This is a genomic window from Methylacidiphilum sp. Yel (assembly GCF_004421185.1).
Lineage (GTDB): Bacteria > Verrucomicrobiota > Verrucomicrobiia > Methylacidiphilales > Methylacidiphilaceae > Methylacidiphilum.
Map to the genome: position 1 here is coordinate 1 of NZ_LXQB01000078.1, position 99,195 is coordinate 99,195.

Annotated in this window: 83 protein-coding genes, 3 tRNA genes and 1 pseudogene; 23 read left to right on the forward strand and 64 right to left on the reverse strand. The window is 40.9% G+C overall.

Annotated features, from left to right (window positions below; genetic code table 11):
• The first annotated feature begins 149 nt into the window (after window positions 1-149).
• Window positions 150-1,232, forward strand: a complete 1,083-nt coding sequence (locus A7Q09_RS09520) for an HD domain-containing protein (RefSeq protein WP_134391216.1) — start codon at window positions 150-152, stop codon at window positions 1,230-1,232.
• Here the strand turns inward: A7Q09_RS09520 and A7Q09_RS09525 are convergent.
• Window positions 1,222-2,118 carry a phosphoribosylaminoimidazolesuccinocarboxamide synthase gene (locus tag A7Q09_RS09525; protein ID WP_134391217.1) on the reverse strand — a complete coding sequence of 299 codons (897 nt, stop codon included), beginning with the start codon at window positions 2,116-2,118 and terminating at the stop codon, window positions 1,222-1,224. The genes A7Q09_RS09520 and A7Q09_RS09525 overlap by 11 nt on opposite strands.
• A 108-nt stretch (window positions 2,119-2,226) precedes the next feature.
• On the opposite strand from A7Q09_RS09525, the gene A7Q09_RS09530 reads away from it, so the two are divergent.
• Together A7Q09_RS09530 and A7Q09_RS09535 are read left to right on the forward strand one after the other, a co-directional pair.
• A complete protein-coding gene (locus A7Q09_RS09530) occupies window positions 2,227-4,761 on the forward strand; it encodes a glycosyltransferase (RefSeq protein ID WP_134391218.1) in 2,535 nt (844 codons plus the stop codon).
• Complete coding sequence (locus A7Q09_RS09535) at window positions 4,758-6,602, forward strand: ABC transporter ATP-binding protein (protein WP_134391219.1); 1,845 nt, start codon at window positions 4,758-4,760, stop codon at window positions 6,600-6,602. Before A7Q09_RS09530 ends, A7Q09_RS09535 begins: the two co-directional genes overlap by 4 nt.
• Here the strand turns inward: A7Q09_RS09535 and A7Q09_RS09540 are convergent.
• The 18 genes and pseudogenes from A7Q09_RS09540 to A7Q09_RS09620 all read right to left on the reverse strand — a co-directional run bounded on the left by A7Q09_RS09540 (window position 6,592) and on the right by A7Q09_RS09620 (window position 26,568).
• Window positions 6,592-7,743 carry a substrate-binding domain-containing protein gene (locus A7Q09_RS09540; RefSeq protein WP_134391220.1) on the reverse strand — a complete coding sequence of 384 codons (1,152 nt, stop codon included), beginning with the start codon at window positions 7,741-7,743 and terminating at the stop codon, window positions 6,592-6,594. The two genes, A7Q09_RS09535 and A7Q09_RS09540, sit on opposite strands and share 11 nt — an antisense overlap.
• A gap of 17 nt (window positions 7,744-7,760) precedes the next feature.
• Window positions 7,761-8,882: a hypothetical protein gene (locus A7Q09_RS09545; protein WP_166791979.1), complete on the reverse strand. Its 1,122-nt coding sequence runs from the start codon at window positions 8,880-8,882 to the stop codon at window positions 7,761-7,763.
• Window positions 8,883-8,919: 37 nt separating this feature from the next.
• Window positions 8,920-10,158, reverse strand: coding sequence for a cell division protein FtsA (gene ftsA, locus A7Q09_RS09550; RefSeq protein WP_134391222.1), 1,239 nt, complete (start codon window positions 10,156-10,158; stop codon window positions 8,920-8,922).
• 31 nt (window positions 10,159-10,189) lie between these two features.
• Window positions 10,190-11,059 (reverse strand): cell division protein FtsQ/DivIB, encoded by an 870-nt coding sequence (locus tag A7Q09_RS09555; RefSeq protein ID WP_134391223.1) that lies wholly within the window; start codon window positions 11,057-11,059, stop codon window positions 10,190-10,192.
• Window positions 11,060-11,096: 37 nt separating this feature from the next.
• Window positions 11,097-12,026: a D-alanine--D-alanine ligase gene (locus tag A7Q09_RS09560; RefSeq protein ID WP_134391224.1), complete on the reverse strand. Its 930-nt coding sequence runs from the start codon at window positions 12,024-12,026 to the stop codon at window positions 11,097-11,099.
• Window positions 12,023-14,308: a UDP-N-acetylmuramate--L-alanine ligase gene (gene murC, locus A7Q09_RS09565; protein WP_134391225.1), complete on the reverse strand. Its 2,286-nt coding sequence runs from the start codon at window positions 14,306-14,308 to the stop codon at window positions 12,023-12,025. Before murC ends, A7Q09_RS09560 begins: the two co-directional genes overlap by 4 nt.
• Window positions 14,284-15,393: an undecaprenyldiphospho-muramoylpentapeptide beta-N-acetylglucosaminyltransferase gene (gene murG, locus A7Q09_RS09570; RefSeq protein ID WP_134391226.1), complete on the reverse strand. Its 1,110-nt coding sequence runs from the start codon at window positions 15,391-15,393 to the stop codon at window positions 14,284-14,286. Before murG ends, murC begins: the two co-directional genes overlap by 25 nt.
• A gap of 5 nt (window positions 15,394-15,398) precedes the next feature.
• On the reverse strand, window positions 15,399-16,580 hold the full coding sequence (locus A7Q09_RS09575) for an FtsW/RodA/SpoVE family cell cycle protein (protein WP_134391227.1): 1,182 nt from the start codon (window positions 16,578-16,580) through the stop codon (window positions 15,399-15,401).
• Window positions 16,581-16,595: 15 nt separating this feature from the next.
• Entirely contained in the window at window positions 16,596-17,288 is a 693-nt protein-coding gene (locus tag A7Q09_RS09580; protein ID WP_134391228.1) for a LysM domain-containing protein, read from the reverse strand.
• Between the two features lie 47 nt (window positions 17,289-17,335).
• Window positions 17,336-18,436, reverse strand: coding sequence for a phospho-N-acetylmuramoyl-pentapeptide-transferase (gene mraY / locus A7Q09_RS09585; protein WP_134391229.1), 1,101 nt, complete (start codon window positions 18,434-18,436; stop codon window positions 17,336-17,338).
• A gap of 10 nt (window positions 18,437-18,446) precedes the next feature.
• Window positions 18,447-19,826 (reverse strand): UDP-N-acetylmuramoyl-tripeptide--D-alanyl-D-alanine ligase, encoded by a 1,380-nt coding sequence (gene murF, locus A7Q09_RS09590; RefSeq protein ID WP_134391230.1) that lies wholly within the window; start codon window positions 19,824-19,826, stop codon window positions 18,447-18,449.
• Window positions 19,827-20,241: 415 nt separating this feature from the next.
• Window positions 20,242-20,478: a transposase gene (locus tag A7Q09_RS10780; protein ID WP_208526742.1), complete on the reverse strand. Its 237-nt coding sequence runs from the start codon at window positions 20,476-20,478 to the stop codon at window positions 20,242-20,244.
• Window positions 20,475-21,106 (reverse strand): annotated as a pseudogene (locus A7Q09_RS09595) (IS607 family transposase). The gene A7Q09_RS10780 and the pseudogene A7Q09_RS09595 overlap by 4 nt, the downstream one beginning before the upstream one ends.
• 54 nt (window positions 21,107-21,160) lie before the next feature.
• On the reverse strand, window positions 21,161-22,648 hold the full coding sequence (locus A7Q09_RS09600; protein ID WP_134391231.1) for a UDP-N-acetylmuramoyl-L-alanyl-D-glutamate--2,6-diaminopimelate ligase: 1,488 nt from the start codon (window positions 22,646-22,648) through the stop codon (window positions 21,161-21,163).
• Between the two features lie 264 nt (window positions 22,649-22,912).
• Window positions 22,913-24,727, reverse strand: a complete 1,815-nt coding sequence (locus A7Q09_RS09605; protein WP_134391232.1) for a penicillin-binding protein 2 — start codon at window positions 24,725-24,727, stop codon at window positions 22,913-22,915.
• Window positions 24,720-25,058 (reverse strand): hypothetical protein, encoded by a 339-nt coding sequence (locus A7Q09_RS09610; RefSeq protein ID WP_134391233.1) that lies wholly within the window; start codon window positions 25,056-25,058, stop codon window positions 24,720-24,722. The genes A7Q09_RS09605 and A7Q09_RS09610 overlap by 8 nt, the downstream gene beginning before the upstream one ends.
• Before the next feature lie 47 nt (window positions 25,059-25,105).
• On the reverse strand, window positions 25,106-26,050 hold the full coding sequence (gene rsmH, locus A7Q09_RS09615; RefSeq protein WP_134391234.1) for a 16S rRNA (cytosine(1402)-N(4))-methyltransferase RsmH: 945 nt from the start codon (window positions 26,048-26,050) through the stop codon (window positions 25,106-25,108).
• A gap of 77 nt (window positions 26,051-26,127) precedes the next feature.
• Window positions 26,128-26,568, reverse strand: coding sequence for a division/cell wall cluster transcriptional repressor MraZ (locus A7Q09_RS09620; RefSeq protein WP_039720630.1), 441 nt, complete (start codon window positions 26,566-26,568; stop codon window positions 26,128-26,130).
• A 279-nt stretch (window positions 26,569-26,847) separates the two neighbouring features.
• Between A7Q09_RS09620 and A7Q09_RS09625 the strand changes: the two genes are divergently transcribed.
• On the forward strand, window positions 26,848-27,537 hold the full coding sequence (locus tag A7Q09_RS09625; RefSeq protein ID WP_134391235.1) for a UDP-N-acetylglucosamine diphosphorylase: 690 nt from the start codon (window positions 26,848-26,850) through the stop codon (window positions 27,535-27,537).
• A gap of 16 nt (window positions 27,538-27,553) precedes the next feature.
• Here A7Q09_RS09625 and A7Q09_RS09630 read toward each other — a convergent pair whose 3' ends face one another.
• From A7Q09_RS09630 to A7Q09_RS09640, 3 genes are read right to left on the reverse strand one after another with little or no spacing between them, the layout of a single operon-like run.
• Window positions 27,554-28,558, reverse strand: a complete 1,005-nt coding sequence (locus A7Q09_RS09630) for a VWA domain-containing protein (protein WP_134391236.1) — start codon at window positions 28,556-28,558, stop codon at window positions 27,554-27,556.
• An 18-nt stretch (window positions 28,559-28,576) separates the two neighbouring features.
• The gene (locus A7Q09_RS09635; RefSeq protein ID WP_134391237.1) at window positions 28,577-29,494 is read right to left on the reverse strand and encodes a DUF58 domain-containing protein; all 918 of its coding nucleotides are present in this window, start codon (window positions 29,492-29,494) and stop codon (window positions 28,577-28,579) included.
• The gene (locus tag A7Q09_RS09640; RefSeq protein WP_134391238.1) at window positions 29,475-30,455 is read right to left on the reverse strand and encodes a MoxR family ATPase; all 981 of its coding nucleotides are present in this window, start codon (window positions 30,453-30,455) and stop codon (window positions 29,475-29,477) included. The genes A7Q09_RS09635 and A7Q09_RS09640 overlap by 20 nt, the downstream gene beginning before the upstream one ends.
• Window positions 30,456-30,685: 230 nt before the next feature.
• Here A7Q09_RS09640 and A7Q09_RS09645 point away from each other — a divergent pair, with 230 nt between their 5' ends.
• Both A7Q09_RS09645 and cyoE read left to right on the forward strand, forming a co-directional pair.
• Window positions 30,686-31,735, forward strand: a complete 1,050-nt coding sequence (locus A7Q09_RS09645) for a heme A synthase (protein ID WP_134391239.1) — start codon at window positions 30,686-30,688, stop codon at window positions 31,733-31,735.
• A 31-nt stretch (window positions 31,736-31,766) separates the two neighbouring features.
• The gene (gene cyoE / locus A7Q09_RS09650; RefSeq protein ID WP_134391240.1) at window positions 31,767-32,717 is read left to right on the forward strand and encodes a heme o synthase; all 951 of its coding nucleotides are present in this window, start codon (window positions 31,767-31,769) and stop codon (window positions 32,715-32,717) included.
• Window positions 32,718-32,738: 21 nt separating this feature from the next.
• Here cyoE and A7Q09_RS09655 read toward each other — a convergent pair whose 3' ends face one another.
• From A7Q09_RS09655 to A7Q09_RS09680, 6 genes are all read right to left on the reverse strand, one after another.
• Window positions 32,739-34,172, reverse strand: coding sequence for a tetratricopeptide repeat protein (locus tag A7Q09_RS09655; RefSeq protein WP_134391241.1), 1,434 nt, complete (start codon window positions 34,170-34,172; stop codon window positions 32,739-32,741).
• A gap of 24 nt (window positions 34,173-34,196) precedes the next feature.
• Window positions 34,197-35,078, reverse strand: a complete 882-nt coding sequence (locus A7Q09_RS09660) for a hypothetical protein (RefSeq protein ID WP_134391242.1) — start codon at window positions 35,076-35,078, stop codon at window positions 34,197-34,199.
• Window positions 35,079-35,355: 277 nt separating this feature from the next.
• A complete protein-coding gene (locus A7Q09_RS09665; RefSeq protein WP_134391243.1) occupies window positions 35,356-35,898 on the reverse strand; it encodes a cysteine hydrolase family protein in 543 nt (180 codons plus the stop codon).
• 43 nt (window positions 35,899-35,941) lie between these two features.
• On the reverse strand, window positions 35,942-37,774 hold the full coding sequence (gene typA, locus A7Q09_RS09670) for a translational GTPase TypA (protein WP_208526743.1): 1,833 nt from the start codon (window positions 37,772-37,774) through the stop codon (window positions 35,942-35,944).
• 52 nt (window positions 37,775-37,826) lie between these two features.
• On the reverse strand, window positions 37,827-38,753 hold the full coding sequence (locus tag A7Q09_RS09675; RefSeq protein ID WP_134391245.1) for an S-adenosyl-l-methionine hydroxide adenosyltransferase family protein: 927 nt from the start codon (window positions 38,751-38,753) through the stop codon (window positions 37,827-37,829).
• An 18-nt stretch (window positions 38,754-38,771) separates the two neighbouring features.
• Entirely contained in the window at window positions 38,772-39,851 is a 1,080-nt protein-coding gene (locus A7Q09_RS09680) for a lysylphosphatidylglycerol synthase transmembrane domain-containing protein (protein ID WP_134391246.1), read from the reverse strand.
• A 217-nt stretch (window positions 39,852-40,068) separates the two neighbouring features.
• Between A7Q09_RS09680 and A7Q09_RS09685 the strand changes: the two genes are divergently transcribed.
• Both A7Q09_RS09685 and ppk1 read left to right on the forward strand, forming a co-directional pair.
• A complete protein-coding gene (locus A7Q09_RS09685; RefSeq protein ID WP_134391247.1) occupies window positions 40,069-41,361 on the forward strand; it encodes a DNA recombination protein RmuC in 1,293 nt (430 codons plus the stop codon).
• Between the two features lie 116 nt (window positions 41,362-41,477).
• Complete coding sequence (gene ppk1 / locus A7Q09_RS09690; protein WP_134391248.1) at window positions 41,478-43,631, forward strand: polyphosphate kinase 1; 2,154 nt, start codon at window positions 41,478-41,480, stop codon at window positions 43,629-43,631.
• A gap of 83 nt (window positions 43,632-43,714) precedes the next feature.
• Here ppk1 and rplQ read toward each other — a convergent pair whose 3' ends face one another.
• The 8 genes from rplQ to rpsT all read right to left on the reverse strand — a co-directional run bounded on the left by rplQ (window position 43,715) and on the right by rpsT (window position 48,175).
• Window positions 43,715-44,110: a 50S ribosomal protein L17 gene (rplQ, locus tag A7Q09_RS09695; RefSeq protein WP_134391249.1), complete on the reverse strand. Its 396-nt coding sequence runs from the start codon at window positions 44,108-44,110 to the stop codon at window positions 43,715-43,717.
• A 38-nt stretch (window positions 44,111-44,148) separates the two neighbouring features.
• Entirely contained in the window at window positions 44,149-45,162 is a 1,014-nt protein-coding gene (locus A7Q09_RS09700; protein ID WP_134391250.1) for a DNA-directed RNA polymerase subunit alpha, read from the reverse strand.
• A 44-nt stretch (window positions 45,163-45,206) separates the two neighbouring features.
• Window positions 45,207-45,815 carry a 30S ribosomal protein S4 gene (gene rpsD / locus A7Q09_RS09705; protein WP_134391251.1) on the reverse strand — a complete coding sequence of 203 codons (609 nt, stop codon included), beginning with the start codon at window positions 45,813-45,815 and terminating at the stop codon, window positions 45,207-45,209.
• Between the two features lie 29 nt (window positions 45,816-45,844).
• Window positions 45,845-46,387 (reverse strand): 30S ribosomal protein S11, encoded by a 543-nt coding sequence (rpsK, locus tag A7Q09_RS09710; protein ID WP_347877503.1) that lies wholly within the window; start codon window positions 46,385-46,387, stop codon window positions 45,845-45,847.
• Window positions 46,388-46,439: 52 nt separating this feature from the next.
• A complete protein-coding gene (gene rpsM / locus A7Q09_RS09715) occupies window positions 46,440-46,835 on the reverse strand; it encodes a 30S ribosomal protein S13 (protein WP_009058371.1) in 396 nt (131 codons plus the stop codon).
• A 21-nt stretch (window positions 46,836-46,856) separates the two neighbouring features.
• Window positions 46,857-46,973 (reverse strand): 50S ribosomal protein L36, encoded by a 117-nt coding sequence (rpmJ, locus tag A7Q09_RS09720; RefSeq protein WP_039720615.1) that lies wholly within the window; start codon window positions 46,971-46,973, stop codon window positions 46,857-46,859.
• A gap of 78 nt (window positions 46,974-47,051) precedes the next feature.
• Complete coding sequence (gene map / locus A7Q09_RS09725; RefSeq protein ID WP_134391291.1) at window positions 47,052-47,834, reverse strand: type I methionyl aminopeptidase; 783 nt, start codon at window positions 47,832-47,834, stop codon at window positions 47,052-47,054.
• Between the two features lie 71 nt (window positions 47,835-47,905).
• On the reverse strand, window positions 47,906-48,175 hold the full coding sequence (rpsT, locus tag A7Q09_RS09730; protein ID WP_134391252.1) for a 30S ribosomal protein S20: 270 nt from the start codon (window positions 48,173-48,175) through the stop codon (window positions 47,906-47,908).
• A 142-nt stretch (window positions 48,176-48,317) separates the two neighbouring features.
• On the opposite strand from rpsT, the gene argS reads away from it, so the two are divergent.
• The 6 genes from argS (at window position 48,318) to A7Q09_RS09760 (ending at window position 55,007) form a co-directional block, all read left to right on the forward strand.
• Complete coding sequence (argS, locus tag A7Q09_RS09735) at window positions 48,318-50,060, forward strand: arginine--tRNA ligase (RefSeq protein ID WP_134391253.1); 1,743 nt, start codon at window positions 48,318-48,320, stop codon at window positions 50,058-50,060.
• Window positions 50,061-50,243: 183 nt separating this feature from the next.
• On the forward strand, window positions 50,244-51,335 hold the full coding sequence (locus tag A7Q09_RS09740; protein WP_134391254.1) for a PAS domain-containing sensor histidine kinase: 1,092 nt from the start codon (window positions 50,244-50,246) through the stop codon (window positions 51,333-51,335).
• Window positions 51,336-51,342: 7 nt separating this feature from the next.
• Window positions 51,343-52,041, forward strand: coding sequence for a response regulator transcription factor (locus A7Q09_RS09745; RefSeq protein ID WP_134391255.1), 699 nt, complete (start codon window positions 51,343-51,345; stop codon window positions 52,039-52,041).
• A 216-nt stretch (window positions 52,042-52,257) separates the two neighbouring features.
• A complete protein-coding gene (locus tag A7Q09_RS09750) occupies window positions 52,258-53,628 on the forward strand; it encodes a hypothetical protein (RefSeq protein WP_208526744.1) in 1,371 nt (456 codons plus the stop codon).
• An 86-nt stretch (window positions 53,629-53,714) separates the two neighbouring features.
• A tRNA-Glu gene (locus A7Q09_RS09755) sits at window positions 53,715-53,786 on the forward strand.
• An 18-nt stretch (window positions 53,787-53,804) separates the two neighbouring features.
• The gene (locus A7Q09_RS09760) at window positions 53,805-55,007 is read left to right on the forward strand and encodes a DUF763 domain-containing protein (protein ID WP_166791981.1); all 1,203 of its coding nucleotides are present in this window, start codon (window positions 53,805-53,807) and stop codon (window positions 55,005-55,007) included.
• Here A7Q09_RS09760 and A7Q09_RS09765 read toward each other — a convergent pair.
• From A7Q09_RS09765 to A7Q09_RS09800, 8 genes are all read right to left on the reverse strand, one after another.
• Entirely contained in the window at window positions 55,000-56,355 is a 1,356-nt protein-coding gene (locus A7Q09_RS09765; protein WP_134391258.1) for a putative Na+/H+ antiporter, read from the reverse strand. The two genes, A7Q09_RS09760 and A7Q09_RS09765, sit on opposite strands and share 8 nt — an antisense overlap.
• A 389-nt stretch (window positions 56,356-56,744) precedes the next feature.
• Window positions 56,745-58,139, reverse strand: coding sequence for an adenosylmethionine--8-amino-7-oxononanoate transaminase (bioA, locus tag A7Q09_RS09770; protein ID WP_134391259.1), 1,395 nt, complete (start codon window positions 58,137-58,139; stop codon window positions 56,745-56,747).
• A gap of 21 nt (window positions 58,140-58,160) precedes the next feature.
• A complete protein-coding gene (locus A7Q09_RS09775) occupies window positions 58,161-59,336 on the reverse strand; it encodes an 8-amino-7-oxononanoate synthase (RefSeq protein WP_134391260.1) in 1,176 nt (391 codons plus the stop codon).
• Window positions 59,333-60,556 (reverse strand): amidohydrolase family protein, encoded by a 1,224-nt coding sequence (locus A7Q09_RS09780; RefSeq protein ID WP_134391261.1) that lies wholly within the window; start codon window positions 60,554-60,556, stop codon window positions 59,333-59,335. Before A7Q09_RS09780 ends, A7Q09_RS09775 begins: the two co-directional genes overlap by 4 nt.
• A 287-nt stretch (window positions 60,557-60,843) precedes the next feature.
• Window positions 60,844-61,503 carry a phosphatase PAP2 family protein gene (locus A7Q09_RS09785; protein ID WP_134391262.1) on the reverse strand — a complete coding sequence of 220 codons (660 nt, stop codon included), beginning with the start codon at window positions 61,501-61,503 and terminating at the stop codon, window positions 60,844-60,846.
• A 20-nt stretch (window positions 61,504-61,523) separates the two neighbouring features.
• Complete coding sequence (locus A7Q09_RS09790) at window positions 61,524-63,710, reverse strand: cation-translocating P-type ATPase (RefSeq protein WP_134391263.1); 2,187 nt, start codon at window positions 63,708-63,710, stop codon at window positions 61,524-61,526.
• 273 nt (window positions 63,711-63,983) lie between these two features.
• Complete coding sequence (locus A7Q09_RS09795) at window positions 63,984-64,979, reverse strand: aspartate-semialdehyde dehydrogenase (RefSeq protein ID WP_134391264.1); 996 nt, start codon at window positions 64,977-64,979, stop codon at window positions 63,984-63,986.
• Window positions 64,980-65,212: 233 nt separating this feature from the next.
• Window positions 65,213-65,773, reverse strand: coding sequence for a polymer-forming cytoskeletal protein (locus tag A7Q09_RS09800; RefSeq protein WP_134391265.1), 561 nt, complete (start codon window positions 65,771-65,773; stop codon window positions 65,213-65,215).
• Between the two features lie 151 nt (window positions 65,774-65,924).
• On the opposite strand from A7Q09_RS09800, the gene A7Q09_RS09805 reads away from it, so the two are divergent.
• The 3 genes from A7Q09_RS09805 to A7Q09_RS09815 are packed head-to-tail and all read left to right on the forward strand — an operon-like array spanning window position 65,925 to window position 68,867.
• Entirely contained in the window at window positions 65,925-67,697 is a 1,773-nt protein-coding gene (locus tag A7Q09_RS09805; RefSeq protein ID WP_134391292.1) for a hypothetical protein, read from the forward strand.
• Window positions 67,663-68,184, forward strand: coding sequence for a YdbL family protein (locus A7Q09_RS09810; protein WP_009058343.1), 522 nt, complete (start codon window positions 67,663-67,665; stop codon window positions 68,182-68,184). Before A7Q09_RS09805 ends, A7Q09_RS09810 begins: the two co-directional genes overlap by 35 nt.
• Complete coding sequence (locus A7Q09_RS09815) at window positions 68,181-68,867, forward strand: hypothetical protein (protein ID WP_134391266.1); 687 nt, start codon at window positions 68,181-68,183, stop codon at window positions 68,865-68,867. Before A7Q09_RS09810 ends, A7Q09_RS09815 begins: the two co-directional genes overlap by 4 nt.
• Here the strand turns inward: A7Q09_RS09815 and A7Q09_RS09820 are convergent.
• The 10 genes from A7Q09_RS09820 to A7Q09_RS09865 form a co-directional block, all read right to left on the reverse strand.
• On the reverse strand, window positions 68,864-69,331 hold the full coding sequence (locus tag A7Q09_RS09820) for a DUF3347 domain-containing protein (RefSeq protein WP_134391267.1): 468 nt from the start codon (window positions 69,329-69,331) through the stop codon (window positions 68,864-68,866). The genes A7Q09_RS09815 and A7Q09_RS09820 overlap by 4 nt on opposite strands.
• 53 nt (window positions 69,332-69,384) lie before the next feature.
• The gene (locus A7Q09_RS09825) at window positions 69,385-69,783 is read right to left on the reverse strand and encodes a hypothetical protein (protein ID WP_134391268.1); all 399 of its coding nucleotides are present in this window, start codon (window positions 69,781-69,783) and stop codon (window positions 69,385-69,387) included.
• A gap of 42 nt (window positions 69,784-69,825) precedes the next feature.
• A complete protein-coding gene (locus A7Q09_RS09830) occupies window positions 69,826-71,481 on the reverse strand; it encodes a multicopper oxidase family protein (RefSeq protein ID WP_134391269.1) in 1,656 nt (551 codons plus the stop codon).
• Window positions 71,482-71,539: 58 nt separating this feature from the next.
• Window positions 71,540-72,235 (reverse strand): hypothetical protein, encoded by a 696-nt coding sequence (locus A7Q09_RS09835; RefSeq protein ID WP_134391270.1) that lies wholly within the window; start codon window positions 72,233-72,235, stop codon window positions 71,540-71,542.
• Between the two features lie 205 nt (window positions 72,236-72,440).
• Window positions 72,441-73,283 carry a YSC84-related protein gene (locus A7Q09_RS09840; protein WP_134391271.1) on the reverse strand — a complete coding sequence of 281 codons (843 nt, stop codon included), beginning with the start codon at window positions 73,281-73,283 and terminating at the stop codon, window positions 72,441-72,443.
• A gap of 32 nt (window positions 73,284-73,315) precedes the next feature.
• Window positions 73,316-75,166: an ABC transporter ATP-binding protein gene (locus A7Q09_RS09845; RefSeq protein WP_134391272.1), complete on the reverse strand. Its 1,851-nt coding sequence runs from the start codon at window positions 75,164-75,166 to the stop codon at window positions 73,316-73,318.
• 155 nt (window positions 75,167-75,321) lie between these two features.
• Window positions 75,322-76,107, reverse strand: a complete 786-nt coding sequence (locus tag A7Q09_RS09850) for an alpha/beta fold hydrolase (RefSeq protein ID WP_134391273.1) — start codon at window positions 76,105-76,107, stop codon at window positions 75,322-75,324.
• Window positions 76,108-76,156: 49 nt separating this feature from the next.
• Window positions 76,157-76,948 carry a hypothetical protein gene (locus A7Q09_RS09855; protein ID WP_208526745.1) on the reverse strand — a complete coding sequence of 264 codons (792 nt, stop codon included), beginning with the start codon at window positions 76,946-76,948 and terminating at the stop codon, window positions 76,157-76,159.
• A gap of 17 nt (window positions 76,949-76,965) precedes the next feature.
• Window positions 76,966-78,522, reverse strand: coding sequence for a hypothetical protein (locus A7Q09_RS09860; protein WP_134391274.1), 1,557 nt, complete (start codon window positions 78,520-78,522; stop codon window positions 76,966-76,968).
• A 75-nt stretch (window positions 78,523-78,597) separates the two neighbouring features.
• Window positions 78,598-78,668 (reverse strand) — tRNA-Gly (locus A7Q09_RS09865).
• Between the two features lie 294 nt (window positions 78,669-78,962).
• Between A7Q09_RS09865 and A7Q09_RS09870 the strand changes: the two genes are divergently transcribed.
• From A7Q09_RS09870 to A7Q09_RS09895, 6 genes are all read left to right on the forward strand, one after another.
• Window positions 78,963-81,527: a TonB-dependent siderophore receptor gene (locus A7Q09_RS09870; protein WP_134391275.1), complete on the forward strand. Its 2,565-nt coding sequence runs from the start codon at window positions 78,963-78,965 to the stop codon at window positions 81,525-81,527.
• A gap of 61 nt (window positions 81,528-81,588) precedes the next feature.
• Entirely contained in the window at window positions 81,589-82,125 is a 537-nt protein-coding gene (locus tag A7Q09_RS09875) for a hypothetical protein (RefSeq protein WP_134391276.1), read from the forward strand.
• 254 nt (window positions 82,126-82,379) lie between these two features.
• Window positions 82,380-83,525, forward strand: coding sequence for a Re/Si-specific NAD(P)(+) transhydrogenase subunit alpha (locus A7Q09_RS09880; RefSeq protein WP_134391277.1), 1,146 nt, complete (start codon window positions 82,380-82,382; stop codon window positions 83,523-83,525).
• A 27-nt stretch (window positions 83,526-83,552) separates the two neighbouring features.
• Complete coding sequence (locus tag A7Q09_RS09885; RefSeq protein ID WP_134391278.1) at window positions 83,553-83,840, forward strand: NAD(P) transhydrogenase subunit alpha; 288 nt, start codon at window positions 83,553-83,555, stop codon at window positions 83,838-83,840.
• Between the two features lie 20 nt (window positions 83,841-83,860).
• On the forward strand, window positions 83,861-85,237 hold the full coding sequence (locus tag A7Q09_RS09890) for an NAD(P)(+) transhydrogenase (Re/Si-specific) subunit beta (protein ID WP_134391279.1): 1,377 nt from the start codon (window positions 83,861-83,863) through the stop codon (window positions 85,235-85,237).
• A gap of 104 nt (window positions 85,238-85,341) precedes the next feature.
• Window positions 85,342-85,923, forward strand: a complete 582-nt coding sequence (locus tag A7Q09_RS09895) for a protoglobin domain-containing protein (protein ID WP_134391280.1) — start codon at window positions 85,342-85,344, stop codon at window positions 85,921-85,923.
• 7 nt (window positions 85,924-85,930) lie between these two features.
• Here A7Q09_RS09895 and A7Q09_RS09900 read toward each other — a convergent pair whose 3' ends face one another.
• The 10 genes from A7Q09_RS09900 to A7Q09_RS09945 form a co-directional block, all read right to left on the reverse strand.
• A complete protein-coding gene (locus A7Q09_RS09900) occupies window positions 85,931-86,689 on the reverse strand; it encodes a hypothetical protein (protein WP_134391281.1) in 759 nt (252 codons plus the stop codon).
• A gap of 167 nt (window positions 86,690-86,856) precedes the next feature.
• Window positions 86,857-88,362, reverse strand: coding sequence for a hypothetical protein (locus A7Q09_RS11165; protein ID WP_166791982.1), 1,506 nt, complete (start codon window positions 88,360-88,362; stop codon window positions 86,857-86,859).
• Window positions 88,363-88,520: 158 nt separating this feature from the next.
• Window positions 88,521-90,116, reverse strand: coding sequence for a phosphate ABC transporter substrate-binding/OmpA family protein (locus tag A7Q09_RS09910; protein WP_134391283.1), 1,596 nt, complete (start codon window positions 90,114-90,116; stop codon window positions 88,521-88,523).
• Between the two features lie 29 nt (window positions 90,117-90,145).
• The gene (locus A7Q09_RS09915; RefSeq protein WP_134391284.1) at window positions 90,146-93,184 is read right to left on the reverse strand and encodes a tubulin-like doman-containing protein; all 3,039 of its coding nucleotides are present in this window, start codon (window positions 93,182-93,184) and stop codon (window positions 90,146-90,148) included.
• A gap of 582 nt (window positions 93,185-93,766) precedes the next feature.
• Window positions 93,767-94,531 (reverse strand): hypothetical protein, encoded by a 765-nt coding sequence (locus A7Q09_RS09920; protein WP_134391285.1) that lies wholly within the window; start codon window positions 94,529-94,531, stop codon window positions 93,767-93,769.
• Window positions 94,532-94,635: 104 nt separating this feature from the next.
• Window positions 94,636-94,707, reverse strand: a tRNA-Cys gene (locus tag A7Q09_RS09925).
• A gap of 42 nt (window positions 94,708-94,749) precedes the next feature.
• Complete coding sequence (locus A7Q09_RS09930) at window positions 94,750-95,475, reverse strand: lipopolysaccharide assembly protein LapB (RefSeq protein WP_244228647.1); 726 nt, start codon at window positions 95,473-95,475, stop codon at window positions 94,750-94,752.
• Window positions 95,476-95,844: 369 nt separating this feature from the next.
• Entirely contained in the window at window positions 95,845-96,522 is a 678-nt protein-coding gene (gene pgl, locus A7Q09_RS09935; RefSeq protein ID WP_134391287.1) for a 6-phosphogluconolactonase, read from the reverse strand.
• A 15-nt stretch (window positions 96,523-96,537) separates the two neighbouring features.
• On the reverse strand, window positions 96,538-98,106 hold the full coding sequence (gene zwf / locus A7Q09_RS09940) for a glucose-6-phosphate dehydrogenase (RefSeq protein WP_134391288.1): 1,569 nt from the start codon (window positions 98,104-98,106) through the stop codon (window positions 96,538-96,540).
• A gap of 186 nt (window positions 98,107-98,292) precedes the next feature.
• Window positions 98,293-98,985 carry a hypothetical protein gene (locus tag A7Q09_RS09945; protein ID WP_134391289.1) on the reverse strand — a complete coding sequence of 231 codons (693 nt, stop codon included), beginning with the start codon at window positions 98,983-98,985 and terminating at the stop codon, window positions 98,293-98,295.
• Window positions 98,986-99,195: the final 210 nt, after the last annotated feature.

A 99,195-nucleotide genomic window follows, 5' to 3' on the forward strand; every position in this document is an offset into this window, starting at 1 on the left:
CCGATGAGAATGTCAGGGTCTATCAAAACCTCAACACCCTCATCGGAGAGCTTGCCCTGGCTAAATCTGGTCAGTTATCTCCAGGAATCCCCTGCCTTTAGGCATGGGGAGGATGTCAATATCAAAAATCTACTGATGCGATTTCGCCGATGCAGACGGAAGAAAAAATAAAGAGCCTTAGTGAACTTTCTGAAAGAATAGGACAAATAGAAAGTTTAATTGGGACTCTTCGCTGCCAATTAGTATCTACAAAAGAATCTACCACCCGAAACGGTTCTTTTTTCCTGGATATAGAAATAGCAGACCATTCAGGAAACAAAAAAATTAAAATATGGCAGGAATCACAAGCCTATGCTTCTTTTTTAACACTGCCCAAGAACGCCTTTGTCGAATTTTCAGCGACTTTTCGCAATAGCTCTTATGGCTTGCAAGCGATCGTCCATACTCTGAGGGTTTTAAGCCAAGAAGAAATACAAGAGCTTCTTGAACAAAACCGAAATGCTGAAATTCAATCGGATTGGGAACTGCTTGAAAAAAAAATAGGTTCCATAGCAGATCCTCGCCTTTGTCGCTTATGTTCCCAATTTCTAATCGACTATGGGGAAAGATTCAAAAGGGCGGCAGCTGCTAGAGAATACCATCATAATTTCCGTGGTGGCTTGCTCAGACATGTATGCCAAATGATCCAAGCTGCCGAAGGGTTGATGGCAGCTTATCCTGTGTACAACTGGGACCTTATCAAAGCGGGGATCCTTTTCCATGATTGTGGAAAACTCTGGGAAAACGATTTTCAAGAACAGGGATTTGTCATGAAAAGAAGCAAAACAGCCGAACTCATTGGACATATCCCAATAGGGGTAGAAATTGTCAACTCCTTATGGAGAAGCCTGCAACATAGCGAGGAATTTCACAGAGCGTTGATTCCCCCTTCGGATCTGGTCCGAGTCCATCTCCTTCATTTAATCGTTTCCCATCACGGACTTAGAGAATATGGCTCACCTGTGACCCCAAGGACTCCAGAGGCTTGGATTCTCCATATCCTCGATAATCTGGATGCAAAATTAGAGATGTTTCGTTGCGCTTATGAAGAGGGAAAAGAAGTCGTTCCTGGTATCTTTGAAAGAAGGCCTCCTCTAGAAGGCTATCCTATTGCTCCCTTAAGCAAGTATATATCTAAACCAAAGTCTTTAGAACAGACCGAGGGGACCTCTCCAGAAAACCTTATTGATTAATGGAGGCTTCTAGCTTTTTAAGTCGTTCTGGGAAAAGTCTTGAAAGGACTTCTTTATACCGCTTTTGTGTTTCTTCTATAATTTCTTGACTGAGATGTGGGGGTGGTGGCTGCTTGTTCCATTTCGATTGTTCTAGATACATGCGTATAATCTGCTTATCGTAATAGGCAGAATTTCCTTTGTGTTTTTCATAATCTTCGACTAACCAAAATCGAGAACTGTCCGGAGTAAGCATTTCATCGATCAAATAGAGTTTTTCATCTCTTCTACCGAACTCAAATTTTGTATCCACAAGAATCAAGCCTTTTTGATAGGCATATTTTTTCCCAAAAAGATAGAGATCTAGGGTAATATTTTTTAAAACGTCGTAATTGTCCCCTAGGATTTTTTTGGCTGATTCTACATCAAGAGCCTCATCATGCCCTTCTTTTGCCTTTGTTGTAGGACTAAATAAAGGCTCAGGCAATGGACTGCCAAATGTCAAATGAGGGGGAAGTCGGTAGCCGCCTACTGTCCCTTTTTCAAGATATTCTTTCCAACCGCTACCCACTAGATAACCTCTGGCGATAAATTCAACCGGAATTGGATCGCAAGGAAGCATTCGCATCAGTCTACCATTCCATTCTGGCAGGTTCACTTCAGGGGGAAGTTCCTCACTTAATAGCGCATTGGGAAAAAGCAAGGAGGTTTTTTCCAACCAACCCAAGGCTATTTGATTAATAATAATTCCCTTTGTTGGAATAAGTTCCGGTAGGATGCAATCAAAGGCAGACACTCTATCAGTGGTCACCATCCAAAGTTCTTCTTTCCAGTAATAGAGATCTCTCACTTTCCCGCTTCTAATTTTTCGAAGACCGAATCGTTCCAAATCTTGCTTTGCTTCCATCTTTTTATTTAAATCCTTTTATTCTTTAAGCTATAATACTTTTTAAAGAATGTAATTTTCTTTCTTTTCAGACAGCTTAAAATTAAACTTTTGCCCTGACATTTTGCTGTGACAACTTCAGCACCTTCTGAATCTCAACTATTTTCTCAAAGAATAAAAATTCATTCCAAATTTTTTTACGACAAAGGGAAAAAATTCTACATCCAAGGAGTTAATTATGGCCCCTTCCGACCAAGGGATTCGACAAATTCCTATTTTCCTCTAGCTGAAGAAGTCAGAAATGATTTTCTGCTCATGCAGCAAGCGGGAATAAATACGGTTAGAACCTATCATTTTCCTCCTTGCTGGTTGTTAGATCTAGCAGAAGAATATGGGCTAAAAATTTTAGTTTCTATTCCTTGGACAGAAAGATACCACTATTTTTCCGATTCCCAGTCTTTCAATGCTTTTAAGCAGTGGATAATACAGAAAGTAAAAGAGTATGAGGGACATCGAGCCCTAGTAGGTTATTTTGTCGACAACGAACTGCCGCCAGACTGTATTCGTTTTTATGGAAGAAAAAAAATTGAAAAACTCATTTCTGATCTGCTTCTCCTTATTAAGGATACTGATGGGGAAGCCCTTGTCAGCTATGCCAATTTCCCCCCAACGGAATACTTCCAACCATATCCTGTGGATTTTTATAGTTTCAATGTTTATTTGCACAACCCCAAAGATTTGGAAGCCTATTTGTACAAGCTACAAAATCTAGCAGGGGAAAAACCGCTCATTCTAAGTGAGTTTGGCATGGATTCCTTAAGGCACGGACAGAACAATCAAGCATGGTTACTAGGAGAACATATTCGGATTGTTTTCCAATCAGGCCTAGCTGGAACGATCATATTCAGCTGGACAGATGAATGGTTTACTGGAGGGATGGATATAGAAGATTGGGCTTTCGGATTGGTAACCAAAAATAGAGAACCTAAAAAAAGTTATTGGATTATTCGCAAACTCTTCCAAGGACACCACCTTCCCCTTTACCAAAGATTTCCTTTGGAACGCACTCCGAAAGTCTCTGTGGTCGTTTGCAGTTATAATGGAGCCAATACTCTTTCTGATTGTCTTTCCTCATTGAGGGCTATTCAATATCCAGATTATGAAATTATAGTGGTCGACGATGGCTCAACGGATCATACCCAGGAGATACTCAAAAAATTTCCTGAAGTTATTGCCGTTCATCAAGCAAACAAAGGATTAGGAGTCGCCAGAAACGAAGGTATTAAAAGAGCTTCTGGAGAAATTGTTGTTTTTACAGATTCAGACTGTATGGCCGATCCCGATTGGCTATATTTTCTTGTCAAGACACTGCTTGATAAGCAATACGTAGCCTGTGGAGGACCTAACTATTCTCCTATTCCCAAAGGTCTTCTACAGGCAATTATATCCCTAGCACCTGGCTCTCCCAGTCATGTACTGCTGACAGATAGTTCTGCCGAACATATTCCTGGCTGTAATATGGCCTTTTGGAAATGGATATTTGAGAAAGTAGGCTATTTTGATCCTACTTTTCGGAAAGCTGGAGACGATGTGGATTTTTGCTGGAGAATCTTATTTAATGGATACCAAATCGGATTTAATCCTTCGGCAATCGTTTGGCATTATAGAAGATTTACGATCAAAGAATATCTCAAACAGCAAATAGGTTATGGAGAAGCCGAAGCGCTTCTTCGTTTTAAACATCCCCATTATTTCGGAGCGTTGGGCAGTGCAATCTGGAAGGGGCAAATATATGAACAAAATTTTAATCTTTTCTCTTTGAGAAAATCTTCCATCTATCAAGGTATTTTTGGAACCGGATTGTTTCAATTTTTATACCCTGGAAAAGAAAATTATTGGGCTACTCTTACAAGAAGTTTCGAGTATATGATGGCTGCTTTTTTGCTTTCTCTGCTCCTTTTTACTATTGAAAGAACTAGACTGTGGTTCTTTCTTCCTTTCCTTCCTCCTCTTTGGTCGGCCTTAAGCTATATTGCTCAACTGAAAGCAGATCCCAAAAAGTTGAGATTTAGTTCTAAACTTCTGCTTTTTTTCCTCGTCGTTATCCAACCCATTGTTAGGGGCATTACAAGACATAAGCAGTGGTTTTTTTCTCGGAAGCTGCCAATAGCTTTTCCAGGGGACAGTACCCCTCTGATCCCTATAATATTCACAATACAAACGCCTCTTATCCTCTCTTATTGGTCCAAAACAGGCCAAGATAGAATTAGCCTTTTAAAAAAGATTATAGAAAAACTCGATGAAAAAGCTTGCAGATATGCCTTAGATTCTGGTTGGGACAGTTGGGATATTTTTCTCTATGCAGACAACTTCTGGGACTGCCCTCTGCTTAGTCTTACTGAAATCTATCCTCGAAATGAGAGGATTATAAAAATAAAATTGGATGCTAAACCAACATCTCTACACAAATTAATCTTCTTTGTTATGCTGCTTACTACATGCTTTCTATGGGTTGGAGTAGGACAGACTTCACTTTTAGCTACCCTACCTCTGCTAGCCCTTCTTTCTTTTTACTTGAGAATCAAACAAAGAAGGCTGTTCATTAAACTTATTGCTTTAATCGATCAAGCTGCCAAAGAAACCCTTTTGACAAAAATCAAATGAAGAAGGCGACACAATTTTCAACGCATCGACTCAAGAAGCTTTCTTTTCTACCTGCCCTTTTTGATTCCTTTGCCATTTATAAGCGGACGTTGCCTTACTATCAACCTTTCTTTCCAAAACTCCTTCTCTGCGCATTGTTGATTATTCTTTCTGTGGGGTTGAATATCTTACGACCTTGGCCAGTGAAATGGCTCATTGACGACGTGCTACTAAAAACTATCAATCACCTCCCCCATGGTTATAGGCACAATCTTCTGACCACTGCTTTTATTGGCTGCGCAGCCTTATTTCTAATCTATTTGATCCATGGCCAATTATCCCTTCTAATCAATTCTTTACTCTATCGCATAGGGTTATCGGCCCTTCTAAAATTAAGAACTGATACTTTCTCCTTCCTTCAATATCTTCCATTGCGTTTTCATGAATCGAACAAAAGTGGGGACATAGTCTATCGAATTGCCTATGACAGCCAATCAATACTGACCATGTTGATCAGAGGATTTAGCACTATCTTTAGTTCTTCTCTCCTTCTCATCGGGACATTACTGGTGATGCTGAAGCTTAATCTATATCTAGCCACAACAGCCCTAGGCATTGCACCTTTGTTATGGGCAATTATCTCAGCCAATACTGCTAAAATCAAACAAAAAAGTACCCGAGTCCAAGAACAGGAAAGCAATCTTTTGGCAGAGACCTCAGAAAGAATTTCTTCGATGCGGTTGATTCAAGCTTTCTCTAAAGAAGAAGAATCAATAGCATCTTTTGAAAAAGCAGCTTGGAACAGTCTGAACGCCAACTATGAATACCTGCAGACTAGTAACTTCTCTTCCCTTCTTATAACAATGACCACAGCCTTCGGAACAGCCCTGATACTTTTCATAGGGACGAATGAAGTCTGGAAAGGAAGATTATCTATTGGGCAATTATGGATTTTTCTAAGTTATCTGGCTTCCTTATACCAACCGATGGAACAGCTCAGTTACACGTCTTGGGCTTTGGAAAGTGCCACAAGTAGCATGAAAAGAATTTTCGAACTCTTTGAGATTCCTAATGAAGTTTCAGAGCCTTCTAATGGAATTGTTTTGAAGGCTCCACAAGGTAAAATAGAATTTAGAAACGTCTCTTTCGAGTATCACCCAGGAAAGCCAGTTCTCAAAAATATAAGTTTCACTGTCAATCCTGGAGAACGGGTTGCTATTGTAGGTCCCACAGGATCCGGAAAAACAACCATTCTCTCCTTACTCTGTAGGTTTTATGATCCTATCGAAGGCGCTATCACTATCGACGGCATTGACTTACGAAACATGACCAAAAAATCATTACGCCAACATATTTCTCTAGTCTTACAAGATACCATTCTATTCAATACGAGCGTCGAAGAAAATATCAAATTCGGAAAAGAGGGAACGAGTCACGATCAAATCATCGAAGCAGCAAAAGAAGCTTCAGTCGATTCGTTTATTACCCAACTTCCAAAAGGATATGATACGATTGTAGGAGAAAAAGGGGCACTTCTCAGCGGAGGACAAAGACAAAGAATAGGCTTAGCCAGAGCTTTCTTAAGAAATTCTCCAATCCTTCTTTTGGACGAACCAACCAGCTCTTTAGATTTAAAAACGGAACTAGAACTTATGTCTTCTTTACTACACCTTATGAAAAATAAGACTACTCTCTTCGTTACCCATAGGCTACACATCATTCATTCTTGGGAACGCATTCTTGTGATAGTAGATGGGAAAATCTGTGAAGAAGGAAGCGGTAAAGAACTATTAGACAAAAAAGGGCTCTTCTATCAGCTGTGGAAAGCAGGCAATTTTTTCTCACCTTCTACTATTCTTTAACCTCTTTGACTATTTTCCCTAAAGCCTCAAAACTATAACCAGGTAATAAGGCTAAATCATCTTTAAGATCCCCAGATTTGAGAAAATCAAGAAATTTTTCTACCGCAGGCTGCAAAATTAAATCATGAGGTATAGCTAACCAAAATTCCATCTCATAGAGAGGAACAAAATCCAAGGAAGTAATCTCCGCACAAGCCCTCGAACTTAATCCAACATCGGCAAATCCATACCCAACCGCCTTGGCAACATCCAAAGCAGTAGCTAGCTCAATCCGATATCCGTTAATTTGATGTGGTTGGATCCCCGCTTTATTGAGCAAGCTGTCAAGCAATATACGGGTTCCAGAGCCATCTTCTCTATTGACAAAGCGGACATTTTTTTGGAGGAGATCTTCTACTTGCCGTATTTTCAATGGATTGCCAGGTTTAACCACAAACCCTTCTTCCCACTTACTAAAAGCGAAAATTAAGCCTCCTGTCTTGGCCAATGCTTCGGTGCCACTTGCGATATTGTTTTTTGGATGCTCCTTAGGAAAATGGAAACCACCTACATGAGCAAATCCCAATTGCAGAGAACTTAAGGCTTTAAGACTTGGTTGTCTGAACCACCATAGCTTAAAGTCAGAATACCTAGCAAGACGATTGGAGAGCATTCCAAGAGCGGGATCACACCCAACCAAAAAAATTTGCTTTTCTATTTCTGAATATGGGCAAAGAAGCCTCAGTTGTCGACAATTCCCTTCAGAACTTACCCGAAAAGCATTCGCTTCAACATAGCCAAGATTTAACTCTAGACTGGCAGAAGGCCATGCAATCTTTTTTCCTCTTACCTCTCCCACCACCAATCTGTCTGGGCTTTTTTCAGTGAAGGTATTTTGCTGATCCACCCCAACAATGCAATCGACATCTACAAAATCGGGGCTATAAGGAAAAAGAAACTCGACACTTTTTCCTAAAACTCGAGCCAACCTAAGAGCCACGGCCGTATTAGGTATATAGCGCCCATTTTCCATCGCATGAATGCTTTGGCGACTTACCCCAATTTTTGAAGCAAGTTCCTTTTGGGATAGACCTTTGCCAATCCTTGTCAACCGAAGAGGATTATTAATGAGAGAATCTTTTAAAGCCATCTTTCTACGCATGCCCTAGGAGTCAGTTTTCAAATTTTAATAGAGATCCCTTTTCTTAAAAAAGCTGGCAGATCCAAATTAACTCCTTTATGGACCGTTTTATAGCCTTTGGTAAAAATACCAGTTGAAATGCTGTCTTTTTGAAGACCATCGTCAGGTTGTGTAGAGCTTTTATTATCGGCAAGGATAGTATCGGTCCTTTCGAGTTGTTTTTCTATCTCTGTTTCAATAAACTTTTCTCCAGCAGCATTACCAATAAGAACAAACCCCTCCTCTCTAGCATCCATATTTTCTCTATTTTCTCTAATAATACTTAGATAGAAACGGTCGAACAAGCTTTCTTCAGCCTTGAAAAGGCTTCGTAAATCTTCCTCAGTTTTCGTAGGAGAAAGAAAAAAACAAACCCAGGCCACCTTCCTATTCTGTTCTAAACCGACATCCTTAGCCGGCTGCAAATAAGGTTGTATCTTGTCGGGTAGTTTCTCTACACCTCGTAAGGAAAAACTATAAAAGTCTTCGACAAAGAGAAGGGAAGGGAAATTTGTGCTATCAAAAGGAGCTTCTTCTGTAGCCGCTTGGGTTAAGTGGTACCAACAGGAAATGATAGAGCTTACTTTTTTATTAAGATTTCTATACACTCGAAGGGGATCGTCTGCTGGACCAAAAACTCCCTTTGCTTTTTCGTTAGAGAAAAAAATGAACTGATGAGGAAACTCTAAAAGTTCTTGCACTGTTTTTCTTGCAGTGTCTTGACGCGAAAAGGCCTCAGAATGGAACGGAAGAAAAGCTATAGAACTAAGCGTCTTGATTCTTTCGCTGGCTTTTCTAGAAAAAAATTGGAGCCCTGCACTGCCCATAGCCCCTCCAAGCCCAGATAAAACTAACAAATGCTCACATTCCTCCAATATCTGTTCAATTCTCGGTTCTTCTTCCTCGAAAATCTTCGACGCCAATTCCAAATCCCCACAAGTTCCTAACCCCTTTGTCGCCTCTTTGCCAAGTAGTATTCTTCTTTCAGCAAGGCTTCCTTCTACACTCGAAAAATCAGCATCCAAGGCATAAAAGAGGCCACTAGGCTCTTCAGCTAAGATCCATTCGTCCAATAGATTAATCCCCGCTTTCCCTATCCCCACAACGACATTTTTCGTCAAAAGAACCCTTCCTTTTGTAGTGTAAATGAAATGGTGATTAATTTAAAAATTTGATATTTCCTAAAAATCGCAAGAGTGAAGAACGCATTTTTCCAAGCAGTCCTTCTTTTAGACTCTCCATTTCGAATATCCGCCCATATCTGAGTAAGCCTAAAACGGTATACAGATCTGGCCTATCGAGATAGGATTGATCTCCTTTAAAAGGCAGCGATTCAGCCAATTTAACAGGATGGCCAAAGATTTTTTGAGCTAGCTCTTCTACTCCATCGATCTTGCTCCCTCCGCCAGTCAAATAGATGGTTCCTGTAAAATGAGGCCAAAAAGATTGCATTTCCAAATCCTCTTTGATAATTTCAAAAATTTCTTCTTGCCGGGCTCGCATAATTTTTACAATTGCATTATAAGGCACCAACCTTTCTTCGGGAAGCAGATGATTGCTTGTTGTCAGTCTCTTTTTAATGGATTCAGAGCCTAACTTAAAGGAACCAAAATGTTTCTTTATTTCTTCTGCTTGAGGAAATGGAATTCTTAAGGCCAGAGCTAAGTCATTGGTTAAATGATCTTGTCCTACCCCAATCACCCCAGAGTGAACAATAATGCCTCCATGATAAACGATATAGTCGGTTAGCCCTGCTCCTAGGTCAATAACGATCGCTCCCTGCATTTTCTGACTCCGTGTGAGCACCGCTTGAGCTGTTGCAAAGATACTCAGACAGTAATTGCAAATATCAATAGAAAGCTCTTTTACGCACCGGACAGTCGTTTGAAGCCTCGTAGCAATGCCTGAAATGAGATGATACTCCGCCGTCAGCTTCTTTGAAAAAAGGCCGATAGGATTTTCCGTCAGGGTTCCATCATCTAAAGAATAGGTTTTCAATAGGTCATGTAAAAGGATTTGTCCAGTCGGCAAGGCCTGCTGTCTGACCAAAGACCTGAGTTCCATTAAGTGCTTTTGATCGATGCGATCTCCATCTTCTCCAAGGCTGATAACCACTTTCGAATTGAACGATCGGATATGTGCCCCACTAATGGCAAGATAAACTTCTTCGATCGCAACATTGGTTTTTGCTTCAGCTTCTACAATAGCATCATGTACCGATTTTTGAGCTAGCTCAAAATCGACGATTTCCCCCTTTCTCACATTGAGCGAAGGGCTCTCAGCAATACCCAATAAGTAGAGCTCACCCCCTTCCCTTAGTTCAGCTACCGAACAAGCAATTTTGCTAGTCCCTATTTCAAGCCCAACAAGAATTGGCCATTCTTTCTTCCAAAACATTACCGTTTCCTAATAAAACAAACTTTATAAATTACTGAAATATTACTGGTACATTTTGCTCCGGAGTCAGATCGACCATGGAAATTTTACGGCCATGGCTCTGAGAAAAAGAATAAATTTTTTGCAGTCTTTGTACCTGTTCATTCAAATGATCGATCCGGAAGGTAAGCCGGACTCCATCTCTCGTAAGAAGACCTATAGAAAGTGGCCTTGAGACATCGATAGTTTGCGGATCAAAGGGGAAGTGTAAAGAAGAATTTTCTAATATATGAAGCAAATTAAGGGCAGCAGAAACCTCCGGTTCTTCTATTCTTTTTTTTCCTTCAATCAATTTCAAAGGAACCCCCACCATTTCTGGCAAAGAAAGAAGATCCTCTCTATTTTCTGTTACAAACGGATAGCCTTTTTCATCAAGACAATATTTCCTATTCTCTTTGGATTTCACTGCCAATCTCACAACAGGTTTTCTTTCCCAAATCCTTATTAGGAGGCGATCGGGAAGTTCTCTCCTTACAAGGGCTTTATCTACTTCTTGAATGGAACAAACTTTCGAATAGATATCCCTCAATGACAAATTAAAGATGTTATCTCCAACATGCACATTCGAAGCACGGATGACCTCGTCTTTTGTGATTCGTCCGCTCCCGATCAGCTCAACATCAATGTGTCTAAGCTGATAGCCATAACGGGCTAATAGATTGTTTTTAAAATAATCCCAGCTTTTGAATCCTCCGACAGTTCCAATCACAAGCAATCCGATATATAACAATGCTCTTAATAAAAGAGAAAATTTGATCCTTTTTTTAGGTAGTCTTTCTTTGCCTTCGACGTGCAAAAACTCCATTGGAGCTTTCTTGAGTCGATTCTTTTTTCTCTTTTTTGGCCTGTTCAATACCTTCATATCACGCTCCTTGGAAAGATTTGCGCTCTACCGCTTTTTAGATCCTAACACCAAAAGACTCTCTGGCTCGCCATTTGAAGAAAGAAAGTTCTACAATCCTTTCACAAAGCTCTGCAAAATTCAGCCCAGCTGCTTTTGCAGCCATTGGGAATAGACTGGTTTCAGTCATTCCAGGGATGGTATTTATTTCTAAAACCCAAGGAACCCCGTCTTCTGACAAAATGATATCGACCCTTCCATAAATAGAGCAGCCCAGGACATGAAAAGCATCCAGAGCTGTTTTCTGCACCGCCTCCCCTTGACTCTTAGTCAACAAAGCCGGACAAATGTATTCTGAAGCTCCCTTAGTATACTTATTTTGGTAGTCATAAAAGCCCTTTTTGGGTTTAATTTCCACAATAGGAAGCGCTTGGTTATCTAAAATTGCCACCGTCAATTCTCTTCCCTTGATAAGGGTTTCAGCTATCACGACATGATCAAATTGTTTTGATTTTCTGACCGCTTCCTCAAAATCCTCCATAGCATAGACGAACTCTACCCCAATGCTTGAACCCTGCCTGGATGGTTTGATGACGTAGGGAGGACCAAAAGGAACTTTTTTTTCTTCACCCACAACAAAAAAAGGTGGGGTAGGAATACCTCCCTGGACAAAAAGTTTCTTACTCCAAACCTTATCAAAAGCCTTCTCACTGGAAGCAGCATCACTACCTGTAAACGGAATGCCTCGACGCATTAAGAGTCTTTGTATTTGTCCGTCTTCTCCAAATGTCCCATGAATACACAAAAAACAGATCTCCGTTGATTCAGGCAGTTCGAACTTTTCATTAATTAAGTCGACTGATGTCAGCTCATAGCCCAAGGAAAAAAGCGCACTTTCAACTGCCGAAGCTGTCTTAAGAGAAATCTGTCTTTCTTCGGAGGGACCTCCTTTCAAAACAGTTATATGTCTAGGCAATCCTTGCTTCATTGTTCTTCTCCCAAAATGACGACTTCTGTTTCTAGCTCGATGCCCCTTTTTTCAAAAGCCTCCCTTTGAATCAAGCTAATAAGATCTAATATGTCTTTTGCCGTAGCCCCTCCCTCATTGATAATGAAATTCCCATGTTCTTCCGAAACCCTTGCTTTGCCTACTGCCTTATTTTTTAAACCTAGTTCGTCAATCAATTTTCCTGCTGGAATGCTTTTTGGATTTTTAAAAATACAGCCTGCACTAGAACCTGCAGGTTGACTTTCCACCCGTTTCATTGAAAACTCTTTTAATTCCCTTGCGATAGTCTCGCTATCCATTGGCTTAGCCACAAGTTGAGCTGAAAGAGCAATGTGATTCTCAAAAAAAGGGACTTTTCGATAAAAAACTTCCAGTTCTTGCCGATCAATCTCTCCAATATTCCCTTCCATATCCATAAAGCGGACTCTTCTGACCACATCCATGGTCGATCCCCCCATAGCTCCTGCATTCATTCTTAAGGCACCCCCTAAGCTACCAGGTATGCCTTCCATAAAGGAAAGGCCTCCAAGCCCATGCTTTTTAGCTTCATAGACTATAGTCCGCAACTTGACCCCGCATCCTGCAAAAATCAAATGATCTTCAAAACGGATCTCACAGAAATTGGGATGGGCTAAATGGATACAAAGACCTTTGATGCCACCGTCACGAACAAGAAGGTTCGTTCCCTTGCCAATCCACACCACAGGCAAAGCCTGTTCTTTGGCAAATCGTAAAAGCAAGGCAAGATCAGACTCGGTTGCTGGTTCTGCCCAGATTTCAGCAGGCCCTCCAACCCTCAAAGTCGTATGCCTACTTAATGGTTCATTTATCAAAAGCTTTGCATCAGCCGACAATTTACTTTTAAGGTGATCAATCATACGCAGATACTCGGTTAATTTTTCCACTGTTTTATAAATATCTCCTGCCCCCATAGTTACTATGGTGTCTCCAGGTTGCAAGATGGAGATTGTTTTATGGATCAGTCTCTTTTCATCCGGTTCAAAAAAAACCGCTGGATGACCCTGTTCTCTAATGGCTCTAGCTATTGCTGCTCCATCAACCCCATTAGATGTCTCTCCAGCAGAGAAGATTTCCGTTACCACAACGACATCGGCTTGAAAAAAAGATTTTGAAAAAAGGTTTTGCATCTTTTGTGCTCGGCTATATCTATGAGGCTGGAATAGAGCAACCGTTCTTCTGCCACGTCCTTTTGCCGAACTCAACGTCGTTTTAATCTCTGTCGGATGATGGGCATAATCATCGATGAGTTCGAAATAGTTGCCTTTAAATTTCAATTCAAACCTTCTTCTTATTCCTGGGAAGTTCCCAAGGGCACGAGCTGCTCTCAAAGGCGAAATTCCAAGGGTCGTTGTCAGCGATAGAGCAGCAAGAGCATTTTGCACGTTTTGAATACCCGGAATCGCCAAGGAAATTTCACACAGCCATTCCTCCCCTTTATAGAAATGATAGCCTGAAGTGCTTGTTGAAGCCTTCATCCAAAATGCCGCTGCTCTTTCTCTTAAGCTATAATTGATGACTCCCTGTTTTTTCCACTCTGCGATGAGTTGGCAATGAGGGTCATCCTGATTATAGACCACTGTATCAGTCGTTCTGGCAACCATTTCTCTAAAAGTCAAAACGATAGAATGAATATCTGCATAATAATTGAGATGCTCTTCCTCAATATTTAAAACAACCAGAGCATGCGGAGAGAAATACAAAAAACTGCCATCGCTTTCATCTCCTTCAATGACCATATACTCTCCAGGACTCCACCGCGCACTCTCTCTAAGAGAAATCGGTTCAGCTCCCAAATAAAAGGAAGGATTTAGCCCACATTCCTGGAGGATCCAGGCAATCATGGCAGAGGTCGTACTTTTTCCATGCATTCCACTAACAAGAAGGACTTTTTTTTCTGCAGCCAAAAGAGAAAGTAAAAAGGCCCTTTTGACAAGGGGTATGCCAAATTTTCGGCAAGCCTCCAATTCAGGGTTGGCTAAGGGTATTGCCGATGAATAGCACACTAGATCAGCAGCTACTACCTGAGATTGGTCATGCGTTGGATAAAACTCCAATCCATGGGCTATTAGTTTTTGGGCTTTTTCAGTCGGTTCGTGGTCTGAACCACTGACTTTGTAGCCTCTTGCAAGTAACAGGAGAGCCAGCGGAGCCATCCCGCTGCCACAAACTCCTAATAAATGAATCTTCGAGCGGTTGTTCTTGAGGATGTTTTGAACTAGTTCTCTTTCTTTAGCAGACATCGTTCGATTATCTCCACTATTTTATCAGTTGCATCAGCCTTGAAGAGAGCATGAGCAGCTGCACCCATCTCCTTGGCAAGTTGGCTGTTGTGAAGGATTAAGTCTATGGACTCTTTTAAAGACTGCGGCGTCGTTTTCGATTCTTCAAATACAAAAGCCGCTTTTTCTTTTGCCAAAACCCTCGCATTTTTGGTCTGATGATCATGAGCCGCATAAGGATAAGGAATAAGGATGCTTGGTAGACCAAAGGCGCAGATCTCTGTTAAAGTCATTGCTCCAGCTCTACTAATAACCAAATCAGCTAAACTATAATAAAGATTCATCCTATGCGAAAAGGGCTCCACCACGACTCGATACCCGTAAGAGCTATAAGCTTTCAAACAGTCTTCATAGTCGTTTGGCCCAGTCAGATGTATAAATTGAATAGTTTCTTTTTGCTCTCTCCATAGCGGTAATAATTGAAGCATCAGACGATTAATGCCACTAGCCCCTTGACTGCCTCCAAAAATAAATAACGTTTTACGGCTTAGCTCAAGCCCCGTTCTTTGGCAAGCTTCATTCCTGGATAGCCGACAGAGCTCCTTGCGAATTGGTATGCCTGTGAATATTTTTTTCTTTGGAGTCAGGGGAACTTCACATTCTTCCATCCCTAAGAGCAAGAAATCAGCACGTTTAGAGAAAAGCCGCGTCACAAGGCCTGGAACAGCATTGGCCTCATGGATAAGTAATGGCAACTTTCTATTCGCTCCCATAAAAAGGGGCAACGCACTGATAAAACCACCAAAAGCCAAAATCAAATCAGGCTTAAAAGATGAAAAGATCGACCGACACTTTTTATATCCATCAAAAAGTTTTATAGAAAAAGAGATAATTTTACTTGAAAACAATCCTGGCCATCCTGCCACAGGGAGTGAGTCCCAAGCAATATTTTTTTTGTTTTTTATCACTTCCCTATCGACCGATTTGTCTGATAGGATAAGTAGAGGATGATGACCCTTTTCTATTAGTTTTTCGGCTACCGCAATACCCGGAAATAGATGACCTCCTGTTCCTCCGCAAGGAATGAGAATATGGAATGGTTTCATAATCCTTAGAGATTGATAGAGCGTTGCGCCCCTTTCTCTTCTACTTTAATGCGAAATTCCGGAGGCCTTTGTCGATGTATGTTCAATAGCAGGCCTACGGACATAAGGCAAAAAACAAGATTCGATCCTCCATAACTAATGAAGGGTAAAGGAAAGCCTTTATTCGGAAGCAAGCCAGTTACTACGCCTAAATTTGCTAGCGTCTGCATGCCTATCAAGGAGGTGAGACTGGTACCAATCATCAACCCCTCTTTATCCGGAGCAAAAAGAGAAATCCATCCAGCGGTTAAAATAAAACTTAGATAAAGCCCAACGATAAGCAGGGTCGCCCAAAGACCCAGTTCTTCACCAATAATAGGAAAAATAAAATCGGTAGTCGACTCTGGCAAATAAAACATCTTCTGACGACTGTTTCCTAACCCAAGACCGCTGATCCCCCCAGAACCTAAAGCAATCAATGATTGCCAAACCTGATAAGACTTGCCTTCTTTATCTTGATCCATCGCCAAAAAAGCCAAAAGTCTAGATCTTCTTTCAGGCATTAACAAGGCAACGATAAAAACAAAAAGGATACCCGAGCCTAAGATAGGAAGGATCCATTTCAAGGAAATCCCCCCCAAGTACAAAAAAAGGACAAAAACCATAAAGTAGAGAAGACTCGATCCAAGGTCTCCAGAAATTATCAACAGACTAACAAAAAGTCCCACCGTCACAAAAGCCGTAAAAAAGGGAGACATATAAAAAAGGCTTTTCTTTTTGGCATTCGACAGGATGCGAGTAAAAAAAAGGGAGATAAAAATTTTTGAAAATTCCGAAGGCTCTACATTGAATCCACCTACTGAAATCCATCGGGACGAACCATGGACTTTATGCCCGATTCCAGGAACAAAACAGAGAATGAGAAGAAAAAAGCCAAGGATCAAAAGCCAACTGGACAGTTGTAAGAGTTTGTGATAATCGATCAGGCTAAAAATCAAGCAGCTGAAGAGCCCAATAGCAATCCAAAGGAATTGGCGCAACATTAAACTAGAAATCTGACTTTCTTTTTCCAATACAAATTTCCCGGAAGCACTAAAGAGGGCCACAATCCCAATAGAGAGTAAAGTTAAAGCAATGGCGACTAGCAAATAACCAGAAAATTGATTGATTTTCTTTGTTTTTTGGTAAAACAGATCCAATTCTTGCATCGGAAAAACTAGAGTCTATTGTGGTGGTAAGTTTTGTAGGGAACTGGAACCAGGGGATGGAGAAGAACTATCCTTTTCTTTTTCTTTTGGATTAGGAATGACCAATTCCTGTCCTATCTTTAACTTTGTAGGATCCTTGATTGCATTGGCATCCACGATGTCTTTCACAGAAAGATGAAACTTACGCGCTATCTTCCAAAGGCTGTCTCCCTGTCGAACGGCATAGATCCTTTTGCCATCAGCTTCTTTAAGAAGCATAGATTGTTCAGTCATTTCTTCTTCTGCCATGGGAATCCTTATTTTTTGACCCGGGACAAGTGTATCGCCTAGGGAGGGATTATACTTTTTAAGTTCATAAACACTGACTTTATAATGCCTAGCAATGCTCAAAAGATTCTCCCCTTCCTTGACTATATGAACGGATATTTCCCTTGTGGGCGAACTAACTTGTGGCTGCTGTTGGACTTGCAAATTTTGAGGTTCTGATTCCGGATTTTCCGATGGCATTTTTTGCTGAGAGGGGGGCTGAAAATTCAAATTCGGGGATCCTCCTGTATGCTGACTTAATACTTTTCCTTTGGAATGAAGCAAATAATAGACGGCCACCGAACCGATTACTAAAAGATGAATTCCCAGAACCAAAATCAAAACAGCAATGACTTTTAGGCCAAAAGAAGGCTTCGACGCTTTGCTTTTTTTTTCTTCCATATTTTCTAAAATTCCAACTCATTATATATCGATTTTGACCCAAAATCTTATCTAATTTTTAGACTTGATAAGGCAAGCAGTCCAAAAAGCAAACTGAGGATCCAAAATCTTATGGTTACGGCAGTTTCACTCCATCCTTTTAGTTCAAAATGATGGTGGAGAGGAGCCATCGCAAAAATCCTTTTGCCCGTCAGTTTATAGGAAGCCACTTGTAAAATAACAGAAAGAGCTTCGATCACAAATATTCCCCCCGCAATGACAAGGAGTAGTTCTTGACCGATTATGATCGCCACTACCCCTAGAGCACTGCCTATAGCCAAAGAGCCTGTATCCCCCATAAACACTGCCGCCGGATAGCAATTATACCAAAGAAAACCCATACAAGCACCAATGAGCGCTGAACAAAAAATAGTCAATTCTCCGACTCCTTTGACATAAGGAATAAGCAGATAGCTGCTCATATCCGCTCTTCCAGACACATAAGAAAAGACGGCATAGACAAAAGCCACACCAATAGAACAGCCCGCTGCTAGTCCATCTAATCCATCTGTCAGATTTACCGCATTGGAGCTTCCCATAACAACTAGAATAAAAAAAGGAATGGCTAGCCATCCAATATCAATAGCGTTCAACTCTTTTAAAAAGGGAATGGTCAACCTTTGGGCATGCTTACATGTTTCCGGATCAGAAAAGAGAACCACTCCTACGATCGCTCCGACTAACCCTTGGGCAACAAGTTTGACTTTACCAGGAATACCATAATGTTTTTTTTGAACCACTTTTCTAAAATCATCGAGAAAACCAACCGCTCCCATAAAAAGCATACTCAGAAGGGTAAGCCAAAAAAACTTGTTTTGCGGTATAACCCAAAGCAGGCAGCTAAAGCTTACTGCAAACAATATGAGTAGTCCTCCCATCGTAGGCGTACCGGACTTGGTCTCATGCAGGGCTGCAAGGTCCCGTACCACCTCTTTACCTCGAATGGGCTGACCAGCCTTTAATCTTTTTAAAAGCCGAATCATTGGCTTTCCCAATAACCAAGAAAAAACCAAAGCAGTAATAGCCGCCCCCATAGCCCGAAAAGAGATGTACTTAAAAACGTTCAATATCCCAAGATGAGCAGAATAGAGATGAAGATAATAAAGCATGATTTTAAAGCTAAACAGAAAGAAGTTTTTCTACGATCCTGTCAAGTTTTAAAAATCTCGATCCTTTAATAAGCAGTGTGAGCTTGCGGTTCAAATGCTTTTGCAATTGATAATAAGCTGCTTCCTGATCCTCTGTTCCCAAAACGGCATTGAGCGGAAAACCAGCATCCTTAACTCCTTCCAGCATCTCTTTCCAATGGGGTCCAATAAAAATAATAAAAGAAAGGGGCAAGCTACCAGCAAACACCCCAAGTTTGTAATGGAGAGCGTTTGCATGCTCTCCTAACTCTCCCATGGAACCTAGTAGAGCAATTTTCTCTGATTCAAAAGGAAATTCACAAAGAGCCCTTAAGGCGCTCATAGTCGACTGAAGATTAGCATTGTAACTGTCATCAATTAGATAACCCATTCTGATGGGATGCACCGTAAGTCTACCAAGAGGAAAAACCGTTTTTTCAAGCCCCAAAGCAATTTCTTCAGAGGAAAGAGAGGCCAAAAAACCAACAGCCGCAGCAAAGAGAGCATTTTTTGCCATCTCTCTGGAAATGGTCGCAAGAGAGACTTCAAAGCTTTCTCCATGACGAGAAATTCCACAACGGATACCCTTTAGAGTCAACCAAATCTGATCCAGCCAACACAGTGAATTTTCTTGGTTCCCTACCCAAACAACTTGTCCAGCACTACGAACGCTTAACCGTTTGGACCATTCGTCATCCTCCATAAGAATCGAAAATCCCTTAGGAGAAACAAAAGTCAACAGATCCGTTTTTTCCCATCCAATCGCTTCCACAGAACCGAAATTGCCCACATGCGCACTGCCAATGTTGGTGATAATGGCTATATCAGGAGAAACAATTCGACTAAGAGAAGCTATTTCTCCACAATGATTGGTTCCCAGTTCAAAGACCCCATATTCAGTTGTATGATCCATTTGCAATACAGAAAGAGGAAGTCCTATTTGATTATTTAGATTTCCAGAAGTAGAAACGGTTTTGTATTTAACGCGTAATACACTGGAAATCATCTCTTTCGTGCTAGTCTTTCCATTGCTCCCCGTAATGGCTATAATTTTAGCATGTAGTTTTTTTCTGTAAAAGAAGGCCAATTGCTGCAATGCCTCTAGCGTATTTTTTACCCGAATAACAGGAATCGAAAGAGTCATAGACAAAGGAAGCTCACGATCCACTATAGCAGCAACAGCCCCTTTCTGAGCTGCCGAGGCTACATAATCCAACCCATCATATTTTTCTCCCTTCAAAGCCACAAAACAGTCCCCTTCTTTGACTGTCCTAGAATCAGTGCTGATTGAACCAACCATGACCGATCCTTTTCCCCCAATGACCCTCCCTTGAGTCCATTCCGCAATTTGTTCAACTGAAAGCTGCTCCATTCTTATTTCGGCCCTACAACCCTAACTAATTAGAATGGTGGTTGCAGTAAAAATAGCCGCCTCGTTGTTCCTTAACCTTTTGTATAACTACGCTGATGCTCTTTCAAGAATTTAATGTATATCCGCCTTTCCATGGCTGCCACCTAACCATTTGCTCCGTCAGACTTACTCATTTCTATTAACACAGGTTCGAAGCTGACTTCCTGGTTCACCGAGGCTGGTTTCTCTCGGGCCTTGCGACCCGAGCCAGAGCCTTCCTCTCCACAGGCTTCACATTCAGCCGGCCTTCTCTGTAGAGCCGATTAGGACGCCCAATCCATACGCTAGGAGAATTTTGACCACATTCACCTCCCAGTCCTGAAGGGGTTCTACAGTCCGGACATCACCACTCTCGGACGGCCAGCGGCATTTTTTCCTACACCGCCCTACCAGTCGAACAGCTCTTGCTGGACGGAAACCAGCGGTCGGCCACCACCACTAGCTCGCTACCCAACTTTGCCTTGTATTCCAGTTTCCGCCTTAATTCGAAGAAACCCACGTCGGATAGGGAGCTGGCCAGATGCCGGTTCCTCACTATGCCGCCACCCGCCTTGGCAAAGTAGTTGACCTGCTTATGGTTTGGGTCTAGCGCGATTTTATGGGCAACGATCATAGCTGGGATTCCTTTAGGGCTTTTTTGACACCAGAAAGCAGCTTCTGGGTCTTGCCTGAGCGGCTATCCTGCAGCCGGGCGCTGAACACAGGGATGCGCTCCAGCACCTCCTTGGCCAAATCTTCCTCAAAGGTCGTCTCCTCACCCTGGTTGAGGATCACAACCTCAACCCCCGTTGGCCTCGCAATTAACGAACTCCAGTTCCGCACCAAAGCCCATCAGCCGGTCTTTGTGGGTGATGGACCAGGCGTCCAACCTGCCCGTCGATGATCGCATCCAGCAGCCGCTTTAAGCCTTTCTTATGGTAGTTCATGCCAGAACCCAGGTCGGCAATGACTCGAACGTCCAACCTTGCCGGGCGCAGTTGTGTTCAAGCAGCTGCTTTTGCCGCTACAGCTGATCTTTCTGCTCGAAGCTGGACAGACGGGCGAAGGCGATGGTGCGACCTACCGCCTCCGGCGCATAGAATTGATCTGGTCGAAGTCGCGCAAGGTCGTAGCGACGCTTCCCCCCCAGCCGTGCGTTCATCGAAAAGAAGCTTGCCCTCGAGCTCCCAGAGCAACAGCGTTTGCGGCGAGACCACCAGGAACTCGGCGACCTCTTGAATGCTGATTAGCTTGAAAGACATCCTCAAAAAACATCTATCTTTGCGCAAGAAAGTGCGAACTTAAATTGAAACTGTTCAAGCCCTTAACGACAAACATTCTTTAACCACAAGCCTATCATCAAAAGGATAAAATACCCCACCAATCTCTTGATAGGTTTCATGACCTTTACCTGCAACACATACAATATCCCCTGGATTAGCTATCTGAATTGCTTTTCGGATCGCTTCCTTTCGATCCACTATCCAATAGATCTTTTTAGAACTATTAACTCCTCTTTTCATGTCCTCAAAGATTCTTTCTGGTGATTCACTTCTTGGATTATCAGATGTAAAAATAACCAAATCCGCATAATCAGCAGCTACTTTAGCCATCTTTGGTCTTTTGGTTCTATCCCTATCACCACCGCAACCAACCACAAGAATAATCTGTCCAGAGGACTGAATTTCCCGAAGCGTCAAAACTACCTTCAGTAAAGCATCTTCACTGTGGGCATAATCGACAACAGCCAAAAGCCCATCCTTAGCATAAAATCTTTCCATTCTACCAGGAACTCCAGGAAAAGATTCTAAGGCGCCTAGGGTAGGTTCTAACGGTATCCCTAACAGAAGTGTTCCTCCAATGGAAAGCAAGAGGTTTTCAACGTTGAATCGACCTAAAAGAGGACTGTGTAGTTGATACAACCGCCCCTCCCACTCTGCCAAAATAACTGTCAGCAACCGGTCATATTTGATGAATCTTGCTTTAAGTTTGGCTGCTGGTTTGCCTTGGGCACTAACAGTTATCATATTTACTCTGCCCTTTAACTTTTCAGCAAGATCACTCCACTGCGGATCATCAATATTCAAAACCACTCCCCCCTCTCCCTCCTTCCCAGCCTGAATATAAGAAAGAAACTTTTCTTTACTCCGCCGGTAAGCCTCCATGGTCAGATGGTAATCCAGATGATCTTGAGTAAGATTAGTAAAAATACCAATCCGAAATTCCGTGCCTTCAATTCTTCCCTGCTCAAGGGCATGACTGGAAACTTCCATGACAGCAGCCTGGCAATTAGCCTTAAGCATTTGAAAAAGAAGCTGCTGCAAATCGCTTCCTTCAGGCGAAGTACGGCTTGCAGGGATTCGATCAACTGTCGTATCATAGTAGATCGTACCAATAAGCCCAGTTTTCCAGCCTTGGGTTGCTAACAGATGCTTCATTAAAAAAGAAGTTGTCGTTTTCCCATTAGTCCCCGTGATTCCAATAACGGGCAAATGACTGGAAGGATACCCATAAAAAACACTCGCTACTTTTCCTAGTACTCTTCTAGGATCCTTCACCTGAATAAAGGTCGTTTCTTTTGATGTTGGCCAAGCAGGCACTTCAGAACAAATGACCCCCCGGGCGCCTCTTTCTATGGCCTCTTCAATATAACGATGTCCATCGGTCTTTTGTCCTTTCCAAGCAAAAAAAAGGGATCCTTCTACGACATTTCTCGAGTCATACACTATATTGTTTATTTCCCAATCGATTGATCCCTTAATTGCAAGAGGCTGCAAATCAGACAAAACATCTGAAAGCTTCATGATTTAAACTAGGTGCGATAAATGGCAATAAAGTATTTTTCCACTCAAAAGCAACAAGGCTAAAGAAGACTCCATTTTATTTTTCTTGAGAAAAGACCCTTGCAATCCCCCGAAGATGGTAAAAGACTGCCTTTGTTCTTCTTTTCAAAAGAAGAACAATAATACAGCCAAGATGCAGGGCTAATCTTTGAAATTTTGTCATAAAAGGGGGAAAACTACAAAAGTTCTTCTCAGCCTTCACTTTTTGTTCTATAAAGAATCGATCTACTTTTCAGTTTCGATGCGAATCGCCTGGGCAGGGACACACTTGGGAGTCAAATTAAGGGCTTGTGCAATTTCAGAGCCAATATAACTAAAAGCGGGAGCTGCCACTGAGGCTGCATAATATTGCGTACCATGCGGTTCATCAACCATGATCATCAGTACAAATTCAGGATCTTCAGCAGGAAGAAACCCAATAAAAGAAGAAATGTATTTTCCCTTTACATAGTTCCCATGCACCGCTTTTTGAGCAGTCCCCGTTTTGCCCGCGACCGTAAAACCCATAATCGCTGCCTTAGCCCCTGTTCCTTTTGGAGAAACCACAGATACAAGGGCAGAAGTCACCAATTTCGCCGTTCTTTCCGAGATCACTCTTCTAATGATAACAGGAGAAAAACTTCGGAGAATTTTTCCCTGTGGATTCCTAATGTCTTTGATGATCATTGGCTTAACTAAATAGCCATGATTAGCAATAGCAGCCATTGCCCGAATCATCTGAATGGGTGTTACCGCTATTTCTTGTCCCATTGGGATTCGTGTTATCGAAAGTTTTGACCACAGCCTTGGAGGATAAAGAATGCCTGGAGATTCTCCCTGCCCAAGCAACATTCCGGTTGGCTCTCCAAAGCCAAATGCCCTCGCATAATGGTAGAGTCTGTTTTCTCCTAATTCCAAGCCCATTTTGGCAAAACCGATGTTACTTGATTTCATGACCACTTCCCGAACGCTAAGCATTCCATAGGGATGACTGTCATGAAGGGGTTTTCCCCCATAAAAAAAAGCACCATTTTCACAGTTGATCGGACTGTTGTCTAAACTAAATATTTTTTCTTCGAGGACTCCTGAAAGAGTAACAATTTTAAAAATCGATCCTGGTTCAACAGGATCGGTAAGATTTTTGTTTTTCAGAAAAGCAATGTTCCATTTTTCTCTTCTGTTTGGATCAAAAGAAGGTCTTTGAGCCATCGCTAAGATTTCTCCCGTTTTAGGATTCATGACTATGGCCATAATCCCATTGGGCGAAAACTCCTTTTCAACCCTATCAATACCTTCTTCGACAATGTGCTGAATCACGCTGTCAAGCGTCAAACTAACGTTGCATCCATCCACAGGTTTTACTTCCAATCCCCTGTAAGCAGCAATTTCTTTCCCAAAAACGTCTTTTTCTATCCACTCTTCTCCAGGCGTCCCCTCCAACCACTCATTCATTGCTTTTTCCACTCCCGCCGCTCCCTTACCATTCTCATCCAAATACCCAATCAGCGGGGCCGCTTCCCTTCCACAGGGATAAATGCGGCTGTAGTCCTCCTCAAAAGTCAAAAAATGTTCCGCAGGCAGTCTTTTTTTCTTCCATTGCCTCAATTTTTCTTTTTCAAAGGCCTCAAGTTTTTGCACTTTTTCTTCTGAAAGTCCCTTCGCTAAAAGATAGGACCGGTCCATCCGACGGAAGTTCTGTAGGAGGCTATTTTTTTCTAAACCAAGAAGCTCTTCGAGCTCTTGTATGGTGATGGCTGGTTCCTGAACATTCATCCCATCCAATCGCACTTTATAAGTCAAAAAACTCTGAGCCAAGGGCACATTTTTACAGTCGACTATGTAGCCCCTTTTGGGGGGAAGCACCTTGCGAACCGTATGAACCGTGGTCGCAAGTTCCAAATACTTTTCATGTTCAAAAAGCTGAATTTGCAACAAGCGTAGGGAAATCACCGTAAAGCCAAGGCTTAAAAAAGCAAAAACAACCAATGCCCTGGATCTGGCCCTGTCTGTCGAAAGATTATTTTTCTTGGGCACTACAGGCTGAAACAAAGGACTATTCATTGCCTGCGAAAAAGTCAATTGGTGCGGACTCTTCCATCATGATTACTTCGAGCTCAGACATTTTGACTAACCCAATTTTCCACTCCTTTAACCTGTTCTCCAATTCTTGAGGAGAGCAGCCTTTAGCAAGCATCGCTTCCAGTCGGCTGTTTTTCCTTTTCATATCCGCAAGCTCCTCTTCTTGAATCTTCAGTTCATCGGAGATACGAAGCACCCTATTTTTCAAATAAAGGAATTCGATTCCCCCAAACATAGTAATTAAGACAGCCATTATCCATACGAACATCATGGACAATTTGATCGAATGTCGGTCTTTCAGTCGATTTTTCATACATCCTCCCTTTTCATTTTTTTTTACGAAGTTAACTTGATGAGTTGTTAGCTTTTCTCTTCCAAACGGATTTTCCAGCCGATCCGTAGCCTCGCACTTCTTGCCCTTGGATTGTTTCTGCTCTCTTCTCTAGAAACCAAACGACGCTCTACTCTATAAAAAAAAACCTCCCGCTCTTTCTCCCCTTCCGGCCCATGTCTGCCTTTGGGCAGAGAATGATTCTGGAAAAATCTTTTCACAATCCTATCCTCTCCTGAATGAAAGCTGATCACCGCTAATCTTCCTCCTTCCTTTAAAAGCCTTGCGCCTTCTTCAAGCCCTTTTTGAAGATGTTCAAGCTCTTCATTGACAGCTATTCTTAAAGCAAGAAATGGCCGAGTGGCCACATGCCCTTTTGCCTTTGATAGGCGTGCTTTTAAAATAATTTCTAAAAAATCTTTGACCCGAAGAATAGGCCGGATCGATCGAAATCGTTCCACCTCTTCCGCAAGCCTTTGGCTTTCTTTTGGCTTGCAGCTTACTAAAAAAAGCCTTATTAATTGCTCTTTGCTTAAGTTATTCAACAAAAAGGCAGCTGTTTTTTCTTTCGAACTATCCATTCTCATGTCCAAAGGAGCTTCAGGAAATTGGAAACTGAACCCTCTTTGTGGATCTTTCAATTGTCCTAAAGAAATCCCAAGATCCAACAACACCCCATCGACCCGATCCCAACCGATTTGAGAGCAAGCTACCGCCATTTCCGAAAAATTCATTCGGAAAAAGTAAAAATGATACCCTTTTTCTCTTAGCAACCCCGCTCTTTGCTGAGCTTGCTCATCCATATCCATCGCCAAGACCTTACATCTTCTTTCCAGAAGTGCGGTCGTATGCCCCCCGTACCCAAAAGTACCATCGATCCATTTTTCATTTTCTTGCGGCTGGCAAAGCTCCAAAAATTCCTTGAGCATGACTGGAACATGGAGCAATAGGCCTTCCTCTCTTTTCTCTTCCATGCCACCTTTTTCTTTTCATAAATTTTAAGTTCTGCTACATCCATCCTCATTCTTTTCTGCTCGTTTTTCCTCTCCATTCATAGTCCCATGCCCTCAATTGCTTCCTCAAAAGAAGTGCTTTTCCCAGCCGTTTCTTCTTGCCATTTCTTTTGGTCCCAAATTTCAAAATGATCTAAACGGCCCACCAATACAGCCTCTTTCCCAATCTGTGAATGTTTTCTTAGTCTTTCTTTGATTGATATCCTTCCCTGCTGATCCCAACTCACCGCTTGAGAAATCTGAGCTAGAAGCTCTAGCTGTTGTCTGATCGGGTCTTGTAATCTTAAAGTTTCAATCTTTTGATGAATTTCTTCCATCCAGGACTCTGGATAGACTTTCAAGTGGTGAAATTTGGAAGGGAAAACAAAGAGCCGACTATCATAACCTTCCTGCCTCCATTCGGAAGGAACAGTTATTCTACCTTTCTCATCAAAGGCATGCTCAAAAATGTCTGTATAGGTAGCTCTCTTTTTCCCCATAATTGGATTTTATTCCATTTTTCTCTATTTTCTTCCATTTTTCACCACTATTATTCATACTCAAATTTTTCTCCCCTGTCATTAAAAACTTTTGGTTTTGAATAAAACTTTTTGCTTGATTTTTTGTTAAATTTTTTCTTGCTTTTCATCAAAGCTATCTCATCGATCCTTCTCTGGAATTTTTTCAAGTAACAAAAGGAATTCTATGGGTTGTTTTCCAAAAAAGTCTTTCCAAAAATGTCTTTTCATCGAAAGGACTGATACGTAATCATAAGGACTATGGAAATTCCCTCGCTCCCTTCATTCCATCCAGTTCAATTTTTCGATCTTTCTCAAACACGCCATCAAAAATTGTTCCATGCTGCAGAAAAGATTTGGCAAGTCCTCTCCCTAATCGAAACTTATTTAGAAGAAATTCTAAGCCCTGGTCTTCATGGAGAAATTGCCCAGAGCTGTTACATCGGCCCAAAAGTCTACGTGGGCAAGGGAACTATTATCTATCCTGGAGCAATGATCGAAGGTCCTGCCTGGATCGGAGAAAACTGTCAAATACGCACAGGCTGTTTCATAAGAAAAAACGTTATCATCGAAGAGGGTTGCATTCTTGGCAATTCTTGTGAATTCAAGAATTCTTTTCTCTTTAAAAATTGCCAAGTGCCGCATTTCAATTATATCGGAGATTCGATATTAGGAACAAAGGTCCATCTTGGAGCTGGAGTGATTTTATCTAATTTGAAACTCGATGGATCCGAAATCAAAATAAAGTACAATGGGAACATTTATCCCACGGGTTTAAGAAAATTCGGAGCGATTTTGGGTGATGGTATCCAAATTGGGTGCAATGCAGTCCTTAATCCAGGTTCCATTCTGGGTAAAAAAACGGTACTCTTTCCTGGAGTTATTTGGCATGGGGTTCTTCTGGAGGAAGGAAAAGTCATAAAGTATAAGCAAAAGCTAGAAATTACTTAAAACGAAAAAAAAGTCTTTAGGTTCTTTTTGAGATAAAAAAAGCCAAAAACCAAAAGAACAGACCCAAAACCAAAAAAATGGGGAAAAGCTCTTCTTTTTTTGTGACTACGAGAGGTTCAAAAGGGATCTTTTTTTTGGTATCAATAGCCTGAAAAGCCGAAAGAATCGCATTACTATCGGTTGCTCTAAAATATTCTCCACCAGTCAATTGAGCTATTTTCCGTAAGAGTTCTTCATCCACTTCAGAAATTACCGTTTGACTGCCGATCTTCCGTCTTTCTTCATCTAAGACAGGCATTGTTACCTCCCCACTTAATCCCGCTCCGATAGCAAAAACCGGAATAGAACTTCGGGCCGCCAATTGGGCAGCCTCCAAAGGGAGGAGATTTCCACAATTATTTGCTCCATCAGTCAAGAGGATCAAGAAGGAGCCAATTTTATGTCGTGCTTCTGACTCTTTTTTTCCCTCAAGACGGCTTAAAGCCAGGCCTAAGGCATCTCCAATAGCCGTTCCATCTTCGATCGCTCCTGCCTGTAATTGATCAATCTTTCTTTTTATCCACTGATGATCAAAAGTCAAAGGACATACGGTATAAGCTCTTCCTGCAAAGGCTACTAATCCAATACGGTCGTTGACTCTTTTATCTAAAAAGGTTTTCACCACATCTAAAACGACGTCTAACCTGCTGACCATCTTTTGATCGATTTCATAATCTTCGGCAAGCATGCTCCCAGAAATATCAAGAACAAGAATGATATCGTAGCCTTCTTTCCTTATGGGGATTTTGCCTTTTTCTTCCTGTGGGCGAGCAAGCGCAACAATAAACAACACAAAAGCAAGGTAGCAACAGACCACGGGAAGCTTATTGATCGATCCTTCTCTTTCTGTTCCCACCCATTGAGAGGCAAAGGGGAGAAAAAAAGGTTCTTCTTTTCTATACCTCCGAAAGAACCAAACAAGAGGTAAAAGCAAAAGTAAGAAAAAAAATGAGGGATTTGCAAAAACAACAACAGCTACCATGGAACTCTATAAATACAATTATTTAATGGTTGAGCGTTCAGCAAAAAAATGCAATAGATCTGCAAAGATGGACTTCCCAACGGTAAAAGAGCATCTCGAAGCCCGATTGGGAAAGAGGCTTTTCCAATATTTTTCTCTTTCTAACCTCCACTGTTGCTGTCTTTTTTTTGTTTCTGGTTTGCTAGGATCGATTTTGACCACTTTGCCAGCAACCGGATCAAAAGCCAAAAAACTTTCTTTTATAGGCAGCGCTTGTTCCCAGGGATCCTCAACTCGAAAACCAAGAATTTCAAAACGCTGGGACAAAGCAAACCATTGTTGAGGGATCGGTCTTAGAGGGAAATCTCCGATCCAAAACAATATGGTATTTCTCGGTAAGACTCTTTGGAGAAAAGACCAAGGAATTTCCACTGGTTGTTCTAACAGAAGGGAGGGTGGAGCCAAACTACAGATCTTCACCATATTAGACAAAACTTTTTTTCTTCCTTTGGCTTGAGGAATAAACAAATAGCCACCAGGAAAAACATGGACAATACCTACTCTATGTCTAAAACTGGTGGCCAGAATGGCTAAAATAGCTGCAATTTCCATAACCGTCTCTCTTTTGGTCGTCGCTCCTGAACCAAATAACAATGAGGGGCAATCTTCGATGACTATAACAATGACCAACTCTCGTTCCTCAACATATTTCTTCCTGTAGAGTGCTCCAAGCCTGGCCGTGACATTCCAGTCAATATCCCTAAAATCATCTCCAAACTCATAGGCCACCACTTGGTCAAACTCCTTCCCCTTGCCTTTGAAAACCGATCGATACTCTCCTGAAAAAAGGTATGTTGAGGTGGTTTTTATCGTCCATTCAATCCGATGCAGAAGCCGCAAGGCTTCCTTAACTTTTTCTTTAGAAAAAACGAAGGGTTCAGCCTCTTTCTTCGCCATATTCTGTGGGAATGGAAACAGTTTTAAGAATTTCTTCGAGAATGCTTTCCACCGTCTTGCCCTCGGCCTCCGATTCATAACTTAATCCAACTCTATGTCGTAAAGAATCGATATAGAGTTCCTGAATGAATTGAGGACTTAAGAAATCAGAGCCTCTGATCCAGGCAAGAGCACGGCTTGCTTGGAAAAGGGCAAGAGAGGCCCTAGGAGAAGCTCCATAGCTCAACCTTTGAATGCCCTCTGAAGAATTTTTTACCGCCTCTCTAGTCGCTCGTACCAAAGCCAGGATATAATGTTCAGCCATAGGACTGACAAAGACCTGATCAATTTCTTTTCTTATCTCCCGTATTTCCTCAGGGGAAGAGACCGGGCTTATTTCTGGCTCCTCTGTCAATCTACCCCAAAGTCTAAGCATTTTCATTTCCTCTTCTTCCGAAGGATATCCGATAATAAGCTTGAATAAGAACCGATCGGATTGTGCTTCAGGCAATGGATAGGTACCTTCCTGTTCGATCGGGTTTTGTGTTGCCATGACAAGAAAGGGATCAGGCAGTCGATGAGAAGTCCCTCCAATGGTAACCTGTTTTTCCTGCATGGCTTCCAATAAAGCACTTTGAACTTTGGCTGGAGCTCTGTTGATTTCGTCAGCTAACACAAGGTTGGCAAAGATGGGACCTAAATGTGGAAAAAAGCGGCCCTCTTTGGGCTGAAAAATCATCGTTCCTACCACATCGCTTGGGAGAAGATCTGGAGTAAATTGAATCCGTTCAAACTTCAGACCAACCGCTTTCGCAATCGTTTTGATAAGAAGTGTCTTAGCCAATCCAGGCATGCCTTCAATGAGAATATGACCTCCAGTTAGTAATCCAATCAACAGTCTTTCAATGATTGTTTGATGCCCAATAATCGCTTTTTTGATTTCAGACAACACTCTTTCTGACCATTCTTGACCTCTTGTCATAGGATTGCATAAAACTACTGGACTTTATCAGCAGAATCAAAGGAGTTTTTGGCTATTTGATGACAAAACTTCTTGCCACTCCTCTTCTTACCTAGAAGGGTCCTAACTTTTTCTGTGGAAGAAAACATAAAAAGACTATATTTAGAATAGGATTCTTTTTGAGAGAGAGTTTCGGAAAAAAAATTGATGAATTCCTTCTCATTCTAGGACATTAAAATAGGATAGGAAAAGTGAAAAATAGACTTATCAATGTTTTTTCAGCCATTCTTACTTTTTTTGTTTTTTTACTCATAGCGGTCGGAGCCATGGTGACCAGTACCAATTCAGGGATGGCTGTTCCGGATTGGCCAACAACTTTTGGCTACAATATGTTTAGCTTTCCCCTATCCAGATGGATTGGAGGAGTTTTCTACGAGCATAGTCATAGGCTCGTTGCTTCGGCTGTCGGTTTTTTAACCATTATTCTTTTCTTTCTTCTTTTATTTAAAGAAAAACGCACCTGGGTCAAATGGGCAGGCTGCTTTGCTCTTTTTCTTGTTATTTTTCAAGGAATCCTTGGGGGATTGCGAGTGGTTTGGATGAAAGATCAGATTGGGATTATTCATGCTGCACTGGCGCAAGCTTTTTTAGTGCTTGTGGGTATTATTTGGCTGTCTACTTCTAAGTATTGGATAACCGAGAACCACTTGCAAAAAGCCAATTATTATCTGGCAGCCACCAAAAGCATTCCCCTTCTTTTTTTATCCCTGTCTCTCATTGTTTATATCCAGCTTCTTTTAGGAGCAGCTATGCGTCATGCACATTTAGGACTATCCATTACCGATTTTCCGCTTGCTTACGGACACATTATCCCCCGACTCACTCCTGAGGATCTGGCGAATATTAATGCAAAAAGGCAAGCCATGGGATTGCCTCCAACAACCCTTGGCCAGATTCATCTACAGCTTGCCCATCGGTTTGTCGCCTTAATTATTTTCTTGCTTACTGTCTATTCTTTTTTTGTCCTTAAAAAAAAGGCCCCCAGCTCCTCCGTTCTTTCAATGGCTAGGCTCTTACACAGCCTGGTGGCTCTACAGATCGTTCTGGGAGCCTTCGTCATTTGGACAGGCAAAGAAAATATCATTACCACCGCGCATGTTCTTGTGGGTGCTGCCATCTTGTTCCTCTCTTCCCTCATAACAGTTATCCTTTACCGAGGAGAATGGTTGATCAAAACCAAACAAAACGACTTAAGAGTGTTGTTCAATCCTTCTTCTACCTACTCCAATCCTGGACAATGATCGTTTCAACAACCATTTCCTCTTTTTAGATATGAAAAGCTTTAAGATAGAAACTTCAAACCAACCTCAGAGAAAAAATGGATTACTGCAGAGTTATCTGAAGCCCTCGTTGACGCCTCATCGCTCTCTGTTAAAAGATGTTGCCGAGCTTATCAAGTTCCGTCTTACCCTTTTGGTGCTAACCACCACTTTTTTCGGTTTTGTTTTAGCTTCAGGAAGTTCTTTGGATATAGGAAAAGCCTTTCATGTAGTGGTCGGTACTGGACTGGTAGCTGCTTCGGCTGCTGTACTAAATGAAGTTCTAGAAAGCCCTCAGGATAGCATAATGTCAAGAACAAAAGACAGGCCACTACCAGCGCATCGTCTTGATGCTATAGAGGCCGCAATTACTGCCATTATTGGCGCCATTGTAGGATTTCTCTATCTGTGGAATTTCTCTAATCTTGTGGCTGCTGGACTTGCCCTTTTTAGCCTTATCATTTATGTTGGAGTCTATACCCCTCTTAAACAGATAAGCCCGTGGAATACCTGGATTGGAGCTATATCTGGTGCCCTTCCTCCAGTCATTGGCTATGCTGCGCAAGAGGCAAACATCCTGCACTTAACGCCTATCTTCCTTTTTTGCATTCTCTTTTTCTGGCAAATGCCACATTTCTATGCAATTGCATGGCTTTACCGAAGCGATTACAAAAAGGCCGGTTTTAAAATGCTTGTCGTAGTCGATGCTAGTGGCAAAAAATTGACACTGCAAAGTCTTCTTTTCTGTTTTTTGTTACTGATGGCTTCTCTTTTGCCTTACTTCACCCATCAGGCAGGGCTTTTATATCTTTGGGGAGCTCTCGTACTAGGCATGCTTTTCTTTTTATCTGCCCTCTTTTTACACCTCAAAAGAAATTTAACCGCAGCCCGTCTTCTTTTCTTTGCTTCGATAGCCTACCTGCCGTTACTCTTTACTCTTTTAGCCCTTTGCTGGAAAAAATAGACTGCTTTCTTAGCCAATCAGTCAATTATCCGATTCATCGATCCCAGCTAGAGTGCTTTGATATGCCAACGGGCTAGTTGGCGGTTGATCGGTAGCAGCCGTTTTTTTGGATTGCAAGATCAACACCATATTCTGAAAATCAAAAGTAACGATAAAAGACTTCAAAAAGCTATTTCCCACTATCGCTCCGATGTGGAACCCTTGCTTATGGTCAATGGCAGGTGGAAAATCATAGCTTTTTCCAATATCGGCCTTCACGTTTTCCATGACCATATTCCCAATCTGTATTTTGGGAACAATCGTGTAAATGGAAGGATATCTTCCACCCCTTCTTAAACCGATCATCCACCCCCCATATCGAGGCAAATGAAATTTCTCAAGCATCCATTCAGAAAAGGTAAAGGCTCTTCCCACATCCAGGCTATCCACCATAAAAAAGATTCCTTCTTGATCATTAATCTTTCCTTGAATAAGAATCTGTCCTCCTGGAGTTAAGTAAAAAGGAAGCTTCGTAACCGATCCATCTTTTGTCTCTAGAAAAGAGCGTTCAGAAAAAGAGGCCTCTCTTTTTTGTAAGAAAAGCTCTTTTTTTGGATAATCTATCGTCACATTAAATTGTCTCATCACATCGGTTCCTATCACTCCATGGACAATCAGTGGCACATGTTGAGGAAAAAGATAGGTTCCTTTCCAACGGGCTAAAAGGATGGGAATTCTTTCTATTTTCATATTTCCTATTTGCATCGATTGGATAATCCCTGTTCTAGCTCGAATAGACCATTTGCCTGCAAAGTTGAACCAGAACTGCAGGGCAATGATATCAAGAAGCCTAATCTCTTTTATTTTTTCGTAAAGGGCTCTATCCAGAGCAGTGAACGAACTACGAGTATCCAGAAAAAGCGAGACTTTTTTCCTGAATATTTTTACTGGAATAATCACAAAAGGATAGGACTCATCAAGTTTGACAGTAGTCTGTGGCTCCAGCATATCGAATGCCTTCGGTTCGAGTTGAGTCAGAAGGTTGGCAGTCCACCCTTCTCTAATCTCATTTAATAAGTCAGCCGATTGTTCGAGCTTTCCCTCTCTATAATAACAAATTGCCAATAGCCTCTTCATCTCGGTATCTTCTGGATTTAATGCCAATCCCTTTTGGAGAAACCTCCTAGCATCTTCAAGTTGGTTTTTCATCAAAGCCACCCACCCAAGGATCTTGAATGATTTCCAGTCCTGCGGATCACGGAGGGAAGCTTCAAAGGCTAGACGGGCCGCCGCCTCTATCCTCCCTTCATGAAAAAGGCGGCTTGGGTTTTGCCTATTTATTGCCTCAGGGATCGACTCTGAAAATCCATGGGAACAGAAAAAAAAGCATAAAAGGCTACCAAGAAACCAGAAAAAATTTTTAACTCCTTCTGTATTAGAGAAAGAAAGAAGAGGATTGAAAAAACCTATACCCATCTTAGTCTTTTTGATGCATAATCCCTAAAAAAGCAAATGAAACTTCACTACAAAAGCATTTGAATATTCCTTTTCGACTGTCTTTTTATCAATGGCGATCTGATACCCAATACCAAAATAAAGTTTCCAATCATCTTTGAATCGAAATCTTCCCACTAAAACTTCAGGGGTAACAAAAAGCCCAGGAGCTCCAATAAAGAAAAGCTGATCGATGCTTGAAGTAGAATTAATTTCGATTGTTGGAGTTACGTAGCCAATTCTATATTGCAGGGCAATGTTATAAAAGTAGGGTATACCGAAGGTTCTATTGGCTCCATCGGCCCATTGACTTCCTAAATTGATCATAAAATCAAAATTTCCAAAGCCTTTGCCAAAGAGGACGATAGGATCCCATATCCAGTGTGCAGGATAGTCCGGAAGCGTTTGTCCTAAAGGGGAATGAGCAGCAAGCATGACCGAAAAGACATAATTTTTCTGTCCTTCAGGAGAAGCCATAATTCTGTTTTTAATTAAAAAACTTTCTCCTAAAAACCCATCGAGTCGGCCTTCTCCTGGGTAATACATGTATTGGGGCAGAGAAAAAGCAAATTCCATGGTTGGACCAACAATTAAATTGACTCCTTTACCTGCGCCCATATCCCATCTTTTATTCCCACTTGGTAATGTTTGATCATAGATATCGTATCGAATGCGTTGCTCCAACCTTGGAGTTTCAGTCACAAGGGGAGTAAGCCAGGTTGTTTGTCGGTTTCTTGTCTCTTCGGTCATCTTCCTCCACTTCCCTATCCATCCTTTCCCAGAATCGGCTTGATTCATCGTTTCAACGACATCCTGCACAGCGATCTCTTCCCCAGGCCAGAATACTGTATCAGCCCTCAGAATCCCTCTGGTAGAAAGCAGGACCATGGAAACTAAAAGAAATAAACAAAAAACTCCTATAGAAAGAGAGAAGTGAGGAGGAGACCATTTCTTGGCAAAGTAGAAAAAAAATAGAAACAGTAAAAAAGATAAAAAAAAAATATAACACTGAATATAATTCAAAATAGATAGTTAGTTATAAAATTCTCTTTTATGTTTAAATTGAGGATATGTAGAAAAGTTTTAATTTTCATTTAGCTACTTGCCTTTAATAATCCTTCTATTAAAAAGAGCGTGGAAGGACAAAGGAAATTGTGGATGCTCTTTATTCTTTTTTCCAGTTTTCAAGGATCGAGGATACTGTGGAAAGCTCTACACCGTAAAATTTGTGAAGATATTCTAGCCCACTTTCCTGTTCTTGGGGACTAAAGGCACACACACAATCAACTGGTACAATCGTATGATAGTTTAAAAAGAAAGCATCAGCAGCCGTATGCCTTATACACAAATGGGTATGCAGACCCACTAAGATGATGGTATTCACCTTCAAAGATCTTAATACTAGGTCCAGCCCTGTTTCCCTAAACCCACTATAGGTTCTTTTTTCGAGTACGATATCGGTTGGGCTAGGGGCCAGTTCTTTGATAATAGAGGCTCCAGGAGATCCTTTCATGGCATGCTCCCCCCAGATTATCATTTCTGGATCGCTGGGAAGATGGGCATCCCCAACATAAATAACCGGCTTTTTTTTAGCTCTTGCAGCGATACTTAATTTTCTGATCGGTTCAATAATCTTTGCTGCTTCTCTACAAGCGAGCTTTCCCCCTACGAAATCTTCAAGCATGTCAACAACAACCACCGACTCCATAGAGATCTTTATTGTTGAAGTTCCATTGGAAAACACCCTCACACTATGTACCTACTTTTATGGCAGCTTTTTTTCGGTCATTCGAATCTAATATTTTTTTTCGAATTCTAATCTTTGTTGGAGTGACCTCAACAAGTTCCTCACTACTAATGAATTCAATCGCTTCCTCAAGCCTGAAAACCTTCGGCGGTTCTAGTCCAATGGCTTTGCCTTCGCCTTGAGAACGGATATTCGTCAAATGCTTTGCTTTGCAAGGATTAACAAGAAGATCCCCAGGTCTTTTATGTTCCCCAACTACCATTCCTTCATATATTTCTTCACCTGGACCAATAAAAAGGATGCCTCTTTGTTGGAGGTTTTCCAAAGCATAAGTTGTTGAAATACCTTTTGCAATCGAAACAAGAACCCCATTGCTCCTTATTTCAATTTCTCCCTGCTTAGGGCCATATTCATGAAAGAGATGACTCGCATAGCCTTCTCCTCGGGTCAGATTAACAAATTCAGTTTCAAATCCAATTAAGCCCCTGGTTGGAATTAACGCCTCTATAAAAACCCTCTGCTGACTATTTCTCATCATGCGAATATTGCCCGCCCTTTTCGAAAGCATTTCCATAACTGGCCCAAGGCATTCTTGTGGGATATCTACCGATAATAGCTCATAAGGCTCGAAGAGGATACCAGAAGAGTCTGCTTTGTAAATCACTTCTGGCCGGCTAACCATAAGCTCGAACCCTTCTCTGCGCATTTGTTCGACAAGAATAGCTATCTGCATGGTCCCTCTACCACTAATTTCAAAGGTTCCAGGCACATCGGTTTCTTCAACTCTAAGCCCTACATTGGTTCTTACTTCTTTGAGAAGCCTTCCATAGATGTGTCTGGCTGTCAGAAGTTTTCCCTCTTTGCCTGCTAAAGGAGAATCATTGACCAGGATCCGCATGCGAACCGTAGGCGGATCTACTTCTATTCGTGGCAGCGGAATAGTATCCTCTAGATCTGCTACCGTATCTCCAATATAAACTTCTTCCAAACCAGCTATTCCGACTATATCCCCAGCAGAAGCTTCGGAAAGCTCTATCCGTTCCAAACCTTTAAAACCTAAAATAGCCCTGAGAGTTCCACGACTCGTTTTCCCAGATTTTTGATAAGAAAAAAGAGGAGAACCCACTTTAATTTTACCAGAAAAAATTTTCCCAATCGCTATTCTGCCTAAATAATCGCTGTAGTCCAAGTTGGCGACTAAAAGCTTAAAAGCTGGATCCTCAGAGATAGTCGGAGAAGGGATATGAGTCAAAATAGCTTCAAAAAGTGGCTTAAAGCCATTCTTCTTATCTTCAATTGAGATTTCTTTTTTCCATTCTTTCAAAGCGATGCCTTCTTTAGCTGAAACATACAATACGGGAAAATCTAGCTGCTTATCCGAAGCCTCTAATTCAAGAAAGAGTTCGAATATCTGGTCTAGAACCTTAATAGGCTGGGCATTTGCTCTGTCAATCTTATTAATGAGCACAAGCGGACTGAGATTTTGGGATAAGGCTTTTTTCAAAACAAACTTAGTTTGCGCTTGAGGCCCTTCTACAGCGTCTACCAATAGTAAAACGCCATCAACCATCCCTAGACTTCTTTCTACCTCACTTCCAAAATCGGCATGCCCAGGAGTATCAATCAAATTGATCTTGTAATCCTCATACTGGAAAGAGGCATTTTTAGCCCGGATGGTAATCCCCTTTTCTCTTTCCAGCTCCATATTATCCATTATTCTTTCGGTCAATTGTTGGTTTTGTCGAAAGGAGCCAGACTGTTTCAACAGTTGGTCGACTAACGTTGTTTTTCCATGATCAACATGAGCAATAATCGCAATGTTTTTTATCTTTTCCATAATCTACACTTTATATACAGACTATTTAATGAATTCTTCATCAATACCATAACTATGGGTGAAGTAACAGGGAGTTACCGGATTGCGCTTTGAGCAATTTCGCCACTGATCCCTGATTTGATGAAATCTCTAAGTAGCCGCTACTATTATATAATACGCCAATTTTTCCCAAAGGCAACTCACTATAGGTTTTTACACAGGGAGCTGCAAGCGTCATTTTCCCAATCTGTACGCGAACCAAATTCCCTTCTTTGATCCAGGAAGCCATTCCCATAGGTATATTGGTAATAATGTTGCCAAAATGATCAATATACAGGATCTGTCCGGATACACTCTGTCCAATCGTCGACGGAGGAGAGAAATTCAATAAATGAAGATTTTCTTTTGGTATTCTAGAACCAGTAGTGTGAGGTTTTCCTCCCTTACTTAGATAGGCCGCCACTGGACCAAAAATGTCCCTTCCATGAAAAGTATAACTTGGTTCTTTCCTTTTCCATATTTCTTTTTTATCCAGAGTCCAAGCCTCAACAACCCCCTCTCTCTCCATGACAAGACTGAAAATCCCATTATCTGGACCAATATAAAACTTATGGGCTTTGGTTTCTAGCAGTATGCCCTTACGTTCTGTTCCTACCCCTGGATCCACTACGGCTACAAAAATAGAACCTGCAGGAAATTCCATAGTCGATTGATCGATCAGAAAAGCCGCTTCGAAAAGATTATAAGGTTCAATTTCATGATTAAGATCAATGACCCGGGCAAAAGGATCTATGGAGTAAATCACTCCTTTTAGTTGTGCTACATAATGATCTTTGGAACCAAAATCGGTAATGAGTCCTATAATCGGCCTTGAATCAATAGCATACTCCATATGAGACTTTTTATTGCAGCCTGAATATACAATCATTATTCCAGTCAAAAAAAGCAAAAGAAAGCCTTTAGAATGGAGAGATTTTAAACATAAGGCTTTTTTTTCCATGTCAATCCCGCTTTTTTATTAGGTAGGAAAAGAAATGCTGTTTTTTTTATTTCTTTTCCAAGTCAAGAAAAATAATCCTCCAATTAAGCTCCAGAGTATTCCAACGCTGAAAGATAGTAATGAAAAACCCAAAGCAAGTTCTGAGTTGATGCCATAAGAACCAAGCAGCAGCACCACTGCTCCTTCTCTTACACCTAGACCTGAGATGCTGATTGGAAGGGATACTATAAGGGTTATCTCGACCATCACCACCGCTAGGAGCCATAAAGGCAAATGCAGGTGAAGAGAGGCAGCCACAAAAACAAACATTAGAATAGCCGATAGATGCACTCCAATAGAAAGAATACAAGCAGCCAGAATTCGGCCAAAGCAATACTTAAAGACCTCTAAAACATGGAGAATATCCTTAAGGACCTGTTCTACTCTTTTCCATTTTCCCAGAAATCTTTGCGATAACTTGATGCCAACTTTCAGAAGCATAGAGAGGGTAGCTAAAAATAAAAGAGTTAAAAGTGTGAGTCCTAAAAGAAAAAGAACTGCTTTTTGAAGGAAAGGTTGACCATTGAGTTGCCTATAAAACAATAGCCCAAAGGAAGAACCCAAGACAAGAAGCACAACCCCCTCAATCAGTCTATCAAAAAGGATAGAAACAGACACTGCTGTTTTGTTCTTCGGGAAAAGCGCCATGGCATAATAGATCCTCACAAAATCCCCGCTGGTTCCCCCTGGTAAGGCAGCATTGAAAAATTTTCCAATCATTGCTAGTTCAAAGGCTGTCCAACCCTTAATAGGGATGTTCAAAGCATAAAGCAGGATTTTCCAGCGCAGAGAAGAAAGAATAGTTTGTAAGGCACAAAATAAGAAGGCAAAACCAAGGAGTAAAAGATCGATCGATTGGAAATAAGAAAAAAATTTCTGCCAGTTGAGCTTTGCACCTAAATAAAAAAGAAGAGAAAAAGAAATGAGGGTTTTGAGTACAATCCCCCAAAAATTTTTACTTTCCTTTTTGCTCTCAATAGGATTTTGTTGAAGATCCTTGAAGTCGACTGCAGCGGCATTCAAAGATCCTTTTTTAGACTCTATCGATTTTTTTTTCAACTCCCACTCCAATTGTTCTTCTCTAGCTTATAAGAGGAGTCTGCTGTCCTTACGATCGCTTTTCAAAAGAAAAAAGCATAGATGACTGTTGGCTCCCGTTCTAACTTTTTCTACCTCTATCTGTTGGGTCTTTCTCAATTGTGTATAAAACTCTATAGGAAGAAAACTATTTACTTATCGCTCAAAAAAAGGACTGTATTGAAAGAAAAAAATTAAAATGAACAGTTTTTTCATCGTAAGCTTTCTTGTTGGAGTGGGAATCGGGTTTCTTTTAGCGCTGCTGCTACTAAGACCCAGATACATTTCGCTTCAAAAAGACCTAGAAACATATAAGAATGAAAACGAAAATTTGATCAAATTGCAGGCTCAAAACAAAGATTTAGAGCTACAAATAGCCACTCTTGAAGCTCAAAAGCAGGTTCAGCAAGAAAAAATTCTTTGGATCACGGCGGCTCAAGACAATCTCAAAACTATGTTTCAATCCCTCGCATTGCAGGTATTGGAATCGAATTCTAAAAATATCCTGGAGCAGGCTACTTATCAATTTCATACCCTCTTTGAAAGCATGAAAGCGGACTGGAATCTAAAAAAACAAGAATTCAAAGAAATAGTCTTACCGATTGAAAAAAGCCTACAAGCATTGGATCAACAGATAAAAAACTTGGAAAGCAAGAGAGAAGGAGCATATAGCTCACTGAGTACTCATTTAACCCATCTATCCGAGGCGTACAAAAAACTCCATGAATCAGCTATAAAACTGGAACAATCCTTAAAATCTCCTCTGGTAAGAGGATCATGGGGAGAATATCAACTCCAGCGTCTTGTAGAAATGGCCGGAATGAAAGAACATGTCTCCTATATTCCACAGCCTCCTGATGCAGACAAAAGAGCCGATATGATCATCTATATCCCTGGGGGCAGAAAGATATATGTGGATGCAAAAACGCCGATGGGAGCCTATCTTGAGGCTATGACAGCGGATAATGAAGCCACAAGAAAAACAAAATTAAAGGAGCATTTGGCTGCGGTAAAGGAAAGAATCAGAGAATTAGGGAAAAAAGAGTACGGTCAGAATCAAACCGATGCATTTGAATATGTCATCATGTTCTTACCAAATGAAGGGCTTCTATCTGTTTCTTTCGAAGCAGATCCAGAAATATTTCAATATGCCTTAGAAAGAAAAGTCCTTCTTGCTTCACCAATCAATTTTCTTGCCTTGCTCAAAGCAATTGCTCTTGGCTGGCAACAGCAGCAGATGACAGAAGAAGTCGAAAAAATTGCTTATGAAATCAAAGAACTTTACAGTTCCTTTGTAGAGCTTATGGAACTATTAAACAGACTCCGCAAAGCATTGGGAAGCTCGATGGAGGCTTTCAACAAAATTGCAACCCTCTGTCAGGGGAAAATTATTCCTTCGACAAAAAAGATTAAAACTAGTGGAGCTTTTTCCGAAGAGGTTGGTGATGTCCCTGAAATCGAATCAACTCTTAAGGACATACCATCTCAGTAGTCCTAACAATGGTAGTCCTAACAATGAGAAACGAAAAAACCACCTTTTTGTTTTAAGGTTCGAGGGCAGGCTGTTGAAAGAAATAAACTTCAGAGTAGAGTTAAGAAACACCAGAGATGATAGCAACTTTTAATAAAGCTGAATATTTTATTAACCGTGAGCTTAGCTGGCTTGAATTCAATGCGAGAGTTTTGGAAGAAGCTGCCGATCCAAAACAGCCTCTGCTCGAAAGACTCCGGTTCCTTTGTATCTTTAGCTCCAATTTAGATGAATTTTTTGAAATTCGGGTCGCAGGAATCAAACAGCAAATAGAGAACGGAAGTGAAGAACAGAGCGCTGATGGGTTGACTCCCCTTCAGGTCTTCGAAGGAATCGAAAAAAGGACACATGAACTCGTTGAGCAACAATACAAAATTTGGAACGAGGAGATTAAGCCAGCTTTAAAAAAGAATGGGATCTTTTTATGCACCCACAATGAATTGACAGAGTCAGAGCTAGAATGGTGTAAAACCTATTTTGATAAAGAAATTTTTCCCGTTCTGACTCCTTTGGCAGTTGATTCGAGTCATCCTTTCCCTCAATTAGTCAATAAATGCCTTAATTTAATCTTGACCTTGAAACGACCTAATGCCTCTCATATGCACAATTTTGGTATTGTTCAAATTCCAAGGATTTTGCCGCGTCTCATCACATTGCCTGGGAGCAATTCTAAATCGGGTTTTAGATTCATTCTTTTAAGTGATCTGGTCATAAACTTTCTGGACACGCTTTTTCCTGGAGATGAAATTCAGGATGTCAATTCCTTCAGAATTACCCGTAACAGTGAGCTTTATATTGATGAAGAAGAAGCAGAGAACCTCTTACAAACCGTTGAAGAGGAGTTGAAAAAGAGGAACAGAGGCAACGCTGTCAGGTTAGAAATAGAATCTACATGTCCAAAAGAACTAGAAGAAATTCTGCTGAAAGCACTCCATCTTGATCACCGCGATTCCTATCGTAACCCTGATCCTTTGAACTTTCTTCATCTTTTACCTATCTGTAACCATGAAGCATTTCCACACCTAAGGGATAGGCCATGGACCCCTGTTATCCCTTTAGAGCTTAGTGGAAAACCGGATCTTTTTGAAGTGATTCGCAAAACTGATGTGCTTCTCCACCATCCGTATGAAAGCTTTGGAATCATTGTCGATTTTTTGCAGAAAGCAGCCATTGATCCTTCCGTCCTTGGAATAAGAATGACTCTCTATAGAACCAGTGGAGATTCTCCGATCGTTCATGCTCTTATCCGAGCAGCCCAAAATGGCAAACAAGTCACGACTTTGGTCGAAATCAAAGCCAGATTCGACGAAGAAAACAATATTCAATGGGCAAGACGCATGGAAGAAGCTGGCATACATGTTCTTTACGGTATTGTTGGATTGAAAACCCATTGTAAAATGCTCGAAATCATCCGAAGAGATCCAGATCAAATCAGGCTTTACGTTCATCTCGCTACAGGCAATTATCACCCAAGCACGGCAAGGTTGTACACTGATCTAAGCCTTTTAACCACCAATGAGGAGATAACGAAAGAAGTAGCGACTCTTTTCAACATATTGACCGGGCTTTCTCGATTTCATGGCATCCAAAAACTTATCGTTTCTCCATTTAATATGGCCAGCAGACTAAAGGAGATGATCCAAAGAGAAATTGACAATGCCAAAGAAGGGAAAAAGGCTAGAATCATTGCAAAACTCAATGCCCTCGTTGATGAAGATATCATTCAACATCTTTATGCCGCTTCTTCGGCTGGTGTTAAAATTGATCTTATAGTGAGGGGCATTTGCTGTTTAAGACCAGGGATTCCACAAGTCAGTGAAAATATTAGAGTCATTAGCATTGTAGGTAGGTTCTTGGAACATAGTCGGATCTTCTATTTTGAGAATGGAGGCAATCCTGAATATTATTCAGGGAGTGCGGATTGGATGCAAAGAAACTTTTATAGGAGAATCGAAATTATTTTTCCTATTGAAAATCCCAAATTAAAAGAAAAGGTGCAGGAAATTCTAGAGGCTTATCTAGCGGATAATGTCAAAGCCAGAGAACTTTTAGCTAATGGTACTTACAGACGAATCAAACCAGAAAAAGAGCCTTTTCAGGCCCAACTCTATTTTAGAGAAAAAGCAAGAAAAGAACAACTGATCCAATCAAAAGGAAGAGAAGGAACGGAAATTCCCATCAAAGCAGTCCAACCAGTCGCTATAGAAAATCAAAACCAAAATTTTCTCTAGCGATTCTTCTCAATTTTGAATTGGATAGAGAGCCTTTTATTATAAAGAGATAACCATTGGCAATAGATCCTTGGTTGAGACAATCAAGTTTTTTCTGGAGTCTTTTGGCTAGTTCCCACCACTTGCCCTTCTGTCCATTCAATCAATGCCATTTCTGAAGCATCAGATAGCCTCTTGCCTAGTTTCAAAATGCGGGTATAGCCGCCATTTCTGTTTTGCATCTGAGAAGCAATATCATTAAAAAGAACTCGAGCAGCTTTCTTATCATGGATTTTACTGACGACAAGTCGCCTAGCATGGAGCGTTCCCTTTTTTGCAAGGCTGACCAATTTTTCGGCAAAAGGACGCAACGCTTTAGCCTTGGCTAAAGTCGTTTTTATTCTTTTGTGTTCAATAAGCTCTACGGCCAGATTAGCAAGTAAGGCGGCCCTATGCTGAGAATCCCTACCTAACTTCTGAGTCCTTTTCTGATGTCGCATCTCATGCCTCCTCTACCATGCCCAGAGAAAGTCCCTTTTTACTCCCTGTATGTTTTCTCCTCTGGTTGTTCTAAAATACTCGGATCGAATTTCATTCCTAGGGAAAGACCAAGTGCAGCAAGCTTTTCTTTGATCTCATTCAAGGATTTCTTCCCAAAATTCCTATATTTAAGCATTTCAGCTTCCGTTTTCATGGCTAACTGACCAACCGTAGTAATATTGGCGTTGTTCAAGCAATTAGCTGCTCTGACTGAAAGTTCTATTTCATTGACGCTCATATTAAGAATCTTTCGAAGCCTATTTTCTTCTTCTTTAACGGGTGGTTTCGGCTTTTCAAATTCCACCGGCTCTTTCCCAAATTGAACAAAAACATCAAGATGATGTTGGAGAATAGCGGCTGATTGTACCAGTGCCTCGTCAGGCTCTATCCTCCCATCGGTCCATATTTCAAAAATGAGTCTATCGTAATCGGTCCTCTGTCCTACTCGGGTATTTTCAACCTCATACTTCACATGCCGTACTGGAGAAAAAAGACAATCGATAGGAATAACCCCAATGGATTGGTCCTGATTCTTGTTGTACTCGCCCAATAGGAAACCTCTTCCCACTTTAACTTCCAGCTCCATCATTAAATGCTTTTTTTGGTCAAGCGTACAAATTAGCTGCTCTGGATTGACGATTTCCACACCTGGGTCAACTTGAATATCTGCCGCAGTCACGGGTCCTTCTTTAAGGACATCGATGCGGAAAGTCCGCGTCTCCCTATCTGGCATTTTAATCAAGACTTTCTTCAGATTAAGAACGATGTCTATCACATCTTCGACGACACCAGGAATAGAGGTAAATTCGTGCATGACCCCATCGATTTTCACCGAGGCAATGGCCGCTCCCTCTAAAGATGATAAGAGGATACGACGCAACGAATTACCTAAAGTATGACCATATCCCGACTCAAAGGGTTCAATGATATAACGACCAAAGGTTGCATTCGATACCGTCTCATCTTTGACGATGGAACGGGGCATCTCAAATCTTCCTAAACGTATAGCCATAACACCCTACCACTCCTTCTATAAAGGATTTTGCATCCCTATGTTCATTTTGAATACAACTCCACGACAAGTTGCTCGTTGACGATAGGCTGTATTTCTTCCCTGGTTGGAAGCCGATTCACCGTCCCCTTTAGATTATCTGCTTCTAGAGAGAGCCAATCGGGAATCCTTATGCCTTTCATGGCTTCAAGATTGCGTAAGGCCAACTTTCTCGATTGAGGCTTAGGGCAAATTTCTATAACATCCCCAGGCTTAGTTCTATAACTTGGTATATTCACTTTCTTGCCGTTGACATAAATATGACCATGGTTAACTAGTTGCCTAGCTTCCATTCTACTTGTTGCAAAACAAAGCCTATAGACGACGTTATCTAACCTTTGCTCAAGAAGCTGAAATAGTACTTCTCCTGTCACTCCTTTCTTTTTATGAGCAATTTGGAAATACCTTCGAAATTGCTTTTCCATGATCCCATACATAAACCTCAACTTTTGCTTCTCTGCCAAGGCCACCGCATAATCCGATTTCTTCTTTGCAGCCCTCTGTCCATGAACCCCTGGTGGATAAGGCTTCCGTTCTAAAGCCTTATTTGGGCCAAACAAAGCTACATTAAACCGTCTAGAAATCTTCGCTTTTGGACCAATATATTTTGCCATGATTTTGTTTCTCCCCCCTTTTTCTTCACTTAGACGCGACGCGGCTTCTTTGGTCGACACCCATTATGAGGTATTGGAGTCACATCTAAGATTGAGGTAACTTCCAATCCTACCGCTTGCAAGGCCCTGATCGCCGATTCTCTTCCGGTTCCAGGCCCTTTGACTTTTACAATGACCTCTCTCATTCCATGTCCCATAGCTTGTCTAGCAGCATCCTGTGCAACCAGCTGTGCCACATAGGCGGTAGATTTTTTAGTCCCACGAAAACCACACTTGCCTGCACTGGACCACGCCACCGTTTTCCCACTCATATCGGTGATCGTCACAATAGTATTATTAAAGGTCGCCAAAATGTTCACTATTCCATTATAAATCGCCTTGCTAGCGCGAACTTTAGGTATCTTTATCTTTTCTTGCTCCTGTTCCAATGGCGTCGACAATAAATCTTCCCCCTGGTTTTCTTTCTTTTTTATACTCTGAGCTTTTCCTGCCAACTCTGTAGTTGACGCCATCGGCAAATTGCCTTCCTCCTTTTTTACTTTCGGTTTTTTTTCTTGATTCCCATCTGCCATTGTATCCTCCCTTTCTACTCCATCACTAACTCTCCATTAAAACAGAACTCCCTTAAACCTTGCCCTTCTTAGCCTCTTTTCTTCTTACCACACCGATGGTTTTTCTAGGTCCTTTTCTTGTCCTCGCATTCGTAGAGGTTCTCTGTCCTCTGACAGGAAGCCCACGAATATGCCTTAATCCTCTATAACAACGGATGGACTGCAATCTCTTTATATTTTGCTGAACCTCTCGTCTTAAATCCCCTTCAATGACAAAACCATTTTCTTCGATTACCTGGATAATCCGATTAATCTGTTGGTTTGTCAGGTCCTTCGCTCGCATCTGAGGATTGAGTTCAGCCTGTTCACAAATGAGCTTTGCCCTCGATCTGCCAATGCCATAGATAACAGGCAATGCCGCAATCAAAGGTTTGTTACCTGGAATTTCTACACCCAAAATTCGAGCCATTCTATCCTTTCTGATTAACAATTAACCCTGTCTTTGTTTCAAGCGAGGATTCTTTTTGTTTATAATATAGATTCTTCCTTTTCTTCGAACGACTTGACAATTGGCTGTCCGTCTTTTTACTGAAGCTCTTACTTTCATTGCTTCTCCTAGTGTTAATTAAAAAAGCAGAAGGTTTTTCAATATTCAAAAAAGAAAAAAAATCAAGATTTTTTTATCCTAAAAAGCCGTATGATACACTAACTCTACATTATCTTCGGTTAAAGTCAAAATTTCTGGACCCTTCTTGGTAATCAAAACGGTATGCTCAAAATGTGCCGATCTTTGCCCATCTTCAGTAACAGCGGTCCAACCATCTGGCATCATGAGCACTTTTCCAGATCCTCTGTTCACCATTGGTTCGATGGCTATGGTCATTCCTGCTTTTAACTTCGGTCCTTGACCTGGTTTTCCAAAATTCGGAACGTGGGGTTGTTCATGGAGTTTTCGGCCTACCCCATGGCCCACAAACTCCTTAACTACTTGATACCCTTGCTCAAGAACATACCTTTCAATTGCCGAGGAAATATCCCCAATTCTATTACCTTCCTGTGCCTGAGCAATGCCAAGCATAAGAGCTTTGTTGGTCACTTCAATTAACCGTAAATCCTCTACATCAACCGTTCCTACAGGATAAGTCTTTGCTGTGTCCCCTATCCACCCATCGAGAATAATACCTACATCTAACTTTACAAGATCTCCGTACTGGATTTTTCGCTTTCCTCCAATTCCATGGACCACTTCTTCATTGATTGATATACAGATATTTCCAGGAAAGCCTCTATAACCTAAAAACGCACTCTTTGCTCCATAGGATTCAATAAGATGGGCCGCATACTTATCCACTTCCTCCGTAGTGATCCCTGGAGCAAGAATAGGCCTTATTTTTTCTATTATTTCTGTGACGACTCTGCAGCTACGCCGCATCGCTTCAATTTCTTTGCCTCTTTTAATGGGTATCACGGGAACAGTAAAAGGTGAAAAAATTAGAAAAATCAAATTAAATATAATATAAACATAGAAGAGTTAGCGATTCAAACAGAACTAATTTTCTCAATTTTTTTCAATAATCGTTTCTTCTTTCGATTAGCAGTATTCGCCACAAGCTTCTTTCTTTTAACCAATCGATCCAGTAAGGATTGAATGGTAGGGAAAAAAGACAGAGCTTCTTCTTTTTTTTTGGCATCAATCAATGCCTTGAGTTGTTTTAACTGCTCTTTTAATTCTTTCTTCGCTCTTAGATTAAAAATGCGCTTTCTTTGGCTTTTCCGTTGGTTCTTTTCAGCCGATTTTGTATTGGGCATAGGAAAAAGTAATTTCAGAACATTTGATGCAATGTCAAGTAAAAGAAAAATAATTTTAAAAACTTCTCTTCCTAACTATCTTCTTTTGGATCATCCAAACATTGGATAAAAAAGAATTGTAAGAGCTCAGTAAAAAAGAACCATGAAAATTCCTCAAGATTGGATTTTTGAAAAACTTAAAGAGACCCTTTCTGAAAAGTTTGGTCAAACCGACTATATTCCACTAGTCGAACCCTGTTCCAATCCTTCATTTGGAGATTACCAAACCAATATCGCCTTTCTAATGGCCGGTCAACTCAAAGAAAATCCAAGAAAATTAGCCGAAGAGTTCGCGAGGATCATTGGAGAAAACTCCGTAACTTTTTATCCTGAAGTCGGAGGCAATGGATTCATTAATTTTAGAGTAAAACCAAAAGCTTACCTCAATGCTTTCCTTGCGATCCGTTCCGACCCTCGACTTGGCATTGAGCAGACTAAAGAGCCACAGACAATCGTAATAGATTTTTCAAGCCCAAACATTGCAAAAGAATTACATGTAGGCCATCTTCGCAGCACGATCCTTGGAGATGTCTTAAGAAGACTTAATCTTTTTTTAGGCCACCGTGTCATTGCGGACAATCATCTTGGAGATTGGGGAACACAGTTTGGAATGGTGCTTTTAGGATACAAAAAATACGGCAATCGGCTTGCTCTAGCCGAAAAACCCTTGGAGTATCTGGAAGGACTATATGTGAGAATCCAAAAAGAAGCAAAGGAATCTGAAAGGATTAAGGAAGAAGCAAAAAGAGAATTACAAAAATTACAATCTGGTGACAGCGAAAACTTAAAACTTTGGGATGTCTTTGTTCATGCTTCGCTAAAGGAATTAGACAAAATTTATCAAAAGCTTAATGTAAAATTCGATTATTCCCTTGGAGAAAGCGTGTATAATCCCATGCTTCCAGGGGTTGTCGAAGAACTTCTTCAAAAAGGGATTGCTCGATACAGCGAAGGGGCCGTTTGTGTGTTTTTCAACAAAGACTTCCCAGCATTAGCTGACAAGCCCATGATCATCCAAAAGACTGATGGTGCTTATCTTTATGCCACAACGGATATTGCTACCCTTCTTTTCCGTTTGAGCAACTGGCAAGCTCAGCGGATCATCTATGTCACTGACTCAAGACAAAAACTGCACTTCCAGCAACTTTTTGCCCTTGCTCGACTACTTGGCATCGATATCCAGCTCGAACACGTTTCTTTTGGATCGATCCTTGGAGAAGACAAAAAACCTCTCAAAACTAGGGAAGGGACCTCAATAAAGCTAAGGGAGCTTTTAGAGGAAGCGGTCAATCGAGCCTATCAGATCATAGATGAAAAAAGAAAGGATTTGTCTGAGGATAGAAAAAAAGAGATAGCCAATGCTGTTGGGATAGGGGCTCTGAAATACGCCGATCTTTCTCAAAATAGAATCCTCGATTATATCTTTAGCTGGGAAAAACTCCTTTCTCTTGAAGGGAATACCGCACCTTATCTGCTCAACGCTCATGTGCGAATTTGCTCTATTTTGAGAAAAGCTGCTTCCTCCGGTTATGGTTCTTCCCTGGGCTTTACCTCTCTAAAATTCGAAACCGATACCCTCCACCCTCAAGAAATAGAACTGATGAAAGCGGTGTTAAGCTTCAAATATTCCTTATTCCTTGCAGCCAAAGAAAATAGCCCGCACCATCTTTGTAACTATCTTTATAACCTTGCAAAAGTCTTTCACAAATTCTATGAACAATGCCCTGTCTTAGGTGCATCGACCGAATCCTCAAAGCAGCTACGTCTAGCCTTTTGCGACTTTACCCAACGCACCCTTTCTTTAGGACTAGAGCTTCTGGGCATCGAGCCTTTGAAAGAAATGTAGGAGGTAGAAGAGAGAGACAAGCTTGCCAGTAAAAAAAGAAGGAGGAGCAAAAAAAGAGTGGAACTCCAGAGAAAAATCAATCTCTATAATTTTTTTTTTGGAATAATCATTTTATATTCATACAATTATTGCCTATATTGTATAAGGTTATTATTTAGAAACGAAAATATTGTCTCTATTACGATGGATAACGGATGGCTCGATGAAGAGAAAAGATGTACTTTTACTATTTCTCAATGTCTTCAAGGAGAAGTAGAACCTTCTTACTGTAGTATCGCTCAATGGATTTTTAATGTTATCCACAATATTGCTGAAGGGTTACTTGTTCTAGATAGTGAAGGGAACATTAAGCTGTCCAATAAGGCCGCTGAAGAGCTTTTCGGCTATTATAGAATGGAACTTTTTCGCAAACCCTTCGTCGAACTCCTTGCCCCTCCCTATCGCCAGAAATGGATCCGAATATTTTTAGCTAAAAAGAAAAAAAAACCTATCTACCAATATGAACTCTTAGGTCAAAAGAAAGACAAAACAACCTTTTTCATGGAGATCTCGGTGAGCGAAGTCTTCTTAAAGGAAGGAAAAGTTCTAAGCGTTCTTGTAAGGGATATTAGAGAAAGAAAAGCGCTAGAAAAAGCAGCCTTAGAAGCTAGCGAACACGAAAGACAAAGAATAGGCCAAGACATTCATGATAGTCTCTGCCAGTTATTGATTGGTATTGAGTTTAAAGCTCAGTTTTTATCCCAAGAACTTCGAGAAAAGGCAGCCGTCGGTCATGAGCTAGCCTCTGAAATCGCCAAATTAGCTAGAGAAGCAGCAACTTCAGCTCGGGATATAGCCAAGGGACTTGCGCCACTGGCGATGTCTACTTCAGATCTGATTGCTTCCTTAATGGATTTGGCTCAAAATACGGGTAAAAACACGCCTATCACCTGTCAGTTTCATTTGATTGGAGAACCTGTTATCCCCAACCCTTCTTTTGCTATCCAGCTTTATCGAATCGCCCAAGAAGCTGTTAATAACGTGATTAAACACTCAGGGGCCTCGCACATTGATATCACTTTTGGAGAAACATCCGGAACGATTTTTCTTCAAGTGGAAGACAATGGCATTGGGATGAAAATAAAAGATGGGATAAATAAAGGGTTAGGTTTCAGGTCGATGCTCTATCGTGCGGGAATGATCGGTGCTAATTTGAGTATCGATTCTCTTCCTGGAAAAGGGACAAAAATCATTTGCAGTTTACCTTCTGCCCAAAATACTAAAACCAATGGTTAAGAACAATATGATGAAGGAACGATCTACCGAAACGAAAAAAAGAGGGGTGCTCATCGTTGACGATCACGCCGTGCTCCGAGAGGGTTTAGCGTATATTATTGGAACAGATCCATCCCTCTGGGTGTGCGGAATGGCTGAAAATGCGCAAAAAGGCTTTGAACTTGTCGAAAAGTTAAAACCAGATATTGTTCTAGTTGATATTTCCTTACCAGGCAAAAGCGGTCTGGAGCTTGTAAAAGACATTCATGCTATTTACCCTGAAATTCCGATCCTTGTGCTCTCCATGCATGAAGAATCACTGTTTGCTGAAAGGCTGTTAAGAGCTGGTGCTAGAGGCTACTTAATGAAATCGGAAGGGGGTGAAAAACTGCTACAAGCTATAAACAGGATTCTGGAGGGCAACATTTTTGTTAGTGATGAAATTTCTTCTCGGATCCTAGAAGGCTTCACAGGGAAAAAAAGCTCACCTTTCAAGGCTAGCCCTTTAGGAAAATTGAGCGACAGGGAACTGGAAGTCTTTCAATTGATCGGCAAAGGACTCAGCTCCAGACAGATTGCCGAACAGCTGCATTTAAGTATCAAAACTGTCGAGGCTTATAGAGCTAGTATTAAACAAAAATTAAAATTACAGAGTGGCACTGAGCTTGTTCATTATGCCATCTCATGGCATCAATCAAATATTTCTTCTGGGCAAACAAATTTTTAACTGTTTTTTGCAGGTATTTTTTTTAAGAAACCAAATGATTGCTTTTGTGCCTAAAACTTTTTCTGCATGAATTCCTCTTACCTCCTACACCCCAGTATTACTCCCTCTCTTTTTGATTCCCCAGCTTTAGAGTCTTTTAGTTTCTTTTTAATCCTTCTGGGTTTCTCTTTGTGTTGGGGAATATTTATAAATTTTTTTCTTCTTGTCCCAAAAATTTTGAAGATTCTCCAACCTAGTTCTCAGAGAAACTACCAGCCACTAAGAAAAAAGCTCTACTTTCTGTTATTTTTTTCTTTTGCTTGTCTTTCCGCAGGTTATGCATTTAAGCTGAATGTTAATCCTTTTCCCTTAATTGGACTAGGGATTTTCTATTGCATTATATCCTTTTTCTTGCACAGACTCCTACATGCTAACCAATCGAGTCTTCCCCCATTCATGGGATTGGCCAGTGGGGTTGTACTACTCATCAGTGAAATTTTATATCTTAAAGGAGTGAAATCTTTCTCCACTTTCGGTTTTCTCACCTGTCTGGAAATAATTTCTTTAGAAATACTTTCTGGTAGTTCTCTGATTTTTCTTTTTAATGTTGTCCCCCTTGTGGAAGGACAAAGTATCAGAAAGGCGTTGAGTTTTTCCCTTGCCAGGCTAGGTAGCCTTCTGGATATTCCTATGGCGTTATTTTTTTTGAGCCTGCTTTGGCTCTCCTTTGAAAGCTCTCTCTATACAACCAGTCCTTTTTTCCTTATTACTCCATGGTTTTGCATCCTTTGTATTCTTTTGCTTTTCTATCGCATCTATCATCAACTTTTGGCAGAGCCACGATTCACTGGAATCCTCATGAGATCTTTAGGACCAAATCATTTCCAGTTTTCCTTTAGAAAACTCCCATTGTCAGGCATAAAAATAACCTCCTTTTCTCTTCCTAGCTATGTTTTAGAATGCTGGACTTGCTGGATTCTTCTGCTATTGATAGCTTTTCGAGGCACTTCTCTTTTTTCTTCTGCCCTACTGCCTTTCCAAGAGCGTTTTGCCGGTAAAACCGGTATCTTTTCCTTCTCTTTCCATCCCTTTTCCCCTACTCCTTTCAAACTACAACTTTCTAGTTCGAAAAAGAATTCTCTGTCTTCTACACAAAGCCTTGTTCTTATCCTCAATGATAGTTCCAGTCCGTTTCATGTCATTGCTCCTTCCTTGAAAAAGGAAAAGGAAGGGGCTTATTACTTTTCAGCAAAAAATTTTTCTCATCCAGGAAATTGGCAGATAAAGATCTTGACTAAGACAACAGATGCCAGAGCTTTCCATACTGAAGGATCTTTTGAAATCCATATTCCTTCAGGATGGAATCCTAACCCCTTTCCCCTATCTCCTTTTGTTGTTTTTATGCTTGTAGCGATTTCCTTTACCATCCTTTTCCTCTTTATTTACCTCTATCGATTTAGTGTCTTTTTCGCTTCGGAAACGAAAATCTTGGACAATGACACCAATGGAGCTGAAATATTCGTTAACTATTTTGGTCCTAATATCCGTTCTAAACTTGCCACTTTCAGTTCTGCCTTGATCCTTCTTGGAATAGCTTTGTTGTTTTAAGCTTGATTTTTTTTATGATCCAAGTAGCTTCTTTATTTTTCTTGCACCACTATGTCATGTCTGCTTTGCTAAATCTATAACTGGATGACCCCATGGTGTAGTGGTCAGCACTCCACCCTTTCACGGTGGCAGCACGGGTTCGAATCCCGTTGGGGTCGCTTTTGGTGCTGCTTTTCATGAAAAGAAAAACGGCCTATCTTCCTTTACACTACGGAAAAGCCCCTAGTTATCTTTTTGAAAGGATGGTACGACTAGCCGGGGCGATGACCCAGTTGATTGTCGAAGAGTATGGCCCTGATGAAATGCTCAGAAGGCTTTCTGATCCTTGGTGGTTTCAAGCGTTTGGATGTGTTCTAGGTTTTGATTGGCATTCTTCGGGACTGACTACGGTCTGCTGTGGTGCCTTAAAGGAAGCACAAAAGAGATATGGGGATATTGGCATCTTCGTAGCTGGAGGCAAAGGCGGAGAATCAAGGAAGACCCCAGAGGAAATCGCTAGAATTGCTGATCGCTTAGCAATTAATGCTGCAGAAAGTCTTATCCGCACCTCTAGACTTGTCGCAAAAGTAGATTCTGCAGCCCTTCAAGATGGATTTGCTCTTTATCATCACTGTTTTTTTTTCACCGCTTCTGGTTCCTGGTGTGTCATCCAACAAGGAATGAACGAAACTACTCGCTACGCACGCCGATATCATTGGTTAGGAGAAAGCACTAAAAACTTTGTCTGTAACCCGCATGCAGCAATTGATGATTTATCTAAAGAAAATGAGGGACTCATTTTTGAATCGGAAACCAACAAAAAGAGGCAAACTCCCGAAAAAAGCATCCTTCTCAATATGATTGCTGGGGAAGCCGAGCAATCAAGACAAATTTGTAGCGAATTGGCTAGAGAAAAACCTCAAAAAACCTTAAATTTAATTTCCGAAATTCTTTGTGGGCCCACCCTTTTTGCTCCAGCCCAACACACCATTAGCAGCACCGATATTCGTTTAATAAACCTTAAAACGCTTCATAAAGCCATCATTTCAGCTTACGAAAGAGACCCAAAAGACTTCCAATCGCTTCTTGAAACCCCGCAGGTTGGTCCGGCTACAATTCGGAGTCTTGCCCTTGTAGCCGAGCTAATGTTTGGTGTCCCGATCTGCAGAAAGGATCCAATTGAAGACTTTCCAAAGCAGGTCAATGGTCGGCGTTGGGCCGATTATGCGTTTGCTCATGGAGGCAAAGATGGGATCCCCTATCCTATTGATCGAGTTTCTTATGACCGGAACATTGGGATTCTAGAAGAGACTATAAGAAAAGCTAAATTAGGATATATAGAAAAAAAAGATGCCTTAAAAAGACTTGCTCGTATTGCCCAATCCTCCCTCTCTACTTAAAGATCCATTCTTTGAAAATAAAAAGAATAGCTACCAATATCGTTGGGACTAATGCCATTATAAAAAGCTTAGTTGAAGCAATCCCATCTGGAAAAAACTTTCTAAGAAGGGACAGTCCCACTAAGTTAGGAGCATTTGCTATAATCGTTAAGCCACCACCGGATAAAGCACCCCCAATAATAGCTCTTTTTTTCATTTCGTCTAATTCCGGAACAATTAATGTAGCTAAGTAGGATATAAGGGCATTATCATTAAAAGAACTCAGCATAACAGAAACTACATAGAGAGGCAAAAAAGACAGATGGCTTAATAGTCGATTGATCCACCAAGATTGAAGATTTCCAAAGACTTCAAGAGAGGCCAAAAAGAATCCTACTAAAAAAGCTTTTTGCAGAGGAATTTCTCCTTGATAAGATTTCGTGGCGTCCACAAAAGACAGAAAAAAAACGAGAATTCCAAATAAAAGTAAAAAATAGTCTTTTATAATGACCGTAGAAACAAGGAACCCAATATTGCCAATGACTATCCAAAGAGGAATTTTTTCTCGCAGAGATTCAGCTTGCCCAGTTTCAGCCAAAAGGCTCAATCTTTCTTTTTCTAACCTTTTAAATTCTTCTTGGAATACAAAATAGTACAAGAGATTGGCAAGGACTATGCCACAGACAAAGACAAATCCAAAATGAATAAGCATATAGAAGCTATCCCATTGCCATTTTTGAGAAACCAGAACAACCGGTGGAGCTGCATAATTCGTAAGAGCCCCTCCAATTGAAACATTGAAAAAAAGGAGTCCTATCGTCCCATAAGCTAAAGACTGTTTGGGGTTTAAACAGAAAAACTTTTCTGCTAGCAACAGTGCACTGATCGTTATGGCCGAAGCTTCCGTTATGAAAGACCCGAAAATCGGGCCGAGTGTTAATATCAAAAACCACCAACATGTTACGCTGTCTTTTGTTATTCGAGCAAAACAGCCTATAAGCCTTTGCGATATATAGAGAATTGGTTGAGCCGAAGAAATAATCATTAAAACGGCAACAAATAAAGCTTCTGTATATTCCGTTTTCAATTTTAACTTTTCAAGGGTTGCGTTCCAACCAAATCGATACAAAGACACCATTAAAAGCGGCAAAAGCCATAATCCAAAGATGATTTCTACCTCTCCTAGATAGCGGACGAGAACCCCAAAGAAATAGAGCCAATGGCTCCTAGTCATTTTTCCACCGCTTCTCTGCCATGCATAATCGATCAACGCTTCTCCTTTGCCAAATAGTACAGGAGAAACCAACGTATGAAAAACGGCTAGGAAAAAAAATCCTGTCGCTAAATAATCAAAAGGATCTAAAACCATACTTAAAAATAAAAAAAATTATCCCCAATTTTTTCAATGGGAAGTGCTCCAACCAGAAACAGGCCCAAAAAAGCAGCAAGTGCTTGTTGCCCTATCCAACAGATTATTATTGCAGCAGTCCCATAGTGACTATCAGATTAATTCGACTGCCTCAGCTCCCCCTTATACCTGTCTAAACAGGTAGCAAGCGGACATTCAGCTTTGCCGAGGAGCCAGGTTTATGCAACGTCTGACAGGCCCAAAACTTTTTTGCTACTTATCCCTATGTTAATTAATCTCTTCCTCTTGGATAGTCGAGAAGATATTTGAGCAGTCTTCAATCAAACTGATTGAATCCTCTTATTTAATTGTGGATTTAAGACTAATCCAATAGAAGGACAAACATTCTTTTATTTGTCCACAGGTAGGATATCATTGAGAGCTTTATATAAGGCCCATACCATACCTTCTATGTCCTCCAAGGACGAACAATAGGGCGGCACAAGAATAAGAACATTCTTGATAGCTCGAGTGACAAGACCATAGTCTTTTGCCTTTTCGCTGACTGCCCATCCTATATCAAGATTAGAATCGGTAAGCCTGTTTTTATTTTTATCTTTGAGGATTTCTACTGCTAACACGGCTCCTTCTACCCTCACATCTCCCACTAAAGGATGCTGCCAAAAAATAGTAGAAGAAGATTTTAATTGTCTAGAAAGAGTCTTTATCCACTCGAGTGTGTTTTCTTGCTCGAAAATTGTTAAATTTTCCAAAGCCGAAGCACAAGCTAGCGGATTAGCCGTATAACTATGTCCATGAAGAAAAGCCTCCTCATAGCCCCCTTTGAAGTCATCAAAGATCTCTTCTTTGATAAGGGTTGCGGCTATGGGCAATGTACCTCCCGACAACCCTTTAGCCAAACAGATAAAGTCGGCATATACATCTTCTTTGTGGGATGCAATCAATTGGCCTGTCCTTCCCATGCCACTAAAAACTTCATCGACAATAAAAAAAGCTCCAGCTTCCTTAGTTACCTTAAAAGCTTCTTTTAAATACCCTTCTGGATGCATCCACATTCCCGATGCTCCTTGAATTTTGGGCTCTATGATCAGCGCTGCCAGTCTCTTTTTATTTTTTTCGATTGCCTTTTTCAGTGCATCAAGGCATTCCCAGGAACAAATTTTCGATTCTCTTGCATCGATTCCCCTACAGCTTTTAGCCTTATTCCACCGGCAGTGGAAACAGGATGGGGCAGGCAGGCTTTCCGAATCAAAAAGCAACTCTTTAAACCGGCTCTGAAATGGGATAGAAGAAACACTCATCGCACCAACTGTATCTCCATGATAACTGCCTTCTAAACAAAGAAATAAAGTCCTTTCCTTTTCCTTTCTTTGCTTTAAAGCCTGCCAAGCTATTTTAATTGCTGTTTCTACAGCGGTAGAACCATTATCAGAAAAAAAAACCCTGTACTTGTTTGCGCTACCTTGAGAAATAAGCAAAGAAAGTTTTTGTCCTAGATTAACCGCCCACGGATGCGTATTTCCTAAAAAGGAAACATGATCGATTTTTTCTAGACACGCTAATATCGCTTTAATAATACGCGGATGACGATGCCCATGGGTGGTAGTCCAAATTGAGGAATTGCCATCCCAAAACCTATTTTTCTTCCTATCAAAAAGATAACACCCTTGAGCTTTCTCTATAACAAGAGGTTCATACGGCGGATCGAACCATTTATTATAGGGAGTAAACGGATGCCAAAGGAATTGTTTATCCGCCGCAATAATCGAATGAACTTCAGACATAAGAGCTTATAGAAGATTTTATTATACCAAACATTTTTTCAGAGCGCCCTTCAAATAGTCGATTTGTTCGGTAGAATGGAGTGCTGTCAGCGTGATCCTTAATCTTGCTGTCCCTTTAGGCACAGTGGGATAACGAATAGGAGGAAGATAAATCCCCTTTTTTTCTAGCTCTTGGGATACTTGGATGGCTTTAGCCTCCTCTCCAATTAGAATGGGAATAATGGGAGAAAAGAAAAGACGGCTATTGGGGCTTTCTTCCATAAAATAAGCAAGGTTGTCTTGTAGTTTCTTTCTTAGCTCTATGCCACTCTCTGATTTAATGATATTGAGGGCAGAGCAAGCCGCTGCAATGGATGAAGGACTAAGAGCAGTGGAAAAGATAAACGATCTGCCTTTGTTGATTACCCAATCTATTAGCAGAGCTGTCGAGGCAATATAGCCTCCCTGAGATCCTAACGCTTTAGAAAAAGTTCCCATTAAGACATCTACCTTATCCATTAGCTTCAGGCAACTGGCCAGACCATTGCCCTCTTCTCCTACTATGCCTTCAGCATGGGCATCATCTAATAAAAGCAACCCTTCATATCTCTCTTTGAGTTCAACAATCTCTGCCAGTGGGGCTACATCCCCATCCATAGAAAAAATAGATTCGCTAATAATCAATATCTTTTCGTAGCTTGTCGCATATCTATCCAAGAGCTGTTTTAAGTTTTGGATATCATTATGCCCAAAGACCCTGATTGTAGCCTGACTTAATCTGGCTCCATCCCATAATGAAGCATGGCAGAGCTTATCCATTAAAATCAAATCTGATTTGCCCACTAGAGCTGGTATAGTCCCAATAGCTGCACTATATCCTGTGGGGAAAATCAAGGTCTTTTCTTTCCCTTTCCATTGCGCTAATGCTTTTTCAAGAGGAGAAAAAAGGGGATTGTTTCCTGACAGCAACCGAGAAGCCGAACAACTGGCTCCATATTCCTGGATCGCCTGCTGCGCCTTCTCCTTGACAAGTGGATGTCGGGAAAGCCCAAGATAATCGTTTGAGGAAAAATTTATGATCAGTTTTGCTTCGTATTCAGCCCGCATCCCTTCTATCGGCCGCAAATCCTTTAGTCTACGGAATAGATTTTTATTTTTAAGCTCATCAAGCCCTTTTGCAAACTTCTGAACGAAGTTTTTTTCGCCTTCAACAATCATAAAGCTTCTGTAGAATGAACAACCTTTCCATTGATAATAACAACCGAAGGCTCTTTTTGCTCATAAAGGAGAGCTTCCAATGGATCAGAAGAAGAAGAATTAAAAGGGATAACCGCCAGATCCGCATAGGCACCGACAGCAATTTCTCCAAGTTTGCCTTGCAGTCCCAAAGCCTTAGCAGGATTAACTGTAACCATCTTCCACCAATCTCCAATGGATATTTCTGGGAATGCTTGTCGAGCCTTCTGTATTTCTTTTCTCATATCCAAAGAGTCGTTGGAGGCCAGGCTATCTGTCCCCAAAACGACATTGACTCCTCTAGATAAAAGCTGCCTTAAAGGAAAAGGATCATGACCAAAAAAAGCATGCGATTTAGGACAATAAACAACATTCCAAGAATTTTTTTTAAACCAATCCCAATCAGTCTCGTCTAGATAATTAAGATGGACTAAAAAGGCATTTTTAGTCAACAGCTCATTTTCAGCAAGAAAACGAAGTGGCGTGGATGTTTTAAACCTTGCACTCCTTTGCTCTATTCGAGAAATAAAATCAAACAACCCTCCTTTTTTTTGCGTGAACATCTCATATTCTTCATAGGATTCTGCCACATGAGTCATTAATAATCCATTTTTTTGAAGACACCACCTCTTTGATAACTCGTATAATTCAGGGCTTGCCGTATAGGGAGCATGCGGAGAGAGTCCAATAGCTGTCGAAGAAGATTGGTTGGTAAAAAAAAGAAGAGAGCCAGCTAATTTTTCATCCGTCCAATAAGAGCAGTTGACATCGATAAGCTCAAGAAAACTAAAGACCCGTAATGGATAAGAGGATTCAAAAAGGAAAATTTCAGGTATGGATACGATATCAAGTACACAGGTAGTGGCTGATTTCAAAAGCAAATCGATACCCATGCGATGGGCTTTGAGATAATCAATTGCCGAGAATGTCTTTTTAAATCGAATAAGAGTCTGCAGCCAATCCACAAAATATCCTTTGGAAGCTGACAATTTCCCCTTCAATAGCGTGTATTCTAAATGACAGTGAGAATTGATAAACCCAGGAAAAATTATGGAATTGCCTACCTCAAGGACTTTTTCTCCTTCCAGTGCTTCCAAAGAAGTCGCCACCTCGACGATTTTATTTCCTCTGATTCGAATTGCTCCAGGGGATAATATCAACCCCGGTTTACATACAACATGGGAAGCTTTGAGAAGAAACATTCAGTTTGAATTCTATTTGAAGGAAAATAAAAATAAAGGCAAAATTGTATAAGTCAGACTCCTCATTCACCCAAAGATAAAAAGGCTTTTCCCTTATATTTTTTCCTCCAAATAGCTCCTCTCAAAAAGGGTGGAGTCTTATAAAATTATATTCCTTTAGCTTATAGAAGGCCTATCTGATAGGCTCATAGAAAGCTAAAAAGAAGAAAAGAAAAATCCCTGGGGAACTAAGAGGATTGTTAGTCAACCAGAGCCGCCTGAGCTTCAAAGAAAATAAAAGAACATGTTTAAGAAAGCTCTTTTTTCCCTTCCTTTTTAATGAAAGGAAGGTTAAGGGGCAAAGTAGGATATTGGGAATAGAGTTTTGGAAAACATAATGGAGCGTATTTCTTCCAAAGCCAATGCAAGCAATAAAGGAATGTGTAGGAATAAATTATGGAGATTATCCAACCAGCACAAATATCTGAAGGATAATGCACTCCCATGTATATTCTTGAGTAGCTTACCATGAAAACCCATAACCAGAACCAAATAGCCGGTAACCCATAAACGGCTGTAGCCATGACCGCAGCAGCTGTATTATTGGCTGCATGTCCAGAAGGAAAAGATCTTCCCTTGGCCCGCTGTCCTGTCCTCGAAGGATTTGAATAGTATATTTGATTTGATTTTTCCACAACTCTAACATTGGGAAGGACCTGAAAAGGTCTTGGTCTTTGGACCACTTCTTTGATTGTATCAACGATTAGCCGATCACCAACGAGAACAGAAAAAAGCACTAAAATAACAAACAACCGTTCTCTAAATTTACCAAAATAAAGGATGAAAATTCCTAATACCCATAAAGGCAAACGAAAATTCCCCAAATCAGAAATAAAAGGCATCAACTTATCCAGCCATGGCGTATGCGCTCCATTGATCCAATAAAAGACAAAAAGATCCAGCGACATCGACCAAGAGAGAGAAAAGTTTATCGTTTATAAAGCCTCAAAGCATTCCCAATAACAAACAGATCCGATAATCCCATAGCGGCCGCGCAAACCGAAGGAGACATTTTTCCCATCACCGCAAGAGGAATAGCTAGGGTATTATACAAGAAAGCCCAAAAAAGATTTTCTTTTATCGTTTTAAGGGTTTTATCACTAATTTCTAAGAGAACTGGAATAATTTCTATATCCGCATTCAGCAACACAATATCAGCGGATTCCTTAGCAATATCACTAGCATTCAAAACGGCAATTCCTAGATCTGCTTGAGCTAGAGCTGGAGCGTCATTTATCCCATCTCCAATAAAAGCAATCGATTTACCCTTTTCCTGAAACCTCTTAACGACAGCGGCTTTCTCTTCAGGACGGACTTCAGCGATTATGTTTTCAGGGGGAATACCTATTTCTATTCCAAATTTCATGGCAATTTCCTTTTTATCTCCAGAAAGGATGTATACGGTATAGCCTCTAGCTAAGAGTTTTGCAATGACCGTTTTAGCATGAGGTTTAATAGGGGCATACACAGGATAAAAAGCCAACAGTTTCTCCTCCATAGATAATCCAATTCCGATAGAGCTATTCATTTGTTGATCCCAACCACTGACACCTAGGCTTTTTAGCCATGAAACAGAACCCAACCTTACTACTCGATCTTCATAAATCGCTTGGATGCCCGCTCCTGGCTTTTCTTGCCACTGCTTCAAAGGAACAGGTTGAGAACTTTTACACTTTTCTGCCAGCGCACGGCTTATTGGATGGAGACTTGATTCGCAAAGAGAATAAGCAAGTGCATCTGCAAAGGAAGGATCTTGAACGAAATAAGTTGGATTGCCTATACTTAATACAGGTTCCGTTAAAGTTCCAGTTTTGTCGAAAATAACATCTTTAATTTTTCCGCATTTTTCAAGGGCAGATCCGTCCCTGATCAATACTCCTAAAGAAGCCAGTCGATTTGATGCCACCATAATTGCCGCAGGTGTCGCCAAGCCCATAGCGCATGGACAGGCTACTACAAGAACAGAGGCCGCTCTAATTAGTGCCGTTTCCCACTTGACCTTTGCTGACATCCCCCATCCCAAAGCTGTCATAATGGCTATAGCGATAACCACAATCACAAAAACACTACTTATCTTGTCCACAAAATTCTGGATGGAAGCCCGACTTTCCTGAGCTTTCAAAACAACTTCAGCAATATGGGCAAGCACCGTTTTTTCTCCCGAAGAACTCACGCGAATCACCAGTCGAGCATTAAGGTTAAGGGTTCCCGCTAATACTTTTTTACCTGGAGCCTTATCAACTGGTCTACTTTCTCCTGTTAGCATGCTTTCATCTACAAGTCCTTCTCCATCAATTACCTCTCCATCCACCGGAATCCGTTCACCCGGTTTCAAAACTACTCTTTGACCGACAGAAAGGGTCTCGACAGGTACTTTTTTTTCTACGTTATTGTCCAACAAAAGATTTGCATAAGGAGGGGCCAGCTCCAAAAGCTTCTTAAGAGTCCTGTTGGCTTTACTTGAGACCCTTGCCTCCAGCCAATGTCCAGCACTCACCAGAGTGATAATGGCTGCCGCTTCATCAAAGTAGTAATGTTCTATAATTCCAGGAAAGAGGAGACCCAAAGTGCTTAAAAGAAAAGCTGAAGAACTGCCTAAAGAGACAAGGGTGTCCATGTCCAATCTGCCACTACGAATCTGACGATAGGCTCCTAGATAAAAGGAAGAGCCACTGATTATTTGAACAGGTAAAGCCAGCAAAAATAGATAAAGTCCAAAGAAGAAATTCCAATGCACATACAACGTCGTCATCCACGAAGAGGGTACCGAAAGGCTAAAGAGGAAGTTCCCTAACCAGAAAGGAGGGGATCGTACGGTAAATTGGCTTATATAAAGGAGAGTTGTCAGAAACACACCTAGAAAAAGAGATCGGGTCCAACGCTTGGAAGCCTCCTCTTCCTCTTCTTCTTCCATCAACTTTGCCTCATAGCCAGCACTCTTAACCGCCTCCATAAGCTGTGCAGGCTGACAGCCTTCTTCAGCATTTACCACCGCTCGAGATGTTTCGAGATCCACATGAGCCGATACTACCTTGGGAACTTGTGTGAGGGCGTTTCGAACATGCCTCACACAATTACTACATGTCATCCCTTCAATTCGTAACTTTATTTTCATTCAAAAAATATATGCAGAAGGCTTAACTGTTCCTAAAAAATTTCCTTTTGATTTCCCAAAAACCTACTAAATCTGATCATAAAGAGAGCTTGTCGGAATAAAGGAGGTCAAAAACTATCGAAAATCAACAAAAGCCCATAGCATGACAGCAGTCATTTGCGGCTCTGCTTTTTTGGTAACAATTGTAAGCAAGAGGCGAAGTTGGCTTTTAGCCCCACCCAACTGGGCAAAGGCCATTTGTTTAAGAAACAGAGGCAAAACAAGGCACAGCCCCTAAAGAAGAGCCTGAAGAATTTGAACAGCATTCCACGCTGCTCCTTTCAGCAGTTGGTCTCCACTTAAGAAGAAGGCAATCCCATGAGGATGGGACAGGTCTTCTCTAATTCTTCCTACTAATACTTCTTTTTTTCCAGAAGCTTTAATTGGGGTAGGAAAATATCCATTCTGAGGATCATCGACGACTAAAACTCCGGGAGCCTTAAAAAGGATATTTCTTGTTTGCTGAGCATCGAGTTTCTTGGCAGTCTCAATTACCACTGACTCAGAATGCGCTCTAAAAACAGGAACTCGGATGCAAGTAGCACAGATTTTAAGATTTGGGTAATGGAAAATTTTCCGAATTTCTTGCATAACCTTATTTTCTTCTCCATTATACCCGTTTTCGGCAACCGGACTGTTATGAGAAAAAACATTAAAAGCGATTTGCTCTGGAAAAACTTTGGGAACAATGGGCTTTCCATAGACAAAATGACGGAGCTGAGTCTCCAATTCCAAAATGGCTTTGGCACCAGCTCCGCTGACCGCTTGGTAAGTGGAGACAATCGCTCGCTCAATCGTCGCCACCTTGTGAATTGGCCACAAAGCAACAGAGAGTATGGCCGCCGTACAGTTCGGATTGGCAATAATTCCTTTGTGACTTTTTAGGTCTTCTTTATTAACTTCTGGAACAACCAAAGGAACATCGGGTTGGAGTCTAAAAAAAGAGGAATTGTCGATAACAATCGCCCCGCTTTCTTTGGCATTTGGAGCAAACTGTTGTGAAACAGAACTGCCTGCACTAAAAATTACAAAATCAAGCCCTTTGAAAGCACAAGAAGATAACTCTGCAATTTGAAGCTCTTCTCCTAAAAACCCAATTTTTTTACCGACTGATCTGGAAGAAGCGAATAGGCGAAGTTCAGATATTGGCAGTTTGCTCTCTTCCAAAAGCTTGATAGCTTCTACACCAACAGCCCCTGTCGCCCCAACAATTCCAATTTTTAATCCCATAGCCTCTATGATTCCTCCTCCCTTTTGGTTGACGGTAGAAAAAAATCTAGAAGGTTAGTCTTCTGATTTTTGCTGGAGAATAAGTACCAACTCCAATAGTAAGATCCTTTATCCATAATACAATACTGGTTTCTTCATTTTCTCAATTTTTTTAATAAAAGAAACGAACAGACCGATTTGCTCCCATAGCCTTTAAGCTTTTCAATAAAATACCAAAGTTTATGACTCAGAAATTATTTTCCAGAGAGCGGTCTACTTTCTGATTGGACCGATGGCTTCTGTTCGGAGGGCTTAGTTACTGGAGAAGGTTTCTGAGAGGAGGTTTCTTGTTGAACCACCGAAGCCTTTTTGGCCGTCTGTTCATTTTTTGAAGCCGATAGAATCTTAAAAAATGAAGAAAAATTCGGTTTCTCAATGCGATCCATAAGAAGGCTTTCTGACTTGCCCACAAAGATTGCTCCTGGCTCGATCAATAGAGAGGTAGTTTTAATGTCGCCAAATACTTTGGAAGTATTGAGCAGTTCTAGCCTTTCTTTTGCAAAAAGGTTCCCTTCTACTTGTCCTCTGACAATAATTATTTTTGCTTTTATTTCCGCTTTTACAATTGCATTAGGGCCTATAAGCAATACCCCATCCTCTGAATGGATATCCCCTTCGAGTTTGCCATTAAGTTGTAATTCACCGCTAAAACCTACGGATCCTTGAAATTCGCTGTGTTGATCTAGTATAGTTACCTTTGAGGATTCATCCATAGGTTTTTTGGATTCGTCTTTATCTAACTGAGTAAAATTCACTTTTGTACTCCTCTTTTCTTTCTTCCCTTTTACCTTAATTGATTGCAATACGCAAGGCTTGGAATTTATGAAAAAAAGAAAGCAAAATTTTCTTTTTCTTTTATTACACAACATAAAATGATAAGCCAAAGACAAAAAGGATTTTTTGAAAATGCTAGGTATAGGAGCCGTTGCAAACAACCATCAAAAAACTCCCTCTCCCAACCAAAGACTCTTTCTAGAACTGATCTTCAATATCCTCCTATTTACCTCGCTACTGATCTGCTTGTTACTGGCAATTGCCTATTATCTCTACCATAATCCTAAGTCCATCCTCCTGAGCATAGCACACCATTATCATCTTCCTCTGCAAGCAGAAGAGGTCAAATGGGTGACGCCACATAGTCTAAAATTAGAGAAAATAGAAATCGGAGAAATGGCAAAAATAAAAGAGGCTCAGATCGAATGGGATTGGATGGAGTTGTGTAGTCAACTGGTAATAAAAAAACTGGTGGTGGATTCCCCAGAAATCTGGACAAGTGAATTTATAAAATTTTTGGAGGATAAAATAGGCAGTAGCGAACCCTTCCAGCCTCCCTTACCGCCAACATTGGATTTTTTGCTTTTTAAAATCCACTTCGACCCTATTGTTGAGAAGCTGGAGATAAAAAACGCCATTCTCAATATTGATAGAATCCATCCTCAATTACCCCCCATTCCATTGCTTTTGGGTTCCAAGGGTAGTCCTTTTGTTCTATCCCACGTCCATCTTTTGGGAATTGCTGCTAATAACGAAATTTTAGAACAAGCTCAAGGTAGCGACATTGTCTTATTGTCTCCCTATGATCCGCTTAGTAAAATTATCTCTATTGAATCAATAAGAGTCAAATTTTCCTGGACTGGTCTTGTTCATCATCGGGTAGAAGAACTCACCGTATTTCGGCCTACTATATTCATTGGTCCCGATCTTTTCTGGTATGTAGACCAATTCCGTGAATTGCAACGTCAAGTGAAAATAAAAACAAATAAACTCGATACTCTAGAAGATTGGTATATAAAAAAGCTGCACTTAAAGTATGGGAATCTCACTGTGACTGCTTTTGGAGAACCTAGTTTTGAGCTTCCTTTCATCTTTGAAACAACTGCTCAGAATTTTCCTTTGAATAATTGGAAGGAAGTGAGCCTTAAGAATGTGCTTCGCATTATCCCTGGAAGAATAGATTATCCTCAGTATGGGCTTTCCATGGAAGTAACGGGTGGAGAAATAGCTTTCAATTTGCCCCCAGAAAGTAATACAGCTAATAACCTTGTCCACTCCATACGATTTAATGAATTAAACTGGAAAGGTTTTAAGGCAACCAATGGATGGATTTCCGTAACGTTCCAAAAGGAAGGAATCTATGGGTTTTATGGTTTTTCTCTTTTTGATGGATATACCCATGGTGGATTCCAAGTAGGCTATGAAAACGGATTTCCATGGGATGGATGGATGACGATTTCTGGAGGCAAATTAAGTCCTTTAATAGAAAAGCTTTGTATGGGAAAAAAAGATGTTGTATTCAGAGGGAACATCGATGGAAGAATGCGAATGAAGGCCTATGGATCCTACATCGAAAAGGTTGAAGGTTTTTTTCTACTCTCTGCCCCAGGATATTTGGATATAAAAGATGTAGATATTCTTCTTAAGAATATTCCTCCATCCTGGAAGGGTACTTCTAGCCAATTTTTTGCATTTCTTATTAATTCGCTTCGAAATTATCGATATAAAAATGGTTTTATTAAATTAACTTATAATTATCCAGATAGTGATCTACTTATGGGACTCTATGGTCCTCAAGGGAAGAGGAATTTTTCTCTCCACTGGACACAGGACCCAAAATTAGGCCCCCCGATCGGACAAAATTTATTAAATGCGAGTGAAAAAACAATTTCTTTCGAACATTAATTGCCTATTTTTTTTAAAAACATTAATAAAAAAAGAAAGGTTGTTCTTTCTCTTTTTTTGGCTCTTCGGCTGCACACCAACTGTCAAAGTGACCACTCCAGAACCTGTCAAGATTAATGTGAATATGGGCGTTGTCATTACTGAAAAAGAATCCCCCACCCGGATCCGACTTGATCCCATGATTGCCGATCGAAGAAGGCTACGGTCTGGAGAGGTGCAAAGTCTAAAAAATGCCCGTGTCATCGGAGAAAACCGAGAGGGCTACTTAGAAATAATCAATCCTCCCAAAGAGGAAAATTACAGAAATTGGGCTAAAAAAGTAGTGGCTGAAGAAAATGAGGACAGAACACAACTCTACTTAACACAAGCTAAGATTCAGGCCAAACCCTTGGAAGAAATTGAAAAAGAATACGCCAAAAAATGGCAAGAAATGAGTTTCCCTGGAGAGTATATTCAACAAGATAATGGGAAATGGATTCAGAAATGAGACAAAAGAAAAGCAGGGTTTTTTTCTTTTTTCTCTTTAGCTTAACTAGTTTATCTTTCAGCTTTGCTCAACAACCCTTTTTTTCTCAAGCTGCTTCCTCCTCCGATTCTCCATATGACTATCCACTTCCTTCCAATCCTCAACCGCAAACACCTCTAAACCCCATACAATACCATTCCTCCTCTCCTCAGGAAAACTCGACAGGACAGAATCCTTCAAAGACCCAAGTTTATGGACAACAGCCAGCTAAAAAAAGCTCCCCCTCCAATAGAGCAGACGTTGAGTTTAGTGAAGAGTTACCTGATCCAACCAACGGCTTAAAACCATTCTTGGATTCTTTAAACGAAGAGCAAAGAAAAACTATCGAAAAGAAATTTCGTCGAGATGCCATCCATGCTTTTGTTGGAAGAACAGACACTCTGGATAAAAGCTATCTGCTTTTTGCTGAAAAATCCCCCAAGAATAATGAAACCTTAATCCTCGTTTTCATTTCTAAAAAAAATAAAATCCACTATCTTTTTAGCAGTTTACAACCTTTTTCCATCCCCCCTCAAATACGGCTCAATCCGTATGATAGGATTTCCTTATCTTTATCTGTCATAAGGTTTGAAATGTCACAAACCACCCCTGAAATTTTTACTCAAACGGCCGTTCAACAAAAAAAAGAGGCTAAAAAACACTAAAATTCCTCTGTCACATCCCCACAAAGAAGCATCGCTGAACCATAGTAAGGGTTTTTTACCTCTTTATCCGGTTGAATCCAACTAGCTTGAGCCATTGGACAGGTAAGAACAAAATATTTGCCAGTTTTGATTTGTTTTGATCTTAATACTCCAATCAACACATCACTAATATCTTTAAATGCCAGTCTTGCCGAATCAAGATCTTTGGCTCCAATTAGAGTATCCACTTTAGCTAAAAGCCCTTCAGGAAAAAGGGAAGGAGTATTTTTCTGAACAATGTCCTTCAAAGATTTTGCGGCTTCTGGTATTCCTTTCAAAGAGTCGTCGGAAAGTGATTTCCCTATTTTGAAATATTGCTGTAAAGCTGCATCCAAAGCAGGCAGAACCCCTTGAGCAGATAATCGATACGTAATTCCAAAACACAGGACTAACAGAAAAAGAGAGAGGGGAATCCATTTTTTCATAAATTTATCATTATATCAATCGCCCAAACTATTGACTATTGGCTAATTAAAACTCAGGGATTAGGAGATTCAAGTTCTTTTGCATATTTTTCGAGCACTTCTGCAACTGCCTTCATCAAATCAGCTTTCATTCTCAGCTTTCTTGCCGTTGCTTTGGGGTTTTTTGTTCCTTCAACTTCTTTGAGCAGTTGATCAAAGTCCTCTGAACTCCCACAACAAGCCATTCCCCCTTTTCCCCCCATCATACCATGACCCATTGCTCCCATCATGCCATGATTCATTCCTTCCATTTTGTGCCCTTCATGTTCCTCTTCGGATCGTTGCTCCATCTCCATTTTCTTATGTTTTTCATGCTGATCATGTTGCGCATAAAGAGGAAAAACAGACAACGCTCCAATTAAAAGAAAAAAGAAAAAAAAGCCAAAACTCTTAGAACAAATATTCCTAAGCATAAACGATTTTTCTCCTTATAAAAAACAAAAGCAAACTAATTGTTATTCCACAGAATACATTGCCATCATACCGCTATGCAAATGTTCAAGAATATGGCAATGTAACATCCATTTGCCTGGATTAGACATTTCTAAAAGGATATCAACCACATCCCCAGCGCCTACCATAAAAGTGTCTTTCCAGACATGATTAGTTTCTTCCACATCGTTGACAGCAAGCACAAGAAATCTATTCCCATGAAAATGCATTGGGTGTTGCATTGGATGGAGCGAATGGATGTCGTTAATAATCCGTATCTTGACATAATCCCCCTTTTTGTAATTCCAATCCATAATAGCCCCATTAGTTTTCATAGTGCCAAGATCGGTGATCTGCCAGGTAATTTCTTTGGAAGTCGACATCTTGTTTTGCAAATACATATGATCTTCCCATTCCACTTTCGCCCCTGTTTTTGCCAGCATGGTAATAAGACCAGGGAAAGCTGCGGATTGGGTTGGCGTGGAGCTTCCTGGTTCAGAAAATCTCGAAGCTTCTTTTTTGGAAACCGCCACCGACAGTCGAATTGTCCTCTCTGGCCTGGCTGATTTATACTTAGCTACCAACGGCTCAATCTCCTGAATAACTTCTTTGTTTTCCCTCAGTTGTTGGAATTCTTTTTCATAGGAGACCGCTACGGGTTGTTCGCCTACTCGAAACTTCGCTAGCTGGTAAGTGCGTGGGCCAACAAGAGGATCCACTGCATGATGGGTTAAGATGAATTCGCCCGTTGAAGGAAAGAACACCTCTACAATTTGTCTTTCTGAAGGAGCAATAATAACAGCATCAACAAATTGTTCCCTTTCGACTCTCCCGTTATCGCCTCCCACCAGTTTGATCTTTAATCCAGGAATAAATAGCCGGAAAGGCCTCACACTGGAGGTGTTTGTTAGGTAGAAACGGATCACCTCGCCTTTTTGCACATCAATAGTAGGTTGAACCTGTCCATTAATGAGAAAGGTATTCCCATAGCGACCCATAAAAACAAAATTGGAATAATCCTGAAAATATTCAGGTAGTTTGCCATCTTTAATTAGAATATCAGTTAATATCAGTGGCATTTCTCTGTTGACTGGCCCCCAATAGGTTGGATCTTTAGGAATGACAATATAATTGCCATACAATCCAAGCTCTTGCGCATAATCGTCTCTATAATGGGGATGGTACCAATACACCCCCGGATCATCAAATTTAAGCTTATAGGTAAAACTTTTGCCGTTGGGTACAACCGGTTGGGTTACATCAGGAACTCCGTCATAACGGTTATCAACCCGCACACCATGATGATGAATAGTAGAAGGCAGACCCGTTAGATTTTTAAACTCCAGGGTAATCTCATCCCCTTGATTAACATAAATAAAAGGTCCAGGAACCGACCCATTGTACCCAAGCATCTTAATTTCTGCATTGCCTATTTTAGTCCGAAGCTTTTGGGCAGTTATCGAATAGGTATCCCCATTTTTTAGATGCACATACTGCGTTTCCTTCACAAATGGATATTGATCCGGATCGACGGAAAAATCGTATTTTGGCTTAGCTCCTTTAAACCAAAAAAATAGTCCTCCCCCAATCAGCGCAACTAAAATCAACACAACAAAATAAGACAACTTGGTTTTGCCTTTGGTTGTCTGTAAATCTATAAACTTAAAAAATCCATTCATATTTTACTCGATTATTAACTCATGATATAACATATATTATCATTAAAATCCTCTTTCTTCAAGCTTTACTTGAAGCAATAGAAGAAGCAGCTACTTTCTTTCTTTTAGAGACGAAAAAGAAAATAAGAGCTCCCACGACAACACTCCCAAGGACAATACTCCCCATAACTATGGGACTGGTCAAAAAGCTAGTAAGCCCCACATTAATCGGAAACTTAAAGACCATGGGATTGGAGCCATCACCTTTTACCAGGGTAATATGTGTCATATATTTCCCCGTTTTCTCAAAAGTAACATCAATGGAGGCAACCCCAGAAGAATAGAGCTTTGGAGGGACTTCCAGTATCGGTTTACCCGTCGATTCATCCACAACTTTAACCTCTAAAGGAATGGTTCTCAAATCAGGAGTAATCAAATCAAATACCATGGTCATTTTTCCAGTATTAGGAATATTTTGACAATAAGTCTTAAATTGCCCCATCCTCCCGTAAACATAGACATCTAGATGAATCGCATATCCACCCTGAGAAAGAATCCCACACTCCATTCCTCCATTATCGCTGCCTCCATGACCAAAGCAAAAAAGGGGAAAGCTAAGAAATGCAAAAATAAAAGCAATATTTTTCTTCACATTTTTCGCTACCCAACTTCCTAAACCTCTTCTTTTTTTCTTTATTAAGCAAAGCTCATTGCAAGCAGTAGATTCCTTTTGTTTGCACAACCTTTTGAGTGCTAAAGGCAATGTAAAAATCATTTATTTCTCCTTTCAAACTTCAATTGATATGAAAATACTGATTGAAAATTGTTAACTACCCACTTCTAATAAACCTAAAATAGAAAGAAAAAACAATTGCAAAATTTCTTTAGCAAAGAAAAAGCCATAATTAAAAGTCAGATTTTATCTCTAGGGAAAAGAATTACTCCCTGTACGACTATTCCTGATGGTCCTCCTTTTATGGTTATTTTTCTGGTTCTTCTTCTGGTTCATAGGGAGCCTGTAAAGCATCAATAAGGATTTTGGCTCCGGGAGGTGGCTTAATGGCTCCGGAAAGAATTTCCGAAGGACTGACATCCCGGTGGTAATATTCTCTATTGGTATCGGGAGCCTCCACAATTGCTGTTCCTTCTATGGATATGCCTCCAAATATTCCTTGACTCTGGCTGTAAGTATAGATAGCAGCCATTGGCATCACTCCAGCTTCAGCCGTTCTTCCGACGGGACCCGCCGTTGCACTGATACTACCTCCCACATTAAAATTTCCCCCTTTTGCAAAAGCTTCGACAGCTTCTGGAGTATTCAGGACCAGAATAAATTCCGTAGCATTGACTCCTATCTGGAAACCAAAGCCGATCCCTCCCACAGTAATCGCTGAGGGACCAGACCAACCCTTTGGAGTCTTTGCCACTACTAAGCCCGTGCCTCCCCTCCCACTAAAAATAAAACCTGCTTTAATGACTGTTAAAATTGCAAAGCCCTTAGCATCTTGAAAAACAGATCGAGGAATTGATTTTTCAGGCATGCTTTTAAACCGCCGAATGATGGAAGCTGCCTGATTAACCGTTTTTTGCAAATCCCAAGCAAAAGAGGGCTGCAAAAGGCATAAAAAACAGAAGATAAAGACCAATTCATTTTTATATTTACTCCGATAGGAAGTTCGAAAGGGGACTCCCTCAGCAGCATTCGCACCAGAGGGTCGCCACTTTTCCAAGCAAAGAAATTTTGCTGTTAGGTCTTCAAAGGAAAAATGTTGAAGAGGAGTCAAAGAAATCTGGCAATACTTAAAAAAATGGGTCATCATCATCGGCTATCGCCGCCTAAATGCTTGCAAAACTTCTACGAAGCGACTCCTTCCAATGTAGTGGCAATTCCTTGATGGAGAGCCATTGATCTAAAAAGACCTTCCTGAGCTAGCAACTCCCCGAAATTCCCTCTCTGCACAATCTCACCTTTGTCGAGCACAAGAATCTCATCACAATCTGCTAACGTCGACAGTCTATGGGCAATAATGAGGACTGTCCGGCCTATTTCTAACTGATAGATCGCCTGCTGTACAACCGATTCACTATGGGAATCAAGACTGGAGGTTGCTTCGTCCAGAATGAGAATTGGACTATTTCGAATAAAGGCTCTCGCTATGGAAAGCCTCTGCCGTTGCCCTCCAGAAAGTTTCACCCCTCTTTCTCCTATAATCGTGTCATAACCCTGGGGCAGCTTTTCTATAAATTCATGCGCTCCAGCTTGCTTGGCAGCCTGCTCAATCTCCTCTCGGCTAGCTCCCGCTTTCCCAATAGCGATATTTTCAGCAATCGATCGATTGAAAATGACAACATCTTGACTCACCAACGAGAACATATTTCTAAGATCTTCAATTTTAAGATCCCTTAAATCTTCTCCATCTATCAAAATGGAACCCGAAACCGGATCATAAAACCTGAAAAGAAGACTAGTCAATGTCGTTTTTCCCGCACCGCTTCTGCCAGCAATTCCCATTTTTTTCCCTTTGGGAATGATAAAGGAAAGATTTTTTATAACGGTTTCATGTCCATAATTGAAGGTCACATTCTGAAATTCTATCTGCTTTTTAAATGTTTTAATGGCTTTGGCATTAGGTTTTTCCTGGACAGTGGAAGGAGTATCCAAAAGATCCGTTAGCCTTTTTGCACTGTATGCTCCTTCTTGGATCTTCACATTTGCATCAGCTAGCCTCTTTATCGGAGCAAAAAACAGGATGGCTCCATTAGCAATGGCAGCCATATTTGCTATGCTAATGTTTTGCCAAATCACACATAAAATCAGTAGAGACAATGCAAAGCTAGCCACCACATCGATCATTGGACTCACCATGGTGCCTGCAATGGACATCTTGGCTGCATGTTTGGCTAATTCATTTGCCTGGTGTCTAAAAGTTTCGACATTTTTCTTTTCTAAACAAAAAGCCTTAATTACCTGAATCCCCGATAAGGATTCGAACAATAGATTACTCTGGGCAACCGAATAAGAGATAATTCCCATGGAGGCTTCTCTAGCCTTTTTGGCTAAGGTAATGGCAGGAACAATACAGCCTGGCACCAAAAGTATGGCAACTATGGTTAGCCGCCAATCGATCAGCGCACAGGAAAAAAGGATAGCTATGATGGTTATGGGATCTTTAGCAATATCGGTAAAAAGAACACTGACTGAGTCATAAAAGGCTTTCGTATCATTGAGTATTCGAATCGCTAGATCCCCTGTAGTCGATTTATGAAAAAAATCCATCGATAGAGAATGCAACTTGGATAGGATGGCTGATTGCAAATCAGCAACGATTTTGGCTGCTGCCAGAGTCATGAAATAAGAATTAAGCAGTCTTAACAATCCCCTAAAGATGGCTATCAATGGTAAGATCAGAATGCCACCACAGATTCTTTTCCAGTCAAGTGGCTCGTTAGCTTTCGGAAGCCATCTGCCTAACTGGTCCATTACCTTTTGATAAAAATGCTTTTTGGAAGTCTTCTCTGTTGAACTAATGGCTTGTTGATGGCTAGTTGGAGCCGAAAAATTATCAATGGCTGCTTTTAGAATAAAAAGATAGGCTCCGTTAAAAGCCCCAAAAAGAAAGCCGGAAATCAAACCTGCAAAGATCAAGGGCATCCGCCTTTTTAAAAAAGGCATGGAGAAAATGATAATTTTTTTAAGTTCTTCCATGAGGCTTTTGATGTTTTTTAATCCAACAACGGCAGGAATTCAAAAAAACCTTCTCCATTCCTTTTCTGCATACAATGCGACTATAAGCTATAAACAATAGAGAACTTTTATACAACCACAAAGTGCGATGATACAACAGACAAAATTTTTAAATCCTATTCCCTATTTTCTCTAAGAAAAGGAATCAAGACTTCTAGAAATTCTTTTGGCTTTTCAAAATGTACCCAATGGCCCGCATCCCTTATTTTTACAAAAGTAGCCTTGGGAAAAAAGAAAAAGAGGGGCTGGATGGAAGATGCTTCAAGATAATTTGATCTTTCTCCAGCAATGAAAAGAGTCCTGCCAGGAAAACAAGCATGGAGAAAAGGGAATGCAGTGAGTTTTTCAATCGATGCTCTAATCCCCTCTAGGTTTATTCTCCAGACGTACCGTTCCGATTGATATACAAGATTTGTCAAAAGGAATTGTACCAGGGTTTTATTGTTGATCGTTTTTAGCAGGAGCACTTCAGCTTCTTTTCTTGTTTTTAAATCTGAGAGTGGTAAACTTCTCATGGCTTCCAGTATTTTAAAGTGCTCCTGCACGGCTTCTTTCCCATAATCTACTGGTGCTATATCCACTACAACAAGACTGCTGACCCATTGTGGAAAAGATAAAGCAAAAACCATAGCCAGCTTTCCTCCCAACGAATGACCAATTAAATGAGCAGGAAAAAGCTCCATTGGTTCAGCCGTTTGACGAATGTCCTCTGCCATGAGGAAATAATCCATGAAAGAAGAACTTGGGGAATGACCATGGTTCCTTAAGTCAAAAGAAAAGACTTGATAAAAGTTGCTTAATGACTGAGCGATGGAAGCCCAATTGAAACTGTTCCCATATAAGCCGTGGAGTAAAAATACGTTGGGGCCACCCGATCCTACTTGTCTATAAAATAGCTTCATCTTCTGCCAGGCCTTGGTAATAAAAAGGCCAATTCATTCTTTTAAAGGACTACTTTTCCCTTTTGGGATTGTTTTTTGTGGTTGCTCTGCTCTTTACCTTTTCTTTCTTTTGCTCACTTCCATTAGCTCTCCGCTCCATTTCTCTTTTTTTTATGACCGAATAGAGAATTGCTTCCTCAAAATACTTTAACCATGGTCCTTGAGGTACTTCTTTTTCATCGACGAAGCGCCAGCTGACTTTATCGTACCCATTCAAGTTAAGGTATTCCTTAACTGCGGGAGAAACATCTAAACCCGATTTTGATTTTGGCCTGCATGCACCAAAGACATAACAGTAATCATCTGCCACATAGGGGCCTACATCCATCCACTGGGCATAGGCTTCTTTCCCCCACTTATTTTTAATTTCTACCCAATGGCCTTTGCATTGAGATACTCCCTTAGGTACCGAAGGATCGAACCAGGGCATCCATTTCCTTGCGGTAACAGGATAAGCAATATCGTTAAAAGGGAGAGCTACGTAGAAGGGATTGAGTGTTGCCGCATGTGTCCCAGGTAGCAATCCAGCTCTAGCTTCCGGACTATCTTCTCCGCCATAGTTCCTAATCCAATGCTCATCCCATGAACTTCTAAAAATTCCCTTGGGGCTCCACTTGGTAATGTCCGTTCCTATCCAAAATGTCGTAGTTGGAATATCTTTATGCCAAGATCCTAAGGGAAGCGGCACTTGGCAGCAAGTTCTTACCGCTACCTTTTCTTTTGCATCCAAGCAGATCAATTGACTAAATAAAAGAACCGTAGTATAGCACCCCAACAAACAGCAACGAACCCAGAGAGCCATTATTTTGTATCTATATTTTATCTAAAAAGAGAAAAAAACTCTCTTTTGACTTTTCTCCACGAATGCACAAGCTCCTCTTCGGCACTGCGGCTATGGCGAGATCTTTTCTTTTGGACATGTTTTTGAGAAGAAGCGCTTGGAAGCTCGTTTTTTTGTTGCCCATAGGACTCTTTTTGATTTTTCGCCAATTGCTTTTCTTGAGGGCTGGAAGAAAAAGCTTGAGGTTGTTCAACAGATTGGCTAGCGGGTGGAACAGTTGAGACAGCCCGGCTTTGATGGTCTAGTCCAAGAGATGGACTACTTTGGGTCAGCATTTTGCCTTTTTCTTTGGCTAGCTCCTGCTCTAATTCTTTAACTCTTTTTTGAAGTGTTACATTTTGATTGGAAACTGAGCTTAATAATTGTTCTTCCCGCTTACGGCTTTGAGCAAGTTCTGCTTCAAGTTTATTGACCCGACTTTTCAATGCTTCCATTTCTGTAGCATTTTCTGTAGTTCTGGTCTGGAGCCTTTTGAGTTCTCCTTTCTTAGAAAGTTCAGCCATCTGTTCTTCGATTTTTTGCATGTGTTCTTTTAAATTATTCAGCTGTTGGTAATCGATGAGAGCGGGATTCAGTTGCGTCAACCGATATTGTTCCTGTCTGGCCTGAGCCAATTCTCCTTCCAGTTTTTGAACCCTTTGCTCCAAAAGAACAATCTGATTAGCTTTGGCACTTTGTTCGATATTGTTTTGAGTAATTCGCAGTTGTTCTTCTTTTGTTCGTTGGAGAGCAGCTTCCAAGGATTTCACCTTTTCGGATAGCTCCCTCATTTTTGCAACCTCACTTTCAACCTGCCTGGGAGTGGGTTTGAGGGCATTTGCTTTTTTAAGTTCTTCTTCCAGAACACTCAGCTTTTTTTGCAGGTTTAGAACTTCGGTCTCATTCCGATTTTGAGATTTAGCAACTGCTAGCTCTTTCTGTAGAGAAGCTACCTGCGAAGAAAGAACATTGATCTTTTCCTCTTGAGCTTCCATCTGCTTTTTTCTAGCCATTTTAACTTGAACGAGTTCTTTCTGCAAATTTTGGAAAAGATTTTGCAATTCTTGAGCCTCTCTATTCTGCTCCGATTCAGAGGCAGGAAGGGATTTCGACTGTTCTAGCTTTGCTAGTTTTGCTTCTATTTCAGCTAGCCTGTTTTCCAAAGCTTTGCTTTCAGGGGATTCTTCAAGTGCAGGGGAAGGACTTGTAGAAACAGGCAAGCCAGCTAGTCTGTTCTGCACCTCTGAGGCCTTTTCCTGGACATACTTTAATCGATAATCCACTAACCTCGGCTCCCATTTGGGATTGGTTTTTCTTAAGTCAAGGAGCTTGCTTTCAGCCTGTTTATATTTCTCAAGAGCCTCTCTAAAATCTTGTTGTTCAAAACTCCTATCTCCTTCTTGAATCGTAACATAAATGTCTAGAAACAAGTCTTGAGGAACTTGCTTATAGTCTTGATCTCCGGTCGAAGCAATAGATGTAGAGACTGGGAATAAAAAAATCGATAAAAAAAATAGCAGGATAAAATAGAGTCTTTTCTTTTTTAATCCATTCATAACCACGGGAAGGATATGAATAAAGATAAAACTCTCATGCCCTCATGACAATAACGATAAAAAAGAAAAATTAAGAGCGGGTGAAGGGAATCGAACCCTCGCTTCAGGCTTGGGAAGCCCGTGTTCTACCATTGAACTACACCCGCTATCCTAGCATTAGCAACCTCCTAATAAGTTTGCCAAAAGCTTGGACTTCTGTCAAAACTGTTTAAGGGGTTATTTCTTTCTATTTTAAGAGGATCTTATTTAGCAACGCATTCAATAAAAAGCCCACTATCTGTGGCTCGTCAAACACTCCTGTGGACTCGACACCTCAAAGAAGTTGGCATAGGCCTTGCTTATTTTTTACAAAACAAATGTAATTTATAGTTTACATTCCCAACTTTTTCTAAAATTTTATGAACATCTTTCCAACCAAAGAAAATAGGAGCAACAGCCCAATGCAATCACCATCTTCTATATGGCTTATGTTTCTGGTCTTTTTGGGGAGCTTTTTTTTCTCAGCCAATAGCCTTGCAGAGGATGAGACTGCTTCTCAGCCACCTTACTTGACCACTAAGAGAGAAAAAGAAAAGTTAATTCCAAAAGAGGCAAAAAAAACACAGCCTCCGACCAAGCTTCGCGTGGATAATGCCAGTTCCAGTTCCTATGTCCTCCCAGAACTAACCGTCGTTGGCATTGGAGCCACCGAAAGTATGTTGCCTAATGCAAAATCGAATACCTCTGTCTATGCTATCCCCCTAGATGTTATCGATATTCCTCGCAGTGTCACTCCTATTTCTCATGGATTGGCTCAATCGGCAGGCATTGGTCAATTCGGCTACCTGGACCCTCTTTCCACTGCTTATCTTGTGCCTGCGGCTTTAACTCAGATTAACTATGGTATAGCCAGCGCTCCCACGATACGGGGTCGTAATGGACTGACCCTGATTAACGGCATCGAGGAAACCTTGAATAACAATTCTGAACAAAACATTCCTTGGAACTATAATATGGTCGAATCGATGGATATTGTCGAAGGGCCATCTAATGCTGTATTTGGAGCCACTCAAGTCTCTGGTGGATATATCAATTATATTACAAAACAGCCCTATTTCGACACTTTCCGTGGTTATGTTTGGGATACGATTGGGATGTATGAAGAATACATGTGGGGAGCTGATATAGGGGGGCCAATAGACAAAGAAAAAAAATTGGCCTACCGATTCAGTTACATGGGACAAGAAAACGGAAGCTATTATCAGTATCAAAGGAATGATCAGCAAAACTTTTATTTTGCCCTTGGCTATCATCCTTCGGAGTTTTATTCGATTGATCTCTACTCGGACTTCGGCTCATATGACTTCACACCAATGTGGGGTATGATCAATAGACCAACTCAAGCATTGATCGATAACGGTCTTTATTTACCTGGAGCTCTTTCTCCAACCCTTACAAACACTGGAGTTGTTAATAATCCGCCCGCTTCCTCCTACCTTGGAGCTCCTCTAGGGATCAGTCGAAGAAATGTCCTGCTCAATCCAACCGATGGGGGCTATGGGATGACTGGGTTGACCCAAGTCATTCAGAAATTCACTCTCAACGAAAATTTTCAACTCCTCAACAACACCTTTTTTTGGTACCACAACGACCAATGGATCCTGCATCCTCTCTTTTACGATGAATCATGCCGAGGGGACTATGAAATTGACAACAGAACCGAATGCATACTGAATTTTGAAACACCCCCATCAGCTACTAACAATTTCCCCACCACTTATCGCTACCCTGCTCTTGGTAGTCTTCTTTTCTCTCATAGAATCGACACAGGAGTCGAATTGCATTACCAAAAAAATCTAGATTATAATTCCGATTCCTTCATTGTCCTTAATAGCTATAGCCTTATAAACCAGAATCCCCTGCTTTGGAATGCAGAACTCTCCAAATATTTTCAAGCAAGAATTGGAAATCCTAAAGCTCCTTTTGGAGGGGAGTGGCCTATCCCTGGTGCTCCTCAAGGATATTATTTTGAACCAGCCAATTTAGCAGCCGGGAGCACCGATTGCCATTATGGTGCAGTCTCCCCTTTTTTCTTAGATGATATAAATATTTCTGATAGATTTTCAGTCATTTTCGGAGCACGGGCTAGCAGTTATTTTGTTTCTGCTCAAACTCCACCAGGAACTCCACCCATTCTCTTCCGCCAACTTTCTACCATCCAACTGACTCCCCTTGTCGATATCGGAATAGTCTACAAAATTTTTCCCTGGCTTAGTGCCTATTTTGACTTCAACTGGGGTTATGTGGTAAATGCAGCGGATATGGGTGGGTTTTCTCCTTTTTTCGGGCCCTCACAATTCCATTTAACAAATGAGCTTTACGAAGGAGGATTTAAGATCGATCTTCTGCACCACTCTTTTTTTGCTACCCTTGATGCTTTTTCTCAGTACACCTATCTTAATAACCGCACAGGGCCAGCAACCCCCTCAACAGTCAATGGCTTTGAAACAAGTCTAAACTACCAACCCAATCGTCATGTTTGGGCTAAATTAGGCTATGCCTATATGCATGGCACAGAAGACTGGATCACCATCGGCCACGGCCCACCGATGTACCAAACCTATTCGACAGCTCTTGCCTTGAAACAACAATTGCCACTCAATAACAATCAAATGTATCCGATGGGAATCTATAACTTTCTGGGTTTTCCAGATCAAATTTTCAGTGGGCTTATTACCTATAGGCATGATAGTGGAGTAGGAATAACCATGGGAGCTTTGCTAATGAGCGAACAGTTCCTTGGATACAACTACACGACGCATATCCCCACCCAATTTATTCTGAATGCCACCTTGTTCTATGCAGGGCCTAGGTGGGAAGCAAGACTCTATTTTTATAACTTTACCAATGAACCCTATTGGCTGGCCTTTGGCATGGGGGCAAATGGCACCCGTACTTTCAATTATGAAGACATCGTAGCTGGAATGCCTTTTTGGATCCAAAGCACTGTTGTCTTTAAATTTTGATTTTCTGAGAAGAACTCGTAATCTGGAATAGATTTTAACTGATTCCTGAATATATTATACTATGTATAGAATAAAACAATTGTGGATTTATGCGTTATTTTTAATTCTACAAGTTAATAGTCTTTTTAGCCTTTCAAACCAAGATGAGATCAAGCAAAAAATTGCAGCAATCCTTACTAGGGATCTTTATCCAGAAGCTGGCGAAAAATTGACTATTTTAAACATTGAATTTATCGAAAAAAAAAGACCTCCTATCGTTTCCGTATCCTGGATTGCCCATCTTGTTGACGATGGACAACATTATAAGCCCCTCTTTCATCCTCCTTCAACATTAGATACAGAAGAAGTCTATGGGTTCGGGCAATTTCAGATAAAGGAAAATCATTCTATTGATTTAAACAATCCCCTCTCAAAACAAAGTTTAGAGAGATGGCGCAGCAAACTTATCACCATACGAGATCTCATGAGACAGGTGGTCATCCTACGATGTATGTATTTTTGCCGACATAATTATGGAAAAAATACAGAATGGGACTTACACCATGCCCTTGAGCAACTCCATTTTCTTTCTAACAAAGAAAAACCAAAGCTACCCTAATAATAGTTTTTTTTTATCCCTTTTATTGGCCTAAAAAAACTACCCTCTCTGGTTTATACCAAATAGTTTTTTCTTTTATTTTGAAACAAGATGTATTCTTAAGATACTATAAATTGCATCTTCTAGTAGTTAACAGAAAGCAAAAAAGAAAAGTGGCGTCATAGCATGGAGAGAAAATTAAGTAAAAGCTTCTTGATTTCTTGTCGACAAAAGAATAGTTTCCTATTCTTTCTTTTAGGTAGGGAATAAAAAGTATGGCTACTCTTGGTGTTCTCAAAGAAAAGGTTCCGGGCGAAAATCGAGTTGCCATGGTCCCAGAGGTATTACCTTCCCTTGTGAAATACGGACTGCAAGTTTGTGTCGAATCTGGGGCCGGTATCCATGCAGGTTACTTCGATGAGATGTACGAGGATAAAGGAGCAAAAATTTTACCTACGGCTCACGAAGTCCTGAAAAACGCTCACATTGTTTGTCTTATTCATCCTCCAAGAAAGGAAGACATAGCCCATTTTGTTGAAAACTCTATACTCATTTCCCTCCTCTATCCACTATTAAATCTAGACTTAGTCAAAGAACTTGCCGCCCAAAAGCTCACCGTTTTTTCCCTAGATCTTATCCCAAGAATTAGTAGGGCTCAGTCTATGGATCCTCTGAGTTCTCAAAGTACTGTTTCTGGATACAAGGCTTTAATCATGGCAGCCAACACCCTTCCTAAATTTTTACCCATGCTTACCACACCCGCAGGCACCATTCCCCCTTGCAAAGTATTCGTCATTGGTGCCGGGGTTGCTGGTTTGCAAGCTATCGCTACGGCCAGACGTTTAGGAGCACTCGTTGAAGCCTATGATATTAGACCCATAGCCAAAGAACAGGTTGAAAGTCTGGGTGCTAAATTTGTCAATTTACCAATTACCGCCCAGGACGTTGAAGACCGATCCGGTTATGCCAAAGCCCAATCTGAAGAATTTTATTCAAAACAACGCCAACTCATTATCGAACAATGTAAAAAAGCCGACATCGTCATCACCACCGCCCTTGTTCCAGGTGTTAAAGCCCCAAAGCTTATTGCAAAGGAAGCCGTAGAAATGATGAAACCTGGTTCAGTCATTGTGGATTTGGCTGCAGAACAGGGGGGGAACTGTGAATTGACAGTGCCAGGAAAAACTGTCGTCCAAAATCATGTGATTATCCATGGGCCACTAAACATAGCTTCGACTATGGCCCCACAAGCCAGTTTATTTTATTCGAAAAATATCCAATCCTTTCTTTCCCTTTTCTTTAAAGAAAATAAATTATCTATTCAATGGGAAGATGAAATCATCCAAAAGACGTTGGTTATTCGTGAGGGGAAAATTGTCAATGAAAAAGTTCTTAATGCTTTAAACCAACAACTGTCTTAAAACTTTCCATTTTCTAGGAGGTTCACCATGACACTAAATGATTGGATTACTAATCTATACATCTTTGTCTTAGCATCCTTTTTAGGACTAGAATTAATTCGGAACGTTTCACGCTTGTTACATACCCCTCTAATGTCCTTGACAAATGCTATCTCTTCGATCTCCCTGGTCGGTTCCTTAGCTCTTACAGGAGAAGGAGATAAAACATGGGTCATTGTCCTTGGTACCATTGCCATCATCGCCTCCTCCATTAACGCAGTCGGCGGCTTTTTAATTACCGATAGGATATTGAAAATGTTCAGGAAAAGTAAATAATTTCTGGGAAGTACAGCTCTATGGAGAACATCATTCAATTTGTCTATATCGCTTCAGCTTCTCTTTTCATTCTTTCCTTAAAATGGATGAGTGAAATCAAAACGTCCAGATGGGGTAATTGGGCGGGAACAGCAGGTATGGCTCTGGCTATTTTAGCCACACTTCTCAAACCAGAAATTCACGGTTATCTCTGGATCGCTATTGGTATAGTCATTGGGGCTTCTATAGGTACGCCAATGGCTATGCTGATGCCAATGACAGCCGTGCCGCAACGAACCGCTCTATCTCACGCCTTCGGTGCTTTAGCCGCAGGCATCGTAGGGAGTGCTGAATATTTTCTGCACGGCTCCAATCTTTCCATGCCTCAACTGATTGTTTTATGCATCGAAGTACTTTTAGGGTTTTTAACTTTTACCGGTAGTCTACTGGCTTTCGGCAAACTTCAAGAAATCATTCCAACTAGACCTATTCTTTATCCAGGAAGAAATTTAGTAAGTCTTTCGGTTTTTGCTTTCAGCTTATTTTTAATCGCCTATTTAGTCATTAAAGGAGGCAGTCATCCTTTTCTTTTCAGTTCTATCGTGTGTCTTTCTTTGCTCTTTGGCATTCTTTTAGTCTTGCCGATTGGCGGAGCAGACATGCCAACGGTTATCTCCATTCTTAACGCTTATGCAGGTCTTTCTTCTTCATTCATGGGCTTTTTGCTCAACAATAAGCTACTGATCATTGCAGGAGCACTGGATGGAAGTTCTGGACTGATCCTTTCCATTCAGATGTGTAAAGCAATGAACCGTTCCTTTACGAACGTTCTTTTTGGAGGAGTCGGGCAGGTCCTTGAAGTAGCTGATCCCTCAAGAGATGGTAAGATCGTTAAAAGCCTATCCCCTAAAGAAGCTTCTATTTTATTTGAAGCAGCTAAGAAAGTTGTAGTAGTGCCTGGATACGGTATGGCTGCGGCTCAAGCTCAGCATGTGGTAAAAGAACTAACAGATGTTCTAGAGAATAGAAATATCGAAGTAAAATTTGCTATTCATCCTGTGGCTGGCAGAATGCCAGGACATATGAATGTGTTGCTGGCAGAAGCCGATGTACCCTACGATAAACTTGTTGAAATGGAAGAGATTAATCCCCTTTTTCCTGAAACAGACATCGTTTTGGTCGTAGGAGCCAATGATATTACCAACCCAGCCGCTAGGAAAAACCCAGGTTCCCCTTTATATGGTATGCCCATATTGGATGTCGATAAGGCCAAACAGATTCTTTTCATCAAACGCAGCATGTCCACAGGATTTGCAGGAATTGATAATGACCTCTTTTATTCGCCAAAGACGATCATGCTCTTTGGAGATGCGAAAAAGGTACTTAATGAACTGTTAATCTCCATTAATTCCAATTAAATCAGGCTTTTCTTTTTGACTAGGTATCTTTAGTTTTTTCTTAATCTTTTTCCTTGATCATCTCCCCTCTCTTTTCCTATTCTTCTTACATCTTTCTTCTTCCTATGAAAACAAATATTAAAGAATTGACCCAAACAATCATCGACATGATCCCCACCCCTCTCAGATTCAATGCTCAGGATGAAGCCATTTTTCAAAAATTTAAACCTTTTCATGAAAAACTTTCTAAAATAATCGTCAAAGGGTTTTACGATATATTGTTTGGCTATCCAACAACTCAAAGCATTTTTAAGCCGGATGAAAGACCTTTGCGAGAGCCCGATCTTCAGCGCTGGTGGCAAAGAACTATCACTGGACCTTTTGATATAAACTACTGGTCTTGGCAGGCAGCAGTTGGAATCATTCATATCAAAAGGAAGGTCAAAAATCCCATGATGCTCTCCATTTGGGGATGGATTCTACTTACCCTGCAAAAAGAGTTCTACATGAATTACTCTCCCCAAGACACATTCGAGGCTATGGATTCTTGGCATAGGCTAGCCATTACAGTAGAGTCCCTTATTGCCGAAAGCTATCTTCATAATTATATCGTTGCATTAGCTCAATCGACTGGTACCGAGTTTGCCCTTCTCGATAGACTTGTAGCCATAGAGGTAGCAGACATTGACCCGAAGAACCTGAGCTAATTGGATCTCATGTTTGAATTTTAATATCCTTATACGCAGCAATTCCAATAAGAATAAAGGGAATAGATTGTGTAAAAAGGAAAAGAATAACCAGAAGGACTCTAAAAAGAAAAGAAAGTCTTGGAGTTTGTTGATCCAACGACCATATCAAATAGGAAGAAATTAATCCGATAGCTCTACGATCATTATAGGTTGTTCCTCCAAGAGCAAAATACCGATCCATATCTTTCTTAGCAATAGTTTCAGCTTTGGTGATATTTAAATCAAGCATCTTTCCTAAAAAGGGGTGCATGGAAAGGAAGCTTTTTGTGGCATTAATAACATAAATTGTCGCAACAGTTAACCGGCTTTGATAGGTTGTAGTCGGAATAAACCGAGGGCTTGTCCATTCATAGAATGGTTCAATTCCTAAATCCCAGACGGCTCTTCTTGCCTGCTCAAAGGTACGATTTTCCCATTCCCCATTTCTGACCAATTCATAACCCCATCTGTTTATCTGATCCCTTCCAGCGGTTTTTGTAAATCCTAGACAGAAAAATGTGCTCACAAAAATAAAAGTCATTAAAGCAGCTATGCCACAAAAGAAATGATGGATCAATTTGACTTGGAATGTCCGATTCCACAATTGTGTATAGTGACTGGCGAGCCACCAGCAGAAGCTAGCGAGGAAGAAAGAAAACAGCAAGGTTAACCAAAAAGAAAGAGGTTTTTGATAAAGAAACAAAAAAAAGGCTTCTCTTAACAAATTCAATCCATCGTTGATCATGTACGCATTCTGAAATTAATCCATGGAATCATAAATAGTTTAGACTCACCAGCGCTTAAACATTTTTTTCTTTTTTCCAACTGAGTTGTCTCTTTTCTCTAGAACAAATTGGTTAAAAAGCAACTACCTTAGGCTTCCAAAAGGACATCGAATACTCTACGTCTTCATCAAGGAAATGGTGGAGGAGAGGAAGGAGGCAAAGGAGGGGTTCCAGGAGGAGGTCCATACCCTTCTGCAGGAGGAACAGATCCAGGAATTTGAGGATAGGAAGGAGAAGATGCTGGCGGAGTGGATGGAAATGGAGGGGGCGGAAAAGATTGAGAAGAAGCGGTAGGCATATAAGGAGCTGGAGTCTGAGGGGCTGGCGAAGAGGGATTGAGCATTGGATTAGCCCCTGATAATGCTAACCTCCTGTTCTCTGCCATTTGTCTTAATTCTTGTGCATATTGTTCTAATAATCTTTCTTTTTCTTCCCTTGCTTTTGCAGCAGCTCTTCGGAGTGCTGCGTTATGGGCTGCCACTCTTGCACGCCAAGCTTTTTTCTCTTTCTCATACGAATACAATCCTCCTCCTAATCCACCAAGGATAAGTCCTCCCAGAGCCCCCCATCCGGCTCCAGCTCCTCCGCCAGCAAGTCCTCCGATAAGCGCTCCTCCAGCAGCCCCTATCCCTGCTCCTTCAGCAGCAGTCGTGGGTCCACCGGTTCCAGGCTGCAAATACTTTGGTTTTCGGCCAGGACTAGAAACCTCGGATTTCGCCTCCGTATAGACTTGAGCTGCTTGCTTATCAATTTCTTTAAGTCGATTGGCTAGATCTGTCCATTGACTGTCTTCTTGCCTGAGAGCTGTAGCCAGATCATAAGCTGAATAGAGGACCGTTTGTTGTGTTCCTGGAATAGTTTGTTCTGGCACCGCCACCCAAGGAAACTTGTTATCTTCGTTCAAAAATTTCCATCCACCATCAGCTTGTTTTATCGCTTTTAGCTTCCAATCAAGAGTAAGAGGCTGATTAGCCTCAAAAGCAGTTCGTTTCTGATCCTGATAATAGACCATACCGGGTTCTTGATCTAGGGTAAAGAGAAGATCTTTAATATGAGATTTTGCCCAAGGTTGAAGATCTTTAGGAACACCTTCCAATCTTTCTTTTCCGGGAAGCACAGGCCCTACGGGTACCCAAAAGAGCGTAAGCTGTGGTTGAACCGTAACCTCATAATTCAAATTCCATTGTCCATTCTGATCTTTAACTGCGCTCTTTTCTTTAATATCAACAAAAGTAAATCTCTTAGGGATTTGGGCTTTAATAGCTTCTTCTGCCTGAAGTAACGATGGTTTGGACTCCAAAACTTTAAAAATCCCCTTTTGACCATTTATCATTCCATTAAATAAAGGAAGAACAAAAAGAAGAACCAAAATGGCGACAATAACCAGCCCAATACCACCGATCAATGGGAAATAAGATCTAGAACTTCTAGCTACATATCGTGTTAGCTCTTCAAGAGGATTTTTACAACTCTTACAGACAAATTCTGCTCCCTCAGGGACTTCAGTGATTTTTCCCGCTTCCTCACACTCTCCAAAATTTATGCATTTGCCTTTTCTTATCCCTGTAGTTCTTGCCTTCGGACCTATCATCTTTTCGGCAAAAAGGTCTTCTCCCTCTCTGTCTTCTATCATTCCATTTTTGCTTAAATCCTTCGAAATCTTTTCCTTTTTCAAATTAAATCTCATAAAGGAAATTATTTTGTCTTTAGTTTATTTGAAAATTTAACAAAAGTCATTAAAAATATTACCAGTAAACCACATTTTTTACTTTACTTTTTTACTAAGACTCACTACTTTTTAGCACAAAGCCAAACTTCCACCCGTCTGTTTTTTTCCCTTCCTGCTTCCGTATCATTGGAGGCAACTGGCATTTCTTCTCCTGCTCCAGCAACATTGACCACTGTTATTCCCTCTTTCTTCAAAGCATTGGCAACGCTCTGTGCTCTTTCAAAGGAAAGCCCCAGATTATAAGTGTGGTTCCCAACGTTGTCTGTAAAACCAATCAACAGCACTCCCTTGTCTTTATTTGCTGGTTCCGAAAGAAATTGTGCAAGCCTTTTGATATCGACAATCCCTTTGTTATCTAATTCCTTGCTGCCAAAACGAAACCGAATGTCAAAAGGCAGTCTTTTGGCTCCCGTTACCAAACTTTTATATCTTTCCGAAGCATTCAGAGGAATGAGATTGCCCTCATCGGCTCCATTTGTAGGAATCGATCCGCTGCTTGCTTCTTCTATGCCACTGCCGATAAAGCCCATGGATGAAACACACTGTTGACCTGGAGTGGATAAAACATAATGAATGAATTTTTGTATCCAGGAACTATTTTTATCAGTGAGGTACAAGTACAATCTAAAGGCTAATGGATACTCTTCGGTGCCAATTGTAAAGCGATTTGGTTTGAAAGCCTTAGCTCCTTTCATAAACAAAGAAAGGATCTTTACATTTTCATTAGCTCCAGAATGTTGTGAAACAGATGGATAATCTGCAATGCCTAAGCTTGTTGGATTGTCCGAAACCGCTTTCTTTACTTCTTCGACCCCCACTGTTTTAACATGAGTCCTATCAATAGGCATGTGCTGAAAAAAACTGAAAAGAGTTTGATTGCTACAGGAGGAGCGTTGATCAGGGACAAAGAGAATAATTTTGCCTTGGTAAGGTAGATTCAATTCCTTCCAATGCGTAATATTGCCTGAAAAGATCTTCTCTAATTGTTCTAGGCTTAAGGAATTTAGAGGATTCTGATTATTAACCATAACGGTTATGGCACTCTGGCCAATAACGATTTCATGGTCTGGAGCAGTCATATCAAAAGGAAATCTTTTCAATTCCTCAGCTAGAATTTTCCGACAGGAAATTAACAGTTCATCTTTTGCCGCTACCAAATGGACAAATCCATGAGTTGTCTTTTGAGTTAGAATATCAATAATGGCTTGCGTTTTATCTGGTAGGACAAAAGAAAGCTCAGTCGATTGAGGATTTTGTTCTCTCCAACCGATTTCCTTTCCCTTGAGGTCCTCATGTAAAAATCCCAAAACCAATGGCCGAACAAGACTCCGTGCTAAACAATCTGAGGTGGTGATACTAAAAAGAAGCTTTGGCTGCAAAGAAGAACTAAGGCCAGCTTTGTTCTTTACAGCAGAAGAGTTTTTGAAGAAAGAAAAAACTATCCCGGCAAGGATTACTCCCCCCAATGCCAATAAAATAAAGGGAAATGGCAAAAGCAATCTTTTTTTCTTTCTTGAATCCCATTCATCAAGAGGAATGAGTCGAGTGCCACAATCAGGACAAACAAATTCTTTATCTGATTCAATCTCAACGACTACATGTTGGTCAGCCTTGGAAGGGCAATTTCCAAAATTATCGCAAATCCCTTTTCTTGTCATCGAAATGAAAAAATAGGATCACAGGAAGATCACAGTTCTCCACGAACCTTTTTTATTGCCAGTTTTCCCCAATCGGCCAATTTTCTTGATTTTGGATCAGTTGGCTTTATCGTTCCTCTCAGACTGTTGACTTTTTTGACAATCTCAGATTCGACTTCCTTTCTTTTTGGCTCTAGCTTCAGCTCTGGACTTTTAAGCAATGCCTCAACCTTTTGCTCCAAAAGTATCCCTGCTTCTTCTCTGATATTGGAAAGGGTTTCAGAAAAATTCTCTCCTCCAAGATAGACAGGTTGATCAAACCCATATTCATCTTTTTGCATAAAGCCTAACTGCATCGCTCCAGTTTCAGTCTCAATTTTTTGAAGCATTTCTCTTTCAGTACCATCTTCCTCTTTTTCCTTCAGGACCATTCCTAAAAGAAGAAGGGGAGCTAACCTCTCTTCCAATTCTGTTCGAGTAGGAACAAAAAGTGAAGGAAGAGTTTGGCCATCCCCTTCAATATGCAACTCCATACGGGCTCTTTTCGAATCAGATCCATTAATTCTTTCTAAATATTTGGACTTCAAAAAAGACACATGCTGGACAATGCGCAGTGGGAAAAGGTTTGTAATGCTCACAAGGATGATTTCATTGAGCCGAGTATCGTTTTCAATAAACTCTTTGCTTGGATTGCGAATACATTCAAAAAAGACTTCCTTGAGAACTTTGATGTAATCTTCCATTTCTGGGGCTTTTGGAAGGATAACTGTAAAATTTGATACAGCTATTTGTGCTGTAGGATTAATGCCTGGTCCAACTCTTCTTTTCTCATCCGAATTAAAGAGAAGATAATTGCCTGCGGCCTTAACAACGTTGTCTAAGTACAGTCGAAGCGACTGCCTATCTGCATACCTCTCTTTTAATTTTTCTATAATACTCACTCCAATAAGCCGATCGCTTTCGGTGTGCACTAAATTGTTATGCGCAATCTTCGCATTTTCCATGCATTGTCTTTCTAGGGTATCGAGAAACACTGTCTTAGAAATCCTTTCATTTAGAGTCTTAAAATCGAGTTTTTCTCCAAGCATTTCAGCAATAGCCGTTCTGACTCTTTGTGTTTGGGTAGTTGCTTCTTTTTGATCTTTAATCAATCTTTTTGTAACATTTTTAACAAGCTGCGGGTCGTAAAAACGGATCACCTGTTTTCTTAAATCGATCATTGCCCCCTGATCAGAACAACGAACAGCTATTTGATCTTCAAATGCTTTAATGGATTCAGCAATCATCGATGCAGCCTTATCCACATCGGCCTTCAATAAAACGATTTCTTCAATAATCGCAGGCAGGAATTTCTTGGCAAATTGCCAACCCTCTATTTTTGTCCTCACCGTATAAAGATCTTGCAATACAGTAGAAGCCGCATCAAAAAGCCTTTTCCTCTTGCCAAACATATCCGAAATTACACCCACTTTGGCCCATTCTTTTTGTTGTTCCGCCAATCTTTTGGCCAATTCCTCTTCCTGTGGTTTCAATTTGGTGATTTCTTCTTCGATACGATCGAATCGAGCTTTTAAATGAGGAATTAAAGCTCCAAGAAGCGAGCTGATTTCGTAAGCGGATTTTGTTCCATTAACCCAATCTGAAAAAAGCTCACGCTCCAATTTTTGTCTTATTTCCCTGGCTCTTTCTCTAGTCGATTGATTGACTGTCTCATAAAAAGCTTTAACTCCTTGTCCTCTGTATTGCTCTTGAAACCTTGCATCCAACAAGCTTTTCAACCGATCCAACCATTTGTCCGCTGTTTCCTTTCCCTGCACATATTCTTTTAAATTCGTCGTCACATTCATCCAATACCGGCTCACAGGCTGCCATTTTGATCCTACCCCATCCGATTCAAGAATCGGAGAAGACAGGATGAAGTGTTCGTCGCTGAGCATCCATCGCTCGAGCTGTTCGGGGCTACTCACATAGCTCACCATATCCAGATTGCGTGGATCGGCTAAAAAGCCATCAGTCTCAGACCAGTTGTTATAGCGAAGCTGCAAAGCCGCTTGCCGAGCAAATTGGAAGGCAATGTACTCAGAAATTTCCGATTCAGGGACAGACAGCCTTTTGACACCAAAAGTTAAAAATCTTTTCGAACGAACAGGATCATTCGAACCAGGTAGCGTTTCAGGATTTCCATCCCCATTTTCTGCATTCTCAGCCCGTCCGAGCGATTCCCAGTTAATGTTTCTGACTGTCACAATTTTTTGGTAAAGAAAATCAGCCAGAATGTTAGGGATATCTTCTGAAATATCCACGGCTAGTCCGTTTTCGTTAAAATTGGTAAAAACATAACACCCATTGAAAGGCGTTTTGAGTTCTTCTAATTTTCTTCCATCCCCGGCAATGTCACAGGGATAAAACTTACCGACACTCAAAGCATTAAGTTCAAGCAAAGCGGCATAGCCGTTGGCATGATAATTTCCAGTATTCCAGTTAGGTTTCGGATGCTCTTCAGGCAACAACGTATAAAGAACAATTCGATATTGAAGAGTATTGGGATAGTTTTTCCTTATTTGACTAACACAATCAATCAGGGTCCCACTGCCTGTTCCACCCGCCAAGCCACAACAAACATGAAAAGTAACATCCTGTTGACCACCTTTTTGAATTTCGTTTACAAGATGGGTGAGTCTGTGACAAAATTCGTCAGCATGGCTGGCAAAAAGAAATCTTCCAAGCCTCCTTTTCTGCCCCCCGATGGCATCCCCAATAATACTATTGAGGATGTCTCTCCAAATGGTTTTGTCTCCAATCCAAGGCTGAATTCCAGGATAACTCGGCAGGTCCTCAAGGATTGAAGCCAAATTTGAAGATTTTATCAAAAGTTGGCTGGTTGGTGGAATTTGAACACTCTGTCCAAGAACTTTCCAACTAGGATCATCAAGACGCATCAGCTCATCGCTGGAATCGACATAAAGGTAAGAGAGCCGGACATTGGGAGGATCGATTTTCCTGAATTCTTGAAAGATGGTCTTTCGGAAAGCTCGTATAATTTTTCCTCCCGTTCCACCCAAGCCGATAATGAGATGATTTGCATTCATCCAGTTGCGCGGGAGCCCCTGGCATTCATGCCGGGGAGGGATAGCGCGGCGGCGTAAGCCGCCCCAGTTCCCGCACCTCCTTCCTCCAATGCTATCTTGGTTCAGGCGGGCACCTCCACGATCCATCAACTCTCCGCACCCGCTTTCCTAAGCCCTTAGGGGCCTTGTAACGCGGGCATCTCTGCCCGTCTCCCCTCGGGAATGTCTGCAACCGGCTCACCCCTTGCGGTGTCGGTGAGAACCTTAGGGCCTTTGCCTTTGCCCTGCATGATCCCCACCTCCCAGTGTCCGGGACTGAGGAAGCATCCCGGAGTGGGTCTTAACGACCTGTTGCAAACGTAGCGGACTGACTACCGCTTTCCCTGTTCAACCTAGCTTGCTTTCACAAGCTCCGCCCTTTAGGGCGGGGTAGTTGTAGGTTCAATGCTTCTCCCCAAAGATCGAGATGTTTTTAATAGCTTCAAAACCGACGCGACCTTTCTCCTGCACAAAAGCAAAGACCCTCTCTATCTTACTGTATTGTGTTAAAATAACCACTTTTGTAAACACAGACCTTGTATTTTTTTTTCGGCTGCTAAAAAACTAAGTCCTGACTCGAATGTCCTGATAAGCTGCCCATCCAATCAAGCTAAAAGGGATAAGCTGAAATCCAACAAAAAGCAGTGCAAGGATCGACCGGGATAAAACAACAAGCCTTCCCATTTGAGAATCGAGAATCGAAATGAGGTAGTAGGTAACGATTTTGAGAGCCCTATCCACAGGATAGACTTGAGGGCTACTTTGGAAAAAAGCGTTCATGTCTTGGAGTAGAGCTCTACTGGGTATAGAAACATCTGGGCGGATAATCAAAGAAAGAGCGGGATGATTTTTTGAAAAATCGTAGGCTGCATTCCTCGCATAGATATTGGCCACAATCGCTCTGGAGTATGGATCTACCAATGGAACGAATTGAGCTTGGGGGGGAGGAAGAAACTTTTCTCTTCCACTGAGTCGAACAGCCTCATAAGATTGAGCTAAGGTCCAATCTTCCCAACGAGAATCCTTTAAAATTTTGGCTGCCCAATTAAAAACAATCAGTTTGCCAACCTCCTTAGAATATTTCAAAGAAAAAAAGCAGATCACAAAAAGAGTCGTTGCAACGGCCGCAAAGCCACAAAAAAGATGATGGATCGGATTGGCCCTAAATTTCTTATTCCAAAGGAGAGTATAGGTACTGGCAATTATCCAGCACACAGCCCCTAGCAACGCTCCAATTGCCATGGAATAAAGAAAAAGAGGAAGCTCTTTTTTGAGCATATAAGAAAAAGAAGCAGCAAGAAGCCAAAAGAATATCTTCAAATAAACCATAATATATACTATTTCAGCTCTTTCATTTAATATAAACCCCTTTGCTTAAGGCTATACCACTATTAGGAGATACCCCCCCTCTTCCTATGGCATTCTATAATATGAGGCGGGGGTGGGAATCGAACCCACGCATAGGGCTTTTGCAGAGCCCGGCCTTACCACTTGGCTACCCCGCCTATACTCCTCTCTTTATAGCATCCCTTGATTCAGCCAACAAATTAATTCAATGTTTGTTTTTTGGCAAACAAGGATTCATAGTCAGCAAGATACTGACTAAAAGCATCGTTACCATATAGGATGCGAGCGGTATCAAGAAAATTTTTTTCATCCGCATATTTTTTTTGAAACCTACACAGAGCAGCCCTAGCGAAATAATAACCAGGAGAAGCTTCATCAAAAGCACTTAATTCAGAAAGCAAATTCTCTGCACCTATAAGCCTTCCTAATCCAATTTCACAATAGATCCTTTTCAAAAGAATCTCTTTGTTCATAGGATCATGTAATGCCGCTTGTTCGAACCGATATAATGCTTCTTTAAAATCTTTTTTTGCAAAGAAAACCTCTCCTAAATATTGATAGGCAGGACCATAGTCTGGTTGTATTTTAAAAACCTTGTACAACTCTTTTTCCGCCCTTTCATAATCCTTCTGCTTTAAATAGATCCGGGCAGCTAAAACGATAGTACGTGGATCATTTGGCCTTAATTCTATAGCCCTAGAAATAGCTTTTTGCGCTTCCTCTAACTTAAGCCTTTTAAAGGCTACCAAAGCATCCTGATAGGCCTGAAAAAAAACCCTATCCTTTTCTTTTTGATTCTCCAATACCTCACTCCATCCCCAGCCTCTACCCCAAAAAATAAAAATAGTGGTAGCTGCCCAAAAAACAGATAAAAGCTCTTTCCTTTTTCTCCTAAAAAGTCTAATTAGCCTTTTTTTATTGTTCACTCCCCTGCTCACACGATAGATAAAAAGAATAATTAAAACTTTTTATATTATTCCGTTTATATGTATGCGATAAGCCATTTAACTATTCAATCTCCTTTTTTCAAATTCACTAAAAATAGAGTGCCAAAAGCAAAAAAAGACCTGTAGCCAATTTCCCTTACTTTTCAAGAAAACCACTTCCTTACAACCAGAAGGCTCAAGCTGCTTGATTGAAGACCGCACGAATATTCTACTCTTTATAAAATGAAGAGGTTAGGTAGCGTAGGGAAAGCTCCAAAACCGATAGGTCTGTCCCTCTCTACGCTGAGGGGATGGGAAAAAAGAAGGTAAGTTGCCGAACCTACGGGGGGAGAATGGCTGTATTGACTGCTAAGCCTTAAGCCAAATCAACTTTTGGTTTTTGGCCATGACCCTTCCAGCAGGAATTTCAGGAGCCGCAGATAGTACTTTTTCAATGATAGGTTGTTTTCTATTACCAGACACCAAAAACCAGATCTGATTTGCCATATTTATCAAAGGAAAAGTAAAGGTAAGTCGGATTTGACCGCTAGAAGGCTGAAGCGAAAGAGCAGTATAGTGTTCTTTTTCTTCTAAAGCCTCAGAATCAGGGAAAAGTGAGGCGGTATGGCCATCTTCCCCAATGCCTAATAAAATCAGGTCAAAAATGGGAGGATTTCCTACCTTTTCAAGCAGCATTTTTTCATAGAGTGCTGCTGCTTGAGAAGGCTCTTCAGAGAGATGCCAGCCATAAAATTGGAATTCTTTATTCGTAGCCCCCAAAGTTCTGCGAATCATTCCTTCATTACTCTGGGCATCTTCAATTGGAACCCAGCGCTCATCACCAAGCCAAAAACAGATTTTTTCCCAGGGTAATGCTTCTGTGCACAACCGCTCATAAAAAGAAACTGGCGTACTACCTCCCGATAAAGCCACATGACATATAGGTTTATGAGATAATGCAGTTTTTATTATTTCTTTAAAAGATAAAGTAAGATACTCAAGCCACTCTTCTAATCTTTCAAAAGAGATCACCTCTATTCGATTCATAGTTTTTCCTACCATTCAACTTTCCGCTTCCTGTATTTCTTCTTCTTCCTTTGGAGGAGGTCCCCAATAGCGGCCGTCTCTTCGCAACAATTCATCTGCTTCAACAGGTCCCATAGAGCCTGGAGCATAAAGAGGAATAGAATCAACTTCTTCCTCATTCCATGCATTTCTTAAAGCATCGATAATTTTCCAAGCATACTCTACTTCATCCGATCGGGTAAAAAGGGTCGATTCTCCATTCAAGGCATCCAACAGTAATCTTTCATAGGCTTCTGGGAAATAATGATCACCATATCTCCTGTAATAAAAATCCATTTTTGCCTCCTGCAGAGCAGGTAGATTGGGCACTTTGGTATTAAAAAGAAGATGAATCCCTTCGTTGGGTTGAATACGAATTTTCAACCAGTTTCTTGCCACTTTTTTGGTGCTGTTTGCAAACAGGACGCAGGGAGGCCGATTGAAAACGATACAAATTTCACTGAATTGTTTAGCCAACGCCTTTCCAGTCCTTAAATAAAAAGGGACACCACTCCATCTCCAGTTATCGATCTCAAGTTTCACACACACATAGGTTTCTGTAAGAGAATTCTTAGAGACCTTATCTTCTTCCCTATAGGCTTTAATTGTTTTTCCTCCCAGAATCCCAGGCCCATACTGAGCACGGACGCTATTGTGCAGCCATTCTTCGGAAGATGGGATAGGCACTGACTTTAAAACTTTCACTTTTTCATCCCTAATTGACTCGGCTTCAAGGGAAGCTGGAGGCTCCATGGCAATCAAACTGAAAAGCTGCATCAAATGGTTTTGTAGCATATCCCGTGAAGCTCCAGTTGCATCATAGTATTCTCCACGACTCCCAATGGTTTGCGTCTCAGCAACAGTAATTTGTACATGATCGATATATTTTCTGTCCCAGAGAGGCTCAAATATCGAATTACCAAACCTAAAATAAAGGAGATTTTGAACTGTTTCTTTACCTAGATAATGATCTATTCTAAAGATACTTTTTTCAGGAAAATATTTTTGCAGAATGGAATTTAGCTCTCTGGCTGATTTTAAATCTGTACCAAAAGGCTTTTCTACAATTAGCCGTCTTTGTCCAGAGATTCCAGGCTGAGGATTTAAGCCAGCTTTTGCCAAATTTTCCGAAACAATAGGAAAATATTTTGGAGCGGTGGCTAAGTAAAAAAGATGGTTATCCTTATAATATTTGGATTCAGGCAAAGAGTTGAGGAGATGGGCAAGTTTCACATAATCTTCAGGATTTGCTAAATCCCCTTGCAAGTAAAAAATTCTTTCCTCGAGCCATCGCCAAACCTCTGGATCTATGGGATGCGTATGGGAATAATCCTCTAGGGATTGTTTTAAAAGCGCCCTAAATTCTTTTTCTCCATATGGTCTGCGCGCAAAGCCAACAATGACGAAATGATCGGGTAGTCGCCCATGCTTGCGAAGGTGATAAAAAGCAGGAATAATCTTTCTTTTGGTTAAATCACCGGTCGCTCCAAAAATAACAACCGCTGTCGGATCAATTTTTGCAGGATAAACAAATGTGGTCGACCGATGAGCTTTATGACTTTGCATAAAAAAACCCTTTCTAGAAGACTATCTTTTGAAAAGAGTAAATATTTAAAAACTCTTTTGAACAAGAGGGTGTTAAAAAAAATCAATTCATCAACAAATGACCCAAAGTTTTATAAAGACTTCTGGAGAACCTGAGGGAAAAAAACAAAAGTTATTTTTAAAGGTCAAAAATAAAGAGTTATTTTTTTATTCTGACTCTTCTTCTTCGGCCATTTTTCTCATTTTCCATTTAACGTAAAAAGACCGTTCATCATAGAGAATGAAGCTCAGAACAAAAGTAGCGAAAAGAATCCCCATCGCCCATGTTGCAACCCATCCTAAAGTATATTTTTGCATACCAACGGCAAGAGGAAATACAAAATCCACATCCTGAGCAACCTGATCTTGGCTAATCGAATCAACCTTATTCAGCAACTCTTCTGAGGCGGATTTTGGCACATGCAACACAATCTTATAATGGCCAGGATGATTGAAATTCACAGGAATTTTTGCAATACCATTAGCATAAATGGTTGGAGGAATAGAAGCTATGGACCGATGTAAAGGCTCTTCAATCACTTCAATGCGAACAGGGGTATGGTTAAGAACATTCTGAACACTGTAGAGATCAAATACAAGTGTCATATTGCCAGTAAAAGGCACTTCATGGCAATAAACAGTCCCACATTTTTCTAAATCTGTAAGTTTAGAATGTGGGAAAACATCCATATGAATAGCAAAATCGCCTTTTTGTTGAATGGGGCATAAAGGTTTAGAAGGAACTAATCGGCCGTGCGCAAACACGGAAGAAAGAGAGCAAAATGGGGAAAAAAGAAGCACACACAAAATAGCCAATATTTTTATTTGTATTTTCTTATTGCTTTGCGGAGATTTTTTCATTTGAATACTCCAAATAATTCTTTTATAGGCTCGAGCGGGAAACCTTGCCAATAATTATAGGTTTCCCGCCTTTTTTTTCAACTTATATTTCGCACAATTCCATTTTTGTGGTTCTCTCTGGGTCGTTCAACACAACCGCAGGTGGCGTAGCAGGCTTGCCATAGTAGACCTGTTTGATCAGTTCCATCACTCTTGGGCAAATCTGGAGCC

What these genes read in the sequence shown, in the direction of transcription:
- A7Q09_RS09820 (WP_134391267.1), bottom strand. Translation starts at nt 69,331, where the DNA reads ATGAAAAAATGGATTCCCCTCTCTCTTTTTCTGTTAGTCCTGTGTTTT.
- A7Q09_RS09525 (WP_134391217.1), bottom strand. Translation starts at nt 2,118, where the DNA reads ATGGAAGCAAAGCAAGATTTGGAACGATTCGGTCTTCGAAAAATTAGA.
- pgl (WP_134391287.1), bottom strand. Translation starts at nt 96,522, where the DNA reads ATGAATCGAATAGAGGTGATCTCTTTTGAAAGATTAGAAGAGTGGCTT.
- A7Q09_RS09640 (WP_134391238.1), bottom strand. Translation starts at nt 30,455, where the DNA reads ATGACAAGAGGTCAAGAATGGTCAGAAAGAGTGTTGTCTGAAATCAAA.
- typA (WP_208526743.1), bottom strand. Translation starts at nt 37,774, where the DNA reads ATGGAAAAGATAAAAAACATTGCGATTATTGCTCATGTTGATCATGGA.
- rpsM (WP_009058371.1), bottom strand. Translation starts at nt 46,835, where the DNA reads ATGGCTCGAATTTTGGGTGTAGAAATTCCAGGTAACAAACCTTTGATT.
- A7Q09_RS09575 (WP_134391227.1), bottom strand. Translation starts at nt 16,580, where the DNA reads ATGCAAGAATTGGATCTGTTTTACCAAAAAACAAAGAAAATCAATCAA.
- A7Q09_RS09845 (WP_134391272.1), bottom strand. Translation starts at nt 75,166, where the DNA reads ATGGAAGAACTTAAAAAAATTATCATTTTCTCCATGCCTTTTTTAAAA.
- A7Q09_RS09790 (WP_134391263.1), bottom strand. Translation starts at nt 63,710, where the DNA reads ATGAAAATAAAGTTACGAATTGAAGGGATGACATGTAGTAATTGTGTG.
- A7Q09_RS09775 (WP_134391260.1), bottom strand. Translation starts at nt 59,336, where the DNA reads ATGATTGTTGAAGGCGAAAAAAACTTCGTTCAGAAGTTTGCAAAAGGG.
- A7Q09_RS09700 (WP_134391250.1), bottom strand. Translation starts at nt 45,162, where the DNA reads ATGGCTATACGTTTAGGAAGATTTGAGATGCCCCGTTCCATCGTCAAA.
- A7Q09_RS09780 (WP_134391261.1), bottom strand. Translation starts at nt 60,556, where the DNA reads ATGTTTCTTCTCAAAGCTTCCCATGTTGTATGTAAACCGGGGTTGATA.
- rplQ (WP_134391249.1), bottom strand. Translation starts at nt 44,110, where the DNA reads ATGCGACATCAGAAAAGGACTCAGAAGTTAGGTAGGGATTCTCAGCAT.
- A7Q09_RS09830 (WP_134391269.1), bottom strand. Translation starts at nt 71,481, where the DNA reads ATGAATGGATTTTTTAAGTTTATAGATTTACAGACAACCAAAGGCAAA.
- A7Q09_RS09805 (WP_134391292.1), top strand. Translation starts at nt 65,925, where the DNA reads ATGCTAGGTATAGGAGCCGTTGCAAACAACCATCAAAAAACTCCCTCT.
- murC (WP_134391225.1), bottom strand. Translation starts at nt 14,308, where the DNA reads ATGTCTGCTAAAGAAAGAGAACTAGTTCAAAACATCCTCAAGAACAAC.
- rpsT (WP_134391252.1), bottom strand. Translation starts at nt 48,175, where the DNA reads ATGCCCAATACAAAATCGGCTGAAAAGAACCAACGGAAAAGCCAAAGA.
- A7Q09_RS09675 (WP_134391245.1), bottom strand. Translation starts at nt 38,753, where the DNA reads ATGGAAAAAAAAGCCTTATGTTTAAAATCTCTCCATTCTAAAGGCTTT.
- argS (WP_134391253.1), top strand. Translation starts at nt 48,318, where the DNA reads ATGAAAATTCCTCAAGATTGGATTTTTGAAAAACTTAAAGAGACCCTT.
- A7Q09_RS09785 (WP_134391262.1), bottom strand. Translation starts at nt 61,503, where the DNA reads ATGTCGCTGGATCTTTTTGTCTTTTATTGGATCAATGGAGCGCATACG.
- A7Q09_RS09555 (WP_134391223.1), bottom strand. Translation starts at nt 11,059, where the DNA reads ATGAAGGTATTGAACAGGCCAAAAAAGAGAAAAAAGAATCGACTCAAG.
- A7Q09_RS10780 (WP_208526742.1), bottom strand. Translation starts at nt 20,478, where the DNA reads ATGATCGTTGCCCATAAAATCGCGCTAGACCCAAACCATAAGCAGGTC.
- A7Q09_RS09910 (WP_134391283.1), bottom strand. Translation starts at nt 90,116, where the DNA reads ATGACAAGAAAAGGGATTTGCGATAATTTTGGAAATTGCCCTTCCAAG.
- bioA (WP_134391259.1), bottom strand. Translation starts at nt 58,139, where the DNA reads ATGTCTGAAGTTCATTCGATTATTGCGGCGGATAAACAATTCCTTTGG.
- rpsD (WP_134391251.1), bottom strand. Translation starts at nt 45,815, where the DNA reads ATGGCAAAATATATTGGTCCAAAAGCGAAGATTTCTAGACGGTTTAAT.
- A7Q09_RS09880 (WP_134391277.1), top strand. Translation starts at nt 82,380, where the DNA reads ATGGCTACTCTTGGTGTTCTCAAAGAAAAGGTTCCGGGCGAAAATCGA.
- A7Q09_RS09885 (WP_134391278.1), top strand. Translation starts at nt 83,553, where the DNA reads ATGACACTAAATGATTGGATTACTAATCTATACATCTTTGTCTTAGCA.
- A7Q09_RS09810 (WP_009058343.1), top strand. Translation starts at nt 67,663, where the DNA reads ATGCGAGTGAAAAAACAATTTCTTTCGAACATTAATTGCCTATTTTTT.
- A7Q09_RS09580 (WP_134391228.1), bottom strand. Translation starts at nt 17,288, where the DNA reads ATGGAAGAAAAAAAAAGCAAAGCGTCGAAGCCTTCTTTTGGCCTAAAA.
- A7Q09_RS09560 (WP_134391224.1), bottom strand. Translation starts at nt 12,026, where the DNA reads ATGAAGCAAGGATTGCCTAGACATATAACTGTTTTGAAAGGAGGTCCC.
- A7Q09_RS09605 (WP_134391232.1), bottom strand. Translation starts at nt 24,727, where the DNA reads ATGAATAGTCCTTTGTTTCAGCCTGTAGTGCCCAAGAAAAATAATCTT.
- A7Q09_RS09745 (WP_134391255.1), top strand. Translation starts at nt 51,343, where the DNA reads ATGATGAAGGAACGATCTACCGAAACGAAAAAAAGAGGGGTGCTCATC.
- cyoE (WP_134391240.1), top strand. Translation starts at nt 31,767, where the DNA reads ATGAAAAGCTTTAAGATAGAAACTTCAAACCAACCTCAGAGAAAAAAT.
- A7Q09_RS11165 (WP_166791982.1), bottom strand. Translation starts at nt 88,362, where the DNA reads ATGATAGAAGACAGAGAGGGAGAAGACCTTTTTGCCGAAAAGATGATA.
- A7Q09_RS09635 (WP_134391237.1), bottom strand. Translation starts at nt 29,494, where the DNA reads ATGGCGAAGAAAGAGGCTGAACCCTTCGTTTTTTCTAAAGAAAAAGTT.
- A7Q09_RS09875 (WP_134391276.1), top strand. Translation starts at nt 81,589, where the DNA reads ATGTATAGAATAAAACAATTGTGGATTTATGCGTTATTTTTAATTCTA.
- A7Q09_RS09740 (WP_134391254.1), top strand. Translation starts at nt 50,244, where the DNA reads ATGGATAACGGATGGCTCGATGAAGAGAAAAGATGTACTTTTACTATT.
- A7Q09_RS09895 (WP_134391280.1), top strand. Translation starts at nt 85,342, where the DNA reads ATGAAAACAAATATTAAAGAATTGACCCAAACAATCATCGACATGATC.
- rsmH (WP_134391234.1), bottom strand. Translation starts at nt 26,050, where the DNA reads ATGGAAGAGAAAAGAGAGGAAGGCCTATTGCTCCATGTTCCAGTCATG.
- A7Q09_RS09795 (WP_134391264.1), bottom strand. Translation starts at nt 64,979, where the DNA reads ATGGGATTAAAAATTGGAATTGTTGGGGCGACAGGGGCTGTTGGTGTA.
- rpsK (WP_347877503.1), bottom strand. Translation starts at nt 46,387, where the DNA reads ATGGCAGATGGGAATCAAGAAAAAAAACCGAAAGTAAAAAAGGAGGAA.
- A7Q09_RS09685 (WP_134391247.1), top strand. Translation starts at nt 40,069, where the DNA reads ATGAACAGTTTTTTCATCGTAAGCTTTCTTGTTGGAGTGGGAATCGGG.
- zwf (WP_134391288.1), bottom strand. Translation starts at nt 98,106, where the DNA reads ATGCAAAGTCATAAAGCTCATCGGTCGACCACATTTGTTTATCCTGCA.
- A7Q09_RS09630 (WP_134391236.1), bottom strand. Translation starts at nt 28,558, where the DNA reads ATGGTAGCTGTTGTTGTTTTTGCAAATCCCTCATTTTTTTTCTTACTT.
- A7Q09_RS09840 (WP_134391271.1), bottom strand. Translation starts at nt 73,283, where the DNA reads ATGATGATGACCCATTTTTTTAAGTATTGCCAGATTTCTTTGACTCCT.
- A7Q09_RS09765 (WP_134391258.1), bottom strand. Translation starts at nt 56,355, where the DNA reads ATGGTTTTAGATCCTTTTGATTATTTAGCGACAGGATTTTTTTTCCTA.
- A7Q09_RS09870 (WP_134391275.1), top strand. Translation starts at nt 78,963, where the DNA reads ATGCAATCACCATCTTCTATATGGCTTATGTTTCTGGTCTTTTTGGGG.
- A7Q09_RS09625 (WP_134391235.1), top strand. Translation starts at nt 26,848, where the DNA reads ATGGAAATTCCCTCGCTCCCTTCATTCCATCCAGTTCAATTTTTCGAT.
- murF (WP_134391230.1), bottom strand. Translation starts at nt 19,826, where the DNA reads ATGGAGCAGCTTTCAGTTGAACAAATTGCGGAATGGACTCAAGGGAGG.
- A7Q09_RS09900 (WP_134391281.1), bottom strand. Translation starts at nt 86,689, where the DNA reads ATGATCAACGATGGATTGAATTTGTTAAGAGAAGCCTTTTTTTTGTTT.
- A7Q09_RS09535 (WP_134391219.1), top strand. Translation starts at nt 4,758, where the DNA reads ATGAAGAAGGCGACACAATTTTCAACGCATCGACTCAAGAAGCTTTCT.
- rpmJ (WP_039720615.1), bottom strand. Translation starts at nt 46,973, where the DNA reads ATGAAAGTAAGAGCTTCAGTAAAAAGACGGACAGCCAATTGTCAAGTC.
- A7Q09_RS09920 (WP_134391285.1), bottom strand. Translation starts at nt 94,531, where the DNA reads ATGGTTTATTTGAAGATATTCTTTTGGCTTCTTGCTGCTTCTTTTTCT.
- ppk1 (WP_134391248.1), top strand. Translation starts at nt 41,478, where the DNA reads ATGATAGCAACTTTTAATAAAGCTGAATATTTTATTAACCGTGAGCTT.
- A7Q09_RS09610 (WP_134391233.1), bottom strand. Translation starts at nt 25,058, where the DNA reads ATGAAAAATCGACTGAAAGACCGACATTCGATCAAATTGTCCATGATG.
- A7Q09_RS09760 (WP_166791981.1), top strand. Translation starts at nt 53,805, where the DNA reads ATGAAAAGAAAAACGGCCTATCTTCCTTTACACTACGGAAAAGCCCCT.
- A7Q09_RS09860 (WP_134391274.1), bottom strand. Translation starts at nt 78,522, where the DNA reads ATGAATGGATTAAAAAAGAAAAGACTCTATTTTATCCTGCTATTTTTT.
- A7Q09_RS09620 (WP_039720630.1), bottom strand. Translation starts at nt 26,568, where the DNA reads ATGGGGAAAAAGAGAGCTACCTATACAGACATTTTTGAGCATGCCTTT.
- A7Q09_RS09825 (WP_134391268.1), bottom strand. Translation starts at nt 69,783, where the DNA reads ATGCTTAGGAATATTTGTTCTAAGAGTTTTGGCTTTTTTTTCTTTTTT.
- A7Q09_RS09945 (WP_134391289.1), bottom strand. Translation starts at nt 98,985, where the DNA reads ATGAAAAAATCTCCGCAAAGCAATAAGAAAATACAAATAAAAATATTG.
- A7Q09_RS09520 (WP_134391216.1), top strand. Translation starts at nt 150, where the DNA reads ATGCAGACGGAAGAAAAAATAAAGAGCCTTAGTGAACTTTCTGAAAGA.
- A7Q09_RS09600 (WP_134391231.1), bottom strand. Translation starts at nt 22,648, where the DNA reads ATGAAGCTTTCAGATGTTTTGTCTGATTTGCAGCCTCTTGCAATTAAG.
- A7Q09_RS09815 (WP_134391266.1), top strand. Translation starts at nt 68,181, where the DNA reads ATGAGACAAAAGAAAAGCAGGGTTTTTTTCTTTTTTCTCTTTAGCTTA.
- A7Q09_RS09835 (WP_134391270.1), bottom strand. Translation starts at nt 72,235, where the DNA reads ATGATTTTTACATTGCCTTTAGCACTCAAAAGGTTGTGCAAACAAAAG.
- mraY (WP_134391229.1), bottom strand. Translation starts at nt 18,436, where the DNA reads ATGCTTTATTATCTTCATCTCTATTCTGCTCATCTTGGGATATTGAAC.
- A7Q09_RS09660 (WP_134391242.1), bottom strand. Translation starts at nt 35,078, where the DNA reads ATGGTCCTGCTTTCTACCAGAGGGATTCTGAGGGCTGATACAGTATTC.
- A7Q09_RS09890 (WP_134391279.1), top strand. Translation starts at nt 83,861, where the DNA reads ATGGAGAACATCATTCAATTTGTCTATATCGCTTCAGCTTCTCTTTTC.
- A7Q09_RS09855 (WP_208526745.1), bottom strand. Translation starts at nt 76,948, where the DNA reads ATGGCTCTCTGGGTTCGTTGCTGTTTGTTGGGGTGCTATACTACGGTT.
- A7Q09_RS09850 (WP_134391273.1), bottom strand. Translation starts at nt 76,107, where the DNA reads ATGAAGCTATTTTATAGACAAGTAGGATCGGGTGGCCCCAACGTATTT.
- A7Q09_RS09915 (WP_134391284.1), bottom strand. Translation starts at nt 93,184, where the DNA reads ATGAATGCAAATCATCTCATTATCGGCTTGGGTGGAACGGGAGGAAAA.
- murG (WP_134391226.1), bottom strand. Translation starts at nt 15,393, where the DNA reads ATGAAACCATTCCATATTCTCATTCCTTGCGGAGGAACAGGAGGTCAT.
- A7Q09_RS09540 (WP_134391220.1), bottom strand. Translation starts at nt 7,743, where the DNA reads ATGCGTAGAAAGATGGCTTTAAAAGATTCTCTCATTAATAATCCTCTT.
- A7Q09_RS09655 (WP_134391241.1), bottom strand. Translation starts at nt 34,172, where the DNA reads ATGGGTATAGGTTTTTTCAATCCTCTTCTTTCTTTCTCTAATACAGAA.
- A7Q09_RS09665 (WP_134391243.1), bottom strand. Translation starts at nt 35,898, where the DNA reads ATGGAGTCGGTGGTTGTTGTTGACATGCTTGAAGATTTCGTAGGGGGA.
- ftsA (WP_134391222.1), bottom strand. Translation starts at nt 10,158, where the DNA reads ATGTTTTGGAAGAAAGAATGGCCAATTCTTGTTGGGCTTGAAATAGGG.